The 115,343-nt window shown below is 50.9% G+C and carries 104 protein-coding genes, 2 tRNA genes and 1 riboswitch (2 of these 107 running past the window's edge); of the genes, 45 read left to right on the top strand and 61 right to left on the bottom strand.

Annotated features, from left to right (window positions below; translation table 11 throughout):
- The 7 genes from EG028_RS14965 to EG028_RS14935 all read left to right on the top strand — a co-directional run.
- A protein-coding gene (locus EG028_RS14965) for a DUF1015 domain-containing protein (RefSeq protein WP_120517056.1) crosses the window boundary here: on the top strand, positions 1–757 show its 3' portion. Its footprint begins 479 nt before the window's first position; 757 of the gene's 1,236 nt are visible here — the last part of the coding sequence; its start codon lies beyond the left edge, outside the window; the stop codon is at positions 755–757.
- Positions 758–834: 77 nt separating this feature from the next.
- Positions 835–1,908 (top strand): tetratricopeptide repeat protein, encoded by a 1,074-nt coding sequence (locus EG028_RS14960; protein WP_120517057.1) that lies wholly within the window; start codon positions 835–837, stop codon positions 1,906–1,908.
- Between the two features lie 82 nt (positions 1,909–1,990).
- On the top strand, positions 1,991–3,652 hold the full coding sequence (paaN, locus tag EG028_RS14955) for a phenylacetic acid degradation protein PaaN (protein ID WP_120517058.1): 1,662 nt from the start codon (positions 1,991–1,993) through the stop codon (positions 3,650–3,652).
- Between the two features lie 10 nt (positions 3,653–3,662).
- Complete coding sequence (locus EG028_RS14950; protein WP_120517059.1) at positions 3,663–4,328, top strand: YceI family protein; 666 nt, start codon at positions 3,663–3,665, stop codon at positions 4,326–4,328.
- A gap of 86 nt (positions 4,329–4,414) precedes the next feature.
- The gene (locus EG028_RS14945; RefSeq protein ID WP_120517060.1) at positions 4,415–4,702 is read left to right on the top strand and encodes a 2TM domain-containing protein; all 288 of its coding nucleotides are present in this window, start codon (positions 4,415–4,417) and stop codon (positions 4,700–4,702) included.
- Between the two features lie 17 nt (positions 4,703–4,719).
- A complete protein-coding gene (locus EG028_RS14940; RefSeq protein ID WP_120517061.1) occupies positions 4,720–6,501 on the top strand; it encodes an AMP-dependent synthetase/ligase in 1,782 nt (593 codons plus the stop codon).
- Positions 6,502–6,558: 57 nt separating this feature from the next.
- Positions 6,559–6,633: transfer RNA gene (locus tag EG028_RS14935), tRNA-Arg, on the top strand.
- On the opposite strand, the gene EG028_RS28080 is transcribed toward EG028_RS14935, so the two are convergent.
- Positions 6,593–8,224, bottom strand: a complete 1,632-nt coding sequence (locus tag EG028_RS28080) for a recombinase family protein (RefSeq protein ID WP_394364022.1) — start codon at positions 8,222–8,224, stop codon at positions 6,593–6,595. The genes EG028_RS14935 and EG028_RS28080 overlap by 41 nt on opposite strands.
- Before the next feature lie 214 nt (positions 8,225–8,438).
- Complete coding sequence (locus EG028_RS14925; protein WP_120517062.1) at positions 8,439–8,780, bottom strand: hypothetical protein; 342 nt, start codon at positions 8,778–8,780, stop codon at positions 8,439–8,441.
- Positions 8,781–8,808: 28 nt separating this feature from the next.
- Between EG028_RS14925 and EG028_RS14920 the strand changes: the two genes are divergently transcribed.
- Complete coding sequence (locus tag EG028_RS14920; protein WP_120517063.1) at positions 8,809–9,099, top strand: hypothetical protein; 291 nt, start codon at positions 8,809–8,811, stop codon at positions 9,097–9,099.
- 7 nt (positions 9,100–9,106) lie between these two features.
- Here EG028_RS14920 and EG028_RS14915 read toward each other — a convergent pair whose 3' ends face one another.
- The 7 genes from EG028_RS14915 to EG028_RS14890 all read right to left on the bottom strand — a co-directional run bounded on the left by EG028_RS14915 (position 9,107) and on the right by EG028_RS14890 (position 14,902).
- Positions 9,107–9,445, bottom strand: coding sequence for a hypothetical protein (locus tag EG028_RS14915; protein ID WP_120517064.1), 339 nt, complete (start codon positions 9,443–9,445; stop codon positions 9,107–9,109).
- 24 nt (positions 9,446–9,469) lie between these two features.
- Entirely contained in the window at positions 9,470–10,399 is a 930-nt protein-coding gene (locus tag EG028_RS14910) for a relaxase/mobilization nuclease domain-containing protein (RefSeq protein WP_241559125.1), read from the bottom strand.
- Entirely contained in the window at positions 10,365–10,784 is a 420-nt protein-coding gene (locus EG028_RS14905; RefSeq protein ID WP_120517066.1) for a plasmid mobilization protein, read from the bottom strand. The genes EG028_RS14910 and EG028_RS14905 overlap by 35 nt, the downstream gene beginning before the upstream one ends.
- A gap of 95 nt (positions 10,785–10,879) precedes the next feature.
- Complete coding sequence (locus EG028_RS14900) at positions 10,880–12,718, bottom strand: type IV secretory system conjugative DNA transfer family protein (RefSeq protein ID WP_120517067.1); 1,839 nt, start codon at positions 12,716–12,718, stop codon at positions 10,880–10,882.
- A gap of 260 nt (positions 12,719–12,978) precedes the next feature.
- On the bottom strand, positions 12,979–13,131 hold the full coding sequence (locus tag EG028_RS27695) for a hypothetical protein (protein ID WP_162946499.1): 153 nt from the start codon (positions 13,129–13,131) through the stop codon (positions 12,979–12,981).
- A gap of 195 nt (positions 13,132–13,326) precedes the next feature.
- Positions 13,327–14,529, bottom strand: coding sequence for a hypothetical protein (locus tag EG028_RS14895; protein ID WP_120517068.1), 1,203 nt, complete (start codon positions 14,527–14,529; stop codon positions 13,327–13,329).
- A gap of 31 nt (positions 14,530–14,560) precedes the next feature.
- On the bottom strand, positions 14,561–14,902 hold the full coding sequence (locus EG028_RS14890) for a hypothetical protein (protein WP_123864685.1): 342 nt from the start codon (positions 14,900–14,902) through the stop codon (positions 14,561–14,563).
- 189 nt (positions 14,903–15,091) lie between these two features.
- Here EG028_RS14890 and EG028_RS14885 point away from each other — a divergent pair, with 189 nt between their 5' ends.
- The 4 genes from EG028_RS14885 (at position 15,092) to EG028_RS14870 (ending at position 20,421) form a co-directional block, all read left to right on the top strand.
- A complete protein-coding gene (locus tag EG028_RS14885; protein WP_120517070.1) occupies positions 15,092–15,328 on the top strand; it encodes a DUF4224 domain-containing protein in 237 nt (78 codons plus the stop codon).
- Between the two features lie 103 nt (positions 15,329–15,431).
- Positions 15,432–16,361: a site-specific integrase gene (locus EG028_RS14880; protein WP_241559126.1), complete on the top strand. Its 930-nt coding sequence runs from the start codon at positions 15,432–15,434 to the stop codon at positions 16,359–16,361.
- 259 nt (positions 16,362–16,620) lie between these two features.
- Positions 16,621–19,230 (top strand): MobF family relaxase, encoded by a 2,610-nt coding sequence (mobF, locus tag EG028_RS14875; protein ID WP_120517071.1) that lies wholly within the window; start codon positions 16,621–16,623, stop codon positions 19,228–19,230.
- Positions 19,231–19,566: 336 nt separating this feature from the next.
- Positions 19,567–20,421 carry an outer membrane beta-barrel protein gene (locus EG028_RS14870; RefSeq protein WP_120517072.1) on the top strand — a complete coding sequence of 285 codons (855 nt, stop codon included), beginning with the start codon at positions 19,567–19,569 and terminating at the stop codon, positions 20,419–20,421.
- A gap of 66 nt (positions 20,422–20,487) precedes the next feature.
- Here the strand turns inward: EG028_RS14870 and EG028_RS14865 are convergent, their stop codons facing one another.
- The 11 genes from EG028_RS14865 to EG028_RS14815 all read right to left on the bottom strand — a co-directional run bounded on the left by EG028_RS14865 (position 20,488) and on the right by EG028_RS14815 (position 28,481).
- Complete coding sequence (locus EG028_RS14865) at positions 20,488–21,384, bottom strand: ArdC family protein (protein ID WP_120517073.1); 897 nt, start codon at positions 21,382–21,384, stop codon at positions 20,488–20,490.
- Positions 21,385–21,593: 209 nt separating this feature from the next.
- Complete coding sequence (locus tag EG028_RS14860; RefSeq protein ID WP_120517074.1) at positions 21,594–22,502, bottom strand: CHC2 zinc finger domain-containing protein; 909 nt, start codon at positions 22,500–22,502, stop codon at positions 21,594–21,596.
- 48 nt (positions 22,503–22,550) lie between these two features.
- A complete protein-coding gene (locus EG028_RS14855; protein WP_120517075.1) occupies positions 22,551–22,742 on the bottom strand; it encodes a hypothetical protein in 192 nt (63 codons plus the stop codon).
- 214 nt (positions 22,743–22,956) lie between these two features.
- Complete coding sequence (locus EG028_RS14850) at positions 22,957–23,271, bottom strand: hypothetical protein (protein WP_120517076.1); 315 nt, start codon at positions 23,269–23,271, stop codon at positions 22,957–22,959.
- A 231-nt stretch (positions 23,272–23,502) separates the two neighbouring features.
- Positions 23,503–23,793: a hypothetical protein gene (locus tag EG028_RS14845; RefSeq protein ID WP_120517077.1), complete on the bottom strand. Its 291-nt coding sequence runs from the start codon at positions 23,791–23,793 to the stop codon at positions 23,503–23,505.
- Positions 23,790–24,278, bottom strand: a complete 489-nt coding sequence (locus EG028_RS14840) for a hypothetical protein (RefSeq protein ID WP_120517078.1) — start codon at positions 24,276–24,278, stop codon at positions 23,790–23,792. Before EG028_RS14840 ends, EG028_RS14845 begins: the two co-directional genes overlap by 4 nt.
- A gap of 3 nt (positions 24,279–24,281) precedes the next feature.
- Positions 24,282–24,821, bottom strand: a complete 540-nt coding sequence (locus tag EG028_RS14835; protein WP_123864684.1) for a hypothetical protein — start codon at positions 24,819–24,821, stop codon at positions 24,282–24,284.
- Positions 24,818–25,534: a recombinase family protein gene (locus tag EG028_RS14830; protein WP_162946501.1), complete on the bottom strand. Its 717-nt coding sequence runs from the start codon at positions 25,532–25,534 to the stop codon at positions 24,818–24,820. Before EG028_RS14830 ends, EG028_RS14835 begins: the two co-directional genes overlap by 4 nt.
- A 657-nt stretch (positions 25,535–26,191) precedes the next feature.
- Entirely contained in the window at positions 26,192–26,986 is a 795-nt protein-coding gene (locus EG028_RS14825; protein WP_120517081.1) for a short-chain dehydrogenase, read from the bottom strand.
- Between the two features lie 232 nt (positions 26,987–27,218).
- Positions 27,219–27,755 (bottom strand): hypothetical protein, encoded by a 537-nt coding sequence (locus EG028_RS14820; RefSeq protein WP_120517082.1) that lies wholly within the window; start codon positions 27,753–27,755, stop codon positions 27,219–27,221.
- Between the two features lie 99 nt (positions 27,756–27,854).
- Positions 27,855–28,481: a DUF4145 domain-containing protein gene (locus EG028_RS14815; protein ID WP_120517083.1), complete on the bottom strand. Its 627-nt coding sequence runs from the start codon at positions 28,479–28,481 to the stop codon at positions 27,855–27,857.
- 501 nt (positions 28,482–28,982) lie between these two features.
- Here EG028_RS14815 and EG028_RS14810 point away from each other — a divergent pair.
- The 3 genes from EG028_RS14810 (at position 28,983) to EG028_RS14800 (ending at position 30,641) form a co-directional block, all read left to right on the top strand.
- The gene (locus tag EG028_RS14810) at positions 28,983–29,639 is read left to right on the top strand and encodes an alpha/beta hydrolase family protein (RefSeq protein WP_120517084.1); all 657 of its coding nucleotides are present in this window, start codon (positions 28,983–28,985) and stop codon (positions 29,637–29,639) included.
- A 179-nt stretch (positions 29,640–29,818) separates the two neighbouring features.
- Positions 29,819–30,229, top strand: a complete 411-nt coding sequence (locus tag EG028_RS14805) for an SRPBCC family protein (RefSeq protein ID WP_120517085.1) — start codon at positions 29,819–29,821, stop codon at positions 30,227–30,229.
- A 31-nt stretch (positions 30,230–30,260) separates the two neighbouring features.
- Positions 30,261–30,641: a SnoaL-like domain-containing protein gene (locus EG028_RS14800; protein ID WP_120517086.1), complete on the top strand. Its 381-nt coding sequence runs from the start codon at positions 30,261–30,263 to the stop codon at positions 30,639–30,641.
- A 95-nt stretch (positions 30,642–30,736) separates the two neighbouring features.
- Here the strand turns inward: EG028_RS14800 and EG028_RS14795 are convergent, their stop codons facing one another.
- Genes EG028_RS14795 through EG028_RS14785 form a run of 3 tightly spaced genes read right to left on the bottom strand, consistent with a single transcriptional unit; the run spans position 30,737 to position 36,433 of the window.
- Entirely contained in the window at positions 30,737–32,164 is a 1,428-nt protein-coding gene (locus tag EG028_RS14795) for a TolC family protein (RefSeq protein ID WP_120517087.1), read from the bottom strand.
- Complete coding sequence (locus EG028_RS14790) at positions 32,157–35,324, bottom strand: efflux RND transporter permease subunit (protein ID WP_120517088.1); 3,168 nt, start codon at positions 35,322–35,324, stop codon at positions 32,157–32,159. The genes EG028_RS14795 and EG028_RS14790 overlap by 8 nt, the downstream gene beginning before the upstream one ends.
- Positions 35,325–35,347: 23 nt before the next feature.
- Complete coding sequence (locus tag EG028_RS14785) at positions 35,348–36,433, bottom strand: efflux RND transporter periplasmic adaptor subunit (RefSeq protein ID WP_120517089.1); 1,086 nt, start codon at positions 36,431–36,433, stop codon at positions 35,348–35,350.
- A 186-nt stretch (positions 36,434–36,619) separates the two neighbouring features.
- Here EG028_RS14785 and EG028_RS14780 point away from each other — a divergent pair, with 186 nt between their 5' ends.
- The gene (locus EG028_RS14780; protein WP_123864683.1) at positions 36,620–37,039 is read left to right on the top strand and encodes a hypothetical protein; all 420 of its coding nucleotides are present in this window, start codon (positions 36,620–36,622) and stop codon (positions 37,037–37,039) included.
- A 185-nt stretch (positions 37,040–37,224) separates the two neighbouring features.
- Here EG028_RS14780 and EG028_RS14775 read toward each other — a convergent pair whose 3' ends face one another.
- From EG028_RS14775 to EG028_RS14745, 7 genes are all read right to left on the bottom strand, one after another.
- Entirely contained in the window at positions 37,225–37,614 is a 390-nt protein-coding gene (locus tag EG028_RS14775; RefSeq protein WP_123864682.1) for a hypothetical protein, read from the bottom strand.
- Positions 37,615–38,002: 388 nt separating this feature from the next.
- Complete coding sequence (locus EG028_RS14770; RefSeq protein ID WP_120517092.1) at positions 38,003–39,097, bottom strand: acyltransferase family protein; 1,095 nt, start codon at positions 39,095–39,097, stop codon at positions 38,003–38,005.
- Positions 39,098–39,105: 8 nt separating this feature from the next.
- The gene (locus EG028_RS14765) at positions 39,106–39,960 is read right to left on the bottom strand and encodes a PKD domain-containing protein (RefSeq protein ID WP_120517349.1); all 855 of its coding nucleotides are present in this window, start codon (positions 39,958–39,960) and stop codon (positions 39,106–39,108) included.
- Positions 39,961–39,988: 28 nt separating this feature from the next.
- On the bottom strand, positions 39,989–41,503 hold the full coding sequence (locus EG028_RS14760) for a RagB/SusD family nutrient uptake outer membrane protein (RefSeq protein ID WP_120517093.1): 1,515 nt from the start codon (positions 41,501–41,503) through the stop codon (positions 39,989–39,991).
- A gap of 17 nt (positions 41,504–41,520) precedes the next feature.
- Positions 41,521–44,793 carry a SusC/RagA family TonB-linked outer membrane protein gene (locus EG028_RS14755; protein ID WP_120517094.1) on the bottom strand — a complete coding sequence of 1,091 codons (3,273 nt, stop codon included), beginning with the start codon at positions 44,791–44,793 and terminating at the stop codon, positions 41,521–41,523.
- Between the two features lie 248 nt (positions 44,794–45,041).
- Entirely contained in the window at positions 45,042–46,205 is a 1,164-nt protein-coding gene (locus tag EG028_RS14750) for a FecR family protein (RefSeq protein ID WP_123864681.1), read from the bottom strand.
- 376 nt (positions 46,206–46,581) lie between these two features.
- The gene (locus tag EG028_RS14745; RefSeq protein ID WP_120517096.1) at positions 46,582–47,166 is read right to left on the bottom strand and encodes an RNA polymerase sigma factor; all 585 of its coding nucleotides are present in this window, start codon (positions 47,164–47,166) and stop codon (positions 46,582–46,584) included.
- Between the two features lie 253 nt (positions 47,167–47,419).
- On the opposite strand from EG028_RS14745, the gene EG028_RS14740 reads away from it, so the two are divergent.
- The 3 genes from EG028_RS14740 (at position 47,420) to EG028_RS14730 (ending at position 52,392) form a co-directional block, all read left to right on the top strand.
- On the top strand, positions 47,420–50,578 hold the full coding sequence (locus EG028_RS14740) for a TonB-dependent receptor (RefSeq protein ID WP_120517097.1): 3,159 nt from the start codon (positions 47,420–47,422) through the stop codon (positions 50,576–50,578).
- A gap of 101 nt (positions 50,579–50,679) precedes the next feature.
- Complete coding sequence (locus EG028_RS14735) at positions 50,680–51,453, top strand: helix-turn-helix domain-containing protein (protein WP_120517098.1); 774 nt, start codon at positions 50,680–50,682, stop codon at positions 51,451–51,453.
- 72 nt (positions 51,454–51,525) lie between these two features.
- Positions 51,526–52,392 (top strand): ester cyclase, encoded by an 867-nt coding sequence (locus EG028_RS14730; protein ID WP_120517099.1) that lies wholly within the window; start codon positions 51,526–51,528, stop codon positions 52,390–52,392.
- 129 nt (positions 52,393–52,521) lie between these two features.
- Here the strand turns inward: EG028_RS14730 and EG028_RS14725 are convergent, their stop codons facing one another.
- A complete protein-coding gene (locus EG028_RS14725; RefSeq protein ID WP_120517100.1) occupies positions 52,522–52,899 on the bottom strand; it encodes a hypothetical protein in 378 nt (125 codons plus the stop codon).
- Between the two features lie 164 nt (positions 52,900–53,063).
- Between EG028_RS14725 and EG028_RS14720 the strand changes: the two genes are divergently transcribed.
- A complete protein-coding gene (locus EG028_RS14720; protein ID WP_120517101.1) occupies positions 53,064–54,086 on the top strand; it encodes an AraC family transcriptional regulator in 1,023 nt (340 codons plus the stop codon).
- Here the strand turns inward: EG028_RS14720 and EG028_RS14715 are convergent.
- The 5 genes from EG028_RS14715 to EG028_RS14695 form a co-directional block, all read right to left on the bottom strand.
- On the bottom strand, positions 54,067–54,615 hold the full coding sequence (locus EG028_RS14715) for a dihydrofolate reductase family protein (RefSeq protein WP_120517102.1): 549 nt from the start codon (positions 54,613–54,615) through the stop codon (positions 54,067–54,069). The two genes, EG028_RS14720 and EG028_RS14715, sit on opposite strands and share 20 nt — an antisense overlap.
- 12 nt (positions 54,616–54,627) lie before the next feature.
- Entirely contained in the window at positions 54,628–55,143 is a 516-nt protein-coding gene (locus EG028_RS14710) for a DinB family protein (RefSeq protein ID WP_120517103.1), read from the bottom strand.
- 33 nt (positions 55,144–55,176) lie between these two features.
- A complete protein-coding gene (locus tag EG028_RS14705) occupies positions 55,177–56,457 on the bottom strand; it encodes an MFS transporter (protein ID WP_120517104.1) in 1,281 nt (426 codons plus the stop codon).
- A gap of 110 nt (positions 56,458–56,567) precedes the next feature.
- Positions 56,568–56,765 carry a KTSC domain-containing protein gene (locus tag EG028_RS14700; RefSeq protein ID WP_120517105.1) on the bottom strand — a complete coding sequence of 66 codons (198 nt, stop codon included), beginning with the start codon at positions 56,763–56,765 and terminating at the stop codon, positions 56,568–56,570.
- A gap of 2 nt (positions 56,766–56,767) precedes the next feature.
- Positions 56,768–56,947 carry a hypothetical protein gene (locus EG028_RS14695; RefSeq protein ID WP_120517106.1) on the bottom strand — a complete coding sequence of 60 codons (180 nt, stop codon included), beginning with the start codon at positions 56,945–56,947 and terminating at the stop codon, positions 56,768–56,770.
- Between the two features lie 182 nt (positions 56,948–57,129).
- Between EG028_RS14695 and EG028_RS14690 the strand changes: the two genes are divergently transcribed.
- Positions 57,130–58,797 (top strand): glycoside hydrolase family 28 protein, encoded by a 1,668-nt coding sequence (locus tag EG028_RS14690; protein WP_120517350.1) that lies wholly within the window; start codon positions 57,130–57,132, stop codon positions 58,795–58,797.
- A 71-nt stretch (positions 58,798–58,868) separates the two neighbouring features.
- On the opposite strand, the gene EG028_RS14685 is transcribed toward EG028_RS14690, so the two are convergent.
- The 3 genes from EG028_RS14685 to EG028_RS14675 all read right to left on the bottom strand — a co-directional run bounded on the left by EG028_RS14685 (position 58,869) and on the right by EG028_RS14675 (position 60,823).
- On the bottom strand, positions 58,869–59,306 hold the full coding sequence (locus EG028_RS14685) for a nuclear transport factor 2 family protein (RefSeq protein WP_120517107.1): 438 nt from the start codon (positions 59,304–59,306) through the stop codon (positions 58,869–58,871).
- 229 nt (positions 59,307–59,535) lie between these two features.
- Positions 59,536–60,357, bottom strand: a complete 822-nt coding sequence (locus EG028_RS14680) for an ion transporter (RefSeq protein ID WP_120517108.1) — start codon at positions 60,355–60,357, stop codon at positions 59,536–59,538.
- A 190-nt stretch (positions 60,358–60,547) separates the two neighbouring features.
- On the bottom strand, positions 60,548–60,823 hold the full coding sequence (locus tag EG028_RS14675) for a hypothetical protein (RefSeq protein ID WP_123864680.1): 276 nt from the start codon (positions 60,821–60,823) through the stop codon (positions 60,548–60,550).
- Between the two features lie 186 nt (positions 60,824–61,009).
- Here EG028_RS14675 and EG028_RS14670 point away from each other — a divergent pair, with 186 nt between their 5' ends.
- Together EG028_RS14670 and EG028_RS14665 are read left to right on the top strand one after the other, a co-directional pair.
- The gene (locus EG028_RS14670; protein ID WP_241559128.1) at positions 61,010–61,690 is read left to right on the top strand and encodes a FadR/GntR family transcriptional regulator; all 681 of its coding nucleotides are present in this window, start codon (positions 61,010–61,012) and stop codon (positions 61,688–61,690) included.
- A gap of 38 nt (positions 61,691–61,728) precedes the next feature.
- Positions 61,729–62,961 carry an MFS transporter gene (locus EG028_RS14665; RefSeq protein WP_120517110.1) on the top strand — a complete coding sequence of 411 codons (1,233 nt, stop codon included), beginning with the start codon at positions 61,729–61,731 and terminating at the stop codon, positions 62,959–62,961.
- A gap of 73 nt (positions 62,962–63,034) precedes the next feature.
- On the opposite strand, the gene EG028_RS14660 is transcribed toward EG028_RS14665, so the two are convergent.
- Positions 63,035–63,763, bottom strand: a complete 729-nt coding sequence (locus EG028_RS14660; RefSeq protein WP_120517111.1) for a DUF2490 domain-containing protein — start codon at positions 63,761–63,763, stop codon at positions 63,035–63,037.
- Positions 63,764–64,573: 810 nt separating this feature from the next.
- Here EG028_RS14660 and EG028_RS14655 point away from each other — a divergent pair.
- A complete protein-coding gene (locus EG028_RS14655; protein ID WP_120517112.1) occupies positions 64,574–65,536 on the top strand; it encodes a YheT family hydrolase in 963 nt (320 codons plus the stop codon).
- Here EG028_RS14655 and EG028_RS14650 read toward each other — a convergent pair.
- From EG028_RS14650 to EG028_RS14640, 3 genes are read right to left on the bottom strand one after another with little or no spacing between them, the layout of a single operon-like run.
- A complete protein-coding gene (locus tag EG028_RS14650) occupies positions 65,528–66,103 on the bottom strand; it encodes a ClpP family protease (protein ID WP_120517113.1) in 576 nt (191 codons plus the stop codon). The two genes, EG028_RS14655 and EG028_RS14650, sit on opposite strands and share 9 nt — an antisense overlap.
- A 54-nt stretch (positions 66,104–66,157) precedes the next feature.
- Positions 66,158–66,415 carry a hypothetical protein gene (locus tag EG028_RS14645; RefSeq protein WP_123864679.1) on the bottom strand — a complete coding sequence of 86 codons (258 nt, stop codon included), beginning with the start codon at positions 66,413–66,415 and terminating at the stop codon, positions 66,158–66,160.
- The gene (locus EG028_RS14640) at positions 66,396–66,902 is read right to left on the bottom strand and encodes an RNA polymerase sigma factor (RefSeq protein ID WP_120517115.1); all 507 of its coding nucleotides are present in this window, start codon (positions 66,900–66,902) and stop codon (positions 66,396–66,398) included. The genes EG028_RS14645 and EG028_RS14640 overlap by 20 nt, the downstream gene beginning before the upstream one ends.
- Before the next feature lie 116 nt (positions 66,903–67,018).
- Between EG028_RS14640 and EG028_RS14635 the strand changes: the two genes are divergently transcribed.
- From EG028_RS14635 to EG028_RS14605, 7 genes are all read left to right on the top strand, one after another.
- The gene (locus tag EG028_RS14635) at positions 67,019–67,921 is read left to right on the top strand and encodes a helix-turn-helix domain-containing protein (protein ID WP_120517116.1); all 903 of its coding nucleotides are present in this window, start codon (positions 67,019–67,021) and stop codon (positions 67,919–67,921) included.
- Between the two features lie 86 nt (positions 67,922–68,007).
- On the top strand, positions 68,008–68,850 hold the full coding sequence (locus tag EG028_RS14630) for an SDR family NAD(P)-dependent oxidoreductase (RefSeq protein WP_120517117.1): 843 nt from the start codon (positions 68,008–68,010) through the stop codon (positions 68,848–68,850).
- A 257-nt stretch (positions 68,851–69,107) separates the two neighbouring features.
- Entirely contained in the window at positions 69,108–70,412 is a 1,305-nt protein-coding gene (locus tag EG028_RS14625) for a DEAD/DEAH box helicase (protein WP_120517118.1), read from the top strand.
- A gap of 71 nt (positions 70,413–70,483) precedes the next feature.
- Positions 70,484–71,875 carry a 3' terminal RNA ribose 2'-O-methyltransferase Hen1 gene (locus EG028_RS14620; protein ID WP_120517119.1) on the top strand — a complete coding sequence of 464 codons (1,392 nt, stop codon included), beginning with the start codon at positions 70,484–70,486 and terminating at the stop codon, positions 71,873–71,875.
- Positions 71,875–72,630, top strand: a complete 756-nt coding sequence (locus EG028_RS14615) for a nucleotidyltransferase domain-containing protein (protein WP_120517120.1) — start codon at positions 71,875–71,877, stop codon at positions 72,628–72,630. The genes EG028_RS14620 and EG028_RS14615 overlap by 1 nt, the downstream gene beginning before the upstream one ends.
- On the top strand, positions 72,627–73,688 hold the full coding sequence (locus EG028_RS14610; protein ID WP_120517121.1) for a DNA polymerase beta superfamily protein: 1,062 nt from the start codon (positions 72,627–72,629) through the stop codon (positions 73,686–73,688). The genes EG028_RS14615 and EG028_RS14610 overlap by 4 nt, the downstream gene beginning before the upstream one ends.
- The gene (locus tag EG028_RS14605; RefSeq protein WP_120517122.1) at positions 73,675–76,218 is read left to right on the top strand and encodes a polynucleotide kinase-phosphatase; all 2,544 of its coding nucleotides are present in this window, start codon (positions 73,675–73,677) and stop codon (positions 76,216–76,218) included. The genes EG028_RS14610 and EG028_RS14605 overlap by 14 nt, the downstream gene beginning before the upstream one ends.
- Before the next feature lie 61 nt (positions 76,219–76,279).
- Here EG028_RS14605 and EG028_RS14600 read toward each other — a convergent pair whose 3' ends face one another.
- Genes EG028_RS14600 through EG028_RS14585 form a run of 4 tightly spaced genes read right to left on the bottom strand, consistent with a single transcriptional unit; the run spans position 76,280 to position 82,874 of the window.
- Positions 76,280–77,695, bottom strand: a complete 1,416-nt coding sequence (locus tag EG028_RS14600; RefSeq protein WP_162946503.1) for a c-type cytochrome domain-containing protein — start codon at positions 77,693–77,695, stop codon at positions 76,280–76,282.
- Complete coding sequence (locus EG028_RS14595) at positions 77,692–78,627, bottom strand: TIM barrel protein (protein WP_120517124.1); 936 nt, start codon at positions 78,625–78,627, stop codon at positions 77,692–77,694. The genes EG028_RS14600 and EG028_RS14595 overlap by 4 nt, the downstream gene beginning before the upstream one ends.
- A 6-nt stretch (positions 78,628–78,633) precedes the next feature.
- Positions 78,634–80,124 carry a DUF1501 domain-containing protein gene (locus EG028_RS14590; RefSeq protein ID WP_241559129.1) on the bottom strand — a complete coding sequence of 497 codons (1,491 nt, stop codon included), beginning with the start codon at positions 80,122–80,124 and terminating at the stop codon, positions 78,634–78,636.
- 5 nt (positions 80,125–80,129) lie between these two features.
- Positions 80,130–82,874, bottom strand: a complete 2,745-nt coding sequence (locus EG028_RS14585) for a DUF1553 domain-containing protein (RefSeq protein ID WP_120517126.1) — start codon at positions 82,872–82,874, stop codon at positions 80,130–80,132.
- 1,025 nt (positions 82,875–83,899) lie between these two features.
- On the opposite strand from EG028_RS14585, the gene EG028_RS14580 reads away from it, so the two are divergent.
- On the top strand, positions 83,900–84,205 hold the full coding sequence (locus EG028_RS14580; protein ID WP_120517127.1) for a hypothetical protein: 306 nt from the start codon (positions 83,900–83,902) through the stop codon (positions 84,203–84,205).
- A gap of 238 nt (positions 84,206–84,443) precedes the next feature.
- Here EG028_RS14580 and EG028_RS14575 read toward each other — a convergent pair whose 3' ends face one another.
- The 4 genes from EG028_RS14575 to EG028_RS14560 form a co-directional block, all read right to left on the bottom strand.
- Positions 84,444–85,979: a RagB/SusD family nutrient uptake outer membrane protein gene (locus tag EG028_RS14575; RefSeq protein ID WP_120517128.1), complete on the bottom strand. Its 1,536-nt coding sequence runs from the start codon at positions 85,977–85,979 to the stop codon at positions 84,444–84,446.
- 18 nt (positions 85,980–85,997) lie between these two features.
- Positions 85,998–89,513 carry a SusC/RagA family TonB-linked outer membrane protein gene (locus tag EG028_RS14570; protein WP_206614452.1) on the bottom strand — a complete coding sequence of 1,172 codons (3,516 nt, stop codon included), beginning with the start codon at positions 89,511–89,513 and terminating at the stop codon, positions 85,998–86,000.
- Positions 89,514–89,629: 116 nt separating this feature from the next.
- Entirely contained in the window at positions 89,630–90,526 is an 897-nt protein-coding gene (locus EG028_RS14565; protein ID WP_120517129.1) for a FecR family protein, read from the bottom strand.
- Positions 90,527–90,596: 70 nt separating this feature from the next.
- Positions 90,597–91,187 carry an RNA polymerase sigma factor gene (locus EG028_RS14560; RefSeq protein WP_120517130.1) on the bottom strand — a complete coding sequence of 197 codons (591 nt, stop codon included), beginning with the start codon at positions 91,185–91,187 and terminating at the stop codon, positions 90,597–90,599.
- Between the two features lie 101 nt (positions 91,188–91,288).
- On the opposite strand from EG028_RS14560, the gene EG028_RS27690 reads away from it, so the two are divergent.
- The 5 genes from EG028_RS27690 to EG028_RS14535 all read left to right on the top strand — a co-directional run bounded on the left by EG028_RS27690 (position 91,289) and on the right by EG028_RS14535 (position 97,472).
- Positions 91,289–91,615, top strand: a complete 327-nt coding sequence (locus EG028_RS27690; protein WP_162946505.1) for a hypothetical protein — start codon at positions 91,289–91,291, stop codon at positions 91,613–91,615.
- Between the two features lie 388 nt (positions 91,616–92,003).
- The gene (locus EG028_RS14550; protein WP_162946507.1) at positions 92,004–95,066 is read left to right on the top strand and encodes a sensor histidine kinase; all 3,063 of its coding nucleotides are present in this window, start codon (positions 92,004–92,006) and stop codon (positions 95,064–95,066) included.
- 61 nt (positions 95,067–95,127) lie between these two features.
- Entirely contained in the window at positions 95,128–95,760 is a 633-nt protein-coding gene (locus tag EG028_RS14545) for a response regulator (RefSeq protein WP_120517353.1), read from the top strand.
- A gap of 451 nt (positions 95,761–96,211) precedes the next feature.
- Positions 96,212–96,718 carry a lipocalin family protein gene (locus EG028_RS14540; protein WP_120517132.1) on the top strand — a complete coding sequence of 169 codons (507 nt, stop codon included), beginning with the start codon at positions 96,212–96,214 and terminating at the stop codon, positions 96,716–96,718.
- 103 nt (positions 96,719–96,821) lie between these two features.
- Complete coding sequence (locus EG028_RS14535) at positions 96,822–97,472, top strand: tetratricopeptide repeat protein (RefSeq protein ID WP_120517133.1); 651 nt, start codon at positions 96,822–96,824, stop codon at positions 97,470–97,472.
- A gap of 84 nt (positions 97,473–97,556) precedes the next feature.
- Here EG028_RS14535 and EG028_RS14530 read toward each other — a convergent pair whose 3' ends face one another.
- Positions 97,557–98,717, bottom strand: a complete 1,161-nt coding sequence (locus tag EG028_RS14530) for a trans-sulfuration enzyme family protein (RefSeq protein WP_120517134.1) — start codon at positions 98,715–98,717, stop codon at positions 97,557–97,559.
- 24 nt (positions 98,718–98,741) lie between these two features.
- Entirely contained in the window at positions 98,742–100,067 is a 1,326-nt protein-coding gene (locus EG028_RS14525; RefSeq protein WP_120517135.1) for an APC family permease, read from the bottom strand.
- 49 nt (positions 100,068–100,116) lie between these two features.
- Positions 100,117–100,337, top strand: a riboswitch (cobalamin riboswitch).
- Between the two features lie 54 nt (positions 100,338–100,391).
- Here EG028_RS14525 and EG028_RS14520 point away from each other — a divergent pair.
- From EG028_RS14520 to EG028_RS14510, 3 genes are read left to right on the top strand one after another with little or no spacing between them, the layout of a single operon-like run.
- Entirely contained in the window at positions 100,392–102,302 is a 1,911-nt protein-coding gene (locus EG028_RS14520) for a TonB-dependent receptor plug domain-containing protein (RefSeq protein ID WP_162946509.1), read from the top strand.
- 17 nt (positions 102,303–102,319) lie between these two features.
- On the top strand, positions 102,320–102,919 hold the full coding sequence (locus EG028_RS14515; protein WP_120517136.1) for a DUF6580 family putative transport protein: 600 nt from the start codon (positions 102,320–102,322) through the stop codon (positions 102,917–102,919).
- A gap of 59 nt (positions 102,920–102,978) precedes the next feature.
- The gene (locus tag EG028_RS14510; protein WP_120517137.1) at positions 102,979–103,908 is read left to right on the top strand and encodes an ABC transporter substrate-binding protein; all 930 of its coding nucleotides are present in this window, start codon (positions 102,979–102,981) and stop codon (positions 103,906–103,908) included.
- A gap of 362 nt (positions 103,909–104,270) precedes the next feature.
- Here the strand turns inward: EG028_RS14510 and EG028_RS14505 are convergent, their stop codons facing one another.
- Genes EG028_RS14505 through EG028_RS14495 form a run of 3 tightly spaced genes read right to left on the bottom strand, consistent with a single transcriptional unit; the run spans position 104,271 to position 107,048 of the window.
- On the bottom strand, positions 104,271–105,779 hold the full coding sequence (locus EG028_RS14505) for a SusD/RagB family nutrient-binding outer membrane lipoprotein (protein WP_120517138.1): 1,509 nt from the start codon (positions 105,777–105,779) through the stop codon (positions 104,271–104,273).
- A gap of 20 nt (positions 105,780–105,799) precedes the next feature.
- Positions 105,800–106,561 (bottom strand): hypothetical protein, encoded by a 762-nt coding sequence (locus EG028_RS14500; RefSeq protein ID WP_120517139.1) that lies wholly within the window; start codon positions 106,559–106,561, stop codon positions 105,800–105,802.
- The gene (locus EG028_RS14495) at positions 106,521–107,048 is read right to left on the bottom strand and encodes a carboxypeptidase-like regulatory domain-containing protein (protein ID WP_120517140.1); all 528 of its coding nucleotides are present in this window, start codon (positions 107,046–107,048) and stop codon (positions 106,521–106,523) included. Before EG028_RS14495 ends, EG028_RS14500 begins: the two co-directional genes overlap by 41 nt.
- Before the next feature lie 305 nt (positions 107,049–107,353).
- Between EG028_RS14495 and EG028_RS14490 the strand changes: the two genes are divergently transcribed.
- Complete coding sequence (locus EG028_RS14490; protein WP_241559130.1) at positions 107,354–108,688, top strand: DUF5690 family protein; 1,335 nt, start codon at positions 107,354–107,356, stop codon at positions 108,686–108,688.
- A complete protein-coding gene (locus EG028_RS14485) occupies positions 108,685–109,794 on the top strand; it encodes a 2-aminoethylphosphonate--pyruvate transaminase (RefSeq protein WP_120517141.1) in 1,110 nt (369 codons plus the stop codon). The genes EG028_RS14490 and EG028_RS14485 overlap by 4 nt, the downstream gene beginning before the upstream one ends.
- A 136-nt stretch (positions 109,795–109,930) precedes the next feature.
- Here the strand turns inward: EG028_RS14485 and phnY are convergent, their stop codons facing one another.
- From phnY to EG028_RS14470, 3 genes are all read right to left on the bottom strand, one after another.
- Positions 109,931–111,373, bottom strand: coding sequence for a phosphonoacetaldehyde dehydrogenase (phnY, locus tag EG028_RS14480; protein WP_120517142.1), 1,443 nt, complete (start codon positions 111,371–111,373; stop codon positions 109,931–109,933).
- Positions 111,374–111,382: 9 nt separating this feature from the next.
- Complete coding sequence (gene phnA, locus EG028_RS14475; protein ID WP_120517143.1) at positions 111,383–112,627, bottom strand: phosphonoacetate hydrolase; 1,245 nt, start codon at positions 112,625–112,627, stop codon at positions 111,383–111,385.
- A 115-nt stretch (positions 112,628–112,742) separates the two neighbouring features.
- Positions 112,743–113,327 carry a helix-turn-helix domain-containing protein gene (locus EG028_RS14470; protein WP_120517144.1) on the bottom strand — a complete coding sequence of 195 codons (585 nt, stop codon included), beginning with the start codon at positions 113,325–113,327 and terminating at the stop codon, positions 112,743–112,745.
- A gap of 117 nt (positions 113,328–113,444) precedes the next feature.
- Between EG028_RS14470 and EG028_RS14465 the strand changes: the two genes are divergently transcribed.
- Entirely contained in the window at positions 113,445–114,011 is a 567-nt protein-coding gene (locus tag EG028_RS14465; RefSeq protein ID WP_120517145.1) for a MarC family protein, read from the top strand.
- A 53-nt stretch (positions 114,012–114,064) separates the two neighbouring features.
- Positions 114,065–114,139: transfer RNA gene (locus tag EG028_RS14460), tRNA-Arg, on the top strand.
- A gap of 105 nt (positions 114,140–114,244) precedes the next feature.
- Here the strand turns inward: EG028_RS14460 and EG028_RS14455 are convergent.
- Together EG028_RS14455 and EG028_RS28075 are read right to left on the bottom strand one after the other, a co-directional pair.
- Positions 114,245–114,595 (bottom strand): hypothetical protein, encoded by a 351-nt coding sequence (locus tag EG028_RS14455; RefSeq protein WP_120517146.1) that lies wholly within the window; start codon positions 114,593–114,595, stop codon positions 114,245–114,247.
- An 11-nt stretch (positions 114,596–114,606) separates the two neighbouring features.
- A complete protein-coding gene (locus EG028_RS28075; RefSeq protein WP_162946511.1) occupies positions 114,607–114,834 on the bottom strand; it encodes a helix-turn-helix domain-containing protein in 228 nt (75 codons plus the stop codon).
- A gap of 420 nt (positions 114,835–115,254) precedes the next feature.
- On the opposite strand from EG028_RS28075, the gene EG028_RS14445 reads away from it, so the two are divergent.
- A protein-coding gene (locus EG028_RS14445) for a hypothetical protein (RefSeq protein WP_123864677.1) crosses the window boundary here: on the top strand, positions 115,255–115,343 show its start. It continues 178 nt past the right edge of the window; 89 of the gene's 267 nt are visible here — the first part of the coding sequence; its start codon is at positions 115,255–115,257; its stop codon lies off the right edge, out of view.

The raw sequence follows: 115,343 nt of genomic DNA, 5'->3' as shown, positions 1-115,343 counted from the left end.
CATCGACCACTGGCAGCAGCGCCATGCTCCCGTATATGACTTCACCGCGGAAGACGGCATCAGCCACACCATCTGGGTGGTGAACGAAGCCGCCACCGGCGATCAGATCACGGAATTATTTGATACGAAAGTGCCGGCTACCTACATTGCGGACGGTCATCACCGCGCCGCATCCGCCGCGCTGGTACAGAAGGCTTCCGGTGAAGACATCCACTCCGATGCCAACCTGAACTATTTCCTGACCACTATTTTCCCCGCCAGCCAGCTGGCCATCCTGGACTATAACCGCACGGTGAAAGACCTGAACGGCCACAGCAAAGCAGACTTTATCTCCCGTCTCGAATATGACTTTATCGTGGAAGCCATCGGCCACCACGAGCAGAAACCATCCGGCCTGCACGAGTTCAGCATGTACCTGGACCATACCTGGTACCGCCTCGTAGCCCGCGAAGGCACCTACACCGCGGACCCCATCGGCATCCTGGACGTGACCATCCTTCAGAACAATGTACTGGACAAACTCCTGGGCATCAAAGATCCCAGGACGGACAAACGCATCGACTTCGTAGGCGGCATCCGCGGCCTCGGCGAACTCGTGAAAAGGGTAGATAGCGGCGATATGGCCGTGGCCTTCGCGCTGTACCCCGTTACCATCCAGCAATTGTTCGACATTGCGGACAGTGGGAATGTAATGCCTCCCAAAAGCACCTGGTTTGAACCCAAGCTCCGCGACGGGCTGCTCACCCACCTGATCTGATCTTCCTGAAAGCGCCGGCCCGGCCCCTGCGGCGGGGTCAGCGCTTTTTCTTACATTTACATAAAACGAACCGAACGATGGAATGGCAAAAGGCTGCTAAAAAATGGTCCCTTGTGCTGGCGGGTATCCTTTCCGTACAGTGGGCAATTGCGCAGGATAACGGCGAACTGCAAAACACCGCGCGCACCTTTTTGCGCACGGGCGACTACGCAAACGCCATCCTGGTGCTCAACCAGGCCATACAATCCGCACCGGACGATATTGAGCTGAAAAAAGACCTCGCTTTTGCCTATTATCTGAAAGGCGATTACAACAGGGCCTACACGGTCGTGTCCCCGCTGGTGGACAAAAAAGAGGCGGACGTCCATCTCTTCCAGATAGCCGGCAACATCTACCAAAGCAAACAGGATTGGAAGGGCGCCGAAAAGCTCTATCAGCGCGGCCTTCGCAAGTTCCCCAAAAGCGGCGAGCTGCACAACGACTACGGTGACCTGCTCCAGAATATGAAGAATTTCGACGGCGCTTTGCGTTATTGGGTGAAAGGCATCGAGGTGGACCCGAACTTCCCCGGCAACTATTACCACGCCGCCCGGAGTTATCTCTGGACCAAAGAGCCTATCTGGGCCATCCTTTACGGCGAAACCTTCATCAATCTCGAAAGTTATACCACCCGTACCGCCGAGATAAGGGACATTGTGCTGGAGTGTTACAAAAAACTCTTCGACGACCCGGATATCTTCAACAGTGTACCCACCGAAAGTTCCTCCAAAGGCAAAAAAGGCCCGGATGTAGGTTTTATGGATGCTTACAAAAGCATCATGGCCAAACAGGTGAGCGTGATCGCTACCGGCATCGAACCGCAATCGCTGGTGATGCTGCGCACCCGTTTCCTGCTGGACTGGTATAATTTTTATTCATTAAAATACCCATACGCCCTCTTCGATTTTCAGCGCAGGCTGTTGAGGGACGGAATGTTCGAAGCATATAATCAATGGCTGTTCGGCCCTTCGGCTAACGCGGCGGATTACAAAGCATGGACGGCGCTGCACAAAACGGAATACGATAGTTTTTCCGCCTGGCAGCGCAACCATCCGCTAAAGCTGAAAGACGAAGAATTTTACAACACCGGTAAACTGGCAACGATCAAGTAAGGCCCGGCCCGCGGGCGGAAGCGGGAAACACAGCATGGCAGGCCGGTTCAACACTACAACAAGAATCTAAACCATAGCACTTATGCTGATCGCAAAACACCAAAACATTATTGACAAAGCCGTAAAAGCCAACCAGGAAAGAACCTTTTACGCGCAGTACCCTGAACACCCCAAGGCATACGGCGAGGAAGCGCCGCCACAAGGCGAAACCTCGTTTAAAGAACTGCTGAACAAACCTTTTCCCCGGCTGAAACAAAAAGTAGTGGACGGATGGCATGGCGAAGAAGTAAGCCCCTACACGCTTCAGCCGCTTGGCATCACCTATCCCATTGTGTCCGCGGAAGAGCTGGTGAACGCCGGCAAACGCGCCGGGCAACGCTGGGCACAGCTTTCTGTGGCGGACAGGGCGGGCATTCTTACAGAAACCCTGGAGAAGATCCAGCATCATTTCTTCGAGATCGCGCACGCTACCATGCACACCACCGGCCAGAGCTTTATGATGAGCTTCCAGGCCAGCGGCCCGCATGCGAACGACCGCGCTCTTGAAGCCATTGCTATGGGTTACCAGCAATTGCAGCATTTCCCTGAGCACCAGACCTGGGAGAAACCAATGGGTAAGATCAGCGTAAAGCTGGAAAAAACCTTTAAGCCCGTTCCAAAAGGCCTCGGCCTCGTGATCGGCTGCTCTACCTTCCCCGTATGGAACTCATTGCCGGGCATGTACGCGGACCTCATCACCGGCAACGCCGTGATCGTAAAACCGCATCCCAAAGCCATACTCCCCATCGCCATCGTGGTGGCGGCCATACAGCAGGTGCTGGAAGAAAACGGCCAGGATCCGTATACCTGCCAGCTGGCGGCGGACAGTTCCGAGCAGCCCATCACCAAAACGCTGAGCGAACACCCGGACGTAGCCCTGATAGATTACACCGGCGGCAGCGCTTTCGGCAATTACGTGGAATCGCTGGCTTCGCCCCGCAAAACCGTATTTACCGAAAAAGCCGGCGTCAATTCAGTGATCCTGGATTCCGTAAAAGATATTGATGCGGTGATGCAGAACCTCGCATTCTCCGTGAGCCTCTACTCCGGCCAGATGTGTACGGCCCCGCAGAACTTTTTTATTCCCGAAAGCGGCATCGATACGCCAAACGGGAAAGTTTCCTACGACGAGGTGGCGCAGAAGTTCAAAGACGCTATCCAGGCATTGGTGAACAATCCCAAGATGGGAGCCGGCACGCTTGGCGCGGTACAAAATGAAGCCACGCTCCAGCGTGTGAAAGCAGCCGGGGAAACCGGCGCGAAAGTGCTGCTGAGCGGTGCACCCGTGGCCAACGACGAATATGCAGGCGCCAGGACCTATTCACCCACTGTGCTGGAAGTAACCGCAAACGATACGAAAGTATTTGAGCAGGAACTGTTCGGCCCCGTGGTATTGCTTGTGAAAACAAAAGATACCGATCATTCCATCACGCTGGCCCGCGGAATGGCGGACAAACACGGCGCCATCACCTGCGGTGCTTACACCACGAACGATGCGGTAAAAGAAAAGATCGCGGATGCGATGAACAGCGTGTTCACCCCCGTGTCCTTTAACTTTACCGGCTTCATCTGGGTGAACCAGCACGCCGCATTTTCCGACCTGCACGTCTCCGGCGGCAATCCCGCCGGCAACGCCAGCTTCACCAATCCCGAGTTTATCGTGAAGCGTTTTGTATGGGTGGGAAACAGAACATACGTGGACTAAATGCGACAATATGCAAATATATGCACGGGTACTTTTTTTGATGATCGTGGCCGTTGCCTGTCAACAGGCCCCCAAAGCGGATAAAGCAGCCGTAACTGATGCGCAGACCGTAGCTGTTCCGGAAGGTGGCAGAACCCACCAGCTGGACACAGCAGCCAGTATATTGTTCTGGATCGGCACCAAACCGACGGGAGAACACAAAGGTTCCTTCCGCTTTTCAGGCGGTGAACTGTACACCAAAGACAGTTCGCTGATAGGCGGCCACTTTTCCATCGACATCAACAGTATCGCCAACCTGGACCTCAGCACCCAGCCGGACATGAAAAAGAAGCTGGAGGACGAGCTGCGCGGCGAGAACTTTTTTGATGCGGGAAATTACCCGACCGCGCTTTTCGAGATCACGGAAGTAAGCCCCTACCGCCCGGCCCCGGACGATAACGGCGTACTGCTGAAAGATGCCACCCATATGATCAAAGGCAATCTCACCATCAGGAATGCCACCAAAAACATCACTTTCCCCGCCAAGATCGTGTTCACCGGCGGAAAAGTAAAAGGGGAAGCAAATTTCAACATCGACCGTACCCAATGGGGCATGACTTACCGGGCGGATAAGTCCTTACAGGATAAGCTGATCAATTCCGTCGTCAATATTCATTTCGAAATAGTTACACGATAGATACAGGGGCTGCCTTCCGGGCTGCCCCTTTCCTTTCCATTACCGATTATTTTCGTTAAATTGGTAATAACAACAAGCTCCTTTTTATGGAAACAAATCAACAGCGGGACCAACGCCTGTGGCGTATTGCCAAATCCCGCGCACAATTCCGTACTCACCTGATGACCTACCTGATCATCAATGGTTTTCTGTGGGTGATCTGGCTGCTTACGGACGACAGTCATAACGGCATTCCCTGGCCGGTGTGGCCTATGGCGGGCTGGGGCCTCGGGCTTGCGTTCGCCTACTACAATGCTTTCCACAAAGACCCGTTCGGCGACGCTACCCGCGAGTACGAAAAACTGCAGCAGGAAAAGCAGCAGAGAGGAGAATAACCCAAAAACACCCCATCATGCACCAACTCACCCGGCTTTTTGATGTCATTCCACATCAGCTGAAAAACTATTCCAAACAGGATATGCTGGCCGCCAAAGAACAGGGGGCATGGAAAACCTACAGCACCGAAGACGTTGCCTCGATCATACAACGTTTCAGTTCAGGCCTGTTGCAGCTCGGCATCGGCGGCACGGCCCTCACACCCGAATCGCAGGATAAAGTGGCCATCATCAGCCACAACCGCCCCGAATGGATCCTGGCGGACCTTGCCTGCCAGCAGGTAGGCGCCGTGCTTGTGCCTATTTACCCTACCATCAGCGAGCCGGAACTGGTGTACGTGCTCAATGACGCCGAAGCCCGCACCCTGTTTGTGGACAACCTGGACCTTTACGAAAAGGTACAGTCACAGCGGGACAAGCTCCCCGCCCTGAAAGAAATTTATTCCTTCGAGCGCATTGCCGGCGTAAAACACTGGATGGACATCCTGGCCGCCGCCTCAACAACAGATGTAGCCCGCATTGAAGCCATCAAAAACACCATTACGGCAGACACACTTGTCACCCTTATATACACCTCCGGCACCACCGGCACACCCAAGGGCGTAATGCTGAGCCACGGCAATATCATGAGCAATGTGGAAGCCTGCGCTGCCTACCTGCCGGTGAATGAAAACGCCCGCGCCCTTAGTTTCCTGCCGCTGAATCATATTTTCGAACGGATGGTCACTTATGTTTATCTCTCCGCCGGCGTATCCGTCTACTACGCGGAAAACATGGAGTCCATCTCCGACAACCTGAAGGAGGTGAAACCAAACATTTTCACCACCGTACCACGTCTCCTTGAAAAAGTATATGAAAAGATCATGGCACGGGGCCTTGCCCTTACCGGCGTGCAGCGCGCAATATTTTTCTGGGCGGTGGAGCTGGGCAAACAATACGAGGTCAACAAACAACAGGGCCCCTGGTATAACCTGCAACTGGCCATCGCCCGCAGGCTGGTGTTCAGCAAATGGAAAGAAGCCCTCGGCGGCCAGCTGGAATGCATCGTAACCGGTGCAGCCGCCTGCCAGGTAAGGCTTTTGAAGATATTCACCGCGGCGGGCATATCCCTCCTGGAAGGGTATGGCCTTACCGAAACCTCACCGGTGATCGCCGTGAACCGCAAAGAGGAGAAGGACCGTATGTTTGGCACCGTAGGCCCCGCGATCAGCAATGTGGAGGTAAAACTGGCGGACGATGGCGAAATACTCGTAAAAGGCCCGAATGTGACCATGGGTTATTACAAAAACCCCAAACTTACAGCCGAAACCATCCAGGATGGCTGGTTTCATACGGGAGATATCGGCACGCTGGTACAAAATAAATTCCTCAAGATCACGGACCGCAAAAAAGAACTGTTCAAAACATCCGGCGGCAAATTCGTTGCCCCGCAGCCTATAGAAAACAAATTCAAGGAATCGCCGTACATCGAACAGATCATGGTAGTGGGCGCGGACCGTAAATTTACCGGTGCCCTCATTGTGCCCAACTTTAGCAACCTGAAAGAATGGGCCCGCAGCCAAAACGTGCCCTTCCCCTCCAAAGAAGAGGCCCTCCGCGACCCGAAGGTAAAAGCGCTGTACAAACAGGCCGTGGACAAATACAACCAGTTTTTTAACCACATTGAACAGGTAAAGAAGTTCGAGCTCATGCCCGGGGAGTGGACGGTAGGTGGCGGGGAACTGACGCCTACCCTGAAACTGAAGCGAAAAGCGATCGAGAACAAGTACCAGTCCGCGATTGAGCATATTTACGCTTAAAAAATAAGGAAATTTGGCAAAAAACATTATTTTTGCGCTCCCGCTAAGAAGCGGAATGGCCCGGTAGTTCAATGGATAGAATAGAAGTTTCCTAAACTTTAGATACAAGTTCGATTCTTGTCCGGGCTACCAAACGCGAATTTTCAGCATTGTCTTGAAAATTCGCGTTTTTGCTTCCTCTATATTCAACTGAAAGACAGTTTGTTAAGTGCAGAAATGAATTGACTTCAGTAGTTAGATATTCACGTTTTTCTTTGTTGTAATAAATTCCGTCGGGAAACAATATTCTGTGTACTATTCTTTTTCCTTCTAAATCGCTGGAAGCCCATATAGTACTGAGGTTTTCGAGTTTTTTGAGTGACTGAGAAATCAACTTTTCCAAGTTAGATAATTGTGGCGCTTGCTTATTCATTTCCGCGTTTATAATCTGCATTTGATTACTTAAATGTGCGTGTGCCAGTTCATAGGTTTCTCTTTCGATTTCCCCCATGCCATGACGAATTTTCAGTTTCTTGATCTTATCCTCCAAAGTCGCGCACTGTGTTTTTAGATTTTCGTCATTCCGTCCTTGGCCATTATTATAATGTTTAAACAGTTTGGTAAGTTGGATTTTAATAAGTGGCGCAATACCATGCGGAAGCTGAAATTTTTGCAGGAAATCGATAAACAACTCATGCGCACCCTGCTTCCTTTCCCGTTGGGCCGCCGTCACTGCGTTCAAACTGACTCCTGCGCAATGAAGACAGTGATAATAATCTTTATTTTTTTTCTTGTTCCGATACCCCACTAAATAGCGTTTGCATCCATCACATTTGAGTAAACGAGTTAATGGGCGCTGTTCCACCATTTTATTATGCGTGTATCCCGCATGATTGCCGGGATGTACACCATCAAGAAGATTTTGAACTTTAATAAAATCCTCCTCGCTGACGATGGGTTCCCAATTGCCTTTAACCGGTTCGTCCAGCAAACTATTAATCAGAATACCCGCGTAGAAAGGCATACGCCACGTTGCAGAAATTTTTTGCGGCGTAAGCTCCAATCCTCGTGCGGCGAGTTTGCTCAATATTTGAGCATCACTGAAATGGCCTGATGCCTTCCATTGCCATGCTTCTCTTAATAATTCGCCGTCTTCGTTGATCTCGATGCGTTGTTTGAAGGCAAAACGGCTTTCATCCCTCACCTTTCGCCCATAATGTTTATACCCTAGCGGAGCTTTCCCCATCCAGTTGCCTTCTTTCAAAGAGGCAATCATGCTAGGGATGACCCATTCCTTTTTCACCATGTTTTCTTTGAACGCCTGAAAAAGTTCTTCGTAAATCGCCGCCTTTCCTCTTTCCGTGACTGTGCTGATGCCGCTACTCGTCTCAATCAGGTGTACACCTAAATCTTCCACCAAATAATTCACAAGGCCGATGGCTGACCCGCCGCTTCTCGAAAAGCGACTAACCATGTATACCATGATTGCGAACGGTTTTTTACGACAGGTTTCTACCTTCGTGATAAGACGGGAGAATTCCTTGCGTGTCCAATCAGATTTTTCGCTTTCATGATTTCCTCCAAAATGCTCTGTGATGTGGAATTTATATAAGTTGGCGTACTCTTTGTTTGCTTCCTGCTGGCGCTCGACGCTGGCGTTTTTGTCGTATTGATCTTTCGTTGAAACGCGCGTGTATGACCACACGGACAAATTGGTGTTTTCTTCCACGACCTTCTTTGGCATGAATTGTTGAAAATAGGTTAAGCTATTCATCGTTGTTTTGTGAATGGGAGTGATACAATACGAGGGAAAGCTGGAAGAGAAATAAAATTAACTCTAATTTCTTTTCCTGCGAAAGATTCTTGAAAGATTCTTGTGAATCGATTTCTTCGATGGTGAGTTTTGGAATTTCTGTAACGACATTCTTTTGATCCTTCTCCATGCCCTGTCATCCTTTTCATCGTTCACGATCTTTGTTTCTATCCCGGCGCTGTTGTATCTCTTCACGAATTTGAGTACGCCTTACCAGCGCTTCGCGCTCTATTGTGTGTCGTTCGCTCATCACCGCCGCAAGCCTGCCGTCGCTACCCCATTCCTCGAAATACGCTTCCCGGCCCTGTATGATGGCCTTCTTCACCTCTTTCGGCGCGTGTTCTTGTTCACCGTCGTAGGGGGCCAATAGTTTTTTTTCATTTTCTTTGACGGACTGCCATGCATCGAATACACCCGCAGCCAGGTCTTTGCGGTCTTGCTCCTGACGTTTCAGAAGAGCGACCATTTCGCTATTTTCAGTAGACATTTTTTTGAATTTTAGATAAAGTGAATGAATGCAAGCGCCTGTTAACGATAATTACTTCACGCAGTCCTTTTATGAAGGCAACGGCGACCACTTGCCGTATGTATCGACGGCGCGTTATTTGATCGGGAAATACACCGCGAAATACTGGAAGCATGACTGCAACGATCCCGATTTTATTTTCCTTGAATTTATGTTGTGCAACCGCCTGTCGATTGAGGCGAACTGCAATATTTCGCGGAAGTATAAAACAAAGGTGATAGCCGGGGTCTTGGACGTTTCACCGCTTCGCCTCTACAACGACCCGCAGCTATCTCTGTAACGGCGGATCAATCGCCAATATCCCTGCCGTTTTGTTTCGCCGTGCGGCTTTTATCGATCGTTTGCACGACATCACGTTGCCGGAAGTAATTATTCACTTCTTTTTGCTGCGCGATGCGCATGGCTTTAAAACGGCTGCCGTACATCCCCCATTCGTTCTCCCATGCTTCACGGTTGCTTTTTAAGACATTGCGCATCGGTTCCGGCAATTCGGCCTCCGTCTTGCATTTCATATGCTGCATGAGGCTGTCTTTTTCTTCTATCATCTTGTTGAGGCTGTCATGATACCCGTTCAGGTGTTCTTTATATTGCTGGCCTTGTTTTTCGACGAGTTCTTCCCAAGTCATAAAAATGTTTTTGTTGATGAATAATCACATGTCTTGTTCGTTTTCGCGGAAGCGTTTGGCGCGTTCCAGCCGCTCTTGCATGATCTTCTCTTGAATGGCTTTTTTCTTCGCTTCTTTCGCGTCCATAGCGGCGACGACTTTCTTTAACTGTTCCTGCGACTGGTCGGCTTGTTGCTGGAAACGCCCTTGCATCGTGTATACCTTCTCTCTGTTTTGTTCATCTTTTGCGTTGTCGTTTGAAATAGCTTTCGCGCGTTGGGCCTTTTTTCGTACCGCTTCAATGGCTACCGCTTCCCGTGGGAGCTTGACGGTCTTAAAGCGTTCCCGTACCTCTTTCGTTATGATGCCGTCGAGATAACGCACCAGATCAAAAGATTGCCCCGTTTTATCCACCACCATAAAGGGCCGTCTGGTGCCGGATGCGATGACGTACCCTTTTCCGGCGATGGTGCGCATGAAGTCGTCGGCGCTTGCGGTTTGCTGCCATATTTCCGTGAGATATTCTTTCATGATCGGACGGTTTGGATTTCGTATAGACGTTCTCTGGTGGTCGAACTCCCGTTCCATTCGTTGCCGCGCCCTGTCCTGCGCGAGCCGTGAAAAACTATCGGATTTCATGATCCCCCTTTCGTGGTCATAGCATTCCCAAACGCAATGCAGATGGATGCGGCCATTCTTTTCATGGAACACAAGAGCGCGTTTTTGTCCGGTGAATCCGGTTTCTTCTTCCCAGATTTCAACGGCCCGTAACCAGTCCGCCTCCGTCATCCTTTTATCTTCGCCGTAAGCGGGGCAAATCTGCGCGTGGTAAAGCCCTTTATCGCTTTTCGTGAGTTCGCTGGTCAGCGACATTTCCAGCAGGGACAAACGTAAATCATTCGGCTGGCTGGTGCCGCGTATCTGAAACAGACGGACGTTATCATTGTCCGCTTTGTTCAGCAGATAAGTCGCCAACTGACTGCCGTTCCCGCGCCGTCTGCCCCGCGCTATCATCGAGATGGTTTAAAATTTGAGCGGATACGGCGCGAAGGTCTTCAAGGGTCTTCAAAATCACGTCTTCGGTAAGCTCGCCGAAATGCCCCGTGTGAAAGGCTTTGGCAATCTGATTCACATTAACACCGATTCGATTTACTTCGGTAAAAAACTGCAAAAACCTCAATCGTTCCGGCGTTGCCATCTTCGTGCGCGGCGCTTTACCCAACGTGCGGGATTTTACAAAATCCGTGATCGTCATTCCGGATTCTTTGGCATACGTGATCAGTGTATTTTTATCGGCCTCGTTTGTACGCAGTTGAATGAGGACGCGTTTCTTCGGTTCTTTTTTATTCTCCTGTTGCATATTCTTTTCCTTTGAGGGGGTCAAGGGGGAAGGCAACGCCTCCCCCTTGCAAGACGGTTTGTGCTGACAAACCACGTCTTGCGGGAACCCATTTTTTAAATTGATGATTGATCTGTTGCCTGACTGTTTTTAGGCGGCGGCGGAAGCGGATTAGGTAGACTGAGCGTCGTCGGTATGTAGAACGGGTTGTCGTCGTATCTGCCATACAACGCCGTCATTTCGTAATACGGTGCCTTCTTAAAATATGTCGGTGGGCGTTGTTCGATAAAGGTGAAAATGTTATCGGAAGACCCGCGCCGGATTTCGTCAGCAGTCGCCAGTGGTCGCGCCGTGGCGTTGGGCGAACCTTTCCCGTCATGCGTCACGATGGTTTGATTTCCTATGAGTTTTTCAAGATACGATGATGTAAACTCGTCCTGCACACCCATAAACTGGCGGATTGCGCTGTTTGATATGAAAGTTTCCCAGGCATCGCCGTAGATGGATTTGACCTGTGATAAATCTTGAAAAATCAGGTTCATAGTTATGTTGTAGCCTGCGTATGTTGAAAGTGCCGTCTTTATCTGAGGAAGAAAACCAAGGGCCGCGCATTCATCTAAAATGAATGTTACTCTTTTGTTTCTGTTCCGCACCACCGCCAGCAAAGAAGTGGCGAATACAAGGCGTAACCACTGACTTTGACTATCAAGTTTGTCCGGCGGTATGATGACGAAAAGCGATGTCTTCCCGTCGCTGAGGGTGTTAATGTCAAAACTGGAACTGTTCAGTGACGCACGCAATGCGGGCGATTTCAAAAAGTCGGTTTTATCAGATGCCGAAGCGAGAATCCCAGCGAAGGTCTTATCAGCCGAATGCAGCAGGCTGATAAACTCATTTGCGGTGGCTTCGACGATTTCATTATCGCTCACGGCCATATCAGAAAGTAAACCGGCCCATTCATTTTCCGGCAAACGAAGCCATTTCCAAACTGTACCCAGTGTATGCTCTGCCTTTGGCTTTGAAGTAACGAGGTGAAGGATCAACAAACTTACTAATGCACGCGCACGGTTGCCCCAGAATGGATCATTGCTTCTTTCCCTCGGCACGATCATTTCGGCGATGATTGAAATGTCATCGACGAGATGATCGGGATTGGTTTGATTACTAACAAGGTCAAGCGGGTTGTAACTGGCACTGCTCATTGGGTTGAGCTTCCACGGATCGAGGATCAGCACGCGGTTGCCTTTCTCCTTTTGATACCGGGCTGTCACGGCAGCGGCTTCACCTTTCGGATCGATGAGAAAGAATGAGCCGTTATATCCGTTCAACCCCAAAAGGTTCGGCGCAATGAGGTTTACGAATTTTCCCGAACGGGTGCCCCCGCATGTAAAAATATGACCCTGCTTATTGTATCCGTAGATTTCTCCGCCGATATAAAGCCCTTGTTTGCCTGCAAGGTCGGACAATTCCGACGCGTTCGCCCAGCGGGCCGACCCGAAACGGTTATTGTGTTGCATGGCATGATAGATATTTGCTTGCCAGCGTTTAAACAGGAACAAAGCGAGAAAGGTCAATATCAAGTTTACGCCGATCATAATAAAAGGCGTCGGCGAACTGGCGAAACTTTCGCTGAACAAAAAGCGAAACAACGCGCTTAACAGAAGAACAGCGCCGAATAGCAGAAACCATATCAACACCGCGCCCAGGATCATGGCGACGCGGCTTATCGGTTTGAGATTGGCGAGTGTGGGAAATTCGTCATCCTCGCGGCCAAACCTGTTGTAAGCCCGTACATAGCCCCACAGAGCGCCGATCACGGTGATGGGGCTGGCGATGATCCCAACCAGATAGAGGATCTTTTTCGTGAACCCTTCAGGGTTCGGACGTTTTTTGAAGAGAGACACTATTTGCTCATGGCTTACGGCAAATAAGTCCCTTGCTCGTTCATGTTGCATGACGAATTAGTTTTATTTCTTGAAAAATGTTTCTTGGAAAATTTGCTGCGAAACGCAGCCAGTAGGAAACTGTCATGACCGCCAGCCGTACGCTCTGGACAGTCTTTTATGACAGTGTGAAAGATCAGGTAAGGCTTTCCTGTGGCCAGCAAACACAGCCGATAGGAATCTGTCATGACCAGCCAGCCGCGCGGTCTGGGCAGGTCTTTTATGACAGTGTGAAAAATCAGATAAGGCGTTCAATTGGCCAGCAGGCGCTCTTACCTTTTGTTGGCTTGCCGCCGTGCTTCTTCTGCGGCCCTGCGGGCGCGTTCGGCGGCTTCTCTTGTCTGCCGTTCAAGGCGTTTTGCCTCTTCCGCTTCGCGGCGGGCTTTGCGTGCCGCTTCCTCAGCGGCGTGGTTGGTGTTTGACATGCGTAATCGATTAATTGTTAGGTGTTTGAGAAGGCAAATTTCAAACCTACCATAGCTACTTCGATCTCCGGTTTGATTGCGTTCCCTTTACGATTACAAATATCAGGGGTCATAGAATAGTTTCAACGAAACAGTTTTTCCCGGAATGACAGGAAAAAACGACGGCATTACAGGAAATACTGTAATGCCGTCGTTTCAAATTGTTTTACTATGAGGATTATAGTCACGGTCCGAGAATCTACTTGCGGGTAAAATGTTTATTCTACAAATTAGCCACTTCCCGTAAATGAAACATAGTTCTATATCTGCCCGGACCTTACGATTGTAAGGTACTCTCTCGAAAGTAGAACTAACTTCTTGCCATTTTTTATTATATGTCTTATTTGATAAAAAATAAATAATCTGGAAATAGGGATTGATTACCAGCCGAGCCAGAAACTCACCGAATTGGATACTATGAACATTGTATTTTTCATGCCAATCAAACCCTTCTTCATTTTTAGAGATTGGCGAAAAGTACTTAGAAAATATTGAGGATAAATAGCTTTCAATTTCTGTCATGTCTTTTTCCGATACCAAATCAGACGAATAATCAGAAGCGATTTTATTATAGATACCTTTAAGATTAGTAATGGTGCCCGTCTCATCAAATCTGATCTGGCATGTAATACTTTTAAAGTCATAAGTTATTTTGATGATTTCAATATCTTCAATCGATCGGATATGAGCGAATGAAAGTTTGAAAGTCTCAAAATCGCCTTTCCACAGACTTTTTAACTGATAGTCAGGTTGCAATAAATGCCATGAATCTATGTAACTATTGGAAGCTATACTTTCAAAAAAATTATGAATTATACTTATGACTGTAGGGGAGTAAAAAATCTCCTTATTATTTGACACTACACTCAAGAAGATACTTTCAATATCGTCATCCCTCAGCGTAACTATTTCAGGTTTTTCATCCTTTTTTTCCTCAATACCATTTGGAAACTCTTGCTCCACAAAAAGATCATGTAATGTGGAATAATTGCGTTCCCAATTTGCTTTAAAATCGAAATACAGTTCAGGAAATTCATCGATCTTTTCAACCCTTCCGAATAATAGATACTTCAAAGCCAATGAAAACTGCTTTCTACTTATCGTAATAGGGTAAAGTGGATATCCGTATTCTAAATGCTGCTTAGCCTCTTCATCATATTTTCTATGAAAGTGGAATTCATTATTTATTTCGAATAATTTTTTCGCAATATTAGTGTCTAAATCTTTATACGTTTTTTTCCAAACATCTTTGGAGTCTTCAGGAATTTGGGAATTTGAAGGGAAAAACTCATTATAGAATTTTTTTCTTAATTTTTTATAGAAACGCTCGTAGACGATTGTTTTTATCGTTTCCTTCATTTTTCTTTTGAATATAACAAAAAAATCAATATCATTCTTGAGGGGTGGGGATGGATTCACCGCCTTGTTTATCAGAAGAAGGTAGTTTATTTGCGATTTTTTTGAATTGCTCTAAGAACTTTTGATTTTTTCGAAAAAACTCCATGGCCTTTCTCGTGGTTTTATGATTTGTGTCGGGCATAGTATGGTCACCAAGTCTGAAAACAACATCTGCAAACCCTTCGGTCAAATCTTTTAAACAATCAAGATAGCCAAGTACCCGATCGGCACTGTTTTGCTCTGCATATGTAGGGAGGTTCTCAGCATCCAAGTGCTGGTCTATTGTCTTTAGTACCTCACCGCTGGCACCATATATTTTAATAATCGTCATCACATTTCTCCTGTCACGTTAATTAACATATTACATTCATTGAATCAAGCCCAAAGTAGTTAACACTACCGTCTGCCGATCCCATCGGGAAGTAGTCTGTAGGCTATGCTTTCCATTTTTTGTTTTCGCTTGAAACCTGCCCCCATAAAGGTCTATACAGCCCTCCCCGATTGTAACTGTTGAGGTGTGTGAATGCCGATACTCAGTGATGACGAAATTATTCGACTGACAAAAAGAAAGCAAAAATCAGCGCAACAAAAGATATTAAGGTTTATGGGCATTGAACATCGAACACGTCCTGACGGTTCGGTGATTGTATCCCGCTCCCACATTGAAAAGACGCTTGACGGTGATTCCGTAAATAATAGAATCATAAGAAGAACTGAGCCAGATTGGAGTATATTCAATGCCAAGACCTCGCCGAAGTGAAAACAAAGGATTACCTCCCCGTTGGCGATTTACGCATGGTGCTTATTACTATCAAGTTCCGCGAGGGCAGGAATCAAAATGGGACGGGTTTCAGACTTTCCGATTGGGCAAAAAACTTTCTGATGCCCATAAAGTTTGGGCCACACGGCTTGAACTTTTTGAGAATGTAAAAACCATAAGCGACCTACTTGACCGTTATGGGCTTGAGGTTGTTCCTACAAAAGCTGTCAGCACACAAAGAGAAAATGTGCATTACATTAAAAAGCTCCGCCACATTTTTGGAAAGATGCGCATAACCGAGCCACGTCCGAAAGATGTCTATGAATATATAGATCGCAGTACTGCTAAAATTCTCGCTCGGCGGGAAATTGCATTGTTATCTCATGCTTACACGAAAGCGATTGAATGGGGCTATATAGACCGCCATCCCCTTAAAGGACAAGTTCGTCTCCCAACTAGCAAACCGCGTCAACGCTACATAGAGGACTGGGAAATTGATGAATGCCTGTCATTGAACTCAAAGTATAAAAAAGGAAGTGTGAAGGTGATTCAAGCATATATTCAGATCAAACAACTTACAGGAATGTCACAAGGAGATATGCTACGCCTTCAACCTTCCAAGCACTTTCTGGACGAAGGTATATCCATTAAAAGGCACAAAGTAGCCAACACAACGGGCAAGCAAACAATCTACTTGTGGACACCTGAATTACGGAATGCCGTACGGGCTGCGTTGGATGCCCGCCCTGTTCATATTTCCCCGTGGCTATTCTGTACAAAAAGAGGGCATTCCTACATGTGCGAAGAAACAGGTAAGGCTTCGGGATGGGCGAGTATGTGGCAAAGGTTCATGGAAAGGGTGCTTGCTGAGACAAAGGTAATAGAACGCTTCACTGAGCATGACCTGCGGGCGAAAGCGGCCAGCGATGCGTCCACCTTAGAGCAAGCCCGTGCGCTGCTTTCGCATTCCGACAGTCGAATCACAGGACGCGTTTATCGTCGTAAGCCAGAAAGAGTAACCCCCATTAGATAACATCCAATAGTACAATTGGTATTCTATAGTACAGGCCGAATAAAACAGGGAATTTAAGGTATTGAAAAATGGTGAGTTCGGTGGGACTTGAACCCACGACCTACTGATTAAAAGTCAGACTAAAAATGTCAATATCCTTTTTCATTTCAAGGAAATAAAACCCCTCTCCTGTACTATTGTTTGCCTTGTTCCGCGCTTTTAAGTGGCTGTTTTCACTAGAAGTTATTTTCTTCAATAGTACAACTTATGGCAAGGTTTTATGATCCGAAGGACGCAACTTCGGTCTGTGGGTGCGAAAGATTATTATAATAACGGGCTTTCCACCGCTGACTATTATATAAGTGAGCAGGACAAAAGCGGATCGTTCAGCGGTCGGCTGGCGGAGCGTATCGGCATAAACGGCCCCGTCACAAAGTTCGCCTTTGACGCGCTTTGTGAGAACCTGAACCCATTAAATTTAAAACTTCTCACCCCGCGAAAAAGCAGGGTGCGAACTGCCGCATACGATCTCACGGCCTGTTGTCCCAAAAGCGTCAGCCTTGCCCATGCCTTCGCTGGCGACGATCACATTTTACGGGCTTTCCGTGCCGCCGTTCACGATACGATGAAAGAGGTGGAAGCGGACGCGAAAACCCGTGTTCGGAAAAACGGCAAGGACGAAGACCGCTCCACATTCGAACTCATTTTCGCGGATTTTATCCACCAAACCGCGCGCGGCGTACAGGGCCATACCGCCGATCCCTTTCTCCACGCACATATTGTCATCTTCAACGCCACATTTGACCCCGTTGAACAGCGAATCAAAGCGGTACAGTTCCGCGAGATTATGCGCGACCTTCCGTACTATGAATCGCGATTCCTCAAACGACTCGCTGACAACCTCCGAGAAAAAGGCTATCGCATACGCCCAACAAAGAATGCCTTTGAACTGGATAGTATTTCTCCTGCCGTAATTTCTTTGTTCTCGAAAAGAAAAAATGAAATCGAGCAATACGCCGCCGATCACAACATCACCGACCCCGAAGCATTAGGTAAACTCGGTGCGAAAACGCGAGCAAAAAAACAAGCGGGCCTGTCGATGGATGCATTACGGGCCGATTGGAAAAAACAGATTACCGCGCACGGCCTGCAAAACGGATTCGCGCCTGTCCGCTTTGCCGAAGGTGGCCCGTCATCGTCGGCTACGCCCGCGCAATGCGTGGATCAGGCGATACGCCATCATTTTTCCCGCGAATCGGTGGTGCAGGATCGCCGCCTTCTGGCGCGGGCGTATAAAGTTGCGGTCGCGTCAGACATTACGCTGGATCAGGTGGATCACGCCTTTAAATCACGCGCCGACATTCTCACAGTGAAAGACGAAGGCCGTCAGCTCTGTACGACTTCGGCGTTGCTGGAGTCCGAAACCCGCATGATCCGCCTTGCCCATGCAGGCAAAGGCTTGTTTGCGCCGTTATACGCTGAACCGCCAGCCATGGCGTTACAGGGCGAACAAGCCGAGGCGGCGCGCCATGTTCTGATGACGGGCAATCAATTATCCGTCATCTTGGGAAGCGCGGGTACTGGCAAAACGACCTTGATGCGGGAAACCGTCGCGCTTATCAAAGCGGCGGGTAAGGATGTGGTGATTGTTGCGCCGACTGCACAGGCTGCGCGGGGCGTGTTGCGGCAAGATTTCGCGGACGCTCAAACGGTGGCGAAGCTGCTCGTTTCCCCTGACCTGCAAAGGCGGATGCGAGATAATGTGCTTTGGGTTGACGAAGCGTCATTATTGGGTTTGGACGACATGCTCGCCCTACTCGATCTGGCGCACAAACAGAATGCCCGCCTCATTTTGGGCGGCGATATTTTCCAGCATAATGCCGTCGCGTCGGGGGATTCGTTACGTTTGATCGTGGCCTCCGGCGTTGAACCCGTGCGTATCAAAAAAATACACCGTCAACGCACACATGAATACCGCGACGCCGTGCAGAATTTGGCGCGGGGTGATGTTGCCGCCGCGTTCGATAAGATCGACAAGATGGGCGCGATCAAAACATTCGGCGATAATTACCGCAGCTTGGCGAAAGATTATATGGTCGTCCGCAATGCCGGCAAAACCGCCCTCGTCGTGTCGCCGACGCATGCGGAAGGAGAAGCCGTAACCGCCGCCCTACGTAGTGCCCTCCGCCACGCGGGAAAACTCGGCGTGCAGGAAACCGCCGTCAACCGCCTCGTCAGCCTTAACCTCACGGATGCGGAAAAAGCAGACGGACGGTTTTACGATCCTGGACACGTCCTGCAATTCAATAAGAATTGGCGAGATATCGCCCACGGTCAAACGCTTTCCGTCCTCGGCGTGAACGACGATCATGTGACGTTGATGGATGAAAAAAGAAAAATCGTTGACGTGCCGCTTTCCGATCTGCGCGGCGCTGACGTATACCGAAAAACCGCGCTCGGCTTGTCCGTGGGTGATGCGGTTGCCGTCACACGCAACGGGTTCGACGCGAACAAACAAAGCCTGAATAACGGCCAGTTGTTGACGGTGCTGGGGGTGGATAAAGAGACGATCACCGCCGGCGCTGCGGACGGCGCGACGGAATACCGTTTGCCCGCTACGTTCGGGCATCTGCGGCACGCCTACTGCATGACCAGCTATTCGAGCCAGAGCGTCACCGTGGATGAAGTATTCATCGCGCAAAACACCGAAAGCCCTGCGGCGGCTTCCCTGAAACAGTTCTACGTAAGCTGCTCACGCGGGCGGGATCGTTTACACATATACACGGACAACAAAGAAGTCCTACTGGCGCAGGTTTCGCAGTCGGGTAATCGTATGAGTGCGATGGAATTGACAGGGGTGCTGTCACATACATCTTTGCTTTATCATTGAATTAACAATTATTCTAACGCGACTACGTTAAATTTTATGCTCCACAATATCAATATTCAGAATATTCCATATTTTCGGAATGAATTGTAGAGAGATCGCTAGTTCCTATACCGTATTCGCACAGTAATAATTTTAACCCTTTACCAGAAACCCCAACTTTCACCCTTAAGCTCATTTTATGACCTCAAAGCAGCGCTCAAGCGCGACTATACTAGCAATACTATTCGTGTTGCCGACGCGATTGCCATTACTTTCTGGAAATGACCAACTGTTGCGGTAATCATCGTGTCAATCTTCAATTTCGGCACAAGGCATTATTCACCCAAAAAAATAAACATGAAGCAAATTTTATTAATCATTACAATGGTTTTAGCTTTTACCTCTGCAAAACCACAAGATGGAGCACGACTTGACGACATTAAAGGTTATCGATTGAAGTCGGAAAAATCGGTTCCGATATATTTAAACAATCAAGATAATACAATTGACTTTGCTCATACGCGACTTTTAGACAAAAGCGTATTTTTTAGATTTGTGGATAAAGTACCAGAGATTAAAAAAGACGATATAACGTATGTTAAGATATATATCCCTGGTAATCAACAAAAAATAGAAGTAAAAGATGGGAAAGAAATATCAATAAATACCAAAGACATTCAATACAATGAACATCGGGTATCAAAGATTGACTATGACCAAACTTTTTGGATAGATAAATCGGCGGTAGAAAATGTTGACATTGCTTATTATAGATATAGAAATGATGTTATTCTGGGTGCGCTTACCCTCCCATTTAAATTTCGTCCTAAACGTGGGGATGAATCATCGTCCGTTGTCGATGGTTCATTTAACGTAGGGCCATATGTTGGTTGGAAATTTCGACTGACTGAGAGTAGGCCTTTTTTTGTTGCGCCTATTGGCGCCGTTGGCGTCACGTCTTTAACTTATAATAGCTCAAACAATTCTGCAATTACTGATGCTAAGCAATCAGAAACGGGTTTCGGCTTTCAATACGGTGGAGGTGTTGTTTTTGATTTGTATAAAATCCAATTGGGGTTAGTTGTGGGTGCCGACTACGGAGTTGGTGATTTTGCCAAAACTTACAATCATCAGAACACTCTTTGGATGGGATTCTCATTGAACTTCAACTTCCTAAACAACAAACCCGATAAGAGTGAAGGAAACAAATAATAAATGACTCCACTCGTATAAAAATCAACAGCGCCCCGAAGGGCGCTGTTTTTGCGAGTAGCGGTTTTAGTCTGGTTGAAGTCCATGCAGGAAGTCAACCGCCTTCGATGCTTCGGATGCTGCGGCCATCAAACAATGTTTGTTTTGACGCAGCACGTTCAGCCAGTAGTCAATATAGGCGGCGGTGTTTCCCTTCTCCGGGACGGTGATGCCGAATTCCGCGCACATAAACGCCGCGCCCAGCTCGGCGACCAGTTCTTCGGTGGCGTAGGCATGATCGCCGAACTTCTTGCCGAAGTTTCGGTCAAGACGTTTAGGGCTGCCCGTCCAGTGCGTCAACTCATGCAGCAGAACCGAATAATACCCTTCGGTTGCGGTACTGCCTGCCGTATCATTGAACGCCTCTTTGAAAGGCATGACGATTTTATCGTCATTATGAAGATAATTGGCGCTAAACCCTTCGTTTTCCACGGCGGCCGTGTTCATAACGAAGCTGTCCACTTTTTCGATACGCTCAACTAACGAGGTTTCATTGAGCAGATAGGCGTTTTCGGTGGCGGCATCGTAGCTGGCCAACTGGCTACGGTTGAACACGAACGATTGTTTGAGGAAAGGGATTTTTTCGATTTTCCCATCTTTTTCCTTTTCCATCGTGTCGAAGTACACGATCATCGTGCCCTTTTCACCTTTGCGGACGACTTCCTTCTTTTGTTGCCATTGCAGAAAACTGCCCCACTCGTCGGTAAGATGATCGTTATTGAACGCTGAAGTCCACAACAGCAAAATATTTGCACCGCGATATTTCTTACCGGTGGTGGCATTCTGCGGCATCTTCTTGATGCGGCTTTCCGCGCCCTTCCACGGCTGCTGCCACGGAATAACGCCCGCCTCCAATTGCTGAATGATTGTATCGGTGACTTGCTGGTGAATGTCGCGGCGATTTGTTACGGCGGTATGGGTCATGAAGTGCCTTTCTGTGGGCGTTGACGGGAACGGGGATGCCACGCCGGCGAAAGCGACCGTGCGGCAAGAATTTTGGAAGGGCGGGGAAGCGCAAAGCGCGGCGAAAATTGTTGTCGCAAGCAAGGGAGCGCCGACGGCAATCTCCGTGATCCACCGTCAACGTCCCGCAAAAAGTGAGCGTTTATGCTTGCGTCAAAAAGAAAGAAAGATTATTCGCCGAGGCCGATTTTTACGGTGTGCCACGCATTCAGATCCTTATACGGCGCATAGATGCCGTTCATGGGCCTGTGCGTCAGGTCTTCTTCGGTTTTGAAGAATGCGTCGAGGTTCGCCGTGGCCTCGATACCTGGCTGATCGTTATGCATCCACGTAAGGGCGTGGCGATAGCCGTAGCCTTTGATATAACCCGTGGCCTTTGAAAGATTGGCCAGCGAGTTGAGAATGATGGCATCACCTTTAAACTTCTGCCCGTCCCGATCATAGATGATCGCCGTCAGATAATCCGGCCATCCTTCGAAGATGTGAACCTCTTCGGGTTTAATAACAGTCCCGCGTATGAAGGTGATGTATTTGGGTGACGTGCTGCCTTTGAAGTATTTATTTCGAATCTCATGACCGCCCTTATCGTTCTTGAATCCGAGTGCATAAATACTTTTGCTAGTCTCCCTGTTGTAGACGTTGATCTGCTTCAGGTATTTCTGAGCCAGCGGCAACGGAATGCCGCGCGAATCCAGATAACGAATGAGTGCCGGACGCTCGATGTCCTGCTCGCTCGTGATATGCAGTTTCTTGTCGTATTTCGGGATTTCCAAATCTTTTACAGGGTTGATGATGGGTGCAAAACCAAACATGTTCTTGATCCAGCGTTTCGCATCGCCTTCGTCATTCCCGACGTTTTGCGTTTGAAGATAACGCTGGACAAACTTGATGATCCCACCGCCCTCACCTGTCCCGTGGTCATACCAGACGTTTTTATCTGTATTAACATGAAAGCTGGCGGTCTTTTCTTCACGCAACGGCGACAGGTAATAAAGGTCGTGGCCTGATGTGCGGACAGGTGCGTGACCGAGTTTTTCTAAAATTTGCGCAAGCGTTATCGTTTCCGCGATGTGGTTCATGCGTAGCTCCTAAAGAAATCAACGATGTAAAAAAGGATTTGGGGGGCGTTAGAAAGTCTGTTGTTCTTTCTCGTATTCTTCTAAATCAGTGAGAAGGTAGTAAGATTCCTTTCCCTTCTTTTCAAAGCGCGGTTTATTTTCCATGGCCTTCTTGTTCATGGTGGATAATGAATAGCCAAGAAAGTCTCCGGCTTCTTCTCTGTTGAAGACATGCGGATACGGACATTTTTTCAATGTCATCAATTGCTCCTGTTGTTATTCGACACCGTCGTTGAAAACGGTGTCGTGGTTTCTGGGTTCGGGCGGTGTGATACGGGAATCAACCATGAGAAGTCAAACGAAAACAAAATTTGGAAACCAATTATGTCATCCCGTATGTAAATGAAAAAAAGCCGTATCAATGATACGGCCTTCGCCATAGTCGGTTTTCGATCCTTATCTCGTTGAAAGTATTTTATTCGTCGTCTTCCTCTTTAGCAAGTTCATCCGGTCTTGCGCCCGTTAAGCGATGAGAAGCGAGTATCAGGTCGTTCAACGTTTCATAGGTGAAAATCAAACCAGATCGCGCTTTTCTTTCGGAATAAACGGAATCGTTGAGGATCGCGCTGGTGAACATCTGATAAAGGTCTTCCCTCATTTCATCCAAAAGAAAATCCGAAAAAATGGCCTTGATGATTTTGAGCGGATTGTAACCTGTCGCGTTGTAGTCACGATAATGCGGGAAGTATGGCGCGGGCGGCCATGGGCCGGAGGTTGGCACGTGTGTCATACAATGGGGTTTTAAGCGTGATAAAATACACTCTAATCAAACCTTATGCGCGCACTTTAATAGTTAGACGGCATTTCCCTGAAAAAGTAACATGCGACCTTAAAAAATTCCGAAGAGTCCTGGCTAAATAAAAACGGCCCGAAATTCGGGCCGTGCAAACGGTGCGCCTTTTGCGCGATTTCCATTTGTAAAATGAATCTTTATCGACTTGTAACAGAGGACAGGTTGGTTTTATTGCTTGTTTTGCTTTTCTCTTTTTCTTCTTCTTCGTTTCACCAGCACATGACACGCGACAAATAAATCGCAGGCCCGTTCGAAAAAGAACACGGCACGAGAACGTATCTTTTCCTCGTTCATCTCGTCGGGAAGCTGGATCGCACGGCTGAACATCATCCAGTGCACTTCGTGAAGCTCGGCGATTGGAAAATCCTCAAGTGCCTCTTCCATGATCCTTTTGGGACTTTGCTTGATTTCTTTCAGTTTCGTTTGCGTTGGATAATACCGGCCCTTGCGTTTGCTCATATTTTTCCGGGATTTTTGAGTTTTGAAAAATGAAACACATACTCTAAAAGATATGAACGGCCTGTGATATGCGGCACAAGCCCCATGGGAATGATTTCAAGTTCTTCATCCCTGATCGGGGAAACCATCAGCTCATTCACTTTCTGCCTGTCGCCGTATAGATTATAAAGGTGGCTGTAGAACCGGATCAGGCCGACGAACCGATCCGAAACGCTTTTGTTAAAAACGTTATCCGGCTTTTTCAGGTGCAGCATTCTTTCCGTACACATCAGAAGTTCGGCGACCTGATCCCAATGCAGGTTGATGATCTCTTTGAAATTCACCAATTGTTTTTTGGTCATGCCGTCGTTGATATATTCTTTGGCGACGATAAACGGCAACCAATGAAAATCAAGAACCGACTGATAGTTTTTCTCATATGATTTATACACGAGAAGTGGAACTTTTTTTTCTTTCATCAGCCATCCTCTTTGTTCTTCGTTCATGGCCTAATCATTGTAAAGCCGCGCCCATACTTTCATTTTCCGGCCTTCCGCAAGCGGAAATTCCCGCGAAAGATGAAACGATTCCCCGTAGGCCGAAGAGCCGTATTTCTCAATCGTCCACACGCCGTCCTTCGTCGTGGTGCAGTTCCCGCCCACGTCGTAGCATTTCAACGCAAGAAGCTGCGACGGTATGTTCAAATTCCACGATCCAGTAAGCGGCATATACCTGTTCAACGGTTCTCCGGCTCTAAACGCGTATTGAATGGCACCGGAAGCGGACAGGCCGAACCACATGCTGGTTTCGAGGTTCGGGAATACGGGCTTGACGGTGGAATCCACGGCGCCGGATGCGCCGGTATACGTGATGTCGACATCGGCAATCCACCATATTTTGCCGTTACCGTCGGTTAAATCCTGCACGGTCATTTTCTCGCCCTGGGGTGTGGATTCCTGCTGATCCTCTTTACTACAGGACGCGGACATGAGGAACGTGCACAGGCATGCCATACCGAGCATGGCGAAAAAGGGTCTAACAATCTTCATGATTTTGGATTTATGTTGTTGAATGAATTACGTATGCACGGTCTGGGGAAGATTTCCGGTATTTTTTCTCTGAGGCGTTGCAGTAGATGATAAACAGTCGTCAGGTGCCATTTACGTCGCCCTTTGCGGAATGTCGGAATCTTGCGGCGGTTCAGCTCGTTCATGATCGCACGCACCGTTTTTATTCGCGCCCCCAACAACTCCCGAATGAGCGGAGCCATTTTCTCCGCAAATTCATAAGCAGCCTGTTTGTTTTTCAGGGCAAGCTCTTTACCAGCTACGCCCAACTTCACGCCATTCTCTTTCGCCGCCGCCAGCGTTTCTTTGATTCGCTTGCGGATCAGGATACCTTCTTTTTCTGCGCGGATAGCGTCTTCAAGTAGTTCGAGGTGACTAGCGTTCGGTTTGTCCGCCGCAATGATCGTAATGCCCTGATTAATCAAATCCGCCACGAATAAGGCATGACGGGCCAAGCGGTCGATCTTGGCGATAATCAACACAGCACCGACACGCTTACAAAAACGTATGGCATCCCGAAGTATCGGCCTATTGTTTTTGCTACCGCTTTCAGTCTCGCAAAATTCCCGAAGTACTGTCGCGGGATAAGACAGAAGTAAACAGTCTACATCGTTATGCTGTGTTTTTATTCCGAGGCCGGAAATTTTCTGTCTTTTCGTCGAGACGCGGAAATACAGAACCGCAAGTCGCTCCATAACCATTTATCGAGCCTCCCCTGTATGCAAATGAACTACAGCATATCTTTACACAGAAGATGTAAAAAACGGTTTATCGAAGGCAAGCTGGAAGAATTGATTTTGATAAATTTTTTTGTGATCTAAACATGAAAAAACAGGCTGAATTTGTATGCAAGTGAACAGTAGTTCACAAACGAACAAATTTTTTTTCTCAAAATGCAAGAAAGACAATCACTTCTCCCTCTGGGAGCGGGTTTGAAAAGAAAAAAAACCTTTAACGAAAAAGGCCGTTCGTGATGAACGGCCTTTTTATCGTAATAACTTATAATGACGGAATGTCATTCCGGTAGCTCGCTAAAAGCGATCAGGTCATGCAGGATTTGGTTAGATATTCCTCCCCCCGGGGCTACCATACCGGAAAGGTGTTTTTTACTGACGCTTTTCCGGTTTTTTATTTCGCTAAAATCCCGCTTATTGCGTATGTAAGCCGGGCCGCTTCATTTATTCTTGTGGTTCGATATTGGCTTCCGTCAAAAACGAGTTTTTCGGGGTATGCAGAACCGATGATCTGTCTTTTCTATATTTGGTTCCCTGCTCGTCTACTTAGAATGCCGCCTCTTTGCAGTACACTGACTTTCCGGGAGCTTTTCTTATCAACGATATTCACTAAATGACCTATTTTCTTATTTGACCCTTTAAAGCTGCAAGCTTTTGTTTGGCAGTTTCAATCTTTTCTTTTCTACGAAATTCTTCCAGTTTTTCGTCGAGTATGATTTCAATACCAACTCTAAGAGTATCAAAATGGGCTAAGCACGTTTGCTCATCGAGTTCATGTATACCTACACTAAGAATTGAATACATGGACTTGCTTTCTATTAAAAAATTAGGAAGATAAGAATGTAGTAAATCAATTTTTTCATCCATCCTTGCTTTTTTAAAATCAGCTTCAAGAATTGCACTGTCAACTTTTGCCTTAGTATAGGCCTCACCTATGAGATATTCAAATATCCTTCTAAGATAAACATAGGAACCTATACCTACACCATTCGCCGCCAAGCCAATGGCTCGTGTCAATTCTTTGAGCATTTCAGTAGATATCACTTTATTATATTGTTTCATTTCCCCCAAATGAAAATCGGCAACGGTAGGGAATTGACCTATCTTTATTATGGTTTTATTACTTGGATTCCAAAAAATATAAAAAATAAACTCATCATGATATCGCTTACACGAAATTATAACTGACGCATAACCTCCTTTAATTTTAAAATCACTTTCGCTGTAGGTTAGCCGTCTCGTTATACTAAAGGTTGAAGCAACCTTTCGCCATGGGTTATAGCCTTCAACATCTCGTTTATCATTAAAGTAAAAGAGAGCGTCAAATTCTGAAGAATTTATTTCGCTATCTCCAATTTTTTCTACTGTGTAAATTGGAGTATCAAAGAAAAAAATTTCCAAATTAAAAGCCATATCATATTATTATTGTGTTCAGGCAATTCCTCAACATTGCAAATGACTGGGAATTCAACATCATCGTCTCATAGAGTTCCTGACTCTTCTATTTGCGCTAATTTTTATGTAAATTTCAACCCTAGTTTAGCCCCTGCTATTGCCGGCCAAACCGCCATGAACAGTTAAAATTTCTCATTGTATCCACTCAACTAGTTTTGATTATGTCTCCTTTCCCTGCCGAGGATACCATTTAATCTCGTTTTTCGAATGCCTTTTTATTAACCTTATCTAAAATTAATATTTCTGCATCTCTACTATATTCCAATGGCTCCCTGTATTCTCCGAATTCAGTATTACATTTTGGACAGTAAAACCTTACATTAAAAATGTCGCTATTGTTGATTAATTGAACGTCATCCTTTGGACAATAAGGGATTAGACTAACAACTTTCCAGCCGTTTTCCTCATACCTCCAATCCCAACGCCAAATCCATTTTTTAAAAACATCCATCTTGTATCCTACAAAATCAGGATGCCCGCCAGCTGAATCCTTCAACCTTCTATATAAAGCAATTACCAGATTAATAACTAACAACGAAACAACGATAACCCAAACTTTTATAGGAAAATTCAGCACTTTTGTACCCAGATCATAAATCCATCTCAAGCCACCAGTGAAGTAGTTAAGCACCGGTATATCTTTGGTTCGATCATAGAAGAAACTACCTGACCAAGCCACTAGCATTGTACCAGCAAACCCTATTATCCATTTGAATAACTTTGACATATAAAAATATTGTTTAGAAAATGCTTGCACGGGGAACCAACGACTCCAAGACTCGGCTTTTCATCTAAGTTCATTGAAACACTTGTACAACATCACAATCTATTTTCCATCTCTATCACTAATTCCTTTTATCTTATCACCAGGCAAAGCATTATACAGACCGCTTACTTTTTTCGGCAATGCAATCATATATTCCACGATAATATTAGTTAAATCAAATAATTGCCTTACTGTTTGTGGATTATCGGTATCAATTTGGCCTGGATGTACAGCGTCATTTCCAGTTACCCTTACAATATCCAGAGATTGTTGGACGATTTCCGGAAGCCCTTTCTTAGCTAAACTGCCGATATCAGCATTAATATTTTTTCCAGGCTCTCCTAGTTCTCTACATAGTATCTGGATACCTAAACGCAGTAATGCTGCGGCTCCTCTTGGTGACTTTTGATGAATAGACGCAGCTTCTTGATATAATGCTTTTACATCTTGTGGCATTTCTGGATTTGGGAAAGGAGCATTCCCAGTATCAGGATAATACATTTTGTCCATAATCCATAACGTATTGCCCGCACAATGGTGACATTTGCCAACCCTCACTGGATTGGAATCACGACCTGGATAGCTACCAGAATCCCAGCCTCTTTGCCACCAACTCTGCATAGCTATTGCACCGCAGTGTGGGCATGTAAATGAACCAGCGTAAACTGTCGGATCTATATATTTCATATCTTGTTTTTCGCATATTGACTCTACTTCACCCCTGGATTTTGACAGAGCGGCGGTCAATAATAACTGACACGATTCTCACCGTTACGGGTGAAGTAGAATCCGTCTTTTTTTCAACATTAACATTTGTCTTAACAATTACAAATGGTACTCTACCGAGTTCAAATAATATTTGCTAATACCTAAAAAAGGAATGAATTATCTATAATTTATATAAGAAAATTAACTCTCTGTTTGCAAAATTACATCGATGGGCGGCTTCCAGTATAAGATGCGACTCGGAAATCTTCATCTAACAACTACATCTCACCACAAGGCTCAACACCTGAAATCACGTTATGACACTTAGTTGGTACAAATATTACAGCTGTTTTTTGATCTTGGAAGTATAAATCTCGTTAACGAGCCATTTTTACTCGTGAACGCATTAAAATTCTTCGTGATCTGCCTTTCCCTCCATGTAATTCACTGATTGTGTAATTTCATTAGCTTTGATCTACCATGAGCACAAAATCCATCAAAATAGCGGTTTCTCCCGCAATAGGTAAAGTTTCCGCCAAATATATCATTCCCGCTGAACCCAGTTGTATACTCACACTGGCACATGGAGCAGGAGCCGGTATGGACCATCCTTTTATGGAAACGCTGAGCGATGCGCTGTCTAAAGTGGGCATCGCCACCCTGCGGTTTAATTTTCCTTTTATGGAAAACAAAAAAGGCCGGCCCGATTCGCCCGCCGTTGCTCACGCAACCATTGCAGCGGCCATTAAAAAAGCCCGTGAACTACAGCCCGATCTGCCACTATTTGCTTCGGGCAAATCTTTCGGAGGCAGAATGAGCTCGCAGTACCTCGCAGAGCAAACAGATAGTCCTGTCAGCGGCATTATTTTTTACGGGTTCCCACTTCACCCATCCGGCAAACCCTCCACGGAACGTGCGGACCATCTGAAAGCGCTCAAAATACCTATGCTTTTTCTACAAGGCTCTAAAGATACACTCGCTACCTGGGAGCTAATTGAAACAGTATGCGGGTCTTTGCGTAAAGCCACCTTGGTAAAACTTGAAGGAGCAGATCACTCTTTTAAAGCGGGCAAAAAAGATGTGATGTCATTACTGGTTGATGAAACAAAAAAATGGGTGGATAAAGTACTTAAGTAGTTTTGCTCCCCTGTAGTCAAATCGTATATTTAAGAAAGTTAATCCCGATAATCGCTGGCCTTTTTTCCCCCGGGCCGTGTCCAAATCCCCCTGTTACAAAGTCCATATCGCGCCCCGTCATAGTAATATTTAGACGATAGCTTTGGTGTATTGAATATCACTAACATAAATCTAAAATTATGGCGGACATCAGGCATAACTTAGTTATAAAAGCAGCCCCCGGGAAAGTTTACCAGGCAGTCACTACACAGGAAGGTCTTGAATCATGGTGGTGCAAAAACACAACAGCCCAACCGGAAACCGGCTTTGTGAACCTGTTCATCTTTGGCCAGCACCGGAATGAAATGAAAGTGACCGAACTGGCCCCCGATAAACGGGCAGCATGGGAATGCGTCCATTCCATCGGGGAATGGATCGGCACCAAAGTATCCTTCGACCTGGAAGAAAAAAACGGCAATACACTGCTGCGTTTTACACATGGCGGATGGCGGGAAGTAACGGATATGTTTGCCGCTTGCAGCTTTGATTGGGCCATCTTCCTGAAAAGCCTGAAATCCTATTGCGAAACCGGAACAGGACAACCTGCTTAAACACAATCCATTAACCTGAAACAGCAACACAATGTCTACAGAACAAAAAAAGGTGCTGACAACCGCGGAAGTCGCAGCCCGCTTCAATGAACTTGCAAAACAAGAAAAATGGTTTGAGATCCAGGATGAGTTTTTTGCGGAAAATGTCAGGAGCATCGATCCTCCAGAGTCTCCGTATTTCGGATATGCGGAAGGTAAAAACCCTGTCCGAAAAAAAGGCGAAGACTTCGTAAGCAGGATTCAGACAGTTCACAGTCTCTATACGAGTGAGCCCCTTGTCACCGGCAATCATTTCGCCGTTGCAAGAGAAAAGGATATTACCGTGCAGCCGCATGGCAGAATATTCATAAAGGAGATCATGCTGTATGAGGTGAAGGACGGGCAGATCATATCTGAACAATTCTTTTACTGAGAAGACATTTAACCAGCTACCGGCAGATTTCCGGCAAAACAAACGGCGGCCAATGGCCGCCGTTTGTTCCTAAACTATTTGTCTTCCCGGAAATACTATTTCCATCCGCCTCCCAGGCCCCTGTATATATGGATCACCGCATCCAGCTGTTGTTTTTTGGTTTCTATCAGCTCCAGCTTCGATTCCAACGCATCGCGCTGCGTCATCAGCACTTCCAGGTAATCCGCCCTGGCGGATTTAAACAGGTCATTGGAGATGTCGATAGAGCGTGTGAGAGCATCCACTTGTTTCAACTTCAGATCATAACTCTTTTCGAGGTTGCTGATGTTTGACAGCTGGGTGGAAACTTCCAGGTATGCATTTAAGATCGTACGCTCGTAGTTATACATGGCTTGTATCTGGCGCGCATTGGCGTTGAGGAACTCGGCTTTGATCGCATTCCTATTGATCAAGGGGCCCGCAAGATCACCCGCCAACGAATACAGCAGCGACTCAGGGGACTTCACCAGGTACGATGGCTTAAATGCCTGGAACCCGATACCGGCCGAGATCCCGAATGAAGGATAAAACTCCGCCCTGGCAACTTTTACATCCAGCTTCGCGGCTTCCAGCTCCAGTTCAGCTTTCCTGATATCCGGGCGGTTCCCCAGCAGCTGCGAAGGAATACCAGTGCTCACAGCCGGGGGCAAAGAACTTAAAAAGTCGCCCTGATCCCTGGTGATTTCCTGCGGATAACGGCCCAGCAGGAAGTTAATCCTGTTCTCCGTTTCTTTTATCCGTTGCAGGATCTCAAACTCAAGGCTCTGGGATTTCAGCACCTCGGCCTCGAATTTTTTAACCGCCAGCTCCGTGGCCCTGGCGGCTTCCTTCTGCACTTTGATGATGTCCAGCGCATTCTGCTGCAACCCGATGTTTTGTTTTACAATCACCAGCTGGTTATCAAGCGCGAGCAATTCATAATAAGAATCCGCCACTTCGGCAATCAGGCTGGTCAGTACAAAATTCCGGCCCTCCACTGTCGCCAGATACCTCGTCACAGCGGCCTTTTTGGCATTGCGCAGCTTTTTCCAGATATCCACTTCCCAGTTCGCATAAGCCGCCACTTTGTAGTCCATCAGCGGATCGGGCATTTCCTTTCCCGGCTCTATTTCCGTGGATGCGTCACCTGCGCCCTGGCTGGTATATCTCCCCACTTTTTCCACGCCGATGCCGGCTTTATAACCCACCGTAGGCAGTATCGCGCCTTTCCTGATCCGGATATCATTCTTTGCGATCTCAATTTCCTGCAAGGTGATCATCAGCTCCTGGTTGTTTTGCAGCGCCGTATCGATCAGGTTTGCGAGGTTTTTATCCGTAAAAAAACTGCGCCATTGAACGGCGGATGTGTTGACAGTATCCTGGCTGTTGCCATAGGAACCCGGGACAGCACGGTTTTCGACCCGCGACGCCACCTCCGGAATCCTGCAGCCAGCCGCGGCCAGGCAGATGCCCAGCACGCAATGATGTATCCTGAATTTAAACATTGTGATCAATTTCTTCGGTTAATGGATTTTCTTCTTCATCTCTGATAAGCGTATGCCTTTCCGCGATTTTTCCGAATATGTAATACAATCCGGGTATGATCAGTACCCCGAAAATGGTTCCGAAAAGCATGCCGCCCAATGCAGCCGTACCGATCGTCCTGTTGCCGATCCTGCCCGGACCGCTGGCGAACACCAGCGGGATAAGGCCCGCGATGAACGCGAAAGACGTCATCAAAATGGGACGGAACCTGACCTTGGATCCTTCCAGGGCTGCGTTCAGCACAGAAGCGCCCCCGCGGTGCCGCTGCACGGCAAACTCCACGATCAGTACAGCGTTCTTACCCAATAGGCCGATCAGCATTACCATGGCCACCTGTGCGTAAATATTGTTTTCCAGCCCGAGCAATTTCAGTAACAGGAACGCACCGAAGATGCCCGCCGGCAACGAAAGGATCACCGATAGCGGCAGGATAAAACTCTCATACTGCGCAGCAAGGATCAGGTACACAAACCCAAGACAGATCAGGAAGATATAAACCGCCTGGTTGCCCTGCGCCACCTCATCTTTCGAAATACCCGCCCAGTCGATGCCGAAACCTCTCGGCAGCGTCTTCTGCGCCACTTCGTTGATCACTTTGATGGCTTCGCCGCTGCTGTAGCCGGGCGCGGCGGAACCGCTGATCTCGGCCGCGTTGTACATGTTGTGCCGCGTGATCTCGGAAAGACCGTACACTTTCTCCATTTTCATGAAGGCGGAGAACGGCACCATTTCATCACGGTCGTTTTTGACGTACAGTTTCAGAATATCTTCCGGCAAAGCCCTGTATTGCGGCGCAGCCTGCACCATCACTTTGTATTGCCGGTCGTATTTGATAAAACTGATCTCGTAGTTACTGCCTATCAAAGTGGAAAGCGTGTTCATAGCGTTCTCGATCGTCACGCCTTTTTGCTGCGCAATATCATTGTCTACCCGTAGCATGTACTGCGGATAACTGGCGCTGTAGAAGCTGAAGATAGACGTCAGTTCAGGGCGTTTTTCCAGCTCCTTCGCAAATTCCTTGCTCACCGTTTCCATTTTTTTGTACTCGCCCGAGCCCGCTTTATCCAGCAAACGCAGCTCAAACCCGCCGGCGGCCCCATATCCGGGCACGGCGGGCGGAAGGAAGAACTCTATCGTGGCGCCGGTAATGTCTTTCGACTTTTCCTCCAGCTCTTCGATGATCTCCTGCGCGGATTCTTTCCTGTCTTCCCAGCTTTTCAGGTTCACCAGGCAGGTGCCCGAATTCGCGGCGGTACCTTCAGTAAGGATCTCATACCCGGCGAGGGAAGAAACGGATTGTACCCCATCGATGTCTTCCGCAAGTTTCTGCAGCCTTTCCGCGATCTCGTTCGTCCTTTCCAGCGAAGATCCCGGCGGGGTCTGGATGATGGCGTAAAACATACCCTGGTCTTCATTGGGAATGAAGCCGGAAGGCACACGGCCGTTCAGGAAAAGGACGCCGCCGCAGAAAGCAAGCAGCATCACAACAGTAACCACGCGCCTGTTCACGATAACGCCCAGTATTTTCTGGTAGCGGCCGGACATTTTGTTGAAACCGTTATTGAACCCATCGAGGAATTTGTCCATGATGGATTTTTTCTTCAGTTTCCCATGGTTGTTCCGGAGGATCATGGCGCAAAGCGCGGGTGTAAGCGTAAGCGCCACCACGCCGGACAGGATAATTGCCGTGGCCATCGTGATGGAGAACTGCCGGTAGAAAATGCCCACCGGTCCGGACATAAACGCCACCGGGATAAACACCGCTGCCATCAGGAACGTGATGGCAATAATGGCTCCGCTGATCTCATGCATCGCCTTTTTGGTGGCTTTCAATGGCGAAAGATGTTCTTCCTCCATCTTGGCGTGCACGGCCTCAATCACCACGATCGCATCATCCACCACCACCCCGATAGCCAGTACGAGGGCAAACAAAGTGATGAGGTTGAGCGTGATGCCGAAGAACTGCATAAACATAAACGTACCGATCAGCGATACCGGCACGGCCAGCGCGGGAATGAGCGTAGACCGCCAGTCGCCGAGGAACAGGAACACGACCAAACCCACAAGGATAAAAGCCTCCACCAGCGTATGTATCACCTTTTCGATGGAAGCGTCCAGGAATTTGGATACGTCGTAACTGATCTCGTAATGCATTCCTTTCGGGAAAGAACTGGCTTCGATCTCTTTCATCTTGGCCTTCACGTCCGCAATCACCTGGCTGGCATTGCTGCCGTACGATTGTTTGAGCACGATCGCGGCAGAAGGTTTGCCGTTGAGGTTCGAATAAATATCGTACATCGAGCTGCCGAACTCCACTTCCGCTACGTCTTTCAGGCGAAGTATCTCGCCGTTCGGGCTCGATCTTAAGATCACATTTTCATACCCTTCTTTGGTGCTGTACCTGCCGGGGTATTTCAGCACGTATTCAAACGCCTGCGACCGTTTGCCGGAACTTTCGCCCGTTTTACCCGGCGAGGCTTCAAGACTTTGGTCCGCCAGCGACTTCATCACTTCTTCCGCGGAAATTTTATACGCCAGCATACGGTCCGGTTTCAGCCAGATGCGCATGGCATATTCGCGGTTACCGAGAATGTCTGCCACGCCGACGCCGTTCACCCTTTTCAGCTCAGACAGGATGTTGATGTCCGCGAAGTTGAAAAGGAATTTCTGATCGGTATGCGGGTCGTCGCTGTACAGGTTGATGTACATGAGCATGTTGGATTCCTCGCGGGTGATCTTCACGCCCTCGCGCACTACCAGCGGCGGCAGTTTGTTCACCACCGAAGCCACGCGGTTTTGCACGTTCAATGAAGCCTGGTTGGGATCGGTGCCGAGGTTGAACACCACCTGGATGGTGGCTTCGCCGTCGTTGCCCGCGTCAGACGCCATATATTTCATCCCCGGAACGCCGTTGATGGCCCTTTCCAGGGGAATGATCACCGATTTGATCATCAGCTCGCCGTTCGCGCCGGGGTATGCGGCCGTCACGTTCACTTTGGGCGGCGAGATAGATGGGAACTGCGTTACGGGCAGTTGTGTAATGGCCAGCACACCAAGGAACACGATGATGAGCGATATCACAATAGAGAGTACCGGCCGTTGTATAAATCTGTTAAACATGATCTTCTATTAGTAATTAAAGCCTATTCCGCTTTTAACCGCAGATTATAAACCACCTCCTCGGGCTTCAGGAATTCAAATTCGATCTTGTCATCGTCTTTTACTTTCTGCACGCCTTCAAGCAGGATCTTGTCTTGGTCTGAAATGCCGCTGTCTACGATGTAGAGGTCCGGCAGCTGACCGCGAACGCTGATATGTGTGGATTTCACCTTGTGGTCTTTGTCCAGTACAAAAACGTATATCTTGTCCTGTATCTCGTAGGTTGCTTTTTGCGGGATGACCATTGCGTTTTTCAGCGGAACGGTCATCAGTACCTTCCCGGTTTCGCCGTTCCTCAGCAGTCTTTCCGGATTAGGGAATCTTGCCCTGAAAGCGATGTTGCCGGTTTCGTTATCGAATTCGCTTTCGATGGTTTCCACGTCACCCTTGTACTGAAGGGGCTGGTTATTGGCCAGCAGCAGGCCCACTTTGTTGTTGCCTCGGTTTTTGGTGTTGGTTTGATAGTCGAGATACTCCGGTTCGGACACGTTGAAATAAGCGAACATCTGGTTGTTGTCCGAAAGGCTGGTCAGCAGTTCGCCTTCATCGATGAGGCTTCCGAGTTTCAGCGGGAGTCGGTCAACGGTGCCGTCGAACGGCGCCCTGATCTCTGTAAACGAAAGGTGAACTTTTGCAAGGGCTATTTCCGCCTTTGCCTGGTCCAGTTTGGCCTGTGCCATGGCCTGTTCGTTTTTGGAGATCACATTTTTTTCCACCAGGGCGGTTGCATTTTGCAGCTCTATCTCCGCTGCCCTGGCTTCAGCTTCCGCTTTCAGCAGTTCCGCCTCATAAATTTTCGGCATGATCTTAAAAAGCAGCTGACCGGCTTTTACAAACTGGCCTTCATCAACATAAATGTTCTGGAGAAAACCTTTCTCCTGGGCCCTGATCTCGATGTTCCGGACAGAGCGTATCTGCGAAACATATTCTTTGGTCAGCGAGGTATCGATCCTGATCGGGCTGGTCACGATATACTTGTTGACCTCCTTTTTGGGTTCTGCCTGTGAAGCACAGCCGGTTATTTGGTACAGCAGGGCAAACGTGCCCGCGAACATGACAATCTTATTCATGATATTAATGGATATTGAGCGATGGAAAAGCGTGTTCAGGGTTACCGGAGAACATGCGGCGAAGGCCGTCAGGCGGGCGCCGGAAGCGTCACGCAGCGGGAAGTAATGTTAATTTACATTAACACCGATGTGCACAATGGCACCTCCGGTAACGGGTATATTACCGGATCAGATCCTTAAAACTCTTTGAACGATGTACTTGTTGGAGAGAATTCCGATAAAGACAGGTGCGGTTTTAATACGGTTATGGAGACAACCGGCAAGGAAAACAGCAGAGAAAACAAGGTAAAATCTGGCCAGCAGCTTATATTTCCGGGAGAAGGAAGTGCTGGTATCGTCATCTTCCACCTTTTCGGTCACCAGGAACCCGGTTCCTTTTTCGACCTCCGTTTCCACGAACCTGGCGCGGTATTTATGTGTGTCCGGGATTTTTACGTGGCGGGTGTTGTCGGTTTTTTGCGCCAGTGTGTAACGGGAGCAATTATGATGATAGGGGTGAGTACCTGCATAGACATATGCATCCCTTCCGAGCAGGAGGGCGAACAAGCATATGAAAAATATAGCTACCCGTGTCATTTGGGGGCCAAAATTAATAAAAGGTTTTAAAGGGAGAAAGCCTCATTTGGCCCAACCTGTAAAAAAAAGGTTAAATCTCGGATTGGCCATGGGTATACATATTAAGGCATTAAAATTTCCTTAAAAAATGGATATGAAACAAGATTGATGCAATAAAAAACAGGCCCGATGAACATTTGTTTCCGGGCCTGCTGTAATTAGCCTACATTAAAAAATCATCCCTTACTGATACCAGGATTGAAGTTTCTCCATTTCCAACGCTCAAACATATCTGAAATAAACTTCTCATGTTCCTCAAGCGCCGAGCTGACAAGTTTTACTATTTTAGTTTCCAGGTAAGCCTTGCTCCTCCATTCAACACCTTGCCTGATAAAGTCCCTGATCTGCGAAGCGCTTTCCATCTTCTCATGTAGCTTCCATGCTAATATGAAAATATCAGTGACTATCATATTACTTTCCCATGGGCTGCGCGTGACGTCGAAGGCATAGGCGATCATTGGCTTTGTTAATATGTCATAAAAGTATTTATACCCGTCAATATCGCCATAAACGAATAGCTCGTAATGTATTTCTTCTTCGTAGGAATTAATTATTCTTTTGTTCATTTTTTTTGATTTGTGTTTATAGGTCGCAGATTGACAGCACCTCAATCATAAAAGGGTACGGTTTTTTAGAATGAACAAAAGACGTTCATTCCCTAATTAAGAGACCTTTTTCAATAACAGTGGGGTATTTCTTCACGGACACCTGTGCTTACAAATATCAGTTGTGCTATGTGCACTGATGTAAGAAGGTTTTTGGTGAAGTAATGCGCGCAAAGGTAAAAGGAAAGACACAATGAAAAGTGTTAACCGGGCGTTAAAAAGAAGATATATTTTAGCAAAGGTAAAATATTGATAACCATAAAAATAAAATCGATTTTGCTAAAATATTTTCGAATTATAACCCACTGATTCTAGTTATAAAAAAAAGCGGCCCGAAGGCCGCCTTTCATTATAATTTGAAGAAGATCTTCCGCTGGTAAAGCCAGTAACACAGATACCATTCCAGCACCCATACACAAAACGCTGAAACCACATCCAGCCAGGGTACAGGCACGGAGAGGAAACCCAGTCCCCCTTTCACAAAGATCCCCACCACGCCATTCAGGTAACCAATCCCCACGGTTTCAAAAAAGATGTAAATAAAGATCGAGTTCATCCCTACCACTACCGCGATCCAGGTGAAACGTTTGTGGTCCTTTACATCTATCCACCAGTACAGCGCGGCCAGTATCAGGGACACGTATCCGAGGGATACCAGTATAAAACTGCTGGTGCAAATGCGTTTAATGATCGGCGATACGCCGCCCAGGTCCAGCGCATAACCCGCCGCCAGGGCAATTATCCCCGCGATGACCAGGGCTTTGATCTTATTTGCGGTAGTACCTGGCCCCATCAGCAATTTCCCCGCCGTCACGCCGAGGATGGTATGCGCGGCCGTGGGTATGCAGTTGATGGCCACCCATCCGTCCGTATTGATCTTTCCCATCAACACAGTATCCATCCACGCACCGAAGTTATGGCCCTGTACAAAAGGCTGGTCGAAGCCGGGGATCAGTACCACGCGATAAAGGATATCACTCAGCAGGATCATCAGCAAAGCCGCGCCTATCTGCACCTTATACGAGCGCCCGATCAGGAAATAAGCCACCAGGGTGGTAAATGACAATTGCGTCAGCACATTCCACAGTTCCCAGACGGGTTTTCCGGCATAAACGCAATGCAGACCGGTGCCTAAAAGGAACAGTTTCAGGCTGCGGACGGCCACATGCCTGAAATTATCTTTCTCCGGCAGGCCCTTGCTCCGTTTGCTTTCCACGGATATACACATGGCCGTGCCCGCCATAAACATAAACGCCGGCTGTACCAGGTCCCAGAAACGGAGGCCATGCCAGGGGTGATGAAAAAACTGCTCAATCAGCCAGCCATGCTGCAGGTGTTCCAGCGAGTGGTACACCATGCAGCTTTCAGCGGCCAGCAGGATCATGATAATCCCGCGCATTACATCCAGTGATAAAAGTCTTTCTCCGGGTTTTAATATGGGCATAGGCGGATTTATTCAAAATTAATCAGCAGTGACGGCTGCCCCAGGTCCGGGATACGGCCGAGGGTGCCGGACCAGTCGCTTTTCGTGGCGATGATCCTCAGCCTGAAAGCTGTGGTGGCAGCCATGTTCTTCAGCTTGGAACGCACCAGCCTCATTTCGAATTTCAACACGCCTCCGTTGTCTTCCACATTTCCTACCGAATATGCTTCAGTTGCGCCCGTAGGCTCGAACGAAAAGGCATTCTGTGCCCCTTTGTGGTTAAACACATCCAGCCAGTCGCCCAATATGTTCCCTTCCAGCAGCACATCATAACCGCCGCCGGGGATATCGGTGAGCAGGCCGGTGGTGGCGCTGTTGTCCGTATCCATGTAGAAGTCGTAGATGTCACTATTCGCGCGCCTGCTGTTCACTTCAAGATAAACATAAATGTATTGGGCGTCGTAGTCCACTTTCATTTTCCGGAAAAAAGGTTCAGCAGCGCCGGAGGTCACCTCGTACTGGGTTACTGTACTCCAGTCGTCGAAGGTATTGTCGTTCAGTTTTACCGGTGAGGTTTTGGCGATGTAGATCACCGTGGAGCCTTCGGTCACTTTACCGTCTTTGGAAGTGGCATACAGTGTGGGCACGTATTTGCCTTTCGCGGGATAGGTGTGTACGGGATTCTCATCTGTAGAGCTTTCCCCGTCGCCAAAATCCCAGCGGTAGGACACGGCGCCGCTGGTTTCGTTCGTGAAGGTCACTGTTTTATCCGCGATGCTGACGGTGTAAAAAACATCCGCGCCCGAGGTCACCTCATCTTTTTTGCAGCCCGCCATCAGGCCGGCCAGCACGAGGAAGGGAAGTATATATTGAATGCGTTTCATGATCATTGTATTTGTTTTCTGGAAAAGATCAGGGGTTCTGGATGCAGAGTTTATTGGTCTGGATTTCATCGATCGGTACGTAATAAATGATCCTTGCCGCATCCCATTTGTTCACCAGGTTCGGGTAGTTGCGCGGCTGGGTGGACAGATCGATGTCCGATTCCTTCAGGCCGGGCAGGTGATATCCCCAATAGGTGCGGTTCAGATCCCGTTTGTTGCGGTATACGTCAAAGTTGCGGTGACCTTCAAACGCCAGTTCTATCCTTCTTTCCTTCAGCACCACATCCAGTGCGGTTTTGCCAGTGGGCAGCTGCCGGTTGTACAATGAATTCTGCAGGCCCCTGTTGTTCCGGATCATGTCCACATTGTCCAGCGCACCCGGCACATTGCCTTTTTTAGCTTCGGCCTCGGCTTTGTTCAGGTACATCTCCGCCAGCCTGAACAGGATGGGAGAGCTCAGCGTAGGGCTGCCCCCCTGGAAGGAAAACTTGCTGATATAATACACCTCGATCCCATTTTTCTTTTGCATCACACCATTGCCATCTTTCAGCGGTTTGATGTACGACCATCTCACATCTTCAGGGTGAGCGGCCATCGTATCGCGAAGCGATTGCGAAGCATATTCCTCGCCCCAGCCGGAGTTACCGTCAGAATACAGCATGGACGCGATAGAACCCGCTTTGCCATAATCATCCGCAGGCGTGAACGCCACACAGAATATGGTTTCTTTCCCGGTCAACGCGTTGGCGAAAAGAGAAGGGAAAGTAGCGGCGGTTTCCAGCGTGAAACGGTTGGAACCGATCACTTTGTCCGCATACAGGATCGCGTTGTCGTTGTCCTCTTTATACAGGTACGCCCTTGATAATAAAGCCCAGGCCGCTTCTTTTGAGCCATGCTGCACGCCTCTCGGCTGGTTCATCAGGTCCGCGCCTTTTTCCGCATCTGCTATCACTGCGTCATACACTTCCCCTACGCTGGACCTTGCCTTCAAAGCAGGGTCCGTGGTGGCGGTACGAAGGATCACGCCGGCAGCCGCAGGGTCCTGTGAATACGGTTTCCCATAAAAACGCACCAGGTTAAAGTGGCACAAAGCCCTCAGGAAATAACACTCGCCGATCAGCTGTTTGATGCTCTCGTCCGGGTTCGCGATCTTTTCGGCGGATTCCAGTACGGTATTCACATCGTTGATGATCTTGTAAGAAATGTACCAGAAATACCGGCTGTTTGTCTGGGTAGCGGTATGGTCCAGTGAAAAGCTGTAGAACAGCGGATCGGTGGTGGTTTGCGCGCATACGATATCATCGCCCGCGAAGTCGCTCATCTGGAAATACTGGCGCAGGTACATGTTGTTCCCATCCACCGTTCCGTTGAAGGACACATGGTCTTTGAACAGGGCGTATGCACCGTTCAGCCCCTGCTGAAGGCCTTCTTTGGTAGCGGTCAGGGAGCCGGTGGTGAGCGCGTCGCTGGGCTCAATGTCTTTGAGGCAGCCCGTGCTGAATATTGATATGACGAGTATGATTAAATAAGATGTCTTTCTCATGATCAGATAATTTATTCCTAGAACCGGATGTTAACGTTAAACAGGTACTGGCGGTTATTCGGATACTTGAAGTCGGATACGCCGGGCATCACAAAACTGCCGGATGTGATGGTGGTGGCGGGGTCCTGGCCCAGGAAGTCCGTGAAAGTATACACATTGTCCGCCGTCACGGAAAGCGTTACGCCGTCCAGGCCGATCCTGTGTACCCATGCATTGGGCAGATCGTAGGACAATGCGATGTTCCTGATGGCGAAGAAACCGCCGTCTTTCAGGTAACGGGTAGATGTTTCTGTTGCATTGGCGGCGTTTTGCGGGCTGGGCTCCGTAGCGTCATCTCCCGGTTTGGTCCAGGTGCTGTAGCCGTCCGGCAGTACGATCTGGTTGTAGTAAGGCTCCATACCGTCGTTCATCACAAAACGGAGGGAGTTGCTGAACACTTTATTGCCGGAGAGAAAATACGCATTCACACGCAGCCCGATGTTTTTGTATTTCCAGGTGGAGGTAAGACCGCCTTGTAACTTCGGCAGCGCGGAACCTACTTCCTGGTAGGTGGCGCTGGCATAATCGGAAGTAGCGCTGCTGGAAATCACTTTTCCATCCGCGTCTTTTTCCAGTACTTCCCAGAGCGGCGCGCCGGTTTCTTTATCTACTCCCAGCCAGCGCGGCATGTAGAATTCGTACAGGTTACCGCCGTTGCGGTAGATCTGCGAAATGCTCCATGTCGGTTGTGTGCGGGTAATGTCGCTGGGAAGTTTTTGCAGTTTGTTGGAATTGAAGTTGATATTAAAATCAGTTGACCATTCAAAGTTTTTCGTTTTGATATTGACGCTGCTGATACCCAGTTCCACGCCTTTGTTTACGATCTCGCCGGCGTTTTCCCAGCGTTGTTCAAAACCGACTGAAAGCGGCTGGGATACCTGGAGCAGGAGATTTTTCGTCACGTTGTTATACACGTCCAGGGTGAGGTTCACCCGTTTGAACAATCCCAGGTCGATCCCTGCGTTCAGCTGGTGTTTGCTTTCCCAGGTAAGGTCCGGGCTGGGAAGCTGTAAAGGAATAGCTGCGGTACCGCCGTTGTATTGGCTGCTGAGTGAATACAGGCCGAGATATCGGGAGGAACCTATATCCTGCGTGCCGGTTACGCCGTAGCTGGCGCGGATCTTCAGGTTGTCCACCACGCGGTTCTGATGCAGGAAACCTTCGTTGCTGATCAGCCAGGCGGCCGATATTGCCGGGAATGAACCGTAACGTTTACTGGCGGGGAAGGCAGTAGAGCCATCCACACGATAAGAACCGGTCAGGAAATATTTTTCTTTATAACCATAACTCACCTGCGAGATCAGCGATTGCAGAATGGCCTGGTCATTGAAACCATTCACCAGCTGGCTGTTCGACACGACGTTCAGCACAGAAAGCCCTGTAGGCAGTCCTTTACCGGAAGCCCCCACGGATTCTGTTTTGCTGTTTTCAATCGCTACGCCCGCCAGGCCGCTGATGGAGTGATCTCCTTTGGTAAAGCTGAATTTCAACAGGTCAGTGGAAATAAAACCATAACTGAGAATGCCCAGTTCATTCAGGAAACCGGTGTTGTGATACAGCCCGGCCACCACGGGAGAATAGAAATCAGTGGATTTGTTGTAATTCACCGCGGCGCGGTTGGTGCTGGAGAAAGAAAGCCAGTCCGTGATCTGGATATTCAGCCCCAGGTCATAGTTCATGCTAAAACTCTTGTACGGGTGGTTAGAATTCTGAATGGTATGGATCGGGTTCGTCTTGTCCCTGGACCACCATTTGGCCGTAGTGGTCCCGTCCACGTAAACGGGCTGGCCGTTTGCATCGTAGGGATTGTCCCAGGGCATGTTCAGGTAGGCGTAGAACACATCTTCGTAATTGAAACTCTTGCCGCTGGAGGCGCTCAGGTTGATGTTGTTCGTCACGCTCACGTTTTTGGAAAAGCGGTGGGTGGAATTGCCGCGCAGGTTGATGCGCTGGAAATCCGTATTGAGGAAAGTTCCTTTTTCGTTGTAATAGGTAATGCTCGTGTAGTAGTCGTTCTTTTCATTGCCGCCGCGCGCGGAAAGGTGGATATTCTGCATGGGTGCGGAAGGGAACATGGCGGAGAGCCAGTTGTAATCCTGGTTACGCAGCTCACGCGGGCGCTCGGCGTAGAATTTCAGCAGGTCGATCTTGTAGGAGTTATCGTCATTTCCGGGTATATAGTCGCGGTAAAATTCCTTGTGGCGTTCGTACAGCTGGCTGCCGTTCATCATCTTGATCTTACCGAGGTCCGCCGTGCGGAAACCCGCGGTCACTCTCGCTTCAAACTGCGTTTTACCGCCGCTCCCTTTTTTCGTCGTAACGATGATAACGCCCGCATTCGCCTGTGAGCCGTACATCGCGGTGGCGCCCGCGTCTTTCAGTACGCTGATGTTTTCCACGTCATTCGGGTCAAAGTTTCCGCCGATGATACCGTCCACAACGTACAGCGGGCTTTGCGAGGCATTCACGGAAGAAACGCCCCTGAGCCTTATTTCAGCGGCGGCGCCGGGCACACCGGAACTGTTCACCACCTGCAAACCGGCTACCTTGCCCTGCAGCATGGAACCTACATCGTTCGTGGTCACGTCCTTCAGTTGTTCTGAGGATACGGTGCTCACGGCGCTGGTCAGTTCGCTTTTCTTTTTGGCGCTGTAGCCCACTACCACGATCTCCGCGAAGTTTTTGGTGTCTTCCTGTAAAATGATATTCAGCGCACGCCCGTTGGATGGAGCCGCGGCTTCCTGGGTTGCAAAACCAATATTGCTGAACACCAGCACCGCCCCGTGGCGTATGCCCGTGAGCGAGAACACGCCCTGGTCGTTCGTCTTCGCGCCTTTGGACGTTCCTTTCACCAGTACGGTAGTACCGGGAAGCGGCGTATTGTCCGCGCCCGTCACCCGGCCGGTAATGTCAATGGTGGTGTCTGCCGCGGCGGTGATGGCGCCGGGGCGGGGCTCCGGTAACTTTTTGATCACATAACTGTTGCCTTCCAGCGAATAGGTGACCTGCTGGTTCTTCAGGCAGAGGTCCAGCAACTGTTGTATAGTTACGTCTTTCACCTGGAGGGAAACGGGCCGGAGGCCGGAGAGTACTTTTTCCGAATAAACGATTGAAACGCCTGTCTGGGTGATCACCTCTTCAAAAACCTTCTGCAGCGGCATATCCCGGACGGACAACGTCACTTTCTGGGAATAACCGGCTGCGCTTACATGCAGGCCCACGGCCAGCAGGAGGAATGCGGTTAGTTTCATAACCCTTTGAATTTTGGTTGACAGCCCGCATACACGGCGGGCTGGTGCATTACAACTGAATTGCATACTTTTGTGGTGTTTGGTAGTTTTTTGGATTGTTTCTAACGCGATTACTGAAATTGCCAGATACTTCGCCGGGCTCCGAGGGCAATCGGGACCCGGTTTTTTATACGGCCTTGCTTATCATTAATTTCCAGCCCGGTTCAGAACGGGCTCTTTATTTAAATCTTGGTTGACTGATCCGCCTTTTAAGGCAATACGATAATTTTTCTTCCTTCTATCCTGAAATGATTATTTCCGCCTGCTTCCAGCAATGCCAGCACGTTGGACAAATGCAGGCTGCGCGCAATACCGCCGCCGTACAGCTCGGTGCTGGGCGCGGTTTGATACACGATCTCCACATCGTACCAGCGGGCTACTTCGCGTAAGATCGCGGGCAGCGCCATGTTGTTGAATACAAAAAGCCCGTTTTTCCAGGCGATCACTTTATTCACGTTCGCCTGCTGTACCAGCATTTCATGACTGCGTGTGTCCAGCACAGCCTGCTGGCCGGGCTTCAGCAATTTCCTGGCGGCGCCTTCCGTGACCTGCACGGCGCCTTCCAGCAATGTGGTGTTTACGGTACTTTCATCTTTATAAGCCATCACATCGAAGTGGGTGCCGAGCACCTGTACTTCCATGCTTTGTACGCGTACTTTGAAAGGCTGTTCCGCATTGGGGGTGATTTCAAAATATCCCTGTCCGTCCAGCTCCACCAGGCGTTCTTTGCCTGTAAAGGCAAGCGGGTAGCGGAGCGAAGAAGCGGAATTGAGCCATACTTTCGAGCCGTCGGGCAATACTACCCTGAACTGGCCGCCGCGCGGCGTGGATAAGGTGTTGTATTGAAGAGCGGCGGTTTCTTTGCCTGCATCGTACAGGAGCTGGCCCTGCCTGCGGGTGATGGTGGTGCTGCCGCTGCTGATCACCTGGTTGCCCGCACTGTCCAGCGAAACGGTAGAGCCGTCCGCCAGGGTGAGGGTGGCTTTGGTGCCGCCGGGGGCTATATCTGTTTTGGAAGTTTCCGCCTGGATGGAAGAAGAAGGGGTGCTGGTTTTCTTTTGTACCTGCCAGAAAATGGCGGCGCCGGCCAGCAGGATAACCGCCGCAGCGGCTACTCTTCCGAGCGTAAATATTTTTCTTTGACGGGCTGGCTTATGCTGGAGAATGTTCTGGTATACCTGTTCGTAATCCACTTCGGGCAAGGTTTCATTTGCGTCAAACCGTCCGTACTGCTCTTCCATAAAGGCAAGCAGCGATGCCTCGGCCGGTGTTTCGCGGATGGCGGCAAACAGTTCGTCCAGCTCTTCCTTTGAGCAGGATCTTGCGGCATACCGTTCCAATAGATACTTGATTCTGGCAGGATCATTAGGCATAATGAATCTTTTAAACAGGCTGAACAGGCCCCTCAATGATAAAGACGGGTGAAAAGAAAAGAAGGACCGCGGGAAATGAAAGTTTTTTTAGAGATACCGTCATTGATAGCATATTACCCGGATTAACTCCGGATCAAGTCCGCCTCATCTCCACCTCAACTCCGCCTTGCCTATATCTCTCCTATAGCTACCATGGCTGATCCCGGTTAATATGCAGTAATTAAAAAGCTATTGAGCAGCCAAAAGGCAAAATACCATCACATACGCAATAAGCAGCTGTAAAGGAAAAGCTAACATATTATCAATAATTGCAAATGTTGATTAAAAGTGTGTAATTGTAATAACAGTTCCCAAATCAATGAGAAAGGATTTGAGGTTATTTCCAGCAAACCAGCTGGAACAGTGCCGCCAGCAAAAGGGAATGCCTGGCCAGGTATTGCCGCACATGCCGCAGCGTTTCCACCAGCAGGTTCTTCACCCGGCTGCGGGACAGGTGCAGCTCCTGGCTGATCTCCTCGTGGCTCAGCCCCCGCTGCCGGCTCAGCCAGAAAATAGTCTGTTTCTGCGATGACAGCCCGGCAAGCGCGTTTTGGATCAGTTTTTTACTCTCCTCCGCATCCAGCTGCTGCTCCAGCTCGTCGGACACCTCGGAGATATTCGCCCATACCTGGTCTATCAGCTTCTGCTGAAGGGAAACCCGGCGCAAATGATCCATCGTGCGGTTTCGCGCGATAATAAATATGTAGTTGTCGAACCGCTCGATATCAGGGAGCTGCTCCCGGCTGCTCCATAGCCTCAGAAAAGTATCCTGGAGAATATCTTCCGCGTCTACCGCGGAATGGGTGAGATGAAATGCAAAGGCAAAAACCTGCCGGCTATGACGGGCATATAATTCCCTAAAGGCTTCTTCACTGCCCTTCCTTAACTGCAATAAGAGGTCCTTGTCAATAGTTCCTGCCATTCCCCGCAATCACGGCATTTTGTACGTGACAATTTTAAAAAATTTCCCGGATTATTTCCCGGATTTTAAAGCCCTTCATGTTATTATATAATAATCAACCACTTATACTTTCAAGGACATCGTATCAGCAATATACCAAGTTTAACTTAGTAACATCGGATGCCGATGTGTATTAAATTAGAGTTATCATTGTGCTTGATACTATCGCACTGTTCCACGAACCACTAATTTCACGCTGTTTTAACAAAACATTATGAAAAAAATCCTATTGCTATTATGCTGCCTTGCCGGTCTTTTCAGCTCCCAACTCAGGGCGCAAACCACGCAGGCCTCCGTTTTCGGAGTTGTTTCCGATGATAAGAAACAACTCATTCCCGGCGCATCGGTACTGGTGCGGAATGAAAGTACCGGTTTCACCAGCCGTACCGTTACCAACGCCAAAGGTGAATACCATTTCCGGGAAATGCCGCTTGGCGGCCCCTACACGGTTATCGTAACTTTTATGGGGTATGCTGACGAAAAAATGGAAGGTTATTCCCTCAACCAGGGCGACGTGCTCAGGGTGAATGTGGAAATGCAGCCATCGTCCGTGACCATCAATGAAGTAAAAGTGGTCGGGAACGCGCTGCGCAACAAACGGGACAACTTCGGTGCAGCCACCACCGTTACCGCAAGGGACATCTCCCGCCTGCCGGTGAACGGAAGGAATTTCACCAGCCTGATCGATCTGTCCCCCCTCAGCCGCGGGAACAACCTCTCCGGCCAGCTGGCTTCTTCCACCAACTTCACGATCGACGGCACCACTGCCCGCAATCCTACCTCAGGCGGCGGGTCAAACAGCCGCACCGGCGCCCCTTACATCCTTTCCATGGAAGCCATCCGGGAATTTAAGATCGTAACGAACCAGTACGATGTAACCTACGGCCGCAGCGGTGGCGGTACGATCAGCTCCGTTACCAAATCAGGTACCAACACCTGGAGCGGCAGCGCATTCATCTATGGCCGCGCGGACTTCCTCAGCAGTAACTACGACATCCGCGGCGCAAAACGTGTGAACGACTTCTCTACTAATCAATACGGCTTCTCACTGAGCGGCCCCATCATCAAAAACAAAGCGCACTTCTTCTTCACCTGGGACCGCCAGGCGGATTCCCGCCCGCTGTTCATCGCGGACATCAAAAGTCCCGAAGACGAAGCCCGGCTGAACATCACTCAGGCCACCCTGGACCAGTTCCTGGGCATCGCACGTACCAAATACGGTGTGGGCAGCGGTCAGCAGACCGGGTCCTTCGATAAAAAACGCGGCACAGACGCGATCTTCGCGAGGATAGACTGGCAGCTGAACGAAAAGAACCTGCTTACCATCCGCGACAACTTTATCAACGACCGCAACCCGCTGGGCCGCGATGACAATACCGCCATCAACCTCTACGAATCCTACGGTGACGCCAACACGTTCAACAACAGCCTGCTGGCCACGTTGCGTACGACTTTAACCCCGAGGATCACCAACGAACTGAAACTGCAACACCTGTATACTTTCGAGGAAAGCGTGCCCAATGCACAGCTGCCCGCACAGAACATTCCCCGCGCCATCGTTGAAAGGATCGGTTCCACCATCAACGGAAAAGCGGTACAGACCGCCATCCAGTTCGGCGGCCAGCGTTTCTCTCCCGAACATTTCTACAACAACGTGGTACAGCTGGTAGACAACGTGTACATGAATACCGACAAAGCCAATTTTACCTTCGGTACAGACATCATGTACAGCCACCTGAACTCCCTCTACGGCAGCGAGCTGAACGGGCGTTTCTACTTCCAGCAGATGGCCGGCTTTGACAACATGACGCCGGTGCGTTATGCCCGTGAAGTAGCCCTGTCAGACGATCACAGCGTGAAACAGAACGTGCTCAACGCGGGCCTGTACGCACAGATGCAGACGCAGCTGGGCAAAGGCCTCGAAATGATCCTGGGCCTGCGCGCGGACTACACCACGTACATGAACGAAGCGAACTTCAACCAGACCGTGTACGACGAGCTGGGCCTCAGTACGAACAACGGCCTCAACACCTTCCAGCTGCAGCCGCGTATCCAGTTCAACTGGGACATCAACCAGAAACACACCGACTTCCTCCGCTTCGGCGCGGGCATCTTCGCATCGGACATCAACAACTACGCGATGATCAACAACCAGTTGTTTGACGGTACCAAGATCCTGTCCATCGATATCCAGGGTGCGGGCGTTCCCTCTCCCAATTTCATCGAATACCGCAAAAACCCGGCATCAGCGCCTGGTAAAGAACTGTTTGACCAGCTGGGCCTGCCGCGTATCGGCACCATCAATATGAATGGTAAAGATGCGGGCATCCCCGTGATCTATAAAGCAAACATCTCTTACAATCACATCTTCGGCGAACGCCTCAAAGCCGGCGTGACCTTCTTCGCCACCCTCGGCCGCAACAACTATATGTATGTGGACAGGAATATGGTGGACCAGCCGTACTTCACGCTGAGCAACGAAGGTGGCCGCGGCGTATACGTTCCGGCGAACAGCATCCCCGCAAACGGCGCCGCCGACTGGACCAAAGGACGCAAGAGCACCAATGTAGGCCGCGTATTGGAGCTGAACAGCGCCGGTAAAGTGAACCAGTTCGCTTTCGTGGCGGACGTGACCTGGCGTTATTTCCGCGATGGCGAAGTGTCTATGAGCTACACCTGGAACCAGGCGAAAGACAATACTTCCTACAACGGCGACGTGGCCAATACCGCCACCCTCTCGCTGATGACGCCGCAGGACCCGCGTAACCTCAGCCTGATGAATTATTCGGACAATCACTTCCGTCATAAGATCGTATTCTACGGCACCCTGCCCTCCCTTGCCGGCTGGAACGTGGGCGTACGTTACTCCGGCCTTGGCGGCACCCGCTACACCCTGGCTGTGAACGGGAACGTGAATGGCGACTTCGTAGCCACCAACGACCTGCCTTACGTGTTCAACATCAACGATCCCAATGTGCCCGAAGCACTGCGCAACGGCATCAAAGGCATCCTGGACAACCCGAATGCCAGCGAAAACATCAAGGAGTACATCCGCGACAATATGGGCAAAGTAGCCGAGCGTAACGGCGGTGAAAACAAATTCTTCGGCGTGTGGGACCTCCGCGTGAGCAAGAAGTTCAAACTCTTCAAAACGCACAGCATCGAAGTGTCCGGCGACGTATTTAACGTGGCCAACCTGCTGAACAAAGACTGGGGTGCGGCTAAAACGCTGGGCAAAACCAACCTGCTGAACCTGAACGGGTTCAACCAGGCCACCCAGACTTACACCTATGGCGTAAATGCCAATGCCGGTGTGATCACACCCTCCGGCAATCCCTGGCAGATCCAGGCAGGCGTACGTTATGCATTCTAACTTAGTACTCAATTCAAATATCCGGGGCGCTCCTTCAGGGGCGCCCTTTTTGCATCCGGAATATCCGTAACTTAGCAGTACCATCCGGTACGTGCATTCACATGAAACTTGAGAGATTTATTCCGTCCGCAGCACTGGCGCCTTTTGTAAAGGAATACCTCGTCATTGAAACCGGCCAGGCTACGGAAAGCCAGACCATCCCGGACACCTCCCTCGTATTGTCTTTCCGCTTTTCAGGAAATATAATGATCACCGCCAACGGCGCAGCAGAGACCATCCCCGCAACCGTCATATCAGGCTTGCGGAAACATGCCCGCACATTTCAATACACCAGCTCCACCGCAAACCTGCTCGTGATCCTCCGCGAATGCGGCATCGCGGCATTTTCCAGCCTGCCCGCACATGAACTGTTCGGCCGGAGCGTGTCTTCGGACAATGTGTTTAAAGGCGCCGAACTCCGCGAAGTACTGGACCGCATGGCGGAAGCAAAGCACAACCGCGCGAGGGTAACGCTGGCGGAAGACTTCCTGCTGAAAAAGCTCAACACCCGGAAAACCTTACCCGTCATTGGTGACGCCGTGAAGATCATCAAACAGCAGAACGGGGTGATCAGGGTAAAAGAGCTGGCCGCCTCCCTGCACATCAGCCAGGACGCCTTTGAAAAACGTTTCCGCTCGCTGATCGGCTCCACACCCAAACAATTCGCATCTATCATCCGGCTCAGGCACCTCATCGACAAATATCCCACTTATCCTTCCCTCACCGACGCCACCTACGAGGCCGGTTATTTTGATCAGTCCCACTTTATCAAGGATTTTCGGTTGTTTACCGGCCGTACGCCCACTGAATTTTTCAGTGCCGGGCAATTCTGGTAGAGATCCCAGATCAATGATTTTTTACAATTCCTCCCCCCGCCGCACCGGTAATTTTGTGAGAAATTATTCACAATGAAATCCGCATTGAACCACATCCGCACTTCCCTCGCCATACTAATGATACCCGCCGCCAGCTTCGCGCAGGGAAGCCGGCCCATTTCTTCACCAAACAAAACCACCGACAACATGAATACCCGGCACAACAAGGAAATTATCAGCAGACTGTACGACGAAGTGTTGAATAAAAACAACTTCTCCATCCTGGAAGAATTTGTATCAGAAAACTACATTGGCCCAAAGGGCGAAAAAGGCGTTGCTGGTTTTGAATCAAATATAGCCCCGGTGAACAAGGCTTTCCCGGACATCATCTGGCAGATCACCGAACTGGTGGGTGAAGGCGACAAAGTCGCGGTGAGCTGGATATCGGAGGGCACACAACAAAACCAGTTCCTGCATATTCCGGCTACGCATAAAAAAGTGAACAATAACGGCCTTTCGATATATTACTTTAAAGAAGGGAAGATCGTCGGCTCCCGCCTGCAGCCGGACCGCCTCGGCGTCCTCCAGCAGCTGGGCGTCCTCCCGCAGGACATTAGCAAGCTGCCGGCTATACAGGAAAGCCTGGAGCAGGTCCGTTTTATAGACAAGTTCATGGTACCGGCCGCCGCCAAAGATGAGTTCATGAAGAGGACCAACATCAACCGGCAATTCATCAAAACCCTGCCGGGCTTCATTGAGGACGAGGCTTACACCTCTACAGATAAGGACGGTAACCTTCACTGTGTTACGATAGCAACCTGGGAAAACGCCGGAGCCCTGCAAAAAGCCAAAGAAAAAGTGCAGGAGTTCTATCAAAAGGACGGTTTTGATCCCGCCGAAATGTTAAAACGCCTCCATATTACTATGGACAGGGCTGTCTATACAAAAGTGCAGCATTAGGACCTTGCCGTATTCCGGCAAATCCTTCCCTAAGAAACCAGTGTAAAAGTTGTGATACATAGATGGGACAGTTGGTTACGGCAAACAAAAAAGGGCCGCCTGGTAAGGGCGGCCCTCTCGATGAAAGGCTTACGCGTTGATCATCGCCAGGCCTTTTTTCTGCAACCAGGCCATAGCTGCCACCCAAAGTGCAACGCCGGCAATCAGCAGGCTGCCCAGGCCTGAGATCACGGGAAAAAGCATCACGATCGCCAATGCGCTGCCGGCCACCCACAAAGTATCCAGGAGGATCACGAACTTTACCGCGCCGGGGTTCACCGGCTTGCCTTTGCTAACCGCAAATACAAGCGTGGCAAACAATACAAGGAACGCACCCACGAAAATAAAAGGAACGGTCTGCGTCACTCCGAAGATCCCTGCAATAGGTTTGGCCAGGGCAATCAGTCCTGCGCCGGTAGCGCCTGAAGAAATAGCATTGATCTGCATGGTGGTGGTTAAAGGTATCATGGTAATTGGTTTTAGTTTGTGTTTGTAAATGGTTTGATTTGTTGATACAAAACTACTACCGGCATACCGCCTGCCAGTTACCTTTACACGACAACGGGTTGTCATTTCACGACAATCGGGTTATCTTCATCTTATTCACTATTACCTTTGAAGAAAATTGGAGCATGGAAGATTTTCAGAAACAATTCATACTGGCGCTGCTGGCATATGCCGCCCAACGGGATGTGAAGCCGCAACGGCTTTGCAAGCTTTCCGGGATTGATTATAAGGCTTTGCTGAAACAGGGCAGGCTTCCGCTGAATGCGGCGCAGATCAATAATCTCTGGAAAAATGCGGCGCACCTGAGCAACGACGGACTGTTCGGGCTGCACTTCGGGGAATCCATGCAGCTGGCGGCTTTGGGCGTGGTGGGGCAGATCATACAAACGAGTAATTCAGTAGGGGAAGCGCTTTCAAACGCGGGCGCCATGACGCCTTTGCTCACGGATATTTTCAGGATGCAGGTCAATCATCATAAAAAGACGTTCACGGTACAGTTTAATGCGGATGCGAAAAAGTCCGCTGCTTCGCCGAGTACCTTCAGGCACATGGCGGATTTCCTGGCCGTGTTTGTTGTACATGAGCTGGACGGGCTGCTGCTGCAAAAAGTGGAACCAATATCTGTGCAGTTACCCTACGCCGTGGAAGATGCGGCGGAATATGCCAGGGTACTGCGCGGCCCCATAAAGAAAAAAACCGGGGAGCTTGCCATAGAGCTGGATAATTCCATGCTGAACCTGTCCATTCTCACGGCGAATTACGAGCTGCAAAATTATTTACTGGGCAAAGTACAGGGCCTGATAAAAGGAGAAGAAGAAGCGGGATCCCTCGAAGCCAGGATCTACAATTACCTCCTCACAAATTCCTATCTCTATGCTCTTTCACTGGAAGCGGTGGCGGCGAACTTTAATATCAGCCCGCGGAATCTCCAGCGGAAGCTAAAAGAAGAGGGGGTCACATTTATACAGATCGTTGAATCCGTCAGGAAAACGCTGGCGGAGCATTACCTCCAATCCGGCAACTACCAGGTGAAAGACATTGCGTACATTCTCGGCTACAATGAGCCCAGCGCTTTCCTGAGGGCATTCAAACGTTGGACGGGCATTACACCCGCCGCCTATCAAAAAACTACAACGGGTGATAAGTAAGTATCATCTTCCCGGATTTAAAAGTCCGGGTATGTACCAGCTGCAGGTCAACCGGCTCATCCATACCGGGAAACAGCGGCTTGCCTTTGCCCAGCACCACCGGGGATAAGATCAGCCTGTATTCGTCTACCAGCTTCAGTTTTGTCAAAGCGGTCACGATCTCGCCGCTGCCCAGCAGGGCAATACCTCTGCCGTCCTTTTCCTTCAGCCGTTTTACTTCCCCGCCGATCTCTCCTGAAAGGATATCTACATTGTTCCAATCTGTTGTTTTCAACGTTTTGGTAAAAACAACCTTATGCAGGGAATTCATCAGCCCGGTTACGTGATCGCTTCCTTCTTTGTTTCCCGGCCAGTAGCTCTCCATCAGCTGATAGGTCTTCCTGCCGAAGGCAAGCGTGTCCGCGCTTTCCAGCATTTCTTCGGAATAGTTGTCGAACTCTTCGTCTACCTTCATCCAGTCCAGCTCTCCGTTCGGCCCGGCCATCATACCGTCCAGGGTACATGCGTTGGATACAAATAATTTCTGCATGATGCGGCATTTTTATTGATAACGCATCGCCGGATAACCCAGCAGGCGGCGGAATAAACCCAGCTGCCCGATGCAATACGATTCCCTGTCCATACAGTAGGTCATTACATCCAGCAGTTTCATGTCTTCGCCCATACCGAAGGGATCCGGTCCGTTCAGCTGGTCCGGCGTGGCATTGGCCAGCGCGTGGCGCAGCAGCGGGGAGATCAGATTCCAGTCTTCACGGTAAGAATCGAGAGAAGGATAGGTAACGCCATCTTTGATACCAGCATGGTCTTTGAACAGGTCGTTCGCTTCCTTTTGCTGGGTTTTATCCACGCCCAGCACGTTCGCCATCGCAAATCTTTCCTGCACCAGGCTGCCCGCCAGCCATGCGGGGTGATTGGCCTTTGTGCCAAGGCGGTTGTGCGCATCCTTGTCCGTCATGCTATCCAGCACGTTGTTGAACAACAGTGTGTGCAGATCGTACATCGCCAGTTGGGCATTCAATGTGCCCTGTTGAACCGGTGAAATAGTAAGCGTTTCCATAATGAAATGTTTTTATTGAAAAATAATTCTAACCTATATCCTTACGAGCTTCGCGTAAGCCCGTGTGCGCATGGCCACCAGTGTGATGATCAGGCCCAGTACGCCGGTCGCGGAGAACAGCAGTGCAATGCCGCGGTCCATGCCTGTGCCGAACCACCCTCCCAGTATGTCCACCCCTTTGCCCGTGGTCATGAACGGGATAAAAACATACTGCGCGATCGGCCCGATCATAAAGGCGGTTAAAGGTGATGCCGCCTGCTCGATACTTTGCGCGAAACCAAATACGCGGCCCTGCCTGTCCGGCGGGATCACTTTCTGGATCACGGTCTGCTCCGCCGCTTCCACTACCGGGATGAGGCAGAGGAAAACGAACATACCGATGGACAACAACAGGATGGAAGCCTGTATCGTGAAAAAGATACAGATCGCCCACATCACGATATTCGCCAAAAACAGCAGCCTGATCGGGCTTTTGCCCAGCCCGTATTTGGATACCACCAGCCCGCCTACGATAAAACCGAGGCTCAGCACCGCCCAGAGCGTGCCCCACACGTGCGCGGACACCAGCGCAAGGCCGTACGCATCCATCAGCGACATAAATACGCCGCCGAGGAAATTGTTGAACGTATTAAAAAATATCAGCCCAAAGAGGCCGGGAATGTTTTTTATCACATTAATGGTGCCACGGATGTCGATCTTCGGTTTGGCCCCTTCCGCATGTACGATCTGTTTTTCCTCCACCCTGATAAAAAGCAGGTGAACGATCGCCACTACGGTGAGCCCGATACCGAATACCAGCATCCAGAACACGCCCATAAAACTGATCACAAACCCGCTGGGGATGGAAGCCAGCATAAACGCGGTGCCGTTCGCGCTGCCGATCAGCCCGTTTGCTTTATCCCGCGAATTTTCTTCCACCATAAACGTCACTATCGTGGGCAGGGCGATGTTCCGGATATTCCCGGCCAGTACGCCAAACAAACACAACACGATAAAAAGCCAGAGCTGGAAACTATTGGGGTCTTTAAAAGCCGCCGCGGGCGAACTGATATACACGATCCCCGCCAGTACAAACAGCACCAGCGTGAGGATACTCGAAAAAAGCATGGCGGTCTTTTTCCGGTAACGGTCCACGATACTGCCCAGGAAAAAACCCGACAAAGAGACCGTGCCGATATAAATGCCTGCCATGTAAGACGTGACCATCACGGATCTTGTTTCCAGGTACACCCAGAAAGTAACGGCGAACCAGACGAAGGTATTCGTCACCGCGGCCACAATTGCATTGACCAGTATGAGATAGAAATTTTTCACCTTACAATTTTACCCCCGAATTTTAACTTTCATACTGGCCAAACACGACAATCTTTAGGGGTGATTGTGACATTTGCACCGGGGCTGGAAAGATGGTGGGAATAAGGGAATCATTCAAGGATCCGGAAAGTGAACTGGTCCCTGATGTATTTATTAAAAAACTGCCCTTTTGAAAAGGCTTCTTTCATTTCACGATAAATTTCCTGCGGCACGGAAAGGTATTCATATACCCTGCCCGTTACGAACGTTATTTTTAACACGGCCGTTTTCGGATTGTACCTGAAATACCTGATAACAGAGGAGGGCATGATCAGCGGAATTCGTCTAAACCTCCGCCCGCCTTCTTCTCATCCGGCTCATATGGCGGTATATTCCTGTTGATCAGTTTGTCCGGCCCCTTATCGCGGGTTTTGCGGAACTGGTGGAGCATCAGGTAGATAAGCCCAAGAGCCACGGCCGCAACGATCAGAATAATGAAACCTGAGGTCATAACAGTAACTTTTACCTGTTATCCCGGAAGAATTGTGCCAGACGCCAATCCCGTCTCCGTACGGCTGTTCCTGCCGGGAATGGGCAATTAATTCCCCGCTTCCGTAAAATATATTTCCTTTTGTGACGCCTTTTTTCTTACCTTATTGCAATCGTTTGCATAAAAGCACAAAATTCCATTTTATGAAAAGTTCGCAATCCAATCTTTCAAGGCGGAACTGGCTGGGAATGTTTGCCACAGCCGCTGTAGGCAGCGGCGTACTGGCCTCTTCCCAGGCCCTGGGCGCCACCCCGCCGGCCCCCGCCAGCCGCATCTTCGACGTGCGGGATTATGGCGCCAAAGGGGATGGCAAAACCCTCAACACCAAAGCCATCCAGAAGGCTATAGATGCCTGCAACCAGGCCCAGGGCGGCATGGTGCTCATCCCTCCCGGCGAATTCCTTTCGGGGACGCTGGAGCTCAAATCTTTTGTAACCCTTCACATTGAAGCGGGCGGCAAACTGCTGGGCAGCACCAAACGCGAGGACTATACTGCGGGCAACGGCGTGCCTTCCGGGAACGGGAACATCGTATTCCTCTATGCCGTGAAGGCGGACAGGCTCAGTATTGAAGGCAAAGGCACCGTAGACGGAAACGGCCTTTCTTTTTACAATGGCAAAGGGGACAATACCGGCCCGGGGCAGAACGGCGTGGGCGGCAACTTCGACAGGCCGCACCTGCTGATATTTTACGCCTGTACCAATGTGGACATCAAAGACGTATTCCTCACCGCCAGCGCCTATCATTGCGTGCGTATCCTGCAATGCAAACACATCCATTTCGATGGCGTGCGCATTTACAACCGGGTGAACAAAAACAATGATGGTTTTCACTTTTCCAGCTGCGAATACGTGCACATCGCCAACTGCGACGTACAGTGCCAGGATGATGCCTGTGCCCTCTTTGGCAGCAACCGGTTCGTGACCGTCACCAACTGTTCCTTCAGCACCCGCTGGTCCATTTTCCGCTTTGGGGGCGGGGAATCGCAGAATATCGCTATTTCAAACTGTCTTATCTACGACACTTTCGGCTGCCCGATCAAGATCAGCGCGGGAAGGGCCAGCATCGAAAATCTGACCTTTTCGAACATCATCATGCGTAATGTGACGGGCCCTATCGGCATCGGTTTCAGCGGCGCCAGCGGTAACAATGCCAGTGCGAACGCCATCAAAAAACCGTTTATCCGGAACATTGTTTTTAACGGCATCCGCGCCACCGTAGCCGCCAAACCGGAGCCGCACCCGGATATTCATTTCGACCTCCACACCTGGGAAGGCGAGAAAAATTCCTGCATCACGCTGAACGCCATGGGCGAATATTACCTGGAAGACATCAGTTTTACCGATGTACATATAAAATACGCGGGCGGCGGTACGGCGGAACAAGCCGCCAAACGAGATGTGCCGCGGGTAGCGGCGGAATATTTCGGCGTGTGGGACAAAGCGCCCGGCGGCCCACCCGCATATGGTTTATATGCCCGCAACGTAAAAGGGCTCACTTTGCAGAATGTCCGTTTTGAATACGATCAGCCGGACGCACGCCCGGCCATGGTATTCGACAATGTACAGGATGCCTCCATCGCGGGTTTCAGCGCGCAGGGCAGCCCCGATGCGGAGTTGTTACGTTTTACTGGCTCAAAGGACATCCTGCTTTCCGCCGTGCGTGTGCTCAGCCCGGCCGCTACTTTCCTCCAGGTGGAAGGGGCCGCCAGCGAAGGCATCCTGGTGGACGGGGGCGATCTGCGCAAAGCGGGGAAAACGCTGGCGCTGAAAGACGGGGCCGGTGAAAAATCTGTAGTAATGAGAGGCTAGAGGATATAACAAATCTGAACAACAACCAGGCAAAAGGGGGAGAGCATTTCTCCCCTTTTTTATTGGCGGGATCAGTTTCCGGCGATCTGCGGCAGTGCGAGATTGCCGTCCTGGTACTTCAGGTTGAAACGCAGGGCCGTTACTTTCCACTGTCCTTTGTCTGATACCAGTTTCGCGTTATAGGTTCCTACTACGGTCCATACGTTCTGCATGGATTCCGTCGGGAAAAAGTGGGTGGCCGTGCCGTAAAACGCCACTTCTGCTTCGCCGTTGTGCTCCCTGATGGTAAAATTGCCCAGTTGGTGATGGGTGGCTTTGAAGCGGGGCAGGAATGTTTTCCAGGAGCTGATAATATCCGTGGCGGGCAGTTCTTTTGCATCGCCGGCGCCCATGGAGGAATAATCGAGGTAAACTTTTTCGTCCATCGATGCAAGACAGCGGTCCCAATCCCTTTCATCAGCGCCGGTAAATATATTCTGAACGGTTTCTATGATATGTTGTGCAGCCATTTTAACCAGGGTTTTGACAAATGTAAAAAATTAGCGGGAGGGCGGCAGCGGTTCGCGGTCAGAAATGATGTAAATTAGGGAAGCATTGTAAAAACCATGAACCATGAATAAATTCTGGAGAGCGTTAATTGCCGGTTACGGAGCCAAAAAACTGGGCGGCGGCTGCCTTGGAACGATCGTTGTGTTCATCATTATTTACCTGGCGCTCGGCCAGTGTAACTGATCCCCCTTATAATTTTTCCCCACAGAACTTGCAGAAACGGGCGTCCAGGTCGTGCCCTTCTTTTCCGCAATTGGGGCAGGCGTTGTTCCCGCGGCCCCGGCCTTTGTATGCCTGCGCCATTTCGGTGGTTACGATCCCCGTGGGCACGGCAATGATGCCATACCCCAGCAGCATGATAAAACTCGCGATGAACTTGCCCAGCGGCGTAGCCGGCGCCACATCGCCATACCCGACGGTGGTAATGGTCACGATTGCCCAGTAGACGGATTGCGGGATGCTGGTAAAACCGCTGTTGTCATCTTCCACCAGGTAAATAACGGAGCCCAGTATCACCACGCAGGTGAGCACGAACAGGATAAAGATGCTGATCTTGCGAAGGCTGTTGGAGATCGCGATGGAAAGGAAACGCATCTCGGAGAGGAAATGCACCAGCCTGAATATCCTGAAGATACGCAGCAGGCGTAATGCCCGGAGCACGAGCAACGACTGCGCCCCCACGAAAAACACGCTGAGATAACTGGGAATGATCGCCAGCAGGTCTATCACCCCTAAAAAACTGAAGATAAATTTATACGGCCTCCGGATACTGATCAGCCGCAGGATATATTCGACCGTAAAAATGCCGGTAAAGACCCATTCAAGGATAAAGAAGGTCCTGCCGTAGCGGGCGTGAAGATCGTCCACACTATCCAGCATTACTACCACGATGCTGGTGAGGATAAAGAACAGCAATGCAATATCGAAAGCTTTGCCTGCTTTGGTTTCCGATTCGTAGATGATGCTGTGCAGCTTCACCTGCCAGTTGCTGGCATCTTTTCCTTTCACCATAGCCGGGGGATTACAGGGTTATTGAATGCTGTTAAAACAGGGACGTGAGGGGGATAGTCCGGATGCGGCTACACGAAACACCGCAGCAGTGGGCAAGGCAGGGTTATTTATCCCTGGAAGCCCCTACAATGCAGGTTCCCGGCTTATAAAGCATACAAACACCCGGGAGTTGCCCGGGACTTCGGGGGAATTACTCCTCCTCGTCGTCATCATCCTCCTCGTCCAGCCATTCCATGTACGCATAGTACCAGTCTTCCAGCTGATCCAGCAGCTCCTGCTTTTTTTCAGGTTCGCCGTGAAAATATTCCTCCACATTATCGATCTCTTCCACGATATCGATATACGCCACCTCTTCATCTTCTTCTACGCGCTTTGCAAAAAAACGGGGCCGCTCCGTATGAAAGATATATTCATTATCCGGGTCCGTAACGGGATCATCTGCAATCATGAACTTGGGTAGTGCCATTGGATAATATTTTTTGTTTCAACAACTAAATGGAAGTACAAAAGTATGGATTATCGCAATGCCAATTACATACATTATCAATACAAATAATGTATGTATCCGTTAATAAACACTTAATTCTTTCCTTGTCAGCAAAACACTTTCGCAAAATCATATTTTCTCCTACCTTTGCAAACATCTGATGATATGATGAATAAGTCTATTCAACCTCTGCAACGCAAAAACCTGGCGGACGAAGTGGCCGCGCAGCTACAGGAGCTGATCTGCTCCGGCAAATACGATATCGGCCAGCAGCTGCCTACCGAGCCTGAGCTCATGCAGCAGTTTGCCGTGGGCCGCTCTACTATCCGCGAAGCCGTACGCCTGCTGGTGAACGGCGGGTTGGTGCGCGTGCAGCAGGGATTGGGCACATTCATCACATCCAGGCAGCCCATGGCGGAGCCGCTGGCCAAACGGCTGCACCGGGCGCAGTACCAGGACCTGAACGAGGTACGGCTGCTGCTGGAAGTAAAGATCGCGGAGAAAGCCGCCATGCACCGCACAAAGGAAGACATCGCGCAGATGAAGGACTTCCTGAAACAACGGCACATGCACGCAAAGGCGAACAACGTGGAAGCATGTATGCAGGCGGATATTAACTTTCATACCAGCATTGCGGTAGCGTCGCAGAACGAGATCATGGTGGACCTGTATAAAACCATCTCCACCCACATCCTGCAATCGTTCATAGACCGCTTTGACGATACGGACGCGTTCCTGGATTCGCAGGCGCTGCACAAATCGCTGCTGGAAGCCATCATAGACAAAAATCCAGCGCAGGCGCTGCTCTGGGCCAGCAAGATCAGCACGCACAGCCACAGCAAATGATATTTTTTTGAACCTAAACATCTGATGATCTGACAACCATGGAAACTGTACTGGAAGGAGAAGAGAAAAAGACAGCACAACAGGTAGCTGAAAAGACCGTATTCTCTGTATTGCTCGCACTGAGCTTTACACACCTGCTGAATGACACCATTCAGTCGCTGATACCCGCCATCTACCCGATGGTAAAAGATTCCCTGCGCCTCAGCTTTTCGCAGGTGGGCCTCATTACCCTCACCTTCCAGCTCTCTGCGTCTATTTTGCAGCCGCTGGTGGGTATTTACACAGACAAAAAACCGCAACCTTATTCCCTGGCCATCGGTATGGGCTTCACCCTGCTGGGGCTGATCTGTCTTGCTTTTGCGCATAGCTTTGCGATCGTGCTTGTATCCGTGGGGCTGGTGGGCATCGGCTCCGCCGTATTTCACCCTGAAGCTTCCCGGCTGGCCTATATGGCTTCCGGCGGCAGGCATGGCATGGCCCAATCCCTCTTCCAGGTAGGCGGTAACACAGGCAGCTCGCTGGGGCCTTTGCTGGCCGCGGCCATCATCGTGCCTTTCGGGCAGTATTCCATCGCATGGTTCTCCCTGATCGCCTTGCTGGCTATTGTAGTGATGCTCCGCATCAGCCGCTGGTACCTTGGCAACACGCACCGCATTAAACCTAAAAAACAGGCGGCCCAGCGCGAAGTGCTGAAACTCTCTAAAGGAAAGGTTGCATTTGCACTGTTTATCCTGATGGTGCTGATCTTTTCCAAATACTTCTACATGGCCAGCCTTACCAGTTATTATACATTTTACCTGATGGACAAATTCCAGGTATCTGTACAGAATGCGCAGGTATACCTGTTTGTCTTCCTGTTCGCCATCGCGGCGGGCACGTTCATCGGCGGGCCGGTGGGCGACCGCATCGGCAGGAAATACGTGATCTGGATCTCCATCCTTGGCGTGGCGCCTTTCGCACTGCTGATGCCGCACGTGAACCTTTTCTGGACGGTGATCCTGAGCGTGTTCATCGGGGTGATCCTTTCTTCGGCTTTCTCCGCCATCCTCGTATATGCGCAGGAGCTGGTGCCGGGGAAAGTGGGCATGATCGCCGGGCTGTTCTTTGGTTTCGCCTTTGGCATGGCCGGCGTGGGCTCCGCGCTGCTGGGCGAGCTGGCGGACAGGACCAGTATCAACTACGTATACCAGGTATGCGCTTATCTCCCGCTGATAGGGCTGCTCACGGGATTGTTGCCGAATATTGAAGGGAAGAAAAAGAAAACCGCATAATACAACAACATTGTCCGCATAAAAAAAGCGTCCCGAAAACTTTCGGGACGCTTTTTCTTTTTAGTTATGCTGATTACAGCCGCAGGTATGCCGCCATTTGTAATACATGCACGTTCGTAAAGTTGTCGTTGCGCTGGGTGATGTACTGGTTGAGATAACCCGCTTCCAGGTCGAATGTAGAACTGAAGCGGTAACCAATGGCGCCGTAAGCCCTGTTCTGGTCAAAGGTTTTGCCGTTCACCGCGCTTTTGTCCCCGAAATTGAGGAACAACTCGTTCTGCACGGCGCCAAACATCCCTTTGGAAAAGGACTTCTCCCCGCTGAACGGGATAATGCCCCGCAGGAAATACCGGAAACGGTGCGCGGTGTTGTGCCCGTCTTTATCCCATTTCGCTTCCGCGGGGTCGTATACCATATTCCCGATAAACCGCTGCTCCACCCGGAAGCGGTGCTGCAAGGGGATGAACGCAACGGGATGGTTGATGATAAACTGTTCCCAGATGCGGTGCTCCGTGAAATGGTCCGCCTGCATGTAACGGTTGCTCACCAGGGCATAACCCGCCGTGAGGATCATATTTTTCCGCACATGATAATTGATGCCCGGGCGCACGATAAATGTCTGGAATGACTCCCATTTGTCGCTGGTGCGGGCCTGCACGTCCAGGTGGACGGAGAATTTCGAAGAAGGTATCCTGATCGTGTTAAACGACGCCAGCCAGCCGGCGAACTGCGGCTGTTGCTGGGCGCTGAGCGTGGTGGCTGTAAAAAGGAACAGCAATCCCGTAAAAAATATCTGCCTCATGCGGTTAAAAATAAGGCAGGATGACGATTTAATCAAACTGAAGCACTTATTTAAGATATTGTGTCACTCTTTATCCTGATAAGCCTTTACAATGAAAAGCACCCTCGTCACGCTGCCCCTGCTGACGGAACAGCCGGAAAAACCCATTTACTACTTGTCTGCTACTTCTGTACTGCTTAGGAACAGCTTCGCTACTACTTCACTACTACTATTACACTACTCTTAGACTACTCTACTACTACACTATCACTACTATTAGACTACTATCAGAAGCCCGATTGTCATGCTCATGACAAAAGTGCCCCCATCCATATACTCCCCATACACTATCCCAGGCGTATCCCAGGAGTATCCATGGAGCATCTATACTTCAACGGTAATGATCAGCGCTTTTTTCCCTAAAATCATAAAGGTTACATAAAGGTTAGACAAAGGTTACACCGGCTTTTATAAAGGTTACGGTGAGTTAGACAAAGGTTACAAGGGCATTTTGCGGGTACTTTTTGGGGCTCCGGAGGTCTTCCGATGCTAATTGTCATGCTCATGACAAAGGTCCGGTTAGACGTAGGTTAGAGGCCGGTTAGACCGGGTTTTTACCTAGGTTAGACGTAGGTTAGAGGCCGGTTAGGGCGGCAAATGATGCTATATTCTCCTATACCCAAAGTATACCGTACGTATAGGATACGTATACGAGAGGTATAGGAGAGGCAAAAGTTCCAGGTGGTAATATTGTATCATATTACGTTTCAGTGAAACAGCTATTAGACGAAAAATAAATATGTTAACTTTGCTTCAAACGCTCACTGAAAAATGCCGGTATTACCACTACCAGATTACACTGCGCCGGTCCTCCTGAGGAACCGGCACCTGCTCACCATCTTCCCGTCCCTTTTCAGGAAGATTCAACCGGCACAGTATACACGGACCCGCATACCCACCGCAGACAACGATTTTATTGATCTTGATTTCAGCAAAACCGGCAGTAAAAAGCTGGTGATCATCCTGCACGGCCTGGAAGGCAATTCCAAAAGGCAATACGTGACCGGGATGGTGCGCATCTTCAACGAAGGGGGGTACGATACCGTATCCATGAACTTCCGCAGTTGCAGCGGGGAGGTCAATAAAGCACTCCGCTTCTACCATAGCGGGGAAACAAGTGACCTTGAGACTGTAATAACACATGTACAAAAAGATTATGAGCATCTCCATCTGGTAGGGTTTTCGCTGGGGGGCAGCGTTACGTTGAAGTATATTGGCGAAAAAGGCGCCGCCATTCCCGCGTGCATTAAGTCTGCTGTAGGCATTTCCGTGCCGGTGGACCTGAAAGACAGCGCCTATGAAATGGAAAAAAGCCACAATTCCATTTACATGAAACGTTTTATCCGCTCCCTGGGCGAAAAACTGGAGGAAAAGGCCCGGCAGTTTCCTGAAAAGATCTCGCTGGAAGGATATGAATCCATCCGCAGTTTCCGCGAGTTCGACGACCAATACACCGCCCCCATTCACGGGTACAAGGATGCGGAGGAATACTGGGCGAAGAACAACGCCAGGCAGTTCCTTCACCAGATATCCATTCCCACGCTGCTGATCAACGCGCTGGACGACCCGTTCCTCGGGAAAGGAAGTTTTCCTTACGAGGAAGCCGAAGCCAATCCGAATTTTCATCTTGAAACGCCCGCAACGGGCGGCCACGTTGGTTTTGTGACCTTTTCAGGGAAACATTACTGGTCCGAGCGGAGAGCTTTCCAGTTTATCCATGACCATTCATCGTGACGCGGGCAGCACTTCGTCCACCAGGCCGTATTCCTTCGCTTCCTGCGCGGTCATAAACTTATCGCGCCGGTACATTTCCTCTATTTCCTTCACTTCGTGCCCGGAGTTGTCCCCTACGATCTTAAACACCTGGTTTTGCAGTCTTTCCTGCTCCTGGTAAGCGATGCGCACGTCTTCCGTGTAACCGCGCGCACCGCCGCCGGTGGGATGCATATGCACGGTGGAATGCGGTAGGGCGTACCGCTGCCCTTTCGTGCCGCAGGTAAGCAATACGGTGCCCATGCTGCCGGTGAACCCAACGGATACCGTGCTGATGGAGGATTTGCAGATGCGCATCGTGTCGAAAATAGCCAGCCCGGCGTATACGCTGCCGCCGGGACTGTTGATGTACAGCCGGATGGGATAGTGGTTTTCACTATCCAGGTAAAGGAGCTGGGCCACTACGATATTGGCCAGGTGCTCATCGATGGCGGTGCCGATGAAAATGATCCTTTCCTTCAGTAAAAGGCTGTAAATGTCGTACGCGCTCCGCGTGGAGCCGTCGAGGACGGTGGGTATGAGTGTCATGTCAGTAAATTTGATGGAAGGGCGCAGGGGAGAAAGGGGCCTGCGCCGCTCTTGTCAGTAAAAGATGGCGTGAATGGTTTGCGCGAAAGAAGGGTCCTGCGCCAGTTGATCATAAATACCGGAGAGCCTTGCCCGCTGCCGGTCGCGGGCCGCCTGGCGGATGAGGCGCTGGGCCTGCCGCTGCTCTTCCACCGCCGCCCGGAGCGATGGCGTGGCCAGCATCCTGGCTTCAAAAAAAAGCTGTTCCCCGGCGGGCATTTTTTCCAGGAGGTAATGCTCCACTTCCTGTATCTCAAGCAATGGTTTCCGCATAACAAGGCGTTTTTGAGAATGATTTCCGGACTTTCTCCAGGCATTTGTACTTCTGCACCGTCGCGGAATGCGGGCTGCTGTAATCGAACGTTTCCGCTATTTCCCGCATGTTCATGTTTTCGTAATAAAACGCCTGCAGCAATTGCAGGCATTTTTCACCTGCGGCCTTCAGCTGTTCCAGCAAGGGTTCTTCTTCCGGATGCGTGTAAAAGTCTTCGGGAATGGAAATAAAATGCGCCAGGTAATCCAACGTTTCATTCCTGGGCTGCTGCCGCTTGGTTTTCAGCCACAGTATTTTGGTAATGCCCACCAGGTAAGCCACGGGAGAGGAATCCAGCTGCAAATGCCCGCTCCGGCTCTTTTCCAGGTAAATGATCATGGCATCGTGAAACAGGTCTCTGGCCGTGTCCAGGTCCCCGCCAAGCCGGCGGATGGCCCGCGCGGCGTGGGGAAAAGCTTCCCGGTATAATGTTGTGGTAAGGTCCATGACGAATGCGATTTATCATATAGTGCCGAAAAACGGCTAAATATCACCCAAGTCTTCAAAATTTAATCAAAAAAACCGTGAATTTTGCTTTTCCCGCTTCTTCGTAAATTTGATATATGGAAAAAATACAGTCCCTGGAAGAATTTTACCGCGCCAAACAGTTGACCATGCCCACCGATATCGGTAAGGAGGTAGGGCATTTTAATGTGTTTGATGCGGAAGAGTTCCTGGGCCACCATGGTAAACCCCTTCCTTACAGCCGTAAGGATTTTTATAAAGTGGCCCTCGTAAGCGGCCGCAACCGCTATTTTTTTGCAGATAAAACCATAGATGTGGAAGAACACGCCCTGATGTTCGCCAACCCGCAGGTGCCTTATCAATGCGAGCCTCTGAGCGAAGAACAGTCCGGCCGCTTCTGCATTTTCACCGATGCTTTTTTTCACAACTTCAACGCCACCCGCCTCACGGAGTTTCCTTTGTTCAGGCCCGGCGGCCAGCCCGTAGTGTTCCTGCCGGCTTCACAGGTACCGGCGGTAAAGGAACTTTTTGATAAAATGCTGACGGAGATCCGTTCCGACTACCAGTACAAATATGACCTGCTGCGCAATTATACCATGGAGCTGATCCATATGGGCATGAAACTGCAGCCGATTGATGTGTCTCCCGCGCATTCCAACGCAGCCACGCGCATTTCCTCCCTGTTCTCCGACCTGCTGGAAAGACAATTCCCCATCGAATCGCCCATGCAGCAGGTGAATCTGCGCACAGCCATAGATTTTGCTTCGCAATTGTCCGTACACGTCAATCACCTGAACAAGGCGCTGAAAGACGCCACCGGCAAATCCACCTCTGAGCTGATCGCGGAGCGGCTGGTGCAGGAAGCGAAGGCTTTGCTGAAACATACGGACTGGAACGTTTCGGAGATCGGGTATTGCCTCGGCTTCCAGGAACCGGCTCATTTTAACAACTTCTTCAAGAAAAAAACCCAGCTTACCCCCCGTACTTTCAGGGCCGCTTGATTTTTACAACTTTTGGCTTGATATCATTAACAACTGTGGCTCCATGCCGGTGTAGCTTTGTGTCAACAAAAAAACAAACACACACCATGGAACTACAAAAAGTATGGTATATCACAGGCGCCTCACAGGGTTTTGGCCTGATACTCGCAAAAAAACTCCTGGCCTCCGGCGCACGCGTAGCGGCAACTTCCCGCAAACTGGACGCATTAAAAGCGGCCGTTGGCAGCGACTCTCCGAACTTCCTTCCCCTTGCCGTGAACCTTTCCGATGAAGAAAGCGTGAACAATTCCATCCGGCAGACGCTTTCCGCTTTCGGCAGGATAGACGTAGCGGTGAATAACGCGGGATATGGCCTGGTAGGCGGTTTGGAAGAACTGACCGATAAAGAGGTGAGAGATAATTTTGAAGTGAATGTATTCGGTGCGCTGAACGTGATCCGGCATGTGATGCCCGTATTCCGCAAACAAAAAGACGGGTTTGTATTCAATATTTCCTCCATCGGCGGCTTCACCGGCGCATTCCCCGGCTTTGGCAGCTATTGCGCCACGAAGTTTGCGCTGGAAGGGCTTACCGAGTCACTTTCCGCGGAAGCGAAACCCTTTGGCGTAAAAGCGGTGATCGTGAGCCCGGGATATTTCCGCACGAATTTCCTGTCTTCCGGTTCACTCGCCGTGCCTGCTAATCCCATTGCGGACTATGCGAATATCCGTGAGGTACAGGACGCACACACGCAAACCATCGACGGTGCGCAGGCCGGCGATCCGGAAAAAGCGGTGGAGGTGATCATTGCCGTGAGCAAATCCGAAAACCCGCCCCTGCATCTTTTCCTGGGCCCTGATGCCTATCAGCTGGCCAAACAGAAAATTTCCGCCGTGGAAGAAGATATGCTGGGCTGGCAGGCGCTTGCCACCTCCACCAATTTCAACTAAACAATGTCTTTTTTTGATTTGAACAGGCACCGGAAGGCGCGCCCGCACAGGCGTGCTTTCCGCTTTTAACGTTTCCTTGTGCGTTAATCCGGTGATTTTCCGTACCTTTGCCCCATTCTTATATCCCCTCTCCGCAGAAAGATACGTTCCCTCCGCAGTTAGGTTCACTTAAAATGATGTGTGGATATACAATCTAGCCATCCTTCCCTTCTATAAGCCAGGATTGTTAGCATCGTTTTAAACTTAAATTAAACATATTGTCATTCGAGAAATTAAGTCTCATTGCGCCCATACTGCGCGCACTTGAAACACAGGGCTATACTACGCCTACACCTATCCAGAGCCAGGCCATTCCGGTTGTGCTGGCCCAGAAAGACCTCCTGGCCTGCGCACAGACGGGCACAGGTAAAACCGCCGCGTTTGCGATTCCCATCCTGCAATTGCTTTACCAGGAAAAACAAGCGGCCGCAACGCCGGACAGGCATATCAAAACGCTGATCCTGACCCCTACCCGCGAGCTGGCCATCCAGATAGCGGAAAATATCAGGGATTACGGCGCCCATACCGGCATCAAACACCTCGTGATATTCGGCGGCGTGTCCGCTCATACACAGATACAAACCCTGAAACAGGGCACAGATATCCTGATCGCCACGCCCGGCAGGCTGCTGGACCTCTGGCAGCAGGGCCACATCAACCTGCGTTACATCCGCCAGTTTGTGCTGGATGAGGCAGACCGTATGCTGGACATGGGTTTTATTCACGACGTAAAAAGAGTGATCACCAAACTGCCGGAAAAAAGACAGACGCTGTTTTTCTCCGCTACCACGCCCAATGAAATTGCGGGCCTGGCAAACTCTATCCTGACCAATCCCGAAAAAGTAGCCGTAACACCGGTGTCTTCCACGGCGGAAAAGATAGAGCAGCAGATGTATTACGTGGACAAAAGTTCCAAACGCTCCCTGCTGATCCATGTACTGAAAGATGCGTCCATCGCGAGCGCGCTTGTGTTCACCCGTACCAAACACGGGGCGGACAGGGTAGCCAAAGAGCTGAGCAAAGCCGGCATCCAGGCAAACGCCATTCACGGGGACAAATCGCAGAACTCGCGCCAGCGCGCACTGACTGATTTCAAAGCAGGCCGCATCCGCGTACTGGTGGCTACGGACATTGCCGCACGCGGCATTGACGTGGACAACCTGAGCCATGTGATCAACTACGAAATTCCCAACGTACCCGAAACTTATGTGCACCGCATTGGCCGTACAGGCCGCGGCGGCGCAAGCGGTATCGCCCTTTCCTTCTGCGAAGCGGAAGAAAGACCGTACGTGAAAGATATCACCAAGCTGATCGGGCAGAGCATTCCCGTGGTGAGCAATCACCCGTTCCCCGCCGGCGAATCAGCCGAAAGGCCCGCACCCGCGGTGCAGATGCGCCAGTCTTCCAGCCAGCAGATCAACGGCCGGAAAAACGGTAACGGTGGCAACGGCAACGGCGGCAACAAACGCAAGTGGCACGGCGGTGGTGGCCAGGGCAGACCGCAGCAAAGACAGCAAAACTGATGTATATCCATGGTTCCGGGCAATGATCCCGGAACCATGTTATAACATAAGACCGACCTATACCCAAAACCATGTTATTAACTATTACCAACACCCGTTATCCCGCGGATGATCTCAGTTACCTGATGCATAAACACCCTGCCAAAGTGCAGGAGACAGAATTTTCACAAGGCATCGCACACATTTTTTACCCCGAAGTATCTCCGCAGAAATGCACCATCGCATTACTCCTCGACATTGATCCTATTTCGCTCGTCCGTAAAAACGGGCCGGCGGGAAATGATTTTGCATTGCAGCAATATGTGAACGACCGGCCTTACGCCGCCAGTTCGTTCCTCAGCGGCGCACTGGCCAAAGCATTTTCCAGTGCGCTGAACGGACGCTGCAAAGACAAGCCTGAGATGGTCTCCGTACCCCTTGATCTTGAAGTGAACATTCCCGTATTGCCGGTACGCGGCGGTGAAAATGTATTGCGCGGCCTGTTTGAACCGCTGGGTTATACTGTGCAGTGCACACAACATCCGCTGGACGGGCAATTTCCCGAATGGGGCAACAGCCGTTACTTCTCACTGAAGCTCACGCATACCCTCACGCTCCAGGCGCTGCTTCAGCATCTTTATATACTCATTCCCGTATGCGATAACGATAAACATTATTTCGTGGGAAAAGAGGAAGTGGAGAAACTCATGGAAAAAGGAAGGGACTGGCTGGAAACACATCCGCAAAAAGAACTGATCATCCTCCGCTTCCTGAAACACCAGAAAGGCCTGGCAAACCAGGCGCTTGAGCAGATATTGCAGGAAGAAGAACCCGCAGCGGAAACAGAAGAAACGACAACGCCTTCTCCTGTCAGGGTGCGTATGCACGACGTACGCCTGCAGGCTGTAAAGGACGAGCTGCTGGCTACCGGCGCCGCCACCGTGGCGGACCTTGGCTGTGGTGAAGGCAAATTGCTGCGCCTGCTGATGAACGAAAAACAGTTTACCGGCATACTCGGCATGGACATCAGCTATCATTCCCTCACCATTGCCAAAGACAAGCTGAAGCTGGAACGCCTGCCTGAAAAACAGCAGCAACGCATCCAGCTCATACAGGGCTCGCTCACCTACCGGGATGAGCGCCTTCATGGTTATGACGCCGCCGCGCTCGTGGAAGTGATAGAACACCTGGACGAGCCGAGGCTGGCTACGTTGGAAAAAGTCGTGTTTGGCCACGCCAAACCCCGCACGGTGATCGTTACTACTCCCAATGCGGAATACAATATAAAATTCGAATCGCTGGAAGCCGGCACAATGCGTCACAACGATCACCGCTTTGAATGGACCCGCGCACAGTTCAGCGAGTGGGCCGGCCAGGTGGCGCAGGAGCATGGTTATACCGTTTCATTCAAGCCCCTTGGCGAAGAAGACCCGGAAGTGGGCGCGCTGAGCCAGATGGGTATATTCTCTAAAACCACGGACTGATGGAAACGATCATACAGGAAAAGCTGAAACAGATAGAAGCGGAGCACGATGTGCACATCCTTTATGCCTGCGAATCAGGCAGCAGGGCCTGGGGCTTTGCGTCCACAGACAGCGACTTTGACGTACGTTTTATTTATGCCGGCAAACAGCCTGATTATCTTTCCATCCGCGACCGCCGTGATGTGATAGAGCTGCCCGTGAATGAAGTGCTGGATATCAGCGGATGGGACCTCCGCAAGGCCCTCCAGTTGTTTCATAAATCCAATGTACCGCTGTACGAATGGCTGCAATCACCCATTGTGTACCAGCAGCACGCCGCGTTTATGGACGACATGGCGCTGAGAATGCCTTCGTTCTTTTCGCTGCGCGCGGGTTTTCACCATTACCTTTCCATGGCCATCAATACATTTGAAAATGATCTGCGTGGAAATGACATGAAGCTGAAACGGTATTTTTATGCGCTCAGGCCCGCACTCGCCTGCCTGTGGATACAGCGGTACGAAATACTGCCGCCCATGGAATTCAGGCTGCTGCGCACGGTAGTGGAAGATGAAAACTGGCAGGAAGCCATCGACCGGCTGCTGGAACAAAAACAATCCTCCACGGAAAAAACGCTGATACCCGCGCAGCCCGTGCTGCACACCTGGCTGGAAGACACGCTGGACGCCTGTAAAGAACGCGCCGGCGAAATCCCCGCCCAGAAAGGCGACCTGGCAGACCTTGATAATTTATTCAGAAAATATATCCGGCCGTGACGTACGAACAACTCATGCGGGAACCGCAGCACCTGCTGCTGAAATGCATCAGCGGAAGCAACGCCTATAACCTGAACATCCCGGGATCGGACACGGATTACAAAGGCATCTTTGTACTTCCGCAGCAGGAACTGTATGGCATGCAATACACCCCGCAGGTGGCGAATGAAACCAATGACGAAGTGTATTTCGAGATTGGCCGGTTCATGGAACTGCTGTGTAAAAACAATCCCAATATCCTGGAACTGCTGAGCACGGGCGGCGCCAACACTTTGTTCCGTCATCCGCTGATGGACCTTATCAGGCCGGAAGATTACCTGTCGCGCCTCTGCTTCGACACTTTTGCCGGTTATGCCAAAACGCAGATCAGCAAAGCCCGCGGGCTGAATAAAAAGATCAACAAACCCGTCGCCAAAGAGCGGATGGGCGTGCTGAACTTTTGTTATGTACTGGATGGCAACGGCAGCCTTCCCCTGACGGAATGGCTCCAGACAAACAACCTCCGGCAGCAGGATTGCGGCCTCACCTGCCTCGATCATTTCCGGGACACTTACCTGCTTTTCCACGGGCACGACATACCGCTGAAAGGCATTGTATCCGGTGAATCGGCGGACGATGTGCAGCTTACTTCCATCCCGAAAGGCATACGGCACCGGGCGGTCATGACCTTCAACAAAGACGGTTATTCCGTGTATTGCCGGGAATACAAAGAGTACGGCATCTGGCTGGAGAAACGGAATGAAATGCGTTACCAGGCCACCATGGACCATGGCAAACAATATGACGCCAAACATATGATGCACACCATGCGGCTGCTGCAAATGGCGGAAGAGATCGGTAAAGGCCAGGGCGTGATCGTGTTCCGGCATGACCGTGATTTCCTGCTCGGCATCCGCAGCGGGAAGTATGAGTTTGAAGAGCTGATGGCCATGGTGGAAGAAAAGATGAAAACGCTGGAAGGCGTATATGCAGCCACCGCTTTGCCCGCGCAGCCGGATGAACAGAAAGCGGAGGACGTTTTAAGAAAGATCAGAACAGCATTCTATGCACACGCATAAAGACATATTAAACATCCCCGAGATGAGCCTCGTCGTACTGATAGGCGCTTCCGGGTCCGGCAAATCGACATTTGCCCGGCAGCACTTCCTGCCTTCAGAAATAGTATCATCAGACGCCTGCCGCGCAATGGTGAGCAACGACGAAAATGCGCAGGAATTCTCCAAAGACGCATTTGAGGTGGCGCGGTTTATTATTTCCAAGCGCCTGAAACATGGCCTGCTCACCGTAGTGGACGCTACGAACGTAAGAGATGAAGACCGCGCGGACTGGGTACGCCTCGCCCGCGAGTTTCATGTACTGCCCGTAGCCATCGTGCTGAATATGCCGGAAAAGGTGTGTACAGAACGCCATGCTCAACGTACGGACCGCAGCTTTGGCGCACACGTGATCCCGAAACAGACGGCGCTGCTGAGAAGAGGCTTGCGCCGCCTGAGACTGGAAGGTTTCCGCCACATCCATGAACTGAGGAACCCGGAAGAAGTGGCCGCCATTACCAGCATCCGCCGCGAACCATTGTTCAACAACCTGAAATCCGAAACCGGGCCTTTTGACATCATTGGCGATATACACGGTTGCCATACCGAACTCGTGGAGCTGATACAACAACTGAATTACCACGAAACGGATGGCGTATGGCGCCATCCCGAAGGCCGCCGCCTGGTATTCCTCGGCGACCTTGTGGACCGCGGGCCGGCCAGCCCGGCCGTGCTGAAGCTCGTCATGAAACAGGTAAAAGAAGGCGCGGCGCTTTGTGTGCCCGGCAACCATGATGTGAAACTCGTAAGATGGCTGAACGGTAAAAACGTGCAATTAAAACACGGGCTGGAACAGACCGTAGCCCAGCTCTCCGCCGAAACGCCGGAGTTCCTTGAAGAAATAAAAACCTTCCTGGACGGCCTCGTAAGCCACTATGTGCTGGATGGCGGAAAGCTGGTGGTAGCCCATGCCGGCCTGAAAGAAGAAATGCAGGGCCGTGGCTCCGGGAGAGTAAGGGAATTCTGCTATTACGGCGAAACCACGGGTGAGACGGACGAATTCGGCCTGCCTGTAAGACATAACTGGGCCGCGGATTACAACGGCAAAGCCATGGTCGTATACGGCCACACGCCCGTGCCTTCCCCGCAATGGCTCAACCGCACGATAGATATCGACACCGGCTGCGTATTCGGCGGAAGCCTTACCGCTCTCCGTTACCCTGAAAAAGACCTGGTATCCGTAAAAGCAAAAGAGATATACTGCGAGCCCGTAAGGCCTTTGCATATGCCACCTTCCGGCCTCACGCTGCAACAACAGCATGATGACGTGCTGAACATCGCGGACTTCAACGGCAAGATGCTGATCGAAAACAGGTACGGCGGCCCGGTGACCATCCGCGAACAGCATACGATCGCGGCGCTGGAAGTAATGAGCCGTTTTGCGGTAAACCCGAAATGGCTGATCTACCTTCCGCCCACGATGAGCCCCGCGGAAACCAGCAAGCTACCGGACTTCCTGGAGCATCCCGCTGAAGCATTCAGTTATTTCAGGGGCGTGGGCGTAACCAAAGTGATCTGCGAGGAAAAACACATGGGCTCACGCGCGGTAGTGATCGTGGCAAAAGATGAAAAAGCCGTGGAAGAAACCTTTGGTATCAAAGGTGAAGGCATCGGCGTGGTGTATACCCGTACCGGCCGTTCCTTTTTCACGGACAAAAACATGGAGCAGGCATTACTGCAAAGGCTGAACAAAGCCCTTGCAGCTTCCGGCTTTTATGAAAAATTCAATACGGACTGGGCCTGCTTCGACTGCGAGCTGATGCCCTGGAGCGCAAAGGCATTGAGCCTGATAGAAACACAATACGCCAGCACCGGCGCAGCCGCCACACATGCGCTGAGCGCCGCCGTACAGGCATTGCGGCAAAATGAAGCAGCAGCACCGCTGCTGGAAAAATACAGCCTGAAACACCAGCAGGCTACTCAATTCATTGACGCCTACAGGCAATACTGCTGGCCGGTGAACAGCCTGGACGATTATAAACTCGCGCCGTTCCACATCATGGCCACCGCCGGTAAAACCTGGTTTCACCAGGACCATGAATGGCATATGGATGAGATCGCCGCATTCTGTGAAGAAGACAAAAACATCCTGCTGGCCACGCCTTTTAAAGTCGTGCACCTGGAAGACGAAGAGCAGGTAACTGAAGCCACTGAATGGTGGAATACGCTGACGGGCAAAGGCGGCGAAGGAATGGTAGTAAAGTCCTACCAATACCTGCACCAGCACGCCCGTGGTATTGCCCAGCCTGCTATCAAGATCAGGGGGAGGGAATACCTGCGCATCATTTACGGACCGGAATACACCACTCCCGCTTACCTTGAACGCCTGAAAGCGCGCGGTTTATCCGCCAAACGTTCCCTGGCGCTCAGGGAATTTGTACTTGGCCTGGAAGGGCTGGAAAGGTTCGTATCCAAAGATTCGCTGAAGGGTGTGCATGAATGCGTATTTGGCGTACTGGCGCTGGAAAGCGAGCCGGTGGACCCGAGGTTGTAAAAGTGTGATAATCGTAAACGGAAAAGGCCGTCTCGCTGAGACGGCCTTTGATATTTTGTACCTATAACTTCTGTTTCCTGTACACTAGCGTATCGGTGATCAACGCGGGCATCCGGTAACCTCCCGTATCGATAGCCATTTCCGGAACAGCTTTGCGGAGCTGTGAAAGGGCCGCGGGTGTTACGGCGGTTTTGTAAAGGAACAATTCTTTCAGCGCCGCGTTCTTTTGCAGGAGCAGTATTCCTTTGTCCGTCACCTTTGTGCCCACCAGGTTCAGGTATTTCAGCTGTTTGCAGTTAGCCAGGTGCACCAGCCCTTCATCTGTTACCGGTGTATTCTCAAGATACAGGCGGGTAAGTTCGGGTAGTTGCGAGATCACTTTTAAGGCGCTGTCCCCTGTTTGGGTGTTGGATAATTTCAGCCAGACGATCTGTTTTTTCAGTGGCAGCAGCAAAGCGGCTTCTTTGTTGCCAAACCCTGATGCGTTCACGGCGCTTACCATCACAAAACCATTCTCATTCGCTACCGGCATCACTTTTACCCCGATCTTTTCGAGCGCACCTATATCCTGCGGGGAGGCTTCGCTTACTTCTTCCTGCGGCATAAACGGATGAACGTCCGACCCGCCTGAGGGCTGCATGCCTTCCAGTACCAGCTGCATCCTTGGTGTATGGTGAAGATCCTTAACGGTCGCATCCGGAGACGCGCCCTGCTCTATCCACCAGTACAATATCTCCAGCTGCTGCGGAGTGAGCTGCGGTTTGCCTTTAGGAGGCATCCGTTTGTCGTCCGCTTCGGAGAGGATGAGGCGTTTGTACAATTCGCTGGCTTCCGGTACGCTGTCTTTTATCACGGGGCCGTTTTCACCGCCTTTGCGGATATGGTCCATTCCGTCCAGGCGAAGGCCGCCTTTCAGCTTGGCTTCGTTGTGACAGGAATAACATTTCTGCTCCAGGATAGGCCTTACCAATTGATCGTATACTTTTGCTTCGTTCAGGTTGGCAATAGCCGTTGTGGCTCCGGCGGCCGCGCCTTTTCCAAGGGGAAACTCAGCGGTCAGATAATCTTCGCCATGGGTGAGGTTGCCGCCAAAGTGCCCTGCGGCGGAGAGCAATACGATCATCACGAAAGATATGGGCAGCCAGGCTTTCCTGAAAAGCGCGTATCTTCTGAACACGCACAGCAATACCGAGATCACCGCAACGCCTATGCCCATCCACATGTGAAGGTCAAGCGCGGCTTCGTCGTACCCGCCGGAAGAAGACAGCAGCAATCCCGCTATACATGCGGCGATGGCGGAAAGTGCGCCAAACACCAGCACGGGCAGCACAGCCGCGCTCAGCACGGTCAGGCGGCGGTTCTTACTCATCACTTCCAGTATAAAGGCGATAATGAGCATGCCGATGGGCAAATGCACCAGTAAAGGGTGGAAACGCCCGATGAACAGGCTCCAGTTTCCTTGCAATAATATCATCATCCCCCGTATCTCGCTTTTAATAAGTTCTTCATATGCACGTTGATGTCCCATTGATTCGCCACGGGCTGCCTTGTGTAAGGCAGTGTAGGCATATAATCCGCGGGGCCAAACTCCGTCAGTACCGTCATTACTTCACCTTTGGCGCGTTTTATTTTCGCCACTTCATCCCACCATGCAAAATGCGCTTTTACCACGCCTTCCCATTCCGGCGCGCGCGGGTCGTTCACCTGCGGGCCTTCCGGGTGGCCGATCCTGGCGTGGATGTGGCCGGTCCTTTCCAGGGCTTTGGCCACGGTTTCAGCCTGGTCCTGCAGGAGGGATTCGTGCACGTTGCACCAGTGGGAAATGTCCAGCGTGAGGCGCAGATCGGGTTTGGCTTCGATGAATTTGCGCGTGATATGCGCGGCGAACATCATCCTGGAACGGTGCGTTTCGTGGTATACGGGTATGCCGGAGCTTTTGGAGATGCGCACCGTCATGTCTATCAGTTTGCCGTTTTCTTCAAACGTAAAGAAGTCTTTCCCGGAGTGACAGTTGATGTACAGCGGGCGCTGACGCTGCTGGCTGGTAGCGGCTGTTACAGCAGCCTCAAATGCGGCTGCGTGTTTGGCATAATCGCTGCCGCTGCCTCCGCAGAGAAAACCGACTTGCAGATCATATTTTTTTAACGCGGTGAACAGTTCGTCCTGCGCTTCTTTGGTCGTAGGCCACCACAATTCAATACCGTCATACCCCGCCTCTTTGGCGCGGCGGCAATATTCATCACGGGAACCGGGGAAGCCCCAGTCCGTTTGCAATACGACGAGTTTAAAACCTGCGGCGGCGGACGTTTTGAATGCGGGCTGCGCCGCAGCGGCTGTTATTTCGGTCATAAGGGATGCGGCGCTGACGGCCACGGTCTGTTTTAAAAAATTCCTTCTGTTCAGAGACATAATTAATTAACCTAAAATTTCATGAATAACGTGTCCTTCCACATCCGTAAGCCTGAACGGGCGGCCCTGGAACTGGTAGGTCAGTTTCTCATGGTCAAAGCCCAGCTGCTGCAGCATGGTGGCATGAATATCGTGTACCGCTACTTTGCCTTTTACGGCAGCGAAGCCTATTTCGTCTGTTTCGCCCCAGCTGCCTCCTTTTTTGATACCGGCGCCGGCCATCCACATGGTGAATGCTTCTACGTGGTGATCGCGGCCGAGGTAAGGCATTTCTTTACCGTCGCGGTTTTCCTGCATGGGCGTTCTGCCAAATTCACCGCCCCATACTACGAGCGTTTCATCCAGCAGGCCGCGCTGTTTCAGATCCATCAGCAGGGCGCTGATAGGCTTGTCTATCTCACGGGCCTTGTTGCGCAGGCCGTAATCGATGGAAAGGTCTTCGCCGGTGCCATGCGCGTCCCATCCCCAATCGAAGAGCTGTACAAAACGCACGCCTTTTTCAACGAGTTTGCGGGCCAGCAGGCAGTTGTTCGCGAAGGCTTCCTTGCCCGGCTGCGTGCCGTACAACTGGTGAATGTATTCCGGCTCGTCTGCGATGTCCATCACGCCGGGCACGGATATCTGCATCTTATAAGCCAGCTCGTATTGCGAAATGCGGGACAGTATCTCAGGGTCCTGGAAACGTTCGTATTCCAGCTTATTCACTTCATTGATGGCGTGTATGGATTGATAACGCATATCGCGGTCCATGCCTTCAGGGTCTGTGAGGAACAGTACGGGATCGCCTTTGGAACGGCATTGCACGCCCTGGTAAACGGAAGGCAGGAAACCGCTGCCCCACACGCTTTTACCCGCATCGGGCGTTTTACCGCCGGAGGTGAGCACTACGAAACCCGGCAGGTTGCTGTTTTCAGAGCCTAAACCGTACGTCACCCAGGAGCCGATGCTGGGCCGGCCCAGGCGTGCGCTGCCGGTGTGCATGAACAGTTGCGCGGGTCCGTGGTTGAACTGGTCCGTCTGCACGGCTTTCAGGAAACTCACGTCATCCACCATCTTCGAAAAATGCGGCAGGTGATCGCTTACCCATGCACGGCTTTCGCCATGCTGGGCAAACACTGCCTGCGGGCCCAGCATTTTAGGCACCCCGCGGATAAACGCGAATTTTTTGCCTTCGAGGATAGAAGGGGGGCAAAGCTGGTTATGCAGTTTTTGTAATTCCGGTTTGTAATCGAACAGTTCCAACTGCGAGGGAGCGCCTGCCATGTGCAGGTAGATCACGCTTTTGGCCCTTGCCGGGAAATGAGGGGCACGCGGTTCCAGCGGGTTCAGGCTTTGCGGCATAGCGCCGTTGCCCGGGCCGGAAAAAATATTGCAGCCGCCCAGCAGGGAACCCAGGGCCGTAGCGCCGAGCCCTGTGATGCAATCCTGCAAAAAGTGCCTGCGGGAAAAGTATTTCGCCGCTCTTTCATTCGCTTCTTGTATAATCTTCTCTGACATGAGCATTAAGATTTGGAGAGGAATTCATCCAGGTTCAAAATTGCATTGGCCACCACGGTCAGCGCCGCGATATGTTCCATGCCTTTCTTCGGTTCGGGCGCCTGCAGGAAAGCAGCCGCGGCTTTCGGGTCTTTCCCGAATTTCGTGTAGGCCTGTGTATACAGTTTTTCCAGCACGGCTTCTTTACCGGGGATAATGTCTTTGAACATGGCCCGTTTGTAACCGGCCTGTATACATGCTTTTACATTTTCCCCGCCGGTTTCCTTCATGCGCAGGGCCAGGTTGCGGGCGGCTTCCACATACACCGGGTCGTTCAGCGTTACGAGAGCCTGCAAAGGCGTGTTCGTACGGATCCTGCGCTGGAGGCACACTTCCCTGCTGCCTGCATCAAAGGTGATCACAGAAGGGTATGGGCTGGTCCTTTTGATAAAAGTGTATAATGCGCGGCGGTACTGGTCGCCGTTCTCTGAAATTTTCCAATAATCGCCGCTCCACACCGTCTGCCAGATACCTTCCGGCTGATGCGGCATTACGCTGGCGCCGAGCATTTTATTACTAAGCAGTCCGCTTACAGCCAGGGCCTGGTCGCGCACCTGCTCCGCCGTGAGCCTGAAACGCGGGCCGCGGGCGAGGTAACGGTTCGCCGGGTCTTTTTCCTGGAGCTCAGGCGTGCTGCGGGAATCGCGTTTGTATGCTTCGGAGAGTACCATTTCGCGGAGCAGGCTTTTCATGCTCCAGTTATATGTGTTCATAAAACGGTAAGAAAGATAGTCCAGCAGCTGCGGGTTCGAGGGAAGGAAACCCTGTGAGCCGAAGTCTTCCTGCGTTTCCACCAGCCCGATGCCGAACAGGTGCTCCCAGAAGCGGTTCACCATCACACGGGCGGTCAGCGGATTCTTTTTATCCGTGATCCACATCGCGAGGCCCAGCCTGTTGCGCGGCGCATTGGTGGGGAAGGGATTGAGGGAAGCAGGCACGTCGGGTTTTACTTCATCTCCTTTCACCATCCAGTTGCCTCTTTCGAAAGTATGCGTGGAGCGGAACATTTCGTTGGGATTCTCCACCATCACGGGGAGGCTTTCAGGATTGGCGTTCACGGCCTGCATAAAGGCGGTTTCCACCGGTTTGTAGCCGGGCTGGCCTTTGCCGGGCAGGTCGTTGCGGAGGGCGAACCATTCCACGTTGCACACCGATTCCAGCGGGCCAAGGCTGCTGTTCCTGAAAATAAAATACAGGTTGCGGACGCCTTCCATCGGGGTGATGGGGATGTCCAGCACCAGGCTGCCTTTGGGCAGTTGCATTTTTGCTACCAGCGGGCCGTTCACATTCCCGTCGCGTATCTCCACCGAACCGCCGTCTCTGCCGGTCGAGTATTTCAGGAGGAGGTTGTTCCGGTTGTTCACCGGCACTTTTTTCACCCGGCAGCTGCCGCCGTGGCGGATGGCCATAAACTTGGTATCGGCCAGCTCACCGTTGATATATTCGTCAGCGTTATGGGCGTGTATTTTTGGCTCCAGCGTGCGGAGGAAGTCTTTTGTTTCTTTCAGCTCACCGGCATTCCCGTACCTGGAGATCCATGTGGTGATGGAGTCGATCTTGCGGAGGCCCACGCTGTCGTAGAGGCGCAGTTTGGGATGTTCTCCGTATGTGTCTTCATCGCGGGTGTTATTTATAAACGCCATGAGCTTGTAATAATCCTGGAAGCGGAACGGGTCGTAGGGGTGGCTGTGGCATTGCACGCAGGCGATGGTGACGCCCTGCCATACTTCCATGGTGGTGTTCACCCGGTCTATAATAGCCGCTACGCGGAATTCTTCATCCTCGGTGCCGCCCTCGTCGTTGTTCATGGTATTGCGGTGGAAGGCGGTGGCGATCAGCTGGTTGTCTGTCGGGTTGGCCAGCAGGTCCCCGGCCAGTTGTTCGGTGGTGAACCGGTCGTAGGGCATATCCTGGTTAAACGCGTTGATCACCCAGTCCCGGTAACGCCAGAAATCGCGGCGCACGTCCCTTTCATACCCTTTGGAATCCGCATACCTTGCGAGGTCCAGCCACATGGAGGCCCAATGTTCGCCGTAATGGGGCGAGGCCAGCAGGCTGTCCACCCTTTTTTCGTAGGCATCGGGGGAATTATCCGCGAGGAAGGACTGCATCATCTGGTCCGTGGGCGGAAGGCCGGTAAGGTCCAGGCTGAGGCGGCGCAGAAGGGTAGGCTTGTCCGCCTGGGGGGCGGCTTCCAGTTTTTCTTCTTCGAGTTTGAGACCGATGTAATGGTCCACACCCCCTTTCCCGGCATTTTCAGCCTCATTCCCGGCGGTTGCGGCGGGAGGGGTATAGTCTGGCTCGGAAGGGGACACATAGGCCCAGTGATCGCCCCATTTGGCCCCCTGGTCCACCCAGCGGGTTAGGATGTCGATCTCTTCCTTGTTGAGCGCAGCGGCTTTGTAGGGCATGCGCTCTTTCGGGTCTTTGCTGTGGAGGCGGCGGATAAACTCGCTGCCGTCCGCATCCCCGGGGATGATGGCGGGGTGGCCGCTCTTGGTATTGCCAAGGGCTTCTTCCCTGAAAAGCACGCTGAAACCTCCGCTCTGCTTCACGCCGCCATGGCAGCTGATACAATGTTTATTGAGGATGGGCTTTACTTCCGAGCTATAGTCCACCGGCCGGCGGCTGTTGCAGCCCTCGGCTAATATACCCGCTAAAGCTGCGGCACTTAAAAACAATAAGAGCTTTGACCTGGTCAAATAATGCATGATACTGTAGTTTGCTTATCTTTTACGTGGTGGGTGGAATCCGGTGAAAAAGTACGAAAAAGGAAAGACCTGAGCAACCGTAGGGTAAAATACACGCTTAAATAGTGAATATTCGTACAAATTGAAATATTTCACACTTTATATGAACAAATATATTTCAGTATGGTAGCGGATGATGGCGTGATTGTATACATTCGTGGCATTACAATCAGCTCCTCTGGAAAAACCGTTATATGCAGCGGGATTCCCAATCCGGGAACCCGCTGTTTTCTTTTATCCCGGGCGGGAATAAAAAAGGGGCCTTCCGGCCCCGATTATTCAATCAAACAACAGTAATATTTTTTTTCTAAAAAAGAAGGGTGAAAGAATTCACCCTCCGGTATATGCATACATTAGACATGAGACTATTTTATCAACCGGTTGCAATTCCATCTGCCGCTGATTCGTTCCTGACCGGTATATGTTTTCACGTGCCGCAACGATTCACATTCCGTATATCCGCACGTGTTTTATTCCTGTTTCATTAACATTTTCCCGTACCTGCCTGCTCCTTTTCATTAACATTTTTCACATGGGGGGATATTTCGTTCATCCCTGACAGTGTGTATCAAAACACTGTCTTCCCTTCACCTGCTTATACGGCAAAACACCGCCCCGATTCGCTCTGATTCATCACAGCCCGGGCGGATATAGGTAAAATGCTGCCTCAAAAGGCCGCACTCATAAGGCTTTGTCCGGAATTGGGGCTTGGACGAATGAAAGGCCGGCCAGCGAGTTATTCACGTACGATTATCCAGTATTCCGCCGGACAAGCCTTTACGGGTTTTTCAACTTCCGTAAACCGGATGGGAACAACATTACGGATGCTGTTCTATACTAAAGAGTGGTTTTTGGTAGGTGAAGGGTGAATCGTTTTGAAAAAATAATTTTCGGGAAAATTCACCCTTTATGACGGTTTTGGTGTCTTTTCCACAGTAAGTTCTTCTTTTATTATGGAATCAATTTCAACCAGACTAAAATGCTTTTTGGAGCATAAAGGCTTAAGTACTACTGCCTTCAGCCGCGCTTTGCATTACAAGAGCTGCGAAAAGATCGCCCGCCTGTTCCGGTCGCACGGTGCAAAACCGAGTGTGGACATCGTGGCGGACATTGCTGTCCGTTTCCCGGAATGTAATATCCGCTGGCTCATCAGCGGACAGGGGGAAATGCTGCATGCCGTACACCGCGAGCCTTCCGCTGAGGATCTCCTCGAATTCCTCCCCCAACGCTCCTTCCCCACCTATCAGCTCGCTGCTGAAGTGGAAGAGGAAGTAGGGGAAGAACAAGCATAAACCCTACAGGCGCCGGCCCAAAAACCGGCCCTTGTATGCCATACATTTCCGCGTATGCGGATATGCATTGCCGTATACCTGCACCCGTGCAGCATATGGCTTCGTGCCCCCGTACAACCTATACAACCTATTGTAAACCAACCGAATCCCGCGATAACCCTAATTATAAAGGGCCTGCCTGGAGAGGCGGCCCTTTTACCTAACATCTACTTTTATATATCGCTTTTATCAAAAAAACTTAGTTGTACCCCTGGTTTTGCTCAAGGTTGCCCACCCGCACGTCTTCATTCGGGATCGGTAGCAGTTCGTTTTTATTGGCCCTGAAACCCAGCGGCGCCAGCTCAGTTGCAGCTCTGCCCCAGCGCACCAGGTCCAGGTAACGGAAACCCTCAAACGCCAGCTCCAGGAACCTTTCATTCACGATCGCTTCAAACAGCGCGGCCCCGGCAGGCTGTATCTCACCCAGCTTTGCCCTTACCCGTACTTTGTTCAGCTCCGTCCTTGCACGGCCTTCGTTGTTCGACCGGTAATAGGCCTCAGCAGCCATCAGCAGTACATCCGCATAACGGATCAGTTTTGTATTGGTGCCGTAGTTCAGGTCCGTTACCGCGCCGCCCTCGTCCGTGGTGAGCGTGGAAAAAGAGCCGTATTTACGTTGCCAGTAACCTTCAAAGTCCCATACATTGGTGGCGTTCCATTCGCCGCCGCCGGCCCTCAGCTCCGTGAGGGACAGGATCGTGTTTTTGCGGCGCTCCACATCACCGGCTGCCACATAGGCATCGTATAATTTCTTTTTGGGCAGGTTAAAACCCCAGCCGCCCAGCAGCGAATCGCCCGGCATGGCTTTGTAAGGTTCTTCGCGCGGGCCCATCAGTTTGATGTGGATATTGCTTTCGATCTGCCTGAAACGGTCCCAGGGAAAGTTGTCCCAGTTATATTTTTTGCTGGATGAAAAGGGCACTTCAAATACGCTTTCCACGCCAAACTCACCCTGTTTTGAAAAGGCTGCCGGGAATTTGTCTTCCAGGTCATACTCGCCGGACACGATCACGTCGTTGAACTTCGCCGCCGCTTCGGCCCATTTCTGCTGGTAGAGATATACTTTGCCCAGCAGCGCCTGCGCCGTTCCTTTGGATACCCTGAAACGCTGTGCCGCCGGCAATGCACTTTTCACCGGAAGGATGGCAACGGCTTCCAGCAGGTCCTTTTCCAGCTGTGCGTATACTTCGGCACGGGGCGTACGTTTGGTGGTGTTGTATTGCTCAGGTTTCAGATCGCCGAGCACGAGGGGCACATCGCCCCAGAGGGCCGTAAGCTCGAAATAATAATAAGCGCGCAAGGTCTTACACTCGGCTACCAGTCTTTTCTGAAGATCGGTTTCCCCCTTCACGCGGTTGATCACCTGGTTTGACCGGTACACGCCAAAATAATTCACCCGCCAAACCCACAGCACGCCCTGGTTCTGGGCATCGGTCGTAAAGTCGTCCAGGCTCTGGTAATGTCCCTGGTCGCCGGGATCGTTGCCGCCGGCATTGCCTTCGTCCGACGGGAATGTTTTTACCAGCAGCGGGCTGCCCCATCCCCAGTTATACTCGGCCTGGAGGAAGTCGTAAGCCGCATACGTGGCTGCCAGTACGTCGGCGTCCGTTTTATAATAATCTTCCAGCGGCGTGCGCCCGGGAATCTCCTGGTCCAGGAAACTCTTGCCGCAGCTGCTGCTGAGCAACAGGGCGGCCATTCCGGCGATCGTATATTGAATGATGTTTCGTTTCATGATTGATTGGATTGCAGGTTAAAAACTAAATGATAGGCCGACGATTGCTGTGCGGGGAATCGGGTATACGCCGCGGTCAATACCAAGACTGTTATTGTCATTGCTGCCAGCCTCGGGGTCCATTCCCTTGTATTTGGTGAATGTAAAATAGTTGTCCAGCGAGCCGTAGATACGCGCGTTGCGGATGTGCGCCCTTTTCAGCAGGCTTTCGGGAAGGGTATAGCCGAGTTGCAGCTGGCGGACGCGGGTGTATGAACCATCGAACAGCATTTTGTCGCTGTTGTAGGCGTATTTGCTGCCGGAGTTCGGTGCGAACCAGGAATTGCTTTTGTTCTCAGGCGTCCAGCGGTCCGTCCAGAAAAACTCGGGGCGGTTGGCCGTGGGCCTGTCAATCCTGTTGAAGCCCATCAGCACGTCGTTCCCTTTCTGGCCCTGCACCAGCACCATCAGGTCGAAACCCTTGTAAGACATCGTGAGGCGGCCGCCGTATACAAAATCAGGATGCGGGCTGCCGATGAACTGGTAGTCGCCCTCGGAGATCACCCCATTCCCGTCGGTATCCACCGGGACAGGATCGCCCACTTTAATGCCCTGGTCCGTCGTATAGTTCTTCAGGAAGTCATCCACCTGGGCTTGTGACTGGAAAATGCCGTCTGTCTTAAAGCCGCGGAAATACCAGATGGGGTAACCCTGTTCAAACCAGGAAGCCTGCCAGCCCGTGCCTACCACGCTGCCGGGTATACGGTCCACAAATTCATTCAGGGATACTACTTCGTTTTTGATGGTGGTAAGGTTCGCACCTATTTCGAATTTAAAGGCGCTGCTGTTATCATTGCGGTAGCTCACTTCAAATTCCCAGCCTTTGTTCCTCACATCACCACCGTTCACAATGTGCAGCACGTTCCCTACAAAACCGGGTACGGTGCCGGGTGTGAGCAGGCCTTTGGTGAGTTTGTTATAATAATCCACCACCACGCTCAGGCGGTTGTTGAAGAAACCCATGTCTGCCCCGAAGTCCAGCTGTTCGCTTGCTTCCCATTTCAGGTAGGGGTTTTCAAGGCCAGCAGGCTCAGCGCCCACCAGGAAATTATCGTCAATATCCGGGAAGCCGATGCCTTCCGTAGTGATCAGCGACTTCCAGTCCCCGATCCTGATATTTGCAATGCTGCCGTTCTGGCCCCAGCTGGCGCGCAGTTTCAGGTAATTCATCACACCGTCCGGGAAAAACCCTTCGTTGCTGGCTACCCAGCCGGCGGACAATGAGGGGAAAGTACCCCAGGTATTGGCCGGCGGCAGCAGGGAAGATCCGTCCCTTCTCAGGATGGCGTTAAAAAGATATTTGCCTTTATAGTCGTATTGGATCCTGCCGTAATAGCTCACCATGGAGGTTTGTGTGGCGATGCCGTTCAGGCGGTCCTGGTCGTCGGGCACAAAGTCCGGGTAGGAGAACTTATCGTCTTCACGGAACATGCCGGAGGTGGTACCGTTCAGCCTGTCGTAGCCGCGGCGCAGGGAGCTCATACCGGCCATGATGCTAACGTCGTGATGCCCGAACTTGCGGCTGTAGGTGGCGAAGTTTTCCCACTGCCAGTTGTACCAGTTTTCATTGTTATCCAGGGTGCCGGCGGCGGTGTTCAGTCGTACGCTGGACCACCAGAAGGTGGGCGTCCAGGCGTGATTGCGCTGGAAAGCGGCGTCGAGGCCGAAGCGGCTGGTGACGGTGAGGCCTTCGATAGGCTTCAGTTCCGCGAATATGTTGCCTACTACTTTATGCTGCGTGGTGAAGTTGTGCGTGATGTCCATCTGCGCCAGCGGGTTGCCGGCTTCGCCCCATACATAGTCGGACACGCCGTAATAGCGGCCCTGCGGGTCTTTGATAAGGGAATAGCCTTCGGAAATAGCATCCTGAACACGCTGCGGCAATGCGCCGGTATACACTACCGGCATGATGGGATCAAGGAGTATCGCGTTGTTGATCACGGATCCGAATTCGGAATCTTCCGTTACACCGTTGCGTTTATGGTAAGCGTAACTCAGCCTGTTGCCCACATTCAGCCAGGGTTTCACCTGGTGGTCCGTATTCAGCCTCACGGTGTAGCGGTTGAAGCGCGCTTTATCTCCGCCGATCACACCGTCCTGCCCGTAAATGGTGCCGCCGATGAGGTAGGAGGATTTTTCGCTGCCGCCGCTGATGTTCAGCGCATACCGCTGTACCGGGGCGTTCTGTGAAATTTCGTCCAACCACATGGTGCCTGTTTTGCCTTTCCAGTCGGCCGGATTGGGCCTGTCCACGGTTACGCCCGCATCTTCCAGGTACTGGCTGTATTGTTCGGCATTCATCATCTTCATGGGGTTTTTGATGCTCTGCCTGCCGTACTGCATACTGAAATCGATGCGCGGTGTAAGGTCTTTGTGGCCGGTTTTGGTAGTAATGATCACTACGCCGTTCGCGCCTTCCGCCCCATAGATCGCCGCGGATGCCGCATCTTTCAGCACTTCCACGGAAGCGATCTCGGAGGGGTCAAGATATTCGATGCCACCGGCGCGCATACCGTCTATAATATAGAGCGGTTCAGAAGAGCCGTTGGAACCTGTACCACGGATGCGCACACGCATGGCGCTGCCGGGCGAGCCGGAAACGGGTAGTACGGTTACGCCGGCGGTTCTTCCCTGCAAAGCCTGCTCGATGCGGCTGGAAGAAACGGTGGATATTTCAGCCGCCTTGATGGAAGAGATGGCGCCGGTCACCAGGCTTTTGCGCTGGCTGCCGTAACCTACCACTACCACTTCGTTCAGGTCGCGGTTGGATACATCAAGGGTGAGGTCTATGTTGCTGCTGGAGGTAACGGTCACTTCTTTCGATTCATAACCGAGCAGTGACAGCTGGAGGGTTTTGCCCGCTGCTGTTTCCAGGGTGTATTTTCCATCGCCGTCCGTCTGGGTGCCCCGCATTTCCCCCTTCACCTGGATGGATACCCCGGGCAATGGCGTACCATTTTCCCCGTCTGTGATACGGCCGGTGATACGCACTTTACGAACCGTATCCACCATGGCGCCGCTCACCATCATACTGGTAGCGCCGTTCAGCCTCAGCAACGGCTGTGCGGACTGCTCCTCACCGCTGGCCTCCTGCTTTGCGGGGCTGGGGGACTTTGGGCGGGGAGCCTTACTATCGTTCAGTGGCACAATGGCCCAGGTATTGGGCTGTACGGACTGCGCCTGCAGGCCATGCGGCACCAGCAGGGCGCGAAGCATTTCTTCCACATTTTCATACGAGGAAGGCGTGAAGCTCACTTTTACTTTGGGTAATTTTTTGGCTTCGTAGAGGAGGTCTACTTTGTAATCTTTGTGGATTTCCTTGAGGAGTTGCACGAGTGTTTTCTGCTGCATTTTGTCTTCGGCGGTATTTTGCCAGGCCGGCCGCGGCTTGCGGCTGAAGGCTACATCCTGCCGGGTTTCAGCATGTGACCCGCTGGCGGCGGCTGTAAAAGCCGCAACCAGCAAGGTCTTGCGCAGCAAATAGTTAGCGTTCATAATATGGGAATTTTAATGCGGGTAAAACAAAATTTATTTTGGTTGACATTATTCGGGCGTTCAGACTTTTTCCAAAGACTGTCAGTTCTCTCGTTCCTTACTGTTTTGATGGACGGCTATTGCTCCTTCAGGGAGAATATCAGCTGCTGGTCCTTCTGCTCGATCTCGATGTTCATTGTCAGGGAAAGGGCCCTGCTCAGTTGTTCTATGTTTTCAGCATACAGATCGCCGCTGATCCACTTCTGTTTTATTTCGGGATCGGCGATGATAACTTCATATCCGAATTTGGCCTTTATCATGGCGGATATATCGGCCAGGGATGTATTTTCGAAATGATAACGATGGTTGCGCCAGTCTGCGATCAGCTCTGTATTCACAGCTTCTTTCAGCTGCGAAGCGTCTTTATCCACCAGCACTTCGTCACCGGGTTTCATCATGATCACTTTCGGGCCCTGGCTGATGGGGGCATTGGCCGTGAGCTGCACCTTACCTTCTTTCAGGGATACGGTGGTGCGCGCGCCGAGCATATTCACATTAAACTTCGTTCCAAATACTTCCACATCAATCTCCTTGGCATGCACGATAAAACGTGCATTACCCGCGCCGGGCTTTTTCGTGATCTCGAAATAAGCTTCTCCTTCCAGCCAAACGGCACGGCTTTCCGCGGCGTTCCATTCTTCAGGGACGCGCAGGGTAGAATTAGCATTAAGGTAGACGAGGGAACTATCCGGTAACAAGACCTGCCTGATCTCTCCGTAAGCGGTGCGGTATTCAGTCATTCCGCCGGAAACGAGTTGGCAATATATAAAATATGAAGCGTAAGCCAAAAGAGGAAGCGCCACCGCTGCGGCCATTGCCCTCCAGATCCTGCGGCGGATAAGGCCGGGGCGCCGGGTGCTGAGCCGGGATTCGATCTTACGCCAGCTTTCCTGCGTCTGCGCTTCCGGCACCTGCCGGCGGCGGAAACGGAAGGGCGTATTCCCGGGGTCCTGCGGTAAAGGCTGATCTTCCATAACGTGTTTTTATAGAAGACACCGATATATTCCGTTTGATACTCTCTTTTTGTCAAGTTTTTTTGAAAAATCAGGTCATTACCCTGAAAAACAGCCACCACAGCGGTACCTGCCCCATCAGATTTCTCAGCTGGGCAATGGCTTTATGCGCCAGGTTGATCACGCTCTGGTAATTCACCTTCATGATCTCCGCGATTTCCGGGTAGGTCAGCTCCTCGTAAAAGCGGAGGTAGATCACTTCCTTTTGCCGTTTGGGCAACTGGTTCAGGTACTGGCTGAGTTTCAGCTGCTGCTCCGTCTGCTGTTCGGCGGCTATCATAATGTCTTCGGGAGAAAATTCGATGTCGGGCTCTTCTGTGTGTAATATCTGCATGGACCTGACGCCCCTGAGCTGGTTGAGTGCCTGCCGCCTGAGCGCGGTGAAAAAGAAAGCGCGTACGTTGCGGAGGGGGCCGGTCTCTTTTTTCCGGTACCAGATACGGATGAACACTTCCTGCACCGCGTCTTCCGCCAGGTCTTCATCATTGAGCATGGCAAGCGCGTACCGGAACAGGACCGGGTGCAAATGGCCGTGGATGTGCGCATATGCTCGTGTATCGTTTTGCAAAACGGCCTCCCAGTAACGGGTCAGGTCCTCGCCTTGGTCATAGGTACCCGGCATGAATAATGATGATCCTTGGGTTTTAGAATATGGAACCTCCCTGTAAAATAACGAATCTGCGGGAAAAGAATGTTTATCTTTAAAAATAGATACTCATGGTTATGATGTTGATTCCTATCCTTTTTGTTGTGCCGACTGCGTTGATCTACTTTGCTCTTCCCGCTATCGCCCTCATCGTGATCCTTTACCTGACACGCCGCAATGCCAGGCGTTACGGCAACGGGGCGGATTCCGGCAACGATTCTTTCGGCGCTTCGGGTGGTTTATGGGCAGATGGCGGATCAGATTTCGGGCATTCGCATCATTCAGGTTTCGATGGCTACGACGGTGGCAGCGGAGGCGGTGGCGGCGCGGACGGCGGATGGAGTGACAGCGGAGGCGACAGCGGCGGTGATAGTGGTGGCGGTGATGGCGGCGGCGGAGATTGATAACCTGTTCACCTCATAAAAGAAAAAGGCACAAGCTGAAGCTCGCGCCCGTTATATTAGCAGCATATTCCTATAAGGCAGTTTAATTCCTTTTTAAATGCGCGGAGTGCAGGTACCCGATGCAGATACCCTGCCCCGCACCCATAAGGGAGGTCTCTCCTATCTGTTACAGCATAGTTTCCCCCTCAGGCTTTACAGCTAGTCAGGTTTCACGGTAAATGTAAATGGCTTGAATATCTTTTGGGGCCAATATCCTGGTTTCCGTTCACAGCAAAGGTATACAGCTCATACAGAACTTCAACCACATAAAGATGTGAATTCGCCATTTCGGCGGATGAGCTGTCGGAATAACCGATCAAAGCGTTTAATTTTGAGGGATCAATTCACTATGCAAGCATCCCTTAAGGATATCTGCCGCTTTACCATCATGTTGTTTGTGCTCCAGTTATACGCAGCACATGCCATGCCCCAGCGCCACCTGTACAGCCGCCTCACAGTGGAAGACGGGCTGCGCAGCAATTACGTGAATACCGTATACCAGGACCGTAAAGGTTTTATGTGGGTAGGCACTGACGGTGGCCTGCAACGTTACGACGGCCGGCAGTTCGAATATTTCCCTTTCCTGGAAATACCCGGCATCGCGCAGGAAGAAGCCAAATTTATACTGGAAACAAAAGACAATCTCCTCTGGGTGATGTTCAGCACCTGCGCCGTCACCTACGATTACATAAAACAGGAAGTACACAAAGTACCGCTGATCGGGTATGAGAACACCGCCGTGAGGGCCACCCAGTTCTTCCAGGACAGCAGAGGTCGCATCTGGCTCTGCACCGCGGAACACGGCGCTTTCCTGCTGGACGAAAAGGCCCGGGCCTTTGTGCCTTTTTCCCGGCTCTTTACCAACTGCCGCGGCTTTAATGTATGCAGCATGGCGGAAGATTCCGTCACGCACCAGTTCTGGCTTGGTACAGACAAAGGCCTTGCCCTCCTGGATTTTTCGCAGAAAACCTGCTATACCGCCAGCTACAACCCGGATCATATCCCCGCCCTGGATGTGCCGGGGCTGCAAAAAAATATCACCCGCCTCTTCGGCGATAGCCGGCAGGGGCTTTACATCAACACCTGGGCTTACCAGGCCGAGCACCCGGACTTCCATCACTACGATCTCCTCTCCGGCAAGCTGAGCGGCGACCTGCTGCACATCGGCGCACTTACCTTTATGATGGAAGACCAGCAGGGCAACGTATGGAGCGCAGGAGATAAACTGTGGCGCTTTTCCGATAACGGCCGCACCGCACAGGAATTTGCCCGCGACCAGTTTGCCCGGTATGGGCTGGACTATACAGATATGTTCTGCCTCGAGGAAGATAACATGCAGAACATGTGGATAGGCACGAGTAACGGTATATTCATTTTCAATTACAACAAACAACAATTCCGCACTACACCTTTCAAACCCGCTACAGACAATCGCCCCTGGCCATTGCTGGAAGCTACCGACATCTGGCAGCACCCGAACGGAGACGTATGGGTGACCAGCTGGGGACAGGGCCTGCTGATATACGACAGCACGCTCAGTCATCTCAAAAAACAACTCAAACATCCTTCGGATTTTAAATACAACATGCTCTGGTGCATGCAGCTGTTGCCCGACGGCCGGGTGGTGATCGGCGCCCAGCATGCCAACCTCCTGCTGGTGAACCCCGCCGGCTGGAAAGTGGAATACCGCAAGCTGGACGCGCTGGACAACCGCACCGTGCGCAGCATCGCCCTGGACCCCGACGGGAATCTCTGGCTGGGCACGCAATGGGGCATACTGGCCAAATGGAATTATAAACACAACACCATCCGTACCTGGACGGACGGCCTGTACCGGCAGGGCCGTTTTCTGTGGCAGCATATCCAGGACCTTCATGCGGACCGGCATCATAACATCTGGGTAGGCACCTCCGGACACGGCCTGCTAAAGATGGATACCGCCGGCCGCATCCTGCAGCGTTACGCGGTGAACGAGTCGCGGCACCCGCTGCCAGGGAACAACATCCGGAACATCAGCCCGATGGGCGCGGACAGGCTGGTGATCGCGAGCGGGGGCATTTCCCTGCTGGATATCACCACCGGTAAAGTACTGAACACGATCACCGAAGAGCATGGCCTGCCCGTGCATATCATTACCAATGTGCTGCCGGTGAATAACCAGGCCGTGTTTTTCACCACGAACTTCAGCGCCGGCAAAGTAAATCTGGTCAACCGTAAAGTGGTGCATTACGGCCGCAACTACGGCGTGGCGGACGAGACATTCCAGTTGCCCACCACCTGCAGGCTGCGCAGCGGCCATGTGGTATTCGGCTCCACCAAAAGCATGATCACCTTTTACCCGGACAGCCTGCTCGAGCCGGAAAGACCGCCGGATGTACGCATTCACTTTTTCAAAACAGGAGAAGACGTGCAACCGTCCTACAGCCCCATGGTGGCGGACGGCATTCCCAGTATGGTGCTGCAATACAAGAACTGCACCTTTACCATCGGCTACACATCGCTGGCTTACCTGGAGCAGGACAACCTGACTTATTATTACCGGCTGGACGGGATCGACAACCAATGGATAAGGGCTAATAAAAGGCAGTATGTGAATTACAGCAATCTTTCCCCCGGCAATTACACTTTCCGTGTGTATTGCGAGAACGGCGAGGGGCTGGCTACCAAAAATATCACCACCATGACGATCCTCATCCAGAAGCCGGTATGGCAGAAGGGATGGTTTTACGGTGTGCTGGCGCTGCTGACCGGCGGGCTCATCTACGTGATACACCGCCTGAGAGTGAACCGCCTGCTGGCCACCGAACAGGTGCGCCGCCGCATTGCGCGCGACCTGCACGACGATATGGGCTCCACGCTCACGTCTATCAACATCATGAGCAGCATGGCCCGCCGCAATGCAGTACAGGAGGATATGAGCAAAACGCAGGACTTCCTGGTTAAGATCGGGGAAAGCACCACGCGTATGATGGAAAGCATGGACGATATCGTATGGAGCATCAATCCGTTGAATGACAGCACTCCGCGCGTGATAGCCCGTATGCGCGAGTTCACCACCAGTATGCTGGAAGCCCGGCAGATCGGGTTCACCTTTTCCATAGACGAAAAGATATACAGCCGCAAGCTGAAGCTGGAAAGCCGCCACGACTTCTTTATGATCTACAAGGAAACCATTACGAACATTGCCAAATACGCCCATTGCACCTTCACGGACATTCGCATACAATTGCGCAAAGGCCAGCTGGTACTGCGTGTGCAGGACAATGGCATCGGGTTTAATGTCAATGAGGCCGGGGAAGGGGACGGGCTGATGAATATGCAGCGCAGGGCTTACCGGATGGGCGGGCAGCTGAGCATACAGTCGCAGATCGGGAAAGGAACGGTGATCACACTGATGTTCCCTACCACATAAGCATGTGATTGACGGGATGCCGGCGGCGGCTTACCTTTATGAAGCACAACAACACCTGGATATGATCCGAATCGTGTTATATGAAGACAACACTAAACTGCGGGAGAACTTAACATTACTGATCGACGGAGTACAGAATTTTGTAGTATGCGGCGCATTCAAAAACTGCGACCACATTTTGCAGCAGACCAGCGAACTTCTTCCCGACGTGATCCTGATGGACATTGATATGCCCGGCACCAACGGCATAGAAGGCCTCCGCATTGTCCGCGGCCAGTACCCCCAGCTTCCTATCCTTATGCTCACCGTGTTTGACGACAATCAACATGTGTTTGAAGCCATCAAAGCGGGGGCGGACGGCTATCTTCTCAAAAAAACGCCCCCCGAAAAACTGCTTGACTACATCCAGGATGTATACGACGGCGGCGCGCCCATGACCTCTTCCATCGCCCGGCAGGTGCTGCACCTGTTTGCCCGCCAGCCCACTGACCGCAATGAACTGTACAATCTTTCAGAACGTGAAAAAGAAGTATTGCAACTGCTTGTGAACGGGTATAGCTACAAAATGATCGCTTCGGAAATATTCATCTCCATAGACACTGTGCGCTCCCACATCAAAAAGATTTACGAAAAACTACACGTCAATTCCAAATCAGAAGCAGTAGCAAAGGCTTTCAGGGACAAACTGGTATAATACGGCATCTTGTTCCCTCCACTCACCCGCCCGGCTTACCGGTCATCCCCCGTCGCTCCGTTGCAAACCACATCGTTATGTGATTGTGCACCAGCATTAAGTTCCCCAATTTTGTACCGTAACAGGAACGGAAATATCATGAGAATAAAACGGAACCGGCAGCGATAAACGGAAACCATTTTTAATTTGAACCATGCGTGTTAATACCCACACACCAGTGAATACAATAACAGGGGTATCCCGTCAAACAAATAACGACATCATACAATTCATCGCGGAATGTTATAAAAAGGTCCACTGTTTTATATACCTGCAGCAGGTAGCCCCAAAATTTTATTACCCATAACATCACATTGTTCCCCAAAGGGCACACCTCGCGTGTGCCCATTCTCATTTTATATGCAACACTTTTGGCCGGAAATTTGTTACCTATGCACTAAACATCCAAAAAATGATAAAGCAACTGACCCGCCTGTTTATGGTATCCGCGGCAGCCATGCTGTTGTTCAGCGCCTGCGCTTCACAACAGGGAGCCTCCGCACCTACGGCCAGCGGCATGCGCAAAAGCGCAACAGGCAAATGGACCCTGAACAATGTGAGCTACGACGGTCTGCCGGCAACGGCCAAGATCAAAACGGTATTTTCCAATATCCCCCCGGACTGCCTGCAGGGCAGCAACTGGGTACTCCCCAGCAACAGCTACGGTTCCTACACGCTTACCTCCACCAGTACAGACTGCCCTACCGGCATGCAGAACATCGTATGGAGCACCCTCAACCAGGGCGGCGTGATCATGATCCAGTTCAAGGAGCTGGCGGACGGGGTAAAAGCTAAAAACATAACGGACGGCTACCGCGTGGAACTGCAAAGTGCGGACAACGCTTCCATGACATGGCGTGCGCCGGTATCTTATGAAGGAAAAACTGCTTATGTAGTATATTCATTCAGCAGGCAATAAGAAAATATTCAAACAAACAGTAAAAGGAAAAAGCGCTGGCATATTTTGCCCCGTTTTTTCCTTTTTTCTTATTGTATCTTTGCCCTTCGTTTTTAGAATTATTATGAAAGCATTTAACTTATTTATCAAATACCGTCTCCCCCTGGGCTTCCTGCTCCTGGCAGGCGGTATTGCCCTTGGTTTTGCCTTTGGCTGGTGGGAAGCCTCCATTGTACTGGTACTGGCCCTGATCTGTATCGTAACGCATTTCCTGTTCGGCCCCATGCGCCTCATCCAGGAAGCGGTGGAAGCCGGTGATGTGGAAACGGCCAGCCGCCTGTTGAACCAGATCCGTTTCCCCAAACTGCTCATCAAACCGATCCGTTCAGGTTATTACATGATGCAGAGCAATATGGCCATGTACACCCAGGACCTGGATAAGGCCGAAGCAGCCGTTAAGGCCAGCATCAAGACCGGCAGCCCCATGAAAGAGTATGAAGGCATGCAGTACTTCCAGCTGGGCACCATCGCTTACCAGAAAAATGATATTAAAACGGCGGATGCCAACCTGAAAAAATCCCTCAAGCTGGGCCTGCCCGATAAAGAAAATACCGCCGCCGCGCTGCTGACGCTTTGCTCCATTGCCATGAGCCGCCGCGATTTCAAAACCGCCAAAGACTATTTCCGCCGTGCTAAAGCGCAGAAGCCTACGACCGAACAGATCGTGAGCCAGATCAAGGAAATGGATAAATATATCAGCCGCATGCCGGGTTGATAACCGGAATGTTACAAGCATAAACGAAGAGGCGATCCTGCACAGGATCGCCTCTTCGTTTATAATAACGTAATGTCTATGTTGCTAAATCTGCGCCAGTGCCTGCGCAAGGTCGGCTTTCAGGAACCCTGGCTCTTCCAGCCCGATGTATATCCGCACCATCCGGTGTTTTGGCTGATCCGCGCTGAAGCCGCCTTCGGGCACAGCGGCGCAGGCCGGGAAAATGAGCGATTCGTGCCCGCCCCAGCTTACCGCCATTAAAAAATTCTTCAACGAATTGCAGAACCGCTCCACCTGCGCCGCTTCCGTTGCTTTCAGCTGGATAGTGACGAGGCCCGCGGCGCCTTTCATTTGTTTTTGCGCCAGTTCATATTGCGGAAATTCCGGGTCCAGCGGATAAAATACTTTCTCCACCTGCGGCTGCTTTTTCAGCCACTGGCAGATCTCCTGTGTACTTTCCTGGCTGCGTTTCAACCTAATCTCCATCGTACGCAGGCCACGGAGCAGCAGCCATGCGGAGAAAGGCGCTATCGTGCTGCCCACGCTCAGGAATTCGGACACGAATATCTTACGGAGCATTTCACGGCTGCCCGTGAGCACACCCGCCACTGTGTCGCTGTGGCCGCTGATGAACTTGGTAGCAGATTGCAGGCAAAGGTCCACGCCGAGGCGGCCCGGCTGCTGGTACAGCGGCGTGCAGTAGCTATTGTCCAGGATCGTGACGATGCCTTTGCTCCTGGCCAGCCTGGTAATGGCTTCAATATCCTGCAGCTCGAAAGTGAAGGAGTTGGGCGACTCGAGGTATATAAGACGCGTATTGGGCCGGATGGCCTTTTCAAAATTCTCCGTGTAAACGCCGTCCACAAATGTAGTGCTCACGCCAAAACGCGGAAGCAGGTCCTCCAGTATATGCCGTGCCCAGTTGTAAGGGTCCTGCACACACACCACATGATCCCCCTGCTTCACCTGAGAAAGCACGGATACGAATATTGCCGCCGCGCCGCTGCCGAACACCAGTGCATCTTCCGCTCCATCCAGCGCGGCCAGTTTCTGGCGGAGGATATCCACCGTGGGATTGTTGCCCCTGCTGTAAAGAAATCCCTTGTACTCATCCTGCAACAAATCACGAAGATCCGCAACCGTATCAAACGCAAAGTTGCTGCTTTGCACAATGGGCGGGGCTATGGCATTAAAATACAATTCCCGGTCCTCTCCTAGCTGATTGATAATATAAGATAAATCCATAGTCTGATTTAATACCTGCGCGGGTTATGTTTTCTTCCGCACGACATACTTCATAAAAATGTAAATGGGCAGTCCTGCTACAAACCACACCATTCCTCCCAATGCCTGGCTCAGGTCTGTTATAAAAATATTGACGGTTACAAAAAGATAAACGGTAATAAAAAACGCGGGGATCAGCGGGTATAGTTTCATTTTGTAAATACCCGTCCCATCCAGGTGTGCTGTTTTTTTCCGAAGCACAAAGATAGTGGCTGCGGCCGAAGCCAGCCCGATCGAATCAAAAAGCATCACATAACGGATGATCGTATCGAAGTTGCTCAGGAAATACAGCAGGCCTATCACCAGTGCGGTAAATACGGTCAATGCCACTTCCTGCACCTGCGTTTTGCTGTTCACTCTTTTGAAAATGCCCGGCAACACGCCGTCTTCAGCCATGGCGTAATACATCCTGGGGTTAGACATCAGGTTCACATTCGCATAACCCAGCACCGACAGGAACAGCAGCACACTGGTGACTTTAAAGCCGTACTCCCCGAAAAACGCCCCGGCCATACGCGCAGCCAATGCATCGGTATTTTTCAGCTGTTCGAAACCTATCACTTTAACGTACGCATAGTTCACCGTGATATACAGCAGCAAAATAATTGCGATCCCCAGCATGATAGCTTTAGGCATGTTTTTGCCGGGCTCTCTAACATCGCTGCCAAAGTTGATGGTCTGCTGGTAACCGCCGTAAGTAAAAAAAACCGGCACCAGCGCGGCTCCGAAAATATACGCCCAGCTATGCGGCGAAGCCGCGGAAGCCATTGCTTGGGGAGGCGCCACGTTGTTGCTGAAAGCGGCGAGGCATAACAGCAGCACCAGGGTGATCTTAAATACGGTGAGCACATTCTGCCAGCTGGCGCTCATACGTATGCCGGACAGGTTGATCAGGTACAGCATGAGCACTGCGCCAATGGCAATGGCCTTGCGGCCACCTTCGTGCTGGATGGTTTCCGGCAATAACACCGGGCCGATATACTCCGCCCCCACGATACACACGGCGGCGATGGATGCGGCATTGGATATCAGCAGCGTCCAGTTGATCATAAAAGAATAAGCGGGATGGAAACCATAAGAAAGCACCTTGTAAAACCCTCCGGCTACCGGGTAACGGCTGCCTATTTCCGCGTAGGTGAGCGCCCCGCAAAGGGTAACCAGGCCTCCCAATATCCATACCATAAAAAACAAAGAAGGAGTGCCGGTTTCCCGGGCTACGCTGACCGGCGTTCTGAAAATACCCATCCCTATTACCAGCCCTACCACTATCATCGTAAGGTCAAAAGGGCCCAGCTTTGGTTTGATGCTCATAATATTACAAGATAACCGATTAACCGGTTATTTACATAAAATATCCGTAGGTTTGCCCCCGGTAAACGGTTGCCCCTGATTTTGATCGGGCATTAATAGGGAATCCGGTGTAAATCCGGAGCTATCCCCGTAGCTGTAAACCCGCCGCCTGCCTCCCCGGCAGCGCGATGTTTTCCGGGATCCTCCAGCCACTGCCCCGATAACCCGGGGCGGGAAGGTACCTCCGGGAAGCGGGCAAGCCAGAAGACCTGCCGCATTACCTTCCATTCCCTGCTTCGGGTGAAAGCAGAGAGCATGTTGCACTTATTCAACCTATTAACGTACATGAAAAAGAAAAGCTCAATGCTTACTTTCGGCTTGCTGGCTATATGCTATGCAGCCTCCGCGCAAGATTCCGCGCAAGTCTCACAACTGAACACCTTTGTAGTTACAGCCACCAAATTTGCTAAAAAACAAAGTGAAACCGGTAAGGTACTTTCCGTGATCACCAGCCAGCAGCTCGCCCAGAGCCAGGGCCGCACCGTAGCGGACGTACTGAATGAACAAGCCGGCATCGTGATCAACGGGGTAGGTTCCAACCCCGGTAAAAACCGCGAACTTTATTTCCGTGGCGCCACCAGCCAATACACGACCATCCTGATGGACGGCATTCCCGTAGCGGACGCCACCGGCCTTACCGGCAGCGCCATCGACCTCCGCCTACTGCCTGTGGACCAGGTAGAACGCATCGAGATACTGCGCGGCACGCAAAGCACTATGTACGGCGCGGACGCCATCGCCGGCGTAGTGAATGTGATCACTAAAAAAGGCAGCGGCAAACCCATAAGCGCATACGGCGATCTCGTCTGGGGCAGCAACCGCAGCCTGAAAGGCTCGCTCGGCCTCCGCGGCCAGCAGGACAACGTGGATTACAACGTCAATTTCACGCACTATGAAACAGACGGTATCTCCGAAGCAGCGGCGCCAGACACACTCAAGGATCCCGCTTACGACCGTGACGGCATCAAACAAAACGCCTTTATGGCGAACATAGGCATCCAGGCCACCGAACAGCTGAAACTGCGGCCCTTCCTGTTTTACAGCGATTATAAAAGCCTGTATGACGGCGGGCCTTTCGTAGACGCAATTGTGAACAACAACAAATCCTCACTGATCCACACCGGCATCCGCGGTGACTATGACCTCAACGGCAAGGGACAGATTCACGGAAACTTTGCCTACCAGAAAATAACCCGCCGCGACGAAAGCTCATGGGGCGTTACCGACCTGGACGGCCGGTCTTATTTCGCGGAACTGTATGCAAACTATGACCTTACCAACTGGCTGCAAGCCATGGTGGGCCTGGAATACCGCAAGTCGCAGATGTTCGACACCACATTCGACGCCCCCTACGGCGTACGCGACATGTACAATACCAGCCCTTACGCAGCGCTGTTTATCAAAAACCTGCATGGCTTCAGTTTTGAACTGGGCGGGCGGTATACCATGCATTCACAATACGGGAACAATTTCACGTATACCATCAACCCGTCCTATCTCGTTTCTGACAAGCTGAAAATATTCGCCAGCATCGCTTCCGGGTTCAAAGCGCCTACCCTCACTTCCCTGTACAGCATCTGGGGCAGCAAAGACCTGAAACCGGAACATGCCACCAGCTATGAAGCCGGTGCACAAACCTTCCTGCTGAACGACAGGATAGACCTGCGCGCCGTGGTGTTCAAACGCGACCTGAAAGACGTGATCGCCTTTATCCCGGCTACCAACAAGTACGTAAACTTCAACCAGCAGCACGATAAAGGCCTGGAAATCGAACTGGCCGTACAACCTGTCAAAGGGCTGAACATCAAAGCAAACTATGCTTATGTGGACGGAGAAGTAACCACGCAGGATACTCCCGGGAAAGACACGACCTACAACAACCTCGTTCGCCGCCCCAATCATACCGGCACACTGAACGTAGGCTACCAGGTTACCAAACACCTGTTTGTAAGCGGCACCCTCCGCCACATCGGCAGCCGCTACGACCAGTATTATCCGCCTTTCCCCGATCCGATGCAGGTTGTACAGCTGGAAGCCTACACCCTCCTGGACGCATACGTGGAATACCGTTTTTCGCCGAAGGCTAACTTATTTTTCAACGCAAATAACATCACCAATAACAAAAAATATTGGGAAATTTACGGCTACTCCGTGTTAGGCTTCAACGTAGCCGCGGGAGTGTCCTTTACACTGTAATCATTAAATTCAAACAGATGTCGATCAAGAGTTTACAGCCGCGTTTTTTTGTACTGCTGCTGTTCATTATCGTATCAGGCGTATTGCGGATCACCGCTGCCGGTAATATCACGCCCTTTTCCAACTTCTCGCCGGTAGGCGCCATGGCGCTGTTTGGCGGCGCTTGTTTCGCGGATAAATGGAAAGGGTATGTATTTCCCCTGCTCACGCTTTTCCTCAGCGATGTGATCATGATGCAGACGGTGTACAAAGCCTACTCACACGGCAATCTCCTGTTCAGCGGCTGGTATTGGGTCTATATCGGTTTTGCCGCCAGCGTGCTCATCGGGCAGCTGGTGATCAAAAAGATGCGCGTGGGAAATATTGTACTGGCCTGTTTCCTGGCGGCTATCGTACACTGGCTGTTTGCGGACTTCGGTACCTTCATGGGCGAATTCAGCATCGACATTACCACCGGCAAACCCTTTACCCGTGATCTTGCCGGTCTTCTCAGGTGTTATGAACTGGGCCTGCCTTTCCTGAAAAACACGCTGCTGAGCAATCTTGTATTCAGCGGCATCTTCTTCGGACTGTTTGCCCTGATGGAAAAAAAGATACCGGCGCTGGCCGTCCGTTAATATCATCAAAGGGCTGGCTGAATGGCCGGCCCTTCTTTTATTATTTTAAACTGCTTACCATGATTGCTTCTTCCTTCCTCCCCGCAGCTACCCAGATGATCTACGACATGGGCCTGCAGCATATGCTACAGGGCGTAACCTTCGAATGCCCGCCCGTTGCGCTGGCGGAAAAAGAACGTGTAGTGCGGTATGTACTGGAAGGAAATACTTACAGCAGTGAGGAAATAGACCGCATCTTTTCCGCTTCCAAAGCGCAGGGGAAAAGTCTTTATTATGTAGACGAGCCTTTGCTGGAGAAGATTTCCCCGGACGTGATCTTCACCCAGGACGTATGCGAAGTGTGCCAGATAGATACACACTGCACGCAGCAGGCCGTATACAAACTTTCCAAACAGCCCGAGCTGGTAAGCCTCAGCCCGAACAACCTGACGGATGTATTTAACTGCGCCATCACCATCGGCAAAGCGCTGGGCGAAGAGGCAGTAGCCTACCGTTACCTGGCCGCCCTCCAGCAGCGCCTGGATCTGATCACGGACCGCCTGCGCCAGCACCGCTCCCCGCTGCGCCGCGTTATGATCATGGAATGGATGGCGCCCGTATACAACTGCGGCCACTGGATTCCTTACCAGGTGGCATATGCAGGCGGTGTGGACATGTTGTCCAACCCGGCCGGCGATTCCATCGTCACTCCCTGGGAAAAGATATTCCGTTACGATCCTGAAGTACTGGTGATCGCGCCATGCGGCTTCCTCACGGGCCGTTCCGCCGAAGAGCTGCATCTTGTAACGCAAGTGCCCGGCTGGAATAACCTCCAGGCTGTACGCAACAATGAAGTATATCTTGCCGACTACGACCTGTTCACCCAGCCGAGCGCAAGCACGCTGACAGACGGAGTGGAAGTGCTCGCGCATCTTTTTCACCCGCAGGTATTTGAAGCGCCGGAGAAACTGAAAGAGAAATTTATGGCATTGGAGTTGCAGAAGGTATAACAAGGCGGCATCAGACGATTCTTGCCAATATCGCCCCTTTTCTGGGGAGAGAATTATTCAGTCAATTTCTGTCTGTAAAATGCCAGGCAGGGTTGCTTCCTGGCGGTTTTAACCGATAATTTCCCATTTTTTAAGCATTCTAAGTCCAAGGTAAGTCCAAGGTAAGTCCGAGGTAAGTCCAGGGTAAGTCCAAGGTAAGTCCAGGCATTACCCGGCCCTCACCATGTACCCTCCCGGTTTGGCATCGTAACCACCCTATTCTGACGGCATACTGACGGCGTCTATCCCGTATTATTAAACAAGAACGGGCCTCAGATGAGGCCCGTCTTGTTTTTGTTAGTATAACTTACTCTTCTACATGACTATTTGATCAGCCACATCTCTCCATTGATGTCGTCCGTACCGCTGAACTGTCTTTGCAGAGCGGCTTTTACCTGGTCGTTGTTGGTCTGGTATTCCCTCTGCGGATACAGCCAGCGCTTGGGGATACGGCCTCCGTTTGAGTTGGCGGGGCCAATGTCAAACCTGGGAATGCCCGTCCTGCGGTACTGGTAATACGCCTGGCGACCGGAGTTCATAAAGAAAGACAGGTATTTCTGGATCAGGATCTGGCTAAGGCCTTCCGCGTTATTGCCCTTGTATTTCGCTTTTGCGGATGCGGCATACCAGGCATTAAACACATCATCGGAAATACCGTAAAAATTCATGGAAGCCTTGATGCCTTTTTTATACCAGGCTTCCGCATCGCCGGGCATCCAGCCGCGCTGGATGGCTTCGGCCACAGAGAAACACAGCTCGGCAAAACCCACCTGGATGCACGGTTCGCCGCTGCCTGTAGCCCAGTAGCGCCTTTCGTTGCCGTAGGAAAGAAAACCTTTGGCGTTCTGCGAACTTAGATCGCTGAGTACATCGCCCGTACGGCCGCCTTTGTAGGAACTGAACCTTGTGGCAAAACCGGGTACATTATTCGTCTTGGCGGTATCCACCGGTTCGGCGATTTCAAATGTGCGCGGGTCCTGGTAGGCGGTAAGACTGTCCAGGTAAGTGGCGCCCATATTGTTACGGCCACGGTCAAAACCGCGGTTGTAGGGCCCGAGCGGGTAACGGTTCTCCTGGATGTTCCCGTTGAACACCACGCTGTAGTTGTCCCCGTTGCTTTCCATCACCGGATACTTTGTCGGATCGGCCAGGATCGCGGCGAATTGTTCTTTTATGCGCAGATCGCCTTCATCCACCCGTTTGCTCATATTGATAAGCACACGCAGCTTGAAGGTATTGATCAGTTTACGCCATTTGTTCAGATCGCCGTCGAACATGAAGTCGCCGTTGATCTTGTTGCGCACGGCCGCTGTGAGGAATGCATGCATTTCGGTGCTTGCTTCGTCCAGCAGTTTCAGGCTTTGTACAAATACTTCTTTCTGTGTGTCGTACTTGGGGGTGAAGTTGTCCGAAGCGGCATTCATGGCCTCGCTCATCGGTACATCCCCGAATTTCATCGCCATGTCTATATAACAATACGCTTTCAGGAACTTGGCAATGATCAGGTAGGGCCTGTTTTCATCCCCGCCCAAACGGTTTGCTTCCTCTTCCATTTTCTGCACATTCCGCAGCACGCCATAACGCATGCCGGTAGAGCCCCAGTTGTAACCCTGGCTGGCATAATAATCGAAGTTGCTCACCCAGAACTGGTTTTCACGTTGCGCCTGGTCCCATGGATTATCTTTCAGATCTATCAGGATGCCGGTGAGCAGCAGGGTGGGCGGCGATGTGGTCGGTTTGTTCGGGTTGTCCTGTAAAGTGTCGAATTTTTTGCAGGCGGGCATGGCGGCGGCCAAAGCCAGGCATAATAATATAGCAGGGAAACGTTTCATGTTGTAATGGTTTTAAAGGATCAGAATACGAGGTTTACGTTGATGCCGTAGCTCTTTACAGACGGCGTTTGCAGGCCGTTGTTGCCTTCGATGAACTGATCCAGGTCTATGTTCTTGTGCTTCGTGAGATACAGCAGGTTCCGGCCCACCAGGCTTACGTTCGCCGTTTTGAAAGGCGTGCGCGCCAGCTGTTTGGCAGGTATGTTGTAAGTCAGTGTTACGTCGCGGAGTTTGAGGAAAGTTTGATCGATGATATTCGAAATGTCTGCGCCCATGAGATTGTACGCCCAATCCTGGAAAGTGGTTTTGTTTGTATTGGGAGCAAATTCGCGGGTATCGGAGATCACGTTGCCATCGCCGTCCCTTTTCAGTTCGCCTTTGGTGATCACCACGCCTTCGCCTACCCAATGCGGGATGGGTTTGTTGTTCGCATCACGGAGCGCGTCTTTTTCCCTTGCGGCAGGCCCCGCATCCGGGTGACGGCCGCCTTCCCAGAGTTTTTTGTTTACATAGTTCAGCGTTTTGCCGCCATAACGGCCATCCAGCAGGAAGGAGAAACGGAAGTTGCCATAACTGAACGTGTTCGTAAGGCCACCAAACCAGTCAGGGGTAAAGAATCCCACTCGTTTGGGCAGTGGGTCACGGATGGGCAGACCGTTTGCGCCATACACGATCTTCCCGTCCGGGGAACGCTGGAAATCCGTCGTGTAATAAGCATCCGCGCGTTCGCCTACTTTAATATTACCCAGCTTCTGCTGGCTGCCGGATGTCCGGGTTACCAAAAAGGTTGGGACTGGAAGCGATGAGCAGGCCGGAAACCTTACCGGATAAAGAGTTGATGGCATTCGGCTCGCGCGCTTTCACCAGGTCCGATCCTTTTACTTCCTGTACGGCAAAACCAAGGGCCTTCTTTTCTTTTTTGATGCCGAGTGCGGTCACTACGACTTCATTCAGTGCTTTTTTGTCGGTCAGCAATACCACATTGATCGTGGAACGGTTGTTCACCGGTTCTTCCAGCGGGGCAAAGCCTAAAAATGTAAATTGGAGAACCGCATTGGAAGCGGCCTTGAGGGTAAAGAGCCCGTTTACGTCCGTGACAGCGCCGGTGTTGGAGCCTTTCACTTTTACGGTCACGCCAGGCAAGGGTTGCTGGTCTTCGGATAAAACCCGGCCCGAAAGCTGGGATTGGGCCCAGGCTGCCGTACACAGGAAGGTAGCGGCAAGCATCAGGATAACTGCCCTGTGCAGAGGTTGTAAAATGTGTTGCATATGGTGTTACAGATTAAGCGATAGGTTGATGCAAAAGTGCTTATCCAGTATGTCCAAAATGTTAAGTATGGCTAAATTAACAGTATAGAAATATTAAAATAATAATTACTTAACATGGGCTGGACTTTTAGTAATTATAAACTGGCGATCTTTGGTCAATCCTCCTGGAACTGGCTAAAACACTATGATATTTGGCGATTCTAAAAAAATAACGAGGAAAGTTCTTCTAAGTTAGAGAATTTTTTTAATTTACAAATATTAAACAAAGAATAGTCAACCAGGTTTGCAATACTAAACATTACCACGTGGCTGTATTTATCAAGAAACTGCAGAATCCTGCAGGGGTTTTCTTTGTGATCTGGTGCCTGCTCGCATCATTCGGCACCTACTTTTGTATGTATGCCTTTCGCAAACCTTTTAACACGGGGCTGTATGCGAACCTGGAGCTTTTCGGCCTGGGGTATAAAACCGTGTTGATCATCACCCAGGTAATGGGTTATATGATCAGCAAGTTCATCGGCATTAAAGTGATATCCGAACTGAAGCCCTCACAGCGCATCCGGCTGATAGCCGGGCTCATACTGTTTGCGGAAACGGCTTTGCTGGGTTTTGCACTGGTGCCTTACCCGTATAATTTTGTATTTCTCTTTCTCAACGGCCTGCCGCTGGGCATGGTATGGGGTGTGATATTCAGTTTCCTGGAAGGCCGCCGGTTCACGGAGATTATCGCCATGGGGCTGAGCATCAGCATCATTGCGGCTTCCGGCGTATTAAAGACCATTTACCTCGAAATACAGGACCTCTTTCCTTTTATTACCGAATTCTGGATGCCGTTCACGATAGGACTGCTGTTCATTCCGCTGTTCTGCTTTTTTGTATGGATGCTGTCCGTCATACCCGCGCCTACCGACACGGACAAGCTGCTGCGCGTAGAACGGCAGCCTATGACCCCTGCGGACAAATCGGACATCGTGCGCCATTACTGGCCGGGCCTGCTCTGCATCCTGCTGATCTATTGCCTGCTTACCACCATGCGCGATTTCAGGGACAATTTCAGTGTGGAAATATGGAACGAGATCGAAGGCAGCCACTGGAGCCGGAATATACTGGCACAGACCGAGCTGATCAGCACCGCCATCGTGATCGTATGCGTGGGCGCCCTGTCCACTTTCCGAAGTAACATCCGCGGGCTGTGGGCCACGCAGGCCGTTATGATAATTGGCATACTGATGACTGGCGGCAGCACTTTGCTTTTTCACCAGCACATCATCGGGCCTTACACCTGGATGCTGTCGCTGGGTACGGGGCTTTTCCTCGCATACATCCCCATACAGGTCGCATTGTTCGAAAGGCTGATCGGGATGTTTAAGATGAAAGCGAATGCCGGATTTTTTGTGTACGGCTGCGACGCGGTGGGTTATCTGGGAAGCGTGGGCCTGCTGCTGTACCGCGAGTTTTTTATGAAAGATCTGCGCTGGAGCAGGGTATTGATGCAGTTCAGCTACGTGCTGTGCATTACCTGCCTGGCGCTGTTATGCATAGCATTTGTATATTTCAACCGCAAATACGGCATTACCAGGCTGTGGACGAAAGAAGAACCGCCCGCGCCCGGGATGCAAAAAATGTCAGTACATCTATGAAGAAATTGTTATTCACACCAGGGCCGCTTTCCACGTCCCGCACGGTGAAAGAGGCCGCCCTTGAAGATATGGGCTCACGGGACGAAACATTTATCCAGACCATCCGTTTCATCCGAGATGAACTGCTGACGCTGGGGCATGTAAGCAAAGCAGAAGGATATGAAACCGTGATCGTCCAGGGCTCCGGCACTTTTGGCGTGGAGAGTGTGATCAGCAGCATTATCGGCGAAAACGACCACCTGCTGATACTCAGCAATGGCGCATACGGGGAGCGTATCGTAAAGATGGCGGTAATCCATCGCCTGCCGCATACGGTGATCCGCTTTGAAGAAGATGAGATCACGGACCCGGAAACCGTACAACAATTCCTGTCGCAACATCCGCATATCACACACGTAGCCTGTATTCACAGCGAAACCACCACGGGCCTGTTTAATCCCATTCAAAAAATAGGCGGAATATGCGCCGCCGCCGGCAAAACGTTTATCGTGGATGCGATGAGCAGCTTTGGCGGAGTGGAAATAGATATCAAATCCGCACACATACAATTCCTTGTTTCTTCTTCCAACAAATGCATTGAAGGTATCCCGGGTTTTGCCTTTGTGATCGCGCAAAAGGATGCACTGCAAACCGCGAAAGGCCGCGCCCGCAGCCTCAGCCTGGACCTGTACGAGCAATGGCTGGGACTGGAAACCAGCGGACAGTTCCGTTTTACGCCGCCCACCCTCAGCATGATGGCTTTCAGGCAGGCGCTGATGGAGCTTCGGGAAGAAGGCGGTATTCCCGCAAGAGAAGCCCGTTACCGGCAGAACAAATCCGTGCTGGACAGCGGCTTGGACGCGCTGGGTTTTTCGCAATACCTTCGCCCCGAGATCCAGGGGCATATCATTACCTCCTTCCTCTACCCGGACCATCCCGGTTTCCAGTTCGAAGAATTTTACCGCCGCCTCAGCGAGCGCAACTTTGTGATCTACCCCGGCAAGCTCAGTAAAACCAATGCGTTCCGCATCGGTAATATCGGGCAGATATTCCCGGAAGATGTGCAGGCGCTGGTGCGGGCCATCGGCGAGATCATGGAGGAAATGCAAATCACTGTACACCCATAGCCTGACTATCTGAATAATCCAACGGGGCGCATTTGCGTCCCGTTTTTTTTGCCCGGGTATCAGGTACAAAAAAAATGCGCTCCCGTAGGAGCGCATGCATACACACAAAAAAAAGTAACACTAACAGTTACAAATATTACCAGGGCAGGGAGAACGTTTTTACATAAGTAAAACATTTCATCGCCTCGATCACCCCTTCTTTAATACCTAAACCGGAATCTTTAATACCGCCGAAAGGAGAACTTTCTATACGGTAACCCGGCACTTCATTAATGTTCACCGTACCCATACGCAGCTCCTTCACCGCTTTGATAGCCTTTTGCATATCGTTCGTCACGATGCCGGAAGAAAGTCCGAAGGCCGTGCTGTTAGCCAATGCTATCGCATCGTCCAGGTCACGTACTTTCATCACGGGCGCCAGCGGGCCGAATGATTCCTGCACGACCATCTGCGCATCACGGGGTACATTTACGATGACGGTTGGCTCCAGCTGTGCGCCATTCCTTTTACCACCGATCAATACTTTTGCGCCCTGCGCCACCGACTTTTTCACCACATCTTCGAGATAGATAGCGGCGGGCTCGTCAATCACGGTACCTACACGCGTTTCAGGCGAAGCCGGATCACCGGTCACATATTCTTTTGTTTTTTCAACCAGTTTCGCTACAAATTCATCATGGATGGATTCCTGTACCAGTATACGTTTTACCGCCGTGCATCTTTGTCCGGAATTTCGGTAAGCACCTTCAGCAGCAAGCGTAACGGCCAGTTCCATATCTGCATCTTCCAGCACGATCAGCGGATCGTTGCCACCCAGCTCCAGGATCACTTTTTTATATCCCGCATTTTTAGCGATGTGTTTGCCCACCGCCACGCTGCCGGTGAAAGACACCAGCTCCACCCTTGGATCGGTTACCAGCACTTCCGCCACTTCGGCGGTCGGGCCCAATAACACACTCAGCATGTAATGCGGCAAACCGGCTTCGTACAACAGCTCTGCCAGCCTGATGGCGGTCAGCGGTGTTTTTTCCGAGGGTTTTAATATTACCGGGGTACCCGTAGCAATGGCCGGGGCGATCTTGTGCGCCACCTGGTTCAGCGGATGGTTGAACGGTGTGATAGCTACCGCCAGGCTCAATGGTTCACGGACGGTGAATATCTTTCGTGCTTTACCCTGTGGGGAAATATCACAGGAGAATATCTGTCCATCATCTTTCAAGGCTTCCAGCGCCGCAAAATGCAGCACGTCGCGCGCGCGGCCCACTTCGTAGCGGGTTTCGCGGATGCACAGGCCGGATTCGGAAGTGATCAGTTCAGCGAACTCTTCTTTTCTTTCTTCCAGCAGCTGCCGGGTTTTATCCAGGATGGCAAACCGTTCGTAACGGGTGAGTTTCACCCCACCTTTCAAACCCGCTTCGATAGCGGCTTCGGTATCCTTGCGGCTGGCCAGGGTCACTGTGCCGGCTACACGGCCGTCGTACGGGCTGCGCACTTCCAGCAGCGACGCGGAAGCGAGGGGTTTGCCTGCGATATAACCGGTGAGTGCTTTCACTTTTCCGGGAACGAATGTGTCTAACATAGTTCGGAATTAATTATGGGATGTACCGTTCACGGTGAAATCAAAAACGTCGAAGTTGCGGGGATCGCCGGCGGCTTTACTTTTGTAGGCAGCTTTCAGCGGGTGCGAGATCAGCAGGGGCACCATTTCCTCGTACCTGCCGCCATGTGAGCGGAGGCCTGAGTCCAGTGCGCTGAGGTCGTGATGCGCGGGCGTTCTGCCCACTACTACGTCACGGGCGCTGAGCACCACGAGGTCTGCGATGCGGTCTTCCGGCTGCTCCAGCAAACGTACGGCCATGGCCTTGTTATGCACTTCGGTGATGCCGGGCTGCTGTTGCAGCCAGTCGCTCACGGCCGTTTCGTCCACATTTTCCGGAACGTGTACGGCTACATAAGAGCCCAGTGCGCCGTGGTGTTTCACATACGGGTCCGTAATCGGGCATATCACCCTGAAACCGTTGCCGAATTGCTCCGTGAGCATGGTTTCGATATATAATACATTCGGCGAACCGTCTGCTTTTTGTTTGGCGTTCATGCCATGATCCGCCGTAGCGCCAATCACCGCGCCCAGGGCCAGCAGGCGGCCCAGCTCATGATCTATTGCTTCGTAGAAGGCCAGTGAAGGCTCATCTTCGGGAGCAAATGTGTGCTGCATATAATCCGTGAGGGAGAGATAGAGGAAATCGCCCAGGCCTTTTTCGATCAGCGCCACGCCCGCGCGGAGTACGAACAGGCTGGCATCCGCGCTGTAAATGGCGGGCGTTTTTAAATCAAGAACCGTCTCCACATTCCCGATCCCGTGAGTAGCTTCCTGCGCCTGGTTTGCTTTTTCAGCGGAAAAGGCAATACCGGTCATTTTGTGGCTCAGGATGTCCCTCAGTTTTTCTTTGGCAGTAACCACCGCCACTTTACGACCTGCATTGGCCGCGGCTGCCAGGATGGTTTCAGCGCGCAGGTATTCGGCTGAGTTCATCATCACTTCCTCTTTGCGGTTCGTATCATAAAAGAAGTTCCCGCAAATACCGTGTACCGCCGGGGTCACGCCTGTTACAATAGAAGAATTGTTCACATTGGTGAAGGAGGGCAACGCGCCCCTTACCATACCGCGGTAACCGGCCAGTACCATCTTTTTAAGGTTCGGCATACGGTCGTGAGCCATGGTGGTATCCAGGTATTCATCGGCAGAGCCGTCCAGGCAGATAACAACTATGGGCCGGGCCGGCGGCGTATAGGTCTTGCCATTGACTGTGAAGGAATTGATAGATATCGACATCGGAATGTGTTTATAAATGCTAATAAATTGAGTAGTAAAATTAAACATTTTTACACAAGTCCGCTGTTAATTTTTTATGAATCGGGGTTAAAAAGCCTGAAAAACGAGGGTGGGTTTACTTTTCGCCGTCCTGGAAGAAATAAACGACCAGCAGCAGGGCGTCATCTTCCCCGATATTGGAGGGTTTATGGCCGAGGCGGCCGTCGAAGAAGATGGAATCCCCGGATTCGAGGATGTATTTTTCGTTATTGATGAGGTATTCCACGGTGCCTTTGATCACGTATTTGTATTCATAGGCGTCGGTTTTGACGATCTGGGCGCGTTTGGCGCCGGCTTTCAGTTCCAGCAGCACAATGTCCGTGGGGCCGCCTTTGATGTTGCGTGTGAGCACCCTTTTATAGAGAAATCCTTTGGCATTTTCCTTTTCAAAAGCCTGGTATTCGTCTTTCTTTTTGATGACTACTTTGGCGGCTTGCTTATGCTGGTTGATGTCGTTGAAGAATTCATTCATATCCAGGTTCAGCGCGCGGATAATGTTTACCAGTACCAGCAGCGAGGGTACGGTACGGTTATTTTCGATCTGGGAAATGAGGCCTTTGCTCACATCTGCCTTATTGGCCAGTTCCTGCACGGTAATCCCTTTGGCTTTACGCTTTTCTTTGATCTTGTTGCTGATCTGTATAATAATATCTTCTTGCATAGCCGGGTATTTATTAATTTCCTTTAAATGGGGCTTCCGTTGAAATCCGGGCCAAATTAGATATTTTAGCTCATAATCAGGCGAAAGAATACCCTACTTTTGCAAAAATTCCATCATATGTTCAGCATCGACCAGATCATTACCGTAGGCTTTACTTTGTTTGCAGTGATAGATATCCTGGGGTCCATCCCCATTCTCCTGTCTTTAAAAGAGAAGATCGGGGAGATCAATGCCGCGAAGGCCACGCTGGCTTCGGGCGTGCTGATGGTGGTGTTCCTGCTGGTGGGGGAAGCGTTCCTGAAACTGATGAGCGTAGACCTTCAGAGCTTTGCGGTGGCGGGCTCCATCGTGATTTTTATTATCGGGCTGGAAATGATCCTGGGCATTGAGTTCTTCAAAAGCGAAGACACCAAAACCGGGAGCCTGGTGCCTATCGCCTTCCCGCTGATTGCCGGCTCCGGTACGCTCACCACTATTATGTCCCTAAAGGCCAATTTTGGTGATTATAACATCCTGGCGGGCATTCTGGTGAATCTTATTATCATATTTGTGGTGCTGAGAAGCCTGAGCTGGATAGAGCGGATCCTGGGCAAAGCCGGGCTGATGGTGGTACGTAAGTTCTTCGGGGTGATACTTTTAGCGATCGCGGTGAGGATTTTCAAAAGCAATATCGGGACATTATAAAATTCTTTAGAAAATTCTGAATTTACGTTAGTTTTGCATTCCTTCAAAAGACTGGCCTCGTCGTACAATGGATAGTACATTAGTCTCCGAAGCTGAGGATCCAGGTTCGATTCCTGGCGGGGCTACCACCAGACACCCGTAAACGCAATACAGACAAGCGTTTGCGGGTTTTTAATTTTCGGTGGTGGTCACTTTGGTGGTCACAATCTCCTTTAAAGCCTTAAAAAGTGTCTTCATGAGTTTTTGGCAACCTTAAACTTCTCATTCCATCGTATCTCTGCCAACTGTAAAAAAGGATCACGGCCAAATAAACTAATCTGAAGTTCGCCCATGACTTTCAAACACATGGAATGTATCGAAAAATACCTATCAGCCATAGCTGTAATATCTTGGTCAGTCAGTTCAAAACCATCATATGAAGAGGGCTTTTTGGCCCGAACCTGTTCCAACGCCTCGTTCGCTCTATTCCATTTATCTAAATATTCACTTGCAAAAGTCTTGAGAGTGGTATAATCCAAACCACGCAACCGATCTAGTAAAACATTCTCGTTTAATGCTTTAATCTTTGTTTTGGTGCTATTCATGCTAAAATTATTTAATCCCAATTCAGCAATAAGGAAGGGGAAATTTCCAACCCTCGTGCCAGTTCCACCATGGACACCAATGTTAAATTCACTTCCCCCCTTTCCATTGCCCCAATTTTACTATAATCAATCCGGCATCTATGGGATAACTCGCGTTGGCTTAGCCCCTTTTCCGTTCTTAGCTTTGCCAGATGCTTGCCGAACTTTACAATTATCTTTCTGTCTTCTGCATTAACCATTATAGGACATATTAGGTTAACGCAAAGCATCATATAAATTTCAAAAATACTGCGTACTTATTCGTACGCAGTATTGGTATTTTATGTATTTTTACTGAAACTGATTATAGCACCATGAAAAAACATCCATCACAAAGCTGGATAAACAGTTCTTAAACTGATGTAACTTTGCAACTCATAAAATATTAAGCGCATTTGCTTTGATCTCACGGCTGAAAACTACGACCTTTCAACGGAACGGGAGACTAGGTAAATCGCCTGCACTATAATGGTGTGGGCGTTCTTATCTCGTGTCCGGGGTGTCGTAGCCCTTCAGCCGGGTAGGAACTAACCCACGCCATTTTTCATTTCTGCCAGTTCCACCACTACCCGCAAAGCGCCATTAATAACCCGTGGCATACCGCCCAATACCTAAAATCCATGCAGCAACAAAAAACGGCAACCCCGCCGGGTAATCCGCTTGCAGCAGCTTACCAAAATTTAGCCGCCTTACCTAAAATCTTCCTTGA

The organism is Chitinophaga barathri, assembly GCF_003807585.1.
GTDB classification, from domain to species: Bacteria; Bacteroidota; Bacteroidia; order Chitinophagales; family Chitinophagaceae; genus Chitinophaga; species Chitinophaga barathri.
This window is presented reverse-complemented; position numbering and strand designations above follow the sequence as displayed.

Excerpts from the sequence above, each read along its gene's own strand:
- EG028_RS14685 (WP_120517107.1), bottom strand. The coding sequence starts at position 59,306 with ATGGCTGCACAACATATCATAGAAACCGTTCAGAATATATTTACCGGC.
- EG028_RS14770 (WP_120517092.1), bottom strand. The coding sequence starts at position 39,097 with ATGCCCATATTAAAACCCGGAGAAAGACTTTTATCACTGGATGTAATG.
- EG028_RS14920 (WP_120517063.1), top strand. The coding sequence starts at position 8,809 with ATGCAAGCGCCTGTTAACGATAATTACTTCACGCAGTCCTTTTATGAA.
- EG028_RS14940 (WP_120517061.1), top strand. The coding sequence starts at position 4,720 with ATGCACCAACTCACCCGGCTTTTTGATGTCATTCCACATCAGCTGAAA.
- mobF (WP_120517071.1), top strand. The coding sequence starts at position 16,621 with ATGATCCGAAGGACGCAACTTCGGTCTGTGGGTGCGAAAGATTATTAT.
- EG028_RS14605 (WP_120517122.1), top strand. The coding sequence starts at position 73,675 with ATGCACACGCATAAAGACATATTAAACATCCCCGAGATGAGCCTCGTC.
- EG028_RS14680 (WP_120517108.1), bottom strand. The coding sequence starts at position 60,357 with ATGGTGAAAGGAAAAGATGCCAGCAACTGGCAGGTGAAGCTGCACAGC.
- EG028_RS14745 (WP_120517096.1), bottom strand. The coding sequence starts at position 47,166 with ATGGCAGGAACTATTGACAAGGACCTCTTATTGCAGTTAAGGAAGGGC.
- EG028_RS14945 (WP_120517060.1), top strand. The coding sequence starts at position 4,415 with ATGGAAACAAATCAACAGCGGGACCAACGCCTGTGGCGTATTGCCAAA.
- EG028_RS14845 (WP_120517077.1), bottom strand. The coding sequence starts at position 23,793 with ATGAGCAAACGCAAGGGCCGGTATTATCCAACGCAAACGAAACTGAAA.
- EG028_RS14785 (WP_120517089.1), bottom strand. The coding sequence starts at position 36,433 with ATGAATAAGATTGTCATGTTCGCGGGCACGTTTGCCCTGCTGTACCAA.
- EG028_RS14465 (WP_120517145.1), top strand. The coding sequence starts at position 113,445 with ATGTTCAGCATCGACCAGATCATTACCGTAGGCTTTACTTTGTTTGCA.
- EG028_RS14905 (WP_120517066.1), bottom strand. The coding sequence starts at position 10,784 with ATGCAACAGGAGAATAAAAAAGAACCGAAGAAACGCGTCCTCATTCAA.
- EG028_RS14470 (WP_120517144.1), bottom strand. The coding sequence starts at position 113,327 with ATGCAAGAAGATATTATTATACAGATCAGCAACAAGATCAAAGAAAAG.
- phnA (WP_120517143.1), bottom strand. The coding sequence starts at position 112,627 with ATGTCGATATCTATCAATTCCTTCACAGTCAATGGCAAGACCTATACG.
- EG028_RS14485 (WP_120517141.1), top strand. The coding sequence starts at position 108,685 with ATGAAGAAATTGTTATTCACACCAGGGCCGCTTTCCACGTCCCGCACG.
- EG028_RS14595 (WP_120517124.1), bottom strand. The coding sequence starts at position 78,627 with ATGTCTCTGAACAGAAGGAATTTTTTAAAACAGACCGTGGCCGTCAGC.
- EG028_RS14740 (WP_120517097.1), top strand. The coding sequence starts at position 47,420 with ATGAAAAAAATCCTATTGCTATTATGCTGCCTTGCCGGTCTTTTCAGC.
- EG028_RS14550 (WP_162946507.1), top strand. The coding sequence starts at position 92,004 with ATGCAAGCATCCCTTAAGGATATCTGCCGCTTTACCATCATGTTGTTT.
- EG028_RS14810 (WP_120517084.1), top strand. The coding sequence starts at position 28,983 with ATGAGCACAAAATCCATCAAAATAGCGGTTTCTCCCGCAATAGGTAAA.
- EG028_RS14530 (WP_120517134.1), bottom strand. The coding sequence starts at position 98,717 with ATGGATTTATCTTATATTATCAATCAGCTAGGAGAGGACCGGGAATTG.
- EG028_RS14695 (WP_120517106.1), bottom strand. The coding sequence starts at position 56,947 with ATGACCTCAGGTTTCATTATTCTGATCGTTGCGGCCGTGGCTCTTGGG.
- EG028_RS14775 (WP_123864682.1), bottom strand. The coding sequence starts at position 37,614 with ATGAACAAAAGAATAATTAATTCCTACGAAGAAGAAATACATTACGAG.
- EG028_RS14495 (WP_120517140.1), bottom strand. The coding sequence starts at position 107,048 with ATGCAACACATTTTACAACCTCTGCACAGGGCAGTTATCCTGATGCTT.
- EG028_RS14865 (WP_120517073.1), bottom strand. The coding sequence starts at position 21,384 with ATGACCCATACCGCCGTAACAAATCGCCGCGACATTCACCAGCAAGTC.
- EG028_RS14655 (WP_120517112.1), top strand. The coding sequence starts at position 64,574 with ATGCCGGTATTACCACTACCAGATTACACTGCGCCGGTCCTCCTGAGG.
- EG028_RS27690 (WP_162946505.1), top strand. The coding sequence starts at position 91,289 with ATGATGTTGATTCCTATCCTTTTTGTTGTGCCGACTGCGTTGATCTAC.
- EG028_RS14620 (WP_120517119.1), top strand. The coding sequence starts at position 70,484 with ATGTTATTAACTATTACCAACACCCGTTATCCCGCGGATGATCTCAGT.
- EG028_RS14725 (WP_120517100.1), bottom strand. The coding sequence starts at position 52,899 with ATGATACCTTTAACCACCACCATGCAGATCAATGCTATTTCTTCAGGC.
- EG028_RS14895 (WP_120517068.1), bottom strand. The coding sequence starts at position 14,529 with ATGAAGGAAACGATAAAAACAATCGTCTACGAGCGTTTCTATAAAAAA.
- EG028_RS14800 (WP_120517086.1), top strand. The coding sequence starts at position 30,261 with ATGTCTACAGAACAAAAAAAGGTGCTGACAACCGCGGAAGTCGCAGCC.
- EG028_RS14755 (WP_120517094.1), bottom strand. The coding sequence starts at position 44,793 with ATGAAACTAACCGCATTCCTCCTGCTGGCCGTGGGCCTGCATGTAAGC.
- EG028_RS14510 (WP_120517137.1), top strand. The coding sequence starts at position 102,979 with ATGATTGCTTCTTCCTTCCTCCCCGCAGCTACCCAGATGATCTACGAC.
- EG028_RS14860 (WP_120517074.1), bottom strand. The coding sequence starts at position 22,502 with ATGAACCACATCGCGGAAACGATAACGCTTGCGCAAATTTTAGAAAAA.
- paaN (WP_120517058.1), top strand. The coding sequence starts at position 1,991 with ATGCTGATCGCAAAACACCAAAACATTATTGACAAAGCCGTAAAAGCC.
- EG028_RS14640 (WP_120517115.1), bottom strand. The coding sequence starts at position 66,902 with ATGGACCTTACCACAACATTATACCGGGAAGCTTTTCCCCACGCCGCG.
- EG028_RS14455 (WP_120517146.1), bottom strand. The coding sequence starts at position 114,595 with ATGAATAGCACCAAAACAAAGATTAAAGCATTAAACGAGAATGTTTTA.
- EG028_RS14520 (WP_162946509.1), top strand. The coding sequence starts at position 100,392 with ATGAAAAAGAAAAGCTCAATGCTTACTTTCGGCTTGCTGGCTATATGC.
- EG028_RS14675 (WP_123864680.1), bottom strand. The coding sequence starts at position 60,823 with ATGGCACTACCCAAGTTCATGATTGCAGATGATCCCGTTACGGACCCG.
- EG028_RS28080 (WP_394364022.1), bottom strand. The coding sequence starts at position 8,224 with ATGCCAAAGAAGGTCGTGGAAGAAAACACCAATTTGTCCGTGTGGTCA.
- EG028_RS14900 (WP_120517067.1), bottom strand. The coding sequence starts at position 12,718 with ATGCAACATGAACGAGCAAGGGACTTATTTGCCGTAAGCCATGAGCAA.
- EG028_RS14505 (WP_120517138.1), bottom strand. The coding sequence starts at position 105,779 with ATGAAACGTTTCCCTGCTATATTATTATGCCTGGCTTTGGCCGCCGCC.
- EG028_RS14850 (WP_120517076.1), bottom strand. The coding sequence starts at position 23,271 with ATGACACACGTGCCAACCTCCGGCCCATGGCCGCCCGCGCCATACTTC.
- EG028_RS14540 (WP_120517132.1), top strand. The coding sequence starts at position 96,212 with ATGATAAAGCAACTGACCCGCCTGTTTATGGTATCCGCGGCAGCCATG.
- EG028_RS14925 (WP_120517062.1), bottom strand. The coding sequence starts at position 8,780 with ATGTCTACTGAAAATAGCGAAATGGTCGCTCTTCTGAAACGTCAGGAG.
- EG028_RS14870 (WP_120517072.1), top strand. The coding sequence starts at position 19,567 with ATGAAGCAAATTTTATTAATCATTACAATGGTTTTAGCTTTTACCTCT.
- EG028_RS14590 (WP_241559129.1), bottom strand. The coding sequence starts at position 80,124 with ATGTCAGAGAAGATTATACAAGAAGCGAATGAAAGAGCGGCGAAATAC.
- EG028_RS14615 (WP_120517120.1), top strand. The coding sequence starts at position 71,875 with ATGGAAACGATCATACAGGAAAAGCTGAAACAGATAGAAGCGGAGCAC.
- EG028_RS14760 (WP_120517093.1), bottom strand. The coding sequence starts at position 41,503 with ATGAGAAAGACATCTTATTTAATCATACTCGTCATATCAATATTCAGC.
- EG028_RS14565 (WP_120517129.1), bottom strand. The coding sequence starts at position 90,526 with ATGGAAGATCAGCCTTTACCGCAGGACCCCGGGAATACGCCCTTCCGT.
- EG028_RS14515 (WP_120517136.1), top strand. The coding sequence starts at position 102,320 with ATGTCGATCAAGAGTTTACAGCCGCGTTTTTTTGTACTGCTGCTGTTC.
- EG028_RS14535 (WP_120517133.1), top strand. The coding sequence starts at position 96,822 with ATGAAAGCATTTAACTTATTTATCAAATACCGTCTCCCCCTGGGCTTC.
- EG028_RS14630 (WP_120517117.1), top strand. The coding sequence starts at position 68,008 with ATGGAACTACAAAAAGTATGGTATATCACAGGCGCCTCACAGGGTTTT.
- EG028_RS14855 (WP_120517075.1), bottom strand. The coding sequence starts at position 22,742 with ATGACATTGAAAAAATGTCCGTATCCGCATGTCTTCAACAGAGAAGAA.
- EG028_RS14585 (WP_120517126.1), bottom strand. The coding sequence starts at position 82,874 with ATGCATTATTTGACCAGGTCAAAGCTCTTATTGTTTTTAAGTGCCGCA.
- EG028_RS14730 (WP_120517099.1), top strand. The coding sequence starts at position 51,526 with ATGAAATCCGCATTGAACCACATCCGCACTTCCCTCGCCATACTAATG.
- EG028_RS14635 (WP_120517116.1), top strand. The coding sequence starts at position 67,019 with ATGGAAAAAATACAGTCCCTGGAAGAATTTTACCGCGCCAAACAGTTG.
- EG028_RS14735 (WP_120517098.1), top strand. The coding sequence starts at position 50,680 with ATGAAACTTGAGAGATTTATTCCGTCCGCAGCACTGGCGCCTTTTGTA.
- EG028_RS14915 (WP_120517064.1), bottom strand. The coding sequence starts at position 9,445 with ATGACTTGGGAAGAACTCGTCGAAAAACAAGGCCAGCAATATAAAGAA.
- EG028_RS14715 (WP_120517102.1), bottom strand. The coding sequence starts at position 54,615 with ATGCAGAAATTATTTGTATCCAACGCATGTACCCTGGACGGTATGATG.
- EG028_RS14885 (WP_120517070.1), top strand. The coding sequence starts at position 15,092 with ATGCCGATACTCAGTGATGACGAAATTATTCGACTGACAAAAAGAAAG.
- EG028_RS14670 (WP_241559128.1), top strand. The coding sequence starts at position 61,010 with ATGATGAATAAGTCTATTCAACCTCTGCAACGCAAAAACCTGGCGGAC.
- EG028_RS14600 (WP_162946503.1), bottom strand. The coding sequence starts at position 77,695 with ATGATGATATTATTGCAAGGAAACTGGAGCCTGTTCATCGGGCGTTTC.
- EG028_RS14665 (WP_120517110.1), top strand. The coding sequence starts at position 61,729 with ATGGAAACTGTACTGGAAGGAGAAGAGAAAAAGACAGCACAACAGGTA.
- EG028_RS14765 (WP_120517349.1), bottom strand. The coding sequence starts at position 39,960 with ATGAAACGCATTCAATATATACTTCCCTTCCTCGTGCTGGCCGGCCTG.
- phnY (WP_120517142.1), bottom strand. The coding sequence starts at position 111,373 with ATGTTAGACACATTCGTTCCCGGAAAAGTGAAAGCACTCACCGGTTAT.
- EG028_RS14825 (WP_120517081.1), bottom strand. The coding sequence starts at position 26,986 with ATGGCTTTTAATTTGGAAATTTTTTTCTTTGATACTCCAATTTACACA.
- EG028_RS28075 (WP_162946511.1), bottom strand. The coding sequence starts at position 114,834 with ATGGTTAATGCAGAAGACAGAAAGATAATTGTAAAGTTCGGCAAGCAT.
- EG028_RS14750 (WP_123864681.1), bottom strand. The coding sequence starts at position 46,205 with ATGCCTAATGATCCTGCCAGAATCAAGTATCTATTGGAACGGTATGCC.
- EG028_RS14575 (WP_120517128.1), bottom strand. The coding sequence starts at position 85,979 with ATGAAACGAAACATCATTCAATATACGATCGCCGGAATGGCCGCCCTG.
- EG028_RS14720 (WP_120517101.1), top strand. The coding sequence starts at position 53,064 with ATGGAAGATTTTCAGAAACAATTCATACTGGCGCTGCTGGCATATGCC.
- EG028_RS14820 (WP_120517082.1), bottom strand. The coding sequence starts at position 27,755 with ATGTCAAAGTTATTCAAATGGATAATAGGGTTTGCTGGTACAATGCTA.
- EG028_RS14710 (WP_120517103.1), bottom strand. The coding sequence starts at position 55,143 with ATGGAAACGCTTACTATTTCACCGGTTCAACAGGGCACATTGAATGCC.
- EG028_RS14790 (WP_120517088.1), bottom strand. The coding sequence starts at position 35,324 with ATGTTTAACAGATTTATACAACGGCCGGTACTCTCTATTGTGATATCG.
- EG028_RS14645 (WP_123864679.1), bottom strand. The coding sequence starts at position 66,415 with ATGCGGAAACCATTGCTTGAGATACAGGAAGTGGAGCATTACCTCCTG.
- EG028_RS27695 (WP_162946499.1), bottom strand. The coding sequence starts at position 13,131 with ATGTCAAACACCAACCACGCCGCTGAGGAAGCGGCACGCAAAGCCCGC.
- EG028_RS14690 (WP_120517350.1), top strand. The coding sequence starts at position 57,130 with ATGAAAAGTTCGCAATCCAATCTTTCAAGGCGGAACTGGCTGGGAATG.
- EG028_RS14950 (WP_120517059.1), top strand. The coding sequence starts at position 3,663 with ATGCAAATATATGCACGGGTACTTTTTTTGATGATCGTGGCCGTTGCC.
- EG028_RS14960 (WP_120517057.1), top strand. The coding sequence starts at position 835 with ATGGAATGGCAAAAGGCTGCTAAAAAATGGTCCCTTGTGCTGGCGGGT.
- EG028_RS14560 (WP_120517130.1), bottom strand. The coding sequence starts at position 91,187 with ATGCCGGGTACCTATGACCAAGGCGAGGACCTGACCCGTTACTGGGAG.
- EG028_RS14650 (WP_120517113.1), bottom strand. The coding sequence starts at position 66,103 with ATGACACTCATACCCACCGTCCTCGACGGCTCCACGCGGAGCGCGTAC.
- EG028_RS14660 (WP_120517111.1), bottom strand. The coding sequence starts at position 63,763 with ATGAGGCAGATATTTTTTACGGGATTGCTGTTCCTTTTTACAGCCACC.
- EG028_RS14545 (WP_120517353.1), top strand. The coding sequence starts at position 95,128 with ATGATCCGAATCGTGTTATATGAAGACAACACTAAACTGCGGGAGAAC.
- EG028_RS14570 (WP_206614452.1), bottom strand. The coding sequence starts at position 89,513 with ATGAACGCTAACTATTTGCTGCGCAAGACCTTGCTGGTTGCGGCTTTT.
- EG028_RS14830 (WP_162946501.1), bottom strand. The coding sequence starts at position 25,534 with ATGGAGCGACTTGCGGTTCTGTATTTCCGCGTCTCGACGAAAAGACAG.
- EG028_RS14525 (WP_120517135.1), bottom strand. The coding sequence starts at position 100,067 with ATGAGCATCAAACCAAAGCTGGGCCCTTTTGACCTTACGATGATAGTG.
- EG028_RS14835 (WP_123864684.1), bottom strand. The coding sequence starts at position 24,821 with ATGAAGATTGTTAGACCCTTTTTCGCCATGCTCGGTATGGCATGCCTG.
- EG028_RS14815 (WP_120517083.1), bottom strand. The coding sequence starts at position 28,481 with ATGAAATATATAGATCCGACAGTTTACGCTGGTTCATTTACATGCCCA.
- EG028_RS14700 (WP_120517105.1), bottom strand. The coding sequence starts at position 56,765 with ATGCCCTCCTCTGTTATCAGGTATTTCAGGTACAATCCGAAAACGGCC.
- EG028_RS14805 (WP_120517085.1), top strand. The coding sequence starts at position 29,819 with ATGGCGGACATCAGGCATAACTTAGTTATAAAAGCAGCCCCCGGGAAA.
- EG028_RS14840 (WP_120517078.1), bottom strand. The coding sequence starts at position 24,278 with ATGAACGAAGAACAAAGAGGATGGCTGATGAAAGAAAAAAAAGTTCCA.
- EG028_RS14795 (WP_120517087.1), bottom strand. The coding sequence starts at position 32,164 with ATGTTTAAATTCAGGATACATCATTGCGTGCTGGGCATCTGCCTGGCC.